We start from the raw sequence: 111,855 nt of genomic DNA, 5'->3' as shown, positions 1-111,855 counted from the left end.
CCAGCGCCAGGAGCTCGGCCAACGACAGACATAACGATCTACGGCTGGAGTACTAGAGGCCGGACGCGGAGTGGGTCTGCGGATCTCTAGCCGGGGGGCAACCGTCACGGTGACTCTTCGCCGAGCGTTTCGCGGACGTCCGTAGCGCAGCGACCGCTGTTTTTCAACGGCGGTCGGTCCCGGCCTTCGGCCAGGCTGTGTTGTTGGTGGTGGGCCGCTTACCCCGCCCGGTCTCACGTTCAAGGGTGCTGGCGCATCGGCTGACGCCGTCAGCCCTGCGGGCTGCCCTGGAGCGTGAGCCTCGCCGGGCGGAGTCGGGCGCGGACGGGCAAGAGCGGGCGCTTCGCACCACACGGTGCGCTGGCCGACCTCGCCGCGGTCTACGCGGCGAAGGGCTACTGGGCCGGCGTCCCGCTCGGCACGCTGCTACGCCAGGTCGCCGAGCGCAGGCCGGATGCCCCGGCCCTGGTCGACGCGGCCGCGGGCCTGCGGGCTCACGCACCGCGAGCTCGGCGAGCGCACCGACGCCGCCGCGGCCCGGTTGCTGGACCTGGGCATGGCCCGGACGAGCGTATCGTGGTGCAGCTGGGCACCGGGTGGGAGTTCGTGGTGCTCACCCTGGCCTGCCTGCGCGCCGGGATCGTGCCGGTGATGGCGCTGCCCGCGCACCGTCGCACCTACCTGGCCCGGCACGCCGAGGCGACCGCGATCGCGTTCGACGCGGCAGCGCGGGTCGACGACAGGGGCGTCGACCATCGGTCGAGGCCCCTGCCGCCGTACGGCGCGGAGGAGTGTCAGACGGCGGCGGCCTCGTCCTGCCCGCTCAGCTCGAAACCCTTGTAGCCGGCGTCGGCGACCTCGGCGAGCTGCTGGCGGTAGGCGCCGATGCCGGCCATGTAGAACATGACGGTCCTCTTCTTTCCCGGGATGTTCGCCCCGAAGATCCACGAGTCGGCCTTCGGGAACAGGGTCGTGTTCGCGATCTCCTCGCAGGCTGCGGTCCAGCCGTCCTCGGCCTCCCGGGTCGGCTCGACGATCCGCACACCGTCGCGCTCGGCGGTGCCGATCAGCTCCCCGATCCAGTCGACCTGCGCCTCGATGCTCGGCGGCAGGTTGGTGAAGGGGCCGTTCGGCCCGAGGATCATGAACATGTTCGGGAAGCCCGTCTTCGACACGCCCAGGTAGCTGGTGGGGCCGTCGGTCCAGTGGTCGTCGATGTGCCTGCCCTCGCGCCCGCGCAGGTCCATGGCCCGGTAGTTGCCGTCGACCGCGTCGAACCCGGTGGCGAAGACCAGGACGTCGAGCTCGTGCTCGACCCCGTCGGCGGTGCGCACACCCGCGGGGGTGATCTCCTGGATCGGGTTCTCCTTGATCGAGACCAGTTCCACGTTGTCGCGGTTGTAGGTCTCGTAGTAGCCCTCGTTGCACAGCGGGCGCTTGGCGTAGAGGTCGGTCGGGGTCAGCTTGCGGGCGGTCTCGGGGTCCTCGACGATCTCGGCGATCTTGGAACGGATGAATGCCGCGGCGGCGGCGTTGGACTCCGGATTCGTGGCGATGTCGGCGAAGGTGCCGAACATGAACCGGAAGCCGTTGCCCTTGTCCCAGTTCTCCTGGAACACGCGCCGGCGCTCCTCCTCCGGGACGCTCATCGCCTCGACGGCGCTCTCCTCGAACCCGAAGGCGACGACGGAGTTGCGGACCTGGTCCCAGATCGCGTCGAAGTCCTCCTTGGTGCGGTCGACCTCGGCCTGGTCCACCGGGCCGTTCCCGGAGGGGACGCAGTACTGCGGCGAGCGTTGGAAGACGGTGAGGTGGCCGGCCATCCTGGCAGCGGCGACGATGAACTGGGTGCCGGTCGAGCCGGTGCCGATCACACCGACCCGCGTGCCGGTGATGTCGAGGTCGGCGGGCCAGGCGTTGGTGTGCACCAGTCGGCCGGCGAAGCTGTCCCGACCCGGGATGTCGGGGATGTTGCTCCTGGCGAGCAGGCCCAGCGCGTTGACGACGTAGCGGCTGGTGAGCTGGTGGCCGTCGGCGGTGGTCACCGTCCAGAGGGCGGTGTCCTCGTCGAAGGCGGCGCCGGTCACCTCGGTGTTCAGCGCGATGTCCCGGCCGAGGTCGTAGCGTTCGACGACGTGCTCGAGGTAGGCGAGGACGTCCGGCTGGTCGAGGTAGCGGGTGGTCCAGTTCCACTCCTGCAGCAGGTCCTTGTCGAAGGAGTAGCGGTACACGAAGCCCTCGGTGTCGGACTTGGCGCCCGGATAACGGTTGAAGTACCAGGTGCCGCCGACGCCGCCGCCCTTCTCGAAGGCCTTGACGGTCAGGCCGAGCTCGTTGCGCAGCTTGTGCAGCATGTAGATGCCGCCGAATCCGGCGCCGATGACGATCGCGTCGACGTCCGGGGTACGGGTGGTGGTGCTCATGGGTGCTCCTGGGAGGGATCGGGGGTGGCGCCCCATCGGGGGCGCGGAACCCGGTGTACGGAGGCTGGTGTGCGGGTGGGCGTGGTCGCTCGTCAGGTGCGGTACCACGTCGCGATCGCGGCGATCTCGTCGTCGGCTTCGGGGGCGTTGCCGGCCAGGAACGGGAAGACGTGTTGCATGCCGTCGACCACGGAGAGGGTCACGTCCACGCCCGCCGCCTGCGCCTTGTCCGCGAGCCGGGTCGCGTTGTCGACGAGGGACTCCACCGCGCCGGCGTTGACGTAGAGCTTCGGGAAGCCGGTGAAGTCGGCATAGAGCGGGTTCGCCAGCGGCGTCGTCGGGTCGATCCTCCCGTCGGCGAGGACGCCCGCGATCATGCCCTCGAGCAGCGGGACGGTGATCAGCGCGTCGGTGGCGTCGTTGGTCACCAGCGTCTCGCCTGCGTTCTCCATGTCCAGCCACGGCGAGAAGGCGATCACCCGGCCGGGCAACGGCATCCCCTTCTCGCGCAGCGCCAGCGGGACGGCGACGGCGAGGTTGCCCCCTGCCGAGTCCCCGATCGTGGTGATGTCGGCCGGTGCGACGCCGCGTTCGGTGAGCGCGGTGAACGCCGCGACGCCGTCCTCGACCTGGGCCGGGTGCGGGTGCTCGGGGGCGCGGCGGTAGTCGAGCACGAAGGCGGTGACGCCGAGCGCCTTGGCCACGTGCGCGGCCAGCTTGCGGTGGCTGGCGGCCGACCCGACGGCGAAGCCGCCGCCGTGGGTGTAGAGCAGCACCTTCGAGGTGTCCGCGCCAGCGGGCAGGGTCCAGATCCCCGGGACACCACCGACGGTCTCCTCGCGGTAGGTCACGTCCTCGGGCTCGCGGGTGGGCTGGTGCCACTCGTCGAAGATGCTGCGGAACAGCCGCATGGTCAGGCCGGGCGTGGTGGCGATGATGTCGGCCCAGTCGGCGTACAGCGCGCGCAGGGCGTCGGACTCGGTGGACGTCTCCGCCGGCCTGGTCGATGGCGCCGTTGTCATCTCGTTCCTCCTCGAACTCGTGTCGCGCGTCTCCGGGGAGCCCGTGTTGTGACGCAGCGCTCACTGTCGCCCACAGCACAAGGCCGCTGGGTGTTCCAATACGGAACGGCTGCGAGCCCCGCCCGCTGCACGGTTGCGCGATCGTGGTCGGCGCGGACCGCGGGCGCCCGACGACATCCGGATGTTCCGAAACGGAACAGCATTCGTGGTGGCGGCTCGGCCTAGCGTCTGCTCCCACACGCGGTGACGACGAGACAGCGAGGCCCCATGGCTACCGCACGTACCGACGTCGATCCGGGCGGCCTGTCGATGTGCACGATGACGGGCGTCGGCGGTGATCGCGGTGTATGAAGGACGTCAGCGATCGCAAGGTGCAGTGGAGCACGCCAGACGCGCGGCAGGCGGTGCCGAGCAGGACGGTGCCGGAGACATGTCGCCCCGGACGGGCCGTGGGACAACGATGCGAGACGAGATCCCGACGCTGCCGACCCTGTCGTCGGCCGAACGCGACCTCATCCGGCTGCGCCGGGAGGCTCTGGTCGGCGGCGGGCTGCTCAGCGTGCCGCCGGGTTCCGTCGGGGTGCCACAGCACATCGAGAAGAGCTGGCGTCGCTGTGTCGGGGACAACGTGCCGGTATCGAGCACCGAGATCGACTACCGCGACCCCGAGGACGTGCTCCCGGCGCTGCGCCGGGCCGCGGGCCCGGTACTCGAGCGGCTCAAGGACAGCTTCGCCGACGTGCCCGTGGCGATGGTGCTGTCCGACGCGACGGGCCGCATCGTGATGCGCTACGCCGCGCTGCGCCGTCAGCGCGCACTCATGGACCGGGCGAGTGCCGCGGAGGGGTTCGACTTCTCCGAGCAGTCGATCGGCACGAACGGCATCGGGACGGTCCTCGTCGAGCGCAGGCCGGTGCTGGTCCGTGGCCCGGAGCACTACAACGCCCTGCTCGAACACCTCACCTGTGCCAGCACCCCGATCGTCGAGCCGTGCACCGGCCGTCTGGTCGGCAGCTTCTCGCTCGCCTGCTCCATCCGGGACGTCCACCCGCTGATGACGGTGATGGCGGGCGACATCGGCCGGCAGATCGAGGCGCGGATCCTCGACGAGGCCGGCGACCGGCACCGTCAGCTCGTGCAGGCGTACCTGTCCCTCGACCGGGCCCCCGGCGCAGCGCTGGTCGTCGACGAGGAGACCGTGCTCGCCAACCGCCTCGGACTCGCCCACACCGGGCCCGAGCTGCACGCGCTGCTCTGGACGTACCTGAGCGAGCACGCGACAGCCTGCCCCCGGAGGATGCAGGTGCCGCTCTCGGACGGACTGCACGACGCCCTGGTCGAGCCGGTCCACGACGGCGGCAGGGCCGCCTACAGTGTGCGGCTGCTGTCGCGCCGACCCGATCCGCGGCCGCAGGACCCCTCCCCGGGAAAGTCCTCCATCGGGTCCGCCCTGCCGCCCGTTCCTCGCGAGCCGCTGCACTTCCTCGACGACGTCGAGCGGCAGCTCGAGACGGCCGTGCGGCATCGCGAGATGGTCGCCCTGACGGGGGCGGGTGGCACCGGGAAGCTGCGAACGGCGCTGCACGTGCTGCGCCGGTCGGGGACCGACGACCCGCTGGTGGTCGAGCCGCACCTGGATCCCGCGTGGTACGACGCGGCGGGAGCGGCTGTCGCGGAGGGCCGCGGAGTGGTGCTGCGCCGGGTCCACGCGTCTCCGTCGCCGTCGGTGGCCCAGGTACAGGCGCTCACCGCGCGGGGCGCCCGGATCGTGCTCACCGCCGATCTCGACGCCGCCGACGACGCCGTGATCGGCCTCGTCCGCCAGGTCGCCACCACGGTGCGGCTCCCCGGGCTCGCCCAGACCCGGGAGCACCTGCCGTCGCTGGTGCAGGCGATGCTGGCGGAGCTGGCGGAACCGGAGTCGTCGACCCGGTTCTCACCTGCGGTGTGGGACCTGCTGGTGTCCTGGCACTGGCCCGGCAACCTCGCCGAGCTCCGCAACACCGTCGTCCTGCTGGCCCGCCGGGCCGGGGGCGGAACCGTCGAGGTCGGCGATCTGCCCGACGAGCTGCGTACCCCCCGCCGGACGCTCGGGCTGATGGAGTCGGCCGAGCGGGAGGCGGTGGCCGAGGCGCTGCGCGCCGCCGGAGGCAACCGCAGCCGGGCCGCCCAGGCACTCGGCATCGGCCGCAACACGCTCTACCGGAAGATGCGCGAGTTCGGCATCACCTGACGACGCTCCCCACACCGAGCGGCGCGGAAGCGTCCCGACTCGGCTCACTGCACCGCGCCGCCGCCCGTGCCGAGGGCCTCAACGTGCGTCCTTCGCGACCAGCACCTCGCCCTCGAGCCCGTCCGGGTCGCGGAAGAAGAGACTGTGGACGCGGCCGAGGTCGTTGACGGTGCCATCGCTGGCGCCGGCGTCCATGAGTCGCCGGCGGATCACCGCGAAGGCCTCGGGTGAGGCCGCCTGGAGACCGACGTGGTCGATCCGGCCGCGGCCCCACATCGGTGTCTGGCGGCGGGCCTCGGTGTTCTCGGGGATGACGAAGATGTTCAGCTCGGTGTGGGGGCCGATGCGGATGACGGTCATCGTCTCCCGGCCGTCCTCGCCGTGCGGACGGGTCGGGCCGACCTCGGCGTCGAAGATCTCGGAGTAGAAACGTCCCAGGCGCGCGACGTCGTTGGAGATCCATGCGATGTGGTTGATCCCGTCGAGCAACACTTCGTCCCCCTGTCCCTCGATCGCGGCGCAGCAGCGGCACGGCGTCCCTGATGGGAGCCGAATGTGCGACCGCGCGCAAGTCGCGCACGGCCTCCGGGCCGTGGGCGGCGGCCCGGCACCTCGGGGTCACCATGAGTCGTCCAGCGCCCGTCTGCGACAGCGCGGGGAGGACTTCGGCCCGACCCGTCCTCCGATCGCTCGACCGTCGGTTCCCCCTCCGTGTCGGGCGTCGGGCCGACGGCGGCCGGCCGAGGTCGGCGGCAGAGTTCTCCTCATCACGAGGAACCCCACGCCACCTGAACCGAAGGGGAAGAAGAGATGACCACGTTCTGGACCAAGATCTGCCACACCGCACGCCGTTTCGACGACTGGACGCCGACCGCCTTCACCCCGACGGCGTCCGTGCCGGACCCGGCGGTGGAACTGGCTCGGCTGACCCAGGGCCGCCTGCCCGGGGACTTCCGATACCCGGTCGGCTTCCACTGCTGACACCTCTCCGGCGGGCCCGTTCGGCCACGGACCGTCTCGTTGCGCAGGTCGAGGAGCGACGACCGGGAGAAGCGCTGGCGCCTCCGCTCGCGATGACGTAGGACCGAGGGGGAGGCGCCCTCGGGCGGACGGTCCGAGTGACGCGGGAGGTGAGCAGGTGCGGGACCTGGACGCGACCGTCGCTACCGAGCAGGTGGCCGAGCTGGTGTGGAAGACCTGGCAGGCGGAGGCGCGCATAGCCGCCCTCCCCGAACGGATCCGCCCCCGTACCGCGGACGAGGGCTGGGCGGCCCAGCAGCGGCTCGGGTCCCTGGTCGGGCCGTCCTACGGCTGGAAGATCGCCGCCACGTCGTCGGCCGGGCAGGCTCACATCGGGGTCTCCGGCCCGCTACCGGGGCTGCTCTTCGACAGGTTCCGGTTCGAGCCCGGTGCCGTCCTGCCCTCGGACGGGCTGCACATGAGGGTCGTCGAGGCGGAGTTCGCCTTCCGGATGGGGCGAGACGTGCCCGCGGTCGCGTCGGCGGGAGAGCTCGCCGACGCGGTGTCGGACCTGCACCTGGCGGTCGAGGTCCCGGACTCCCGCTTCGAGCGGTTCGAGGCCGTCGGGGAACCGTCGCTGCTCGCCGATTCCGCCTGCGCCGGCTACTACGTGCTCGGTCCGGCCGTGACCGGCTGGCGAGACGCAGACCTGGCCGCGTGCCGAACGCGAGTGGAGATCAACGGCGAGGTCGCGGCCGAAGGGCGCGGAGAGGCCGTGCTCGGGTCGCCCCGGCTCGCGCTGGCCTGGCTGGCCGCCGAACTCGCGCGCCTCGGCCGCGGGCTGCGGGCCGGCGAGATCGTCTCCACCGGCACCACGACAACACCGCCGACGATCGGCCCGGGGGACGAGGTGCGCGCGGCCTTCGAGGGGTTCGGCGAGGTCACGTTGGCGTTCGCCCGCTGAGCGGAGCCGGGGCCGAAGCGGACGACGGAGGCGGCGCCGATAGCCGGAATGTCCCCCGTCGTGCCGTGCGCGAATCTTCCTGCGGAAATCTGTACGGACCGTTTTGCCGGCTCGGCACCCGGCGACCTCGGAGGTGGGAGAGAGGACGAACCATGAGCGACGAGTTCCACGTGATCGTCCTCCGCGAGGACGAACCGATGCGCTGGCCCCCGATCCCTGCCGGCGAGTGCCCGCACGGCCCGCACCGTGGCCCGCAGGGGCCGGACGAAGACCTCAGCCAATGCCCGCAGTGCTGGTCCGCCTCGTGGACGTTCCGGGCCGAGGGCGATTCGTCCGGCGAATACCTGCCGTACTGCTGAGATCGGACGAGTCCGGACACGTGACCGGGGCCGGGCCGCGGTGGGCCGGGTCGACCCGTCGGGGGCCGACCCACGCCGCGACCGTCGCGCTGACGGCGGGACCGGCCCGCTGACGAGCCCCACGACGGTGGGAGAGCGACCGAGTTGCTGCGTCAGCCCCGTCCGGCGAGTTCCTGGGCGAGTTCCTTCTCGTCACTGTCGGAGAGCGAGGTCTTGAGGACGGTGCCGCCGAAGGGCTGCATGGCGGTGGCGCACTTGTCCTCGGTGACCTTCGAGGCCATGATCACCACGGCGGAGTGGCCGGGTTCGAGCAGATGCTCCACGCGGTCGCGGAACTCTGTGTCGATGCCCGACTTGGTGAACGTGCCCATCAGCGCGCCGATCGCGCCGCCCAGCAGGGCCATGCCCGGCACCAGGAACAGGAGGCCGAGCACGAGGCCGAAGATCGCGCCGGTCGCGGCGGTCCTGGCGATGATCCGCTGCGGGGTGTGAATATGCGTCTTGCCGTCGGCGTCGACGTCGACGTCGACGCCGGCAAGCCCCCGCAGGTCGACGACGAAATCCCGCCGCAGCCGCTGCACCTCCTCGTACGCCTGGTGGACGGACTCGGAGTTCTCGTACCCGATCACGATCAGATCCGACATCCTTGCGCCCTTCTCCGGTTGGCCGACGAGTCGTCCGTTCGCTGACGCGCGTGCCTGCCTTCTCGCAGAACGTTCCCCTTCGGCCGGGATGCGCTCGCGCCGCTCTTCGTGATCGCGCAGGCGGTCATCCTGTTCGGCGCTCGCGTACGCCGTCCTCGAGGCCGTCAGGGTGATCCTCGAGGGAGGCTCCGCTGTCGCCGGGGTCTCGCTGGTCGCCTACGGTGTCTTCAGCGCGGTGTTGAGCTTGGTCACGTGGCGGGTGCTCCTGCGGATGGGCAGCGACCGGCCCCTGGTCGAGGCCGAGGAAGTCCCCACCGCGAGGCTGCAGCGCTGGTTCGCCGACCTCGTCTTCGTCGTCGCCGGGTTCGTCCTCATCCAGGTGGCCGTCGGAGGATCCGGGTGATGCCGGCGGTCTCCAGCCGCGTCGGGACCGCGCTGCCAGCGGGCTGCCCGCCGGAGCGAGCTGCGCGACCGCTCTCCCTGCTCCGGTCAGTTCCGTGCGGTGTCGGCGGCCAGTGCGGCGGTGGCCTGCGAGGCGGCCTCGACCCGGGCCCGGGAGAGGAGCCGGATGGTCGAGGTCCCCTTCGCGACGACCTGGCCCGCAGCGTCGAGCAGGCGGCCCTCGGCGAAACAGGTGGATCGACCGCTCAGCTCGATCCACCCCTCCGCCGTCACCGGACCCGGACGCGCCGGGGCGAAGAAGCTGATCTTGAGCTCGAGGGAGATCGGGGACACGTCGTGGTCGCCGCGCTCGCCGTGCAGCCCGATGACCGCGTGCGCCATCGCCGCGTCGATCCAGCCGCTGACGAACCCGCCCTGCACGACACCCCCCGAGTGGCACATGTGCATGCCGGCGAGGAACTCCAGGCTGGCACGACCGCCGCCCAACGCCACGATGCGCTGGAAGCCCAGCGTCTGCAGCATCTCGTGAGGACGCTCCTCCACCCCTTCGGACACTGTCTCGCTCCTTCCGCTCCGGCGACTCGATCTCAGTGAAGAGGCGGCCGACGGCGCGGGAAAGAGGGAAACCGGTGGTACGCCTCACAGCTGGGAGTCGTGCGATCGCTCGCCGGGTCCGGCTTCGCGTGGCCACGGGGTGGGGAGAGTGCACGAGCCTGCTCGCTCGCCCGGGGGCGTGGTGCCGCCGGTCGTCACCCGCCACCCGCACCGATCGAGGCCGGCGACGGCCTCGCCGGGCGCGCCCGCGTCCGTGACGAGGCCCGTGCCCGCCGGCATCGCCGCCCAGTAGGCGAAGGGTTCGGTCGTGAGCTTGGAGTGGTCGACGAGCACCCAGGCCTGGCGCGCCGCGGCCGCCATGAGCTCCTTGACGCTCGCCTGTTCCGGGCTGGGGCAGCTCAGGCCGCGGGTGGGCTCGACGCCGTCCGCGCCGAGGAAGGCCAGGTCGGGACGGTAACGCCGGAGAGCGAGATCCACCTCGGGGCCGAGGAACGCCTCGTTGGGCCGGCGCAGGCGCCCACCCAGCACGATGACCTCGACGCCGGGCGCGTCGGCGAGCGCCAGCAGGGCGGACAGCCCGTTCGTCACGACCGTGATCCCCTCGCGCTGCCGCAGGTGCCAGGCCAGCCTGCCCACCGTCGTCCCGGCGTCGAGCAGCAGGACGTCACCCGGCCCGACCAGCGCCGCGGCGCACCGGGCGATCGCGTCCTTGTCGGCGCGATGGACGTGCTCCTTGGCCCGCAGGCTGGGCTCGCGGCCGTGACCGGGCTCGACGGCCCCGCCGTAGGTGCGCATGATCCGCCCGTCCCCGGCGAGTGCGGCCAAGTCCCGTCGGACGGTCGACAGCGAGACGCCGAACTGCGCGGCGAGGGAGTTGATGTCGTGGCCGTTGCCGGCGCGGACCTCGGCCAGCAGTAGCTCGCGCCGCCGGCGGGTGGCCGCCCGGGCCGTCGCGGCGGCGCTCCGCCCTACCCGGACCACCCGTCTGTCGGGGCTCACGCAGGCGCCGCGGCGCCGTAGGTGGAGCGGATGCGTTCGAGGTTCGGCGACAGGTCGGCGGCGGCGAGCGTGGCGGCCATCATCGTGCGGTGCGACGCCTTGCCCGTGCCCGCGATGTCGAACGCCGTGCCGTGGTCGACCGAGGTGCGCAGGATCGGCAGGCCGACGGTGACCGAGACGGTCCCGTCGAAGTCGACCGTCTTCGCGGCGATGTGGCCCTGGTCGTGGTACTGGGCGAGCACGCCGTCGTAGCGCCCCTCCAACGCCTGGTGGAACACCGAGTCGGCCGGCACCGGGCCGGCCACGGTCGCACCGCGTGACCGGGCGTCCTCGACCGCGGGAGCGATCTCGTCGATCTCCTCCCGCCCGAAGTTGCCGCCCTCGCCGCCGTGCGGGTTCAGGGCGGCGACCGCCAGGCGGGGCTCGTCGTGGCCGAAGACCCGCAGGGCCGTGAGGGCCTGCTCGATCGCCGACGCGACGCGGTCCCGTTCGATCTGCTCGACGGCCTGGTGCAGCGAAGTGTGGCGGGTCGTGAAGAAGATCTTCATCCCGCGCACGACGAACATGGTGGTGGAGTGTGCCGCACCGGTCAGCGCCCCCAGCATCTCGGTGTGGCCGAGGTGTTCCGAGCCGGCCGCCCAGATGGCCTCCTTGTTGATCGGCGCGGTCACCACCGCGTCCACCTGCCGGTCCATCGCCAGCCGGGTCGCGGCCTCGATCGCGGCGATCGCACTGCGCCCCGCGCGTTCGCTGACCTGGCCGGGGGTGATCTCGTCGGCGTCGGCGACGCGCACGTCCAGCACGTCGATCCGGTCGGGCCGGCCCGCTGCCTTGCCGGGGTCGTCGACGACGCACACCTCGGCGTTGAGCCGGTAGAGCTCCGCGGCGCGCCGCACGATCGACAGGTCGCCGACGAGCACGACGCGCGCCCGCCGCGTGATCTCCTCCTCCACCGCGGTCCGCACCGCGATCTCGGGGCCGATCCCGGCCGGGTCGCCGACGGTGAGCGCCAGCAGTGGCCGGTCGTCCGGGGAGGTTCGGGTGCTGGTCATGAACGAGCCACCTTCCGGTCTTCGCTGACGTCGGCCGGGGCCTGCACGGCTCCCCGGCCCTGTTCGGCCTGCATGCTCTGCAGCCGGGCGATCGAGTCGAGCACCGCGCGCTCGTCGCCGACGAGGCCGCCCTTGGTGATCACGGGTAGCCGCTCCCACGGGCCGCCGCTGATGCGCCCGGCCACGACCAGCGGCTGCACCTCGGCCTCGACGTCGACCCCGTGGGCGTCGACGGCGTCGAGCACCGCAGTGGCGACGTCGCCCCCGCTGGCCAGGACGCCACCGATGCGACGGGCGCCGAGCACCTGCCTCGTCGCGGTCGCGAGCCAGCCCGGCACGCTCGCGGCCGCATCCGGGTCCGGGCGGCCCGCCGGCACCGCGGTCCGCCAGCCGACGATCGGGGCACCGGCATCGATCGCGTCGACCACCCGCTCGGCCAGTGCGCCCGCGGTGAGGTCGACGTCGACCTCGAAGATCCGCCCGCCGAGCGTCGCCTCCGCGACGGCGAGCTGCTCGTGGGTCTGCTCCGCGAGGCTGCCGACGACGAGCAGGACCGGGTGCCGGGTCACCCGCGCGGCCGCGATGCCGAGGGCGTTGCAGTACGCCGCGCCGAAGGGCCCGGAGTCGACGGCGACGACGTCGACGTCGGCCACCCGGTCGCGCGCCCTGGCGGCGGCCCGGGCGACGCGGGTCAGGTCCGCCTCGTTCACCGCGTCGACGACGACCACGTCGGTGTCCGGGACCGAGAGGGCCTCGGCGAGCACGTCGCTCGGCTCGGTGTGGGCGAGGTCGTCGAGGTGCAGTTCCCGCGCGCACAGGCCGGTGTCCGCGGTGAGCAGCGTCGCCACCCGGGAGTGGTGGACGGGCGCGAGCGGGTCGCGTGCCGCGGCGCTCTGGGCCAGCGGCACGCCGTGGAGCAGGTGGATGCCGCCGACGGTGGTCCGGCCCGCGGACGGGAAGGCGGGCATCGCCAGCCCCACGACTCGCCGGCGCCGGTCGCGGCGGTGCTCCAGTACCGCCGACAGCTCGGCGGCCAGCGGTCCGCGCAGGGTCGTGTCCACCCGCTTGACGAGCAGCTCCGGCTCGTCGGCAGGGCCGAGGCCGCGCAGCAGCTCCCGGATCCGGGCGGCGGCGCGCGCCGGAGGCAGGTGGCGCGACCCGGTGACCAGCACGAGGACGTCGACCTCGTCCTGTCCGGGACCGCCCGCCGCCGACAGTGCCCCGGCCGTCCGGGTGCGCAGACCCAACCGCGCGAACATCGCCCCGGTGGCGTTGGCGCCGGTGAGGTCGTCGGCGATCACCAGTACGGCGGGCATGTCATCCGTCCGCACGACAAGTTGCTCGAAACGCGCATATGGCTCACGTTCCTGGTGGCTTTCGATTTCCTTTCGATCCTGGTGGTACTGATTTCGAGTCTGCGATGAGCAGGGCGCCATCATAAACTAAATGCGCATCTTGAGGTGACTGATTCAGTCAACTTCAGTCGACTTCGCGGTGTAGGAGGTCGTTCCCAGTGACGGATCAGGCGGCGCCGATGCGGACGGCTGCACGGGCCGAGCCGGCCGGCCGGCAGCAGATCGACGCTCCTCGCGGCCGGCTGGTCGACCTCACGCTGCTGGTGGCCGAGGAGCTGCCCTGCTGGTGGTCCACCCACATGCCGTACCAGCACAAGACCTTCAACTGGTTCGCCGACCGCGCGGACCCCGCCGCGCCGCTCCTCTCGCGCACGGGCCCGTACCAGACCCGGTGGATGCTCATCGACGAGCACACCGGCACCCACGTGGACGCGCCCGCGCACTTCGTCCCGCCGCCCGGGTCGGGCCTGCCCCACGAGGGCGAGCAGGGCACCGTGACCGTGGACCGGGTACCGCTGGAGCAGCTGGCCGGGCCGGCCGCCGTCATCGACGTGCCCGAGGACCTCCCCGGCGCTGGCCCCGGCGTCAGTCCGACCATCGAGCCCGGCCTGCTGCACGAGCACGAACGCGACCACGGCCCGATCGAGGCCGGAACAGTGGTGTTGTTCCGCACCGGCTGGGACCGCCGCTACCACCCCGGCGCCGAGGGCGACGGCTACTGCTTCGACGCCCTGGTCGCGCGCACCGGCCCCGGGTGGCCGGCACCCGAGGTGCCGATCATGACCGAGCTGTTGGGCCGCGGCGTGCGCTGTGTCGGCACCGACGCCCCGAGCATGGGGTCCTCCCACGACGGCGGGCCGGTGCACGTCGCCGGGCTCTCGCGGGGTGCCGTGTTCGTCGAGGCCCTGCATCACCTGGAACGCCTGCCCTCGCGGGGCGCGTACTTCCTGTTCGCCCCGCTCAACATCGCGCGCGGCACGGGAGCCCCGGGCCGGGCGATGGCGTGGGTCCCGACGGACGACGGGAGCCGACCGGCATGAGGGCACGGACCTACCACGATGCCGACGCCGACCTCGGCGTGCTGGCCGACCGCACGGGCGCCGTCATCGGCTACGGGAACCAGGGCGCCGCGCAGGCCCGGAACCTGCGCGACTCCGGGATCCGGGTCGTCGTCGGCAACCGCGAGGACGCCTACCGCGACGCCGCGGTGCAGGACGGGTTCGAGGTCGACGACATCGCGCGGGCGGCGGACACCGGACAGGTCCTGTTGCTGCTGATCCCGGACGAGGTGCAGTCCAGCGTGGTGGCCGAGCAGATCACGCCCGGACTCCGTGCGGGCGACACCCTCGTCGTGGCCTCCGGCTACAACCTCGCGTTCGGCCTGCTCGACCTGCCCGAGGAGATCGACGTCGTGATGGTGGCGCCGCGGATGATCGGCGAGGCCGTCCGCAACCGCTACGAGCGGCGGGTCGGCTTCCCGTGCCTGGTCTCCGTCGAACGGGACGTGACGGGGACGGCGCTCGCGACGGCGCTGGCCGTCGCCAAGGGGATCGGTGCGACCGCCGCGGGCGCCGTCGCGTCGAGCGCCCGGGAGGAGGCGGCGCTCGACCTGTTCTCGGAGCAGGCGATCTGGCCCACCGTGCTCGCCGTCCTGCAGGTCTCCTACGAGGTGCTCGCCGACGCCGGCTTCAGCGACGACGCGATCCTCGACGAGATCTACCTGTCCGGCGAACCCGCGGAGGTCTTCGCCCGGATCTCCCGGATGGGGCTGCTCGACCAGCTGCGCACCCACTCACGCACCAGCCAGTACGGGCAGCTGTCCAACCTGGTGCGCTCGGGCGAGCTCGCCGAGACGCTCCGGCGGCGGTTCGCCGAGGTGCTGCAGGGCGACATCCTCTCGGGCCGGTTCGCCGGCGACTGGTCGGCTCCCGGGGCCGACACCGAGGCGCGGATCCGCGAGCTGCTCGAGCGCGCCGGCAGCCATCCGCTCATCGGCGCGGAGCACGCAGTCAGGGCACGCAGCCGGGAGGAGACGGGCTCCGGCCCGCCCGGCTGAACCCGGAGAAGGGAAGAACCGGCAATGACGGCCTCCACCACGACAACATCGGACCGGTTCGCGGGCAGGTTCCTCGGCCTACCCAAGGAGAACCGCAGCTACATGGTCTACCTGATCCTGGTCGCGCTCTTCGGCTGGGCCCTGGCGGCGTACGACTTCAACCTGCTCGTCTTCGCCCTGCCGACCGTCTCCACCGACCTCGGCCTGTCGACCACCCAGACCGGCCTGCTGGTCTTCATCGTGTACGCGGCCCTGTTCGTCATCACGCTCTTCGTCGGCTACGCGATGGACGTCAAGGGTCGTAAGTGGATGTGGGTCTTCGCGCTCTGCGGGGCCGCGATCTTCACCGGCCTCACGTACTTCGCGACCACCTACTGGTCGTTCGTGGTCGTGCGGGCGCTGGCGTCCGGGCTCGCCAACTCCGAGCTCGCCATCTCCATCACCCTGGTCAACGAGCAGGTCCCGGCCGCCAGGAGGGGCCTGCTCTACTCGATCGTGCAGGGCGGCTGGCCGATCGGCGTGCTCATGGCCGCCGGCGTGTGGCTCGGCCTCAGCCCGGTCCTCGGCTGGCACCTGGTCTTCGTCGTCGGCGTCGTCCCGCTGCTCTTCGTCATCGTCGCCCGGTTCAAGGTCCGCGAACCGGACCGCTACCTGCACGTCAAGGAGGTCAAGAAGGCCAAGAGCGAGGGCGACGAGGCCCGGATGACCGAGCTGCTCGAGCGCTACGACGTCGACATCAGCGAGATCGAGCAGACCACCGTCAAGCAGATCTTCCTGACCCCCGGGTGGGTGCGCACCCAGCTCATCCGCACGTCGCTGGTCTGGCTGGCCTACGCCGCCGCGTTCACCGCGACCAACACCTACATCATCTACTGGATGGTCACCTACCGTGGCTTCAGCGACAGCGACTCCACCCTCATCGTGCTGGTCGCGGCGGCTGCGGGGTGGTTCTTCTACGTCCTCGGCGGTCTGCTCGGGGAACGGTTCGGCCGGCAACGCATCCTCATCGCGAGTGCCGTACTGCTCGTCGCGCTGACCGCGCTGTGGCCCTGGCTGGCGAGCGCGTTCGCGCTGTGGATCGTCTACTTCTTCATCTACCAGTTCTCCAACGGCACGTGGTCGGGTGTCGGCTACGCCTACTGGGCCGAGAGCTTCCCGACCCGCGTGCGCGGCACGGCGATCGGCTGGCTCGGCGCGATGTTCAGCGGCGGCCTCCTGCTCGGCTCCGGGGTGTGGACGCTGCTGATCGGCCACTTCTCGCCGCTGATCGTCTGGTACGCCGTCGCGCTCGGGTTCTCGGTCATCCAGCTGCTGCTCACCTTCACCCTGCCCAACATCAGGTCGGGCCAGGAGCTCGAGAAGATCTCCACCTGACCCCGCGGTGAGGGGTCCGGACGGCGCCGGCGGACCGGGTGTGGCGCCGTCCCTTCGCCCGCCTGCCTACCGAGCGTTCATGACGATCTTGTAGGCTGTTCACCGGGAGTGCCGGAAACGGTCGGTTCGTTCGACTTCTCTTCCACTGTCCGTCGTCACCCGGAAGAGGGATCAATGACCGCCTCTGACGCTCCCCACACTCCAGCGGATACTCCCGGGGCCCAGGTCGGCCTGAACCGGCGAAGCACGTTGCGCAACTCCGCAGCCGTCGGTCTCGGCATCGCCCTCTTCGGCAGTATCGACGCGATCGCGGGTCGCCCGGCGTTCGGCGCGCCGACCCGCGCCGCGTCCGGGTACGGGCCGCTGGTGGCGGATCCCCGCAAGGTGCTGTCGCTACCCGAGGGCTTCTCCTACAAGGTCATCGCCGAGGCGGGCGTCACCCGCCTGACCGAAGCCCACGCCGAGCGACACCGACGGGACCGCGGCGTTCGGTGTCGGGAACCGGACGGCGCTCGTGAACAACCACGAGATCAATGGCGACGAACCGTTCCACGTCCCGCACCGACCCGGTCTCACCTACGACGAGGGCGCTGCGGGTGGGACGACCACCATCGAGGTGAGCGCTGAGGGTGGCCGGCTCGCCGAGTACGTCTCCGTCGCAGGTACGCACAACAACTGCGCCGGCGGTATCACCCCGTGGGGAACCTGGCTGACCTGCGAGGAGACGGAGGACAGGGCCGGCAGGCCCGCCTGCCGCCGTGGAAGCGCCCACGTCCGGGACCTGTCGCAGGCGACCACACCCGGTACCCAGTACAAGGTGGACTGGGTCGACGTGCCCGACCGGCGCGCCGCGACGACCTCGACCCGCAAGCAGTTCGCCGACGACGCGATCACCCGGAGCCGCAAGTTCGAGGGCGCCTGGTGGGCCGACGGCGGCGCCTACATCGTCGCCAGCTACGCGCGGGCGTCGGACGGCAGCGTCCACGAGCACGACGGGCAGATCTGGTTCTACGAGCCCGGCAAGGAGCGGATCACCCTGAAGACGATCTTCACGGTGAACGCGACGCCGGACCAGGACGGAACGAACTCCGACGGTCCGGACAACATCACCGTCTCCCCGTACGGAGGGGTGATCCTGGCCGAGGACGGTGAGGGCGTGCAACACCTGGTCGGCGTCACGGACCAGGGGAAGTCGTACCCCATGGCGCGCAACGACCTGAACGGCAACGAGTTCGCCGGCCCGACCTTCGGCGCGGACGGGAAGCAGCTCTTCGCCGGCATCCAGTCGCCGGGACACGTCTTCGCGATCACCGGACCGTGGCGGCGCCCGTCGAACGGAGCGTAGGCGCCCACGTACGCGACATCCGTGCCCCGCAGCGTCCGCTGCGGAGCCCGGTGCCGCGATCATTCCGGGGGCTCGCCCGCTCGGGATCCGCGCCGATCCTTCGGCGAGCCTTGACACGGTCGACGGGCCGGCGCACGGTCACGGCGGGGGGAGAAACCGCTCATGATGGTGCAGTCCCGGTGACCGGATCCCGTGGTGTCGGCACGGTGGGCACGGGCGCGAACCGCGACGTCCTGCTGGCCACGAAGCTCCGGCCGCCTCCCCTGCGGGACGGGTTCGTCGCCCGGCCCCGGCTGTCGGCCTCGTTGGCCGATGCGGTGAGCCGGGAGCTGGTGGTGGTCTCGGCGCCGGCCGGGTTCGGCAAGTCCAGCGCGATCGCCGAGTGGGCCGCCCGCTGCGGGACGCCGGTCGCGTGGTTGTCTCTGGACGACGCCGACAACGACCCGGTCCGCTTCTGGCGCCACGTCGCGGCCGCGCTGGACGTCGCCCGGCCGGGCATCGCCGCGGCCGTCGGCGCGCGGTCGGGCGGGGTCTCGACGCCGTCGTACCACGCGGCCGTGGCAGCCCTGGTCAACGAGCTCGCCGAGAGCGCCGAGACGGTCGTGCTGGTGCTGGACGACTACCACGTCGTCGACTCGGCGGCGGTCCACGCCTCCCTGACCGACCTGCTCGAGCACCTTCCCGGCGCGCTGCGGCTCCTGGTGGCCACCCGGGCGGACCCTCCGCTACCGCTGGCACGGATGCGGGCGCGCGGCCGGCTCGCCGAGCTGCGCGCCGAGGACCTGCGCTTCACCGTCGCGGAGTCGGGAGCGCTGCTCGGCGCCGCCACCGCCCGCTCGTTGTCACCGGAGGCGACCGCGACCCTCGCGGCCCGTACCGAGGGCTGGGCGGCGGGGCTCCAGCTCGCCGCGTTGTCGCTGGCGCGCCGGACGGACGTGGAGCGCTTCGTCACCGAGTTCTCCGGCAGCAACCGGTTCGTGCTCGACTACCTGACCGAGGAGGTGCTCGACGGCCAGTCGGCTGCCGTGCGCGGGTTCCTGCTGGAGACGTCGGTGCTGGAACGGCTGTCGGGACCGTTGTGCGACGCGGTCCGCGGGCGCGACGACAGCCAGGAGCTGCTGGAGCAGATCGAGCAGGCCAACCTGTTCCTCCACCCGCTCGACGACGTCCGCCGGTGGTGGCGCTATCACCACCTGTTCGCCGACCTGCTCCGTGCCCGGCTGGCCCGCGAGCAGCCCGGGCGCGTCGCGGACCTGCACCGCGCCGCCGGCGACTGGTTCGCGCGCCACGGGCTCGCCGATCAGGCGGTGCACCACCTGCTCGCGATCGGCGACCACGAGCGCGCTGCCGACATCGTCGGCGAGCAGGTGCCGGCGCAGCTCCGACGACGCGAGGCGGCGACCCTGTACCGGTGGCTGGCCGCCCTCCCTCGCGAGCGACTGCGCCTGCGCCCCCACCTGTGCGCGACGAAGGCCCTCGCGGCGTTGGTCAGCGGGCACGTCGAGGAGGTCGAACCGCTGCTCGCCGAAGCGGAAGGCGGCCTCGACGCGGGGGCGGAGTCCGGACCGGGGCTGGGTCCGGTCCCCGCCGTCGTCGCGCTGGTCCGCGCCGAGCTCGCCCTGCGGACCGGCGGCGGCGGGGCAGCGGTCCGGCACGCCCGCGACGGCCTGACCCTCGTCGACCGCGCCGACGGCTACCTCGAGTACTTCCTCCGCTACGACCTGGCGGCCGGGTTCCTGCTCGAGGGTGCGGCCGAGGCCGCCGAACCGCTCCTCGACGAGCTCGCCGTGCACCCGTGGGCCGCGCGCGCCGACCCGTTCTTCGCGGCCCGCACGCTCTCCCTGATCGGCTGGATGCGGGTGGTCCAGGGCCGCCTCGACGAGGCCCTCCGGATCTACCGCAACGCCCTCGACACGTGGGCCCGACCGACCGACCGCACGCACCTGCCGGACGCCGGCGTCGCCCACGCGCGGCTGGCCCAGATCTCCTACCTGCGCGGCGAGCTGGACGCGGCGGCCGAGCAGGCCGAGGCCGCCGTCGAGCAGTGCCGCCGGCTGGGCCGGCCCCGCTGGCAGGTCACCGCGCTGGTCACCGCTGCCCGGATCCGGCATGCCCGCGGGGAGGACGACCGGGCGACCGAGGCACTGGACGAGGCGGGAGGGCTCGCAGCGGGGTCCGGCGTCGCCGGGCCCATCGCGGCGTCGGTGGGCGTGCAGGCGGCCCGCATCGCGCTCGCCCGTGGCCGGGTCGACGACGTCGCGGACTGGGTGCGAGGCCGCGGCTTCGCACCGGGCGACGAACCGCACTATCCGCGCGAGCCGGAGTACCTCCTCCTGGCACGCTTCCTCCTCCGCCGACAGCCGCGGCAGGCCGTCCAGCTGCTCGCCGGGTGGCACGACCTGGCTGAATCCCAGCACCGCACGGGCAGCGTCGTCGAGATCCGCGTCCTCGCGGCGTTGGCCCACGCGGAGCTCGGCGACCCGGCCGGCGCGGCGACGATCCTGGTCGACGCACTCGCCCTGGCGGCACCGCACCGGCAGCTGCAGGTGTTCGTCGACGAGGGCGCCGCCGCGGCCGCGCTGCTGCGCGAGCTGCTCGTCGGCCGGCGCCTGGAGCGGCTCGACGGCGGCCGGGCCGTCCCGCACGCCTTCCTGTCCGCGCTGAGCGCGGCCTTTCACCGGAGTGGACATCCGCTGCTGCCCGCCGCCCGGCCCGGCGCGGTCGCCGCCCCCGGTCTGGTCGAGCCGCTCACCGCCCGGGAGCAGGAGATCCTCTCCCTGCTGGCCGACGGCCGACCCAACCGCGCCATCGCCGAGGAGCTGGTGATCTCCGTCGACACCGTCAAACGCCACGTCACCCACCTGCTCGACAAGCTCGCCGCCGGCAACCGCACGGAGGCGGTCGCCCGGGCGCGCGTTCTCGGGCTGCTGTCCTGACCGGGCGACGGTGGTGGTCGCGAGATACCACCGTGTGTCCCACCTTCGCGTGATCCCGGCAGCGGCCGGTCCCCCTACCGTCGCCGGGGTCCGGAAGGAGGTGGGCGATGCCCACGTCAGCGACCGTCCCCCTGCGTAGCGCCCCGGTGGACATCCGGCGTCGTCGGCGCGCTGCCCGGGTACAGGCCGGCCTCGCCCTACCGTGCCAGCACGCGGACCCCGACCTGTGGTTCGCCGTCTCGCCCGTCGACCTGGAACGGGCGAAGGGGCTGTGCCGGCCCTGCCCGGTCCGCGCGGAGTGCCTGACCGGGGCGGTGCGCCGGGGTGAGCCGTGGGGGGTCTGGGGCGGCGAGATCATCGACCGCGGCACCGTGATCACTCACAAGCGGGGCCCCGGGCGCCCGCCGCGATCCGCGTTGGCGGACTCGGGATGAGCGGGGGACCGGCGTTCTACGAGATCCGGGTGGACGCGGTGCTCGACGACGCCTGGTCGGCGTGTTTCGACGGGTTCGTGGCCACCGAAGGCCCGGCGGGGCAGACCGTGCTCACCGGGCCACTGGCCGACCAGGCCGCCTTGCACGGCGCGCTGGCCAGGATCCGCGATCTCGGTGTGCCACTGCTGTCGGTGCGGCAGCTGGAGCCGCCGTCGACCTCCTAGGCACCATCCGTCGCCGGGTGACCCCGAGGCGCCGCTGCTGTCGGTGAAGCGCCGGTCGCCTCCCCTGGGCCGATTCGGTCGCTGTGGTGTGTCAGGCGAAGACGTCCGTGACGAACCGGCCGTGGTCGCGTTGCATCGCGTCGAGCCAGGCCTCGGCCTCCTCGCGGGTGGCGCCAATCGCCTCGACGTAGATGCGGGCGCAGGTGTCGTACACGGCGGGGGCCATGCGCCGGCCGTCGCCGCAGACGTAGAAGGTCGCCCCGTCGCGCACGAGCTCGACCACCTGCTCGCGGTCGGCCCACAGCCGGTCCTGCACGTAGGCCCGGTCGGCGAGGTCGTCGACCTGGGAGAAGGCCGGGTGCAGCTCGACGAGCCCGGCGTCGCCCCAGGCGGCGAGCTCGTCGCGGTAGAGGTAGTCCACGTCGGGGTGGCGACAGCCGAAGAAGAGCAGCGCCGGGGCGGGGGTGACGCCCTCGGCCTGCGCCTGCAACGCCCGGTCCTGCAGGAACCCGCGGAACGGGGCGAGCCCGCTGCCGGCGGCGACCATGATGATCGGGGTGGCGAGCGAGCGCGGCGGGTGGAAGGCCACGTTCGAGGGCCGGACCGTGACCGCGATCTTGGTCCCGGGACGGGCCTGGGCGAGGTAGGTCGAGGCCGCGCCCTCGTAGACGCCCTCGCCGGACAGCGCCGGCCCGCGGACGACCGACAGTGTCAGGGTGACGTGGTCGGGGCTCCACCGCGGCGAGGAGGAGATCGAGTACTGCCGCGGGGTGAGCGGGGCCAGCATCTGCAGGAAGGACGCGAACGCGGGTCGGCAGGCCGGGTAGCGCTCGAGCAGGTCGAGCACGCTGACCCGCTTGTCCAGCACCTCGGCGGCGTGGGTCTGCGGGTCCGCGGCGAGCGCCTCCAGGGCCTTGCGATCCGGCGGACAGACGGTAGCGGCGGCGAGCTGCTCGATCTGGCGGCGGGTCGCGGGCTGGGCCAGCTCGACGTACCCGGCCAGCAGCTCGCCCGCGGTCACCGGGGTGTCGGTGGGCAGGAACGTGTGGCCGCCCTCGCCCACCCGGATCACGACGGTGGCGTCGTAGGCGAGGTCGAAGCGGCTCAGCGCCCGGTCCACCGCCGCAGCGGGGTTGAGCGGCAGGACCGCCAGGTAGTCACCGGCCCGGTAGCTCTGTCCCTCGGGCAGGGCGATCTCGACGTGCCGCGTGGACCGCCCCCCGGACGTGCTCTGGTCGACCAGCTCCCGGTTGGCGACCATGGTGCCCAGCTGCAGCCGGTTCTGCCGCAGGATCGGCTCGCGCACCGCCCCGACGAACTCGACCTCCAACAGCGGCGCCACGGCCTGCGCGCCGTCGACCAGCCCGAACTCGGCGTTCACCGGCGCCCAGAAGCCGTCGTACCAGTCCTCGAAGTCGCCGAAGAAGTCCCCACGGGCGTCGGCCTCGCCGCGCTCGACCAGTCGTCGCGCGCCGGCCCGGGCGAGGTGACCGTCGATGGCCTTCGGCACGGCCTGGTAGGTCCGCGCCCAGTCGGTGTTGCCGTTGCCGAACACGACGTACCGCACGCCGTCGAGGGCGCCCTCGGGCAGCCCCTCCACCCACTGCACGAAGGTGCGGGCGTTGTCCGGGGGCCGGCCCTCGTACGACGAGGAGACGATCGCGACCAGGCCTTCGGTCGGCAGGTGACCGGCGGCGCTGTCGAGGGTGTCGACGGTAGGCGTGTAGCCGCGGGTGCGGGCGTCGTTGGCGATCCGCTGCGCGAAGGCCTCGGAGGCGCCGGCGTCGGAGCCGTAGAGCACCCGCACGGGGATGCCGTTGGCCGTCGCGGGCGCGACGGCCTGCCCGGCCGCAGCACCACGGGCCGGTGCGGAGTCGGCCGGGGCGATCGTCGTCGGCCGGCGCCGGACGTGCACGAACAGCCCCTCGGGCTTCATCGTCAAGGTCTGCTTGATGGCCAGCTCGTAGTCCGGATCCGCGGCGACGACGTCGAAGCGCTGCAGCATCATCGCCAGGAACAGGGTCGCCTCCTGCAGGGCGAAGCCCCTGCCGATGCAGGAGCGCTGCCCGTTGCCGAAGGGCTTCCACGCGTTGGGCGGCAGCTGGGCGGCCCGGTCGAAGGCGAACCGGTCCGGGTCGAAGGTCTCCGCGTCCTCGCCCCACGCCACGGTGTCGCGGTGCAGCTGCGGGGTGAGCACCAGCAGCGTCTGTCCGGCCTTCACGGGGTAGTGCCCGCCGAGCACGGTGTCCTCGTAGGGCTGCACCGCGAAGGCCGGCGCGGTGGGCCACAGCCGCAGCGACTCCTTGAGGATCTGGTCGAGGTAGCCCAGCCGCGCCAGGTCCTCGAACCGCGGCGCCCGGCCGCCGAGGACCTCGTCGACGTGGGCCCGGGCCCGCTCGAGCACCTGCGGGTTGCGCAGCAGCTCGTAGAGGGTGAACGTCAGCAGCCCGCTGGTGGTCTCGTGTCCCGCGATCAGGAACGTGACGAGCTGGTAGCGGACGTTCTCGTCGGACAGCCGCTCTCCGGTCCGGGGGTCGGCGGCCTCGAGCATCGTGTCGAGGATGTCGTGCTCGCCCTCGGGCAGCGGGTGCCGGCGCCGGTCGGAGATCAGCTGGTCGGCGATCTCGTCCATCAGCCGCTTGTCCTCGTCGTACTGGTGCCGGGTGCGCAGCATCAGCCGGTTCTGGATCGGCAGCCGCCGGCCGCGCTCACCGGACTCCACCAGCGCGCGGACCATGGCGCCGACGAACGGGTGCAGCTGGTCGCTGTACATGCTGTTGAAGCGGTAGCCGAACGAGCACAACGCGATCGTGTCCAGCGTCAGTCGCGTCGTGTTGTCGGCCACGTCGATCCGGGCGCCGGGGCCCTGACGCTCCCACTTGAGCAGCAGCTGGTCGGCGATGTCGACCATGCCGTCGAACATCCGGCGCAGCGCGGCGGGCCCGAAGGCGGGCATGAGGATCCGGTGCGCGGCCCCCCAGTTCGGCTCGGCCGTCTCGGCGGTGAACAGCCCGTCGCCGGCGAAGTCGCGGACGTTCCTCAAGGGGTTGTGCAGCTTCTTGTCGAAGCGGGACTCGTCGCACAGCTCGTCGACCAGCTCCTGGGAGCTGACGACCAGCATCTCGGCGCCCAGCAGCTCGAGCCGGTAGATCGGGCCGTACTCGCGGGCCAGGTCGACCAGGCCCCAGATGCCCTTCTCGGGGTCGAGGTCGGGCAGGTTCCCGACCAGCGGGCGCGGGCGGGGCTGCGGGATCACTTCAGCGGGGGCCGACATCTGCTCCTCCAACACGTGTGGGTGCTGATCCCACCGTGCCCTCCGCAGCCCCCGGGAAACTTGCTCCGACGCGACAGTGATTTAGCCTTGTGTGCCATGACGGCGATCGGACGGGCGGGAGTGCTGCGCGGGCTGCCCGCCGTCGTCGACCGGCTGGGCGGCGACGGCACCGCGCTGCTCGCCCGTTTCCGGGTGCCCGGCGAGGCCCTCGACACCGACGCGATGCTCCCGGTGCGGCTGATCGCACGGATCCTGGAGACCGCCGCCGCGGAGCTCGACCGCCCCGACCTCGGCCTGCTCCTGGCCGAGCAGCAGGACACCGGCGTGTTCGGGCCGCTGGCGCCGGCCCTGGAGAACGCCCGGACCTTCGACGACGCCCTGCAGATCGCCACGCGGTTCCTGTTCGTGCGCAGCCCCGGCGTCGTCGTCGAGCAGAGCGACGACCCGGAGGCGACCGCCGGTGTCGTGGCGATCGTCCTGCGCACCGGCGAGGCCGGACCCGCGGCCCCGCAGCTGACCGACTACGGCCTCGGCCTGCTCCACCGCGTGGTGGTGCTGCTGTACGGCGGCCGCTACGGCCTGCGCGCAGTCCACCTCCCCCACGCACCCCTGGCACCCGTCGCCCGCTACGTCGACTGGTTCGGCGCCGATGTCCGGTTCGACCGGCCCGAACCGCTGCTGCGCGTGCCGTCCCAGCTGCTCCGCACCGCGGTCCCCGGCAACAACCCGGTCCTGCGCGAGATCGCCCTCGACTACATGGCCAGCCACTTCGGCGAGCCCGGCCGGGCCGTGACGAGCCAGGTGCGGATGCTCCTCGCCCGGTCGCTCGGCTCCGCTCCGGTGTCGATCGAGGCCGTCGCCCGATCGCTCGCCACGCCCCCACGCACGCTGCAGCGCCGGCTCGCCGCCGAGGGCACCACCTTCGAGACGGTCCTCGACGAGGTCCGCCGCGACACCGCCCACCGGCTCGTCACGGAGACCGACGTCCCGCTGTCCCAGGTCGCCGCCCTCGTCGGCTTCACCCGCCAGTCCACCCTCACCCGCGCCGTGCACCGCTGGTTCGGGTGCACCCCCCGTGCCCTCCGGAAGGCAGCAGCGAGGGGGCCGTCGTGCGGGTCCGCCGGGGCTGCTCAGCGGCCGGTCGGCTGGTAGCGGGCCAGCTCGTCGCGGATGGACCGGACGGCGGGCGACATCGCGACCACACCCGGGTCGAGGAGGTTCGCCGCGATCTCCTTCCGGGCGGCCTCGCCCCGCTCGAACGCGGTCAGCATCTTCTCGGCCTGCGCAGGCTTGAACGTGTCTGCCATCGGCGACTCGTGCGGCGTGACCACCGCGTCGACCAGGCACGGCCCGTCGTGCGCCAGGGCCTCGGCGAGCACCCGCGGCGCCTCGGCCGGGTCCTCGAGCCGGTAGCCGCGCACCCCGCAGCCCTCGGCCACCGCGGCGAAGTCGACCGGGGAGAGCTCGCAGGCGAAGTGCGGGTTGCCCAGGAGCGCGTTCTGCTCGAACACCTCCATGGCCAAGGATCCGTTGTTGACCACCACGACCGTGATCGGCAGCCGGTGCTGGGCCAGGGTGGCGAGCTCGCCCATGCCCATGCTCATGCTCCCGTCGCCGGTGAACGCCACCACCGGCCGGTCGGGGTGGGCGAGCTGGGCGCCGATGGCGTAGGGGACGGCCGAGCCCATCGAGCACAGGGTGCCGGAGAACGAGTACTGCATCCCGCGCCGCAGCTTGATCCGCCCGCCCCACGCGGTGACGGTCCCGGCGTCCCCGGTGACGATCGCGCCGTCCGGCAGGTTCTCGGACAGGCACCAGGTGAGCACCTGGGGCTTCATGGGCGTGTCCCGGCACTCGGCCTGCCGGCGGAGCAGGTCCCACCAGTCACGCATGCCCTGCTGGGCGTGGTCGAGGAAGGAGCGGTCCTCTTTGCGCTCGAGCAGCGGGGCCAGCTCGCGCAGCGTCGTCGCCGCGTCGCCGACCAGGCCGACCTCGACCGGGTAGCGCAACGCGATCCGGTCGCCGTGCAGGTCGATCTGCACCCCGCGCGCCTGCCCGGGCTGCGGCCAGAACTCCGCGTACGGAGTCGACGAGCCGACGACGAGGAACCCGTCGCAGTTCTCGAACGCCTCGTGGCTGGGGCGGGTACCGATCAGCCCCATCCCGCCGGTCGTGTAAGGGCTGTCGTCGGGCACGCAGTCCTTGCCCAGCCCGGCCTTGACGATCGGGGCGGCGAGCAGCTCGGCGACCTGTTCGAGCACGTCCCCGGCGCCACGGGCCCCCGCGCCTGCGCAGATCGCGACCCGGTCGCACGAGTTGAGGATCTCGGCGGCCCGGTGCAGCTGCTCGTCGGGCGGACGGCTCACGGTCGGCTGCGCGGCCAGCGAGGTGTGCCCCGGCACGTTCTTGCTCGAGCGCTGGTCCTCGGTCTGCGACTGGACGTCGATGGGTATGGCCAGGTGCACAGGGGACCGGTTCTCCCAGGCGTTACGCACCGCGAGATCGGTGACCGGCACCGCGTGCGCCGGGCCCATCACCCGCTCCGAGTAGGTGCACGCGCCGGCGAACAGCCGGTCCGACGGCAGGTCCTGCAGCAGGTGCGTGCCGATCGTGTCGTGATAGGAGAGGCCGGTGAGCGCCAGCACGGGGGCGCCGTCGATCCGGGCGTCGTAGAGGCCGTTGAGCAGGTGCACCGCGCCGGGCCCGGCGGTGGCCACGACAGCGGCCATCCGCCCGGAGAACTTCGCGTAGCCCACCGCCGCCAGGGCCGCGGCCTCCTCGTGCCGGACGTGGACGAACCGCATCGTGTCCGTGTGCGTGCGCAGCGACTCGAAGAACCCGTTGATCTGGTCGCCGCACAGCCCGATGCACGTGTCGATCCCCCACTCCTGCAGCCGCTCGAGGATCAGGTCCGAGGTCGTCTTCGACACGAGGGCTCCTTCGACGCGTGAGATCGGTTCGGGAACCGGCGTATCCGGCTGTGCCGAAGAGAAACGCGAACTGCAAACGTTGCGCTATCGCAAGGTTTGGGGTGCCTCCCCCGGGAAGCCCGTTCACGACGGCGGGGAGACCCTGCGGAGGTGCGGGACGACCGGCACACAGCAACTCACGCGTCGCTCGGCATTCCCCCGGGGCGTCCTGCCGTTGTCCGCACGCGTCTGATCGACGCAGGGGAGGCCCCGTGACCGCCACCGGGATCGTCGACCGCGGCCGGCTGGCCCGCGACCTCACACACGCGCTCGACGGCGAGGCCCGCTTCGACGAGGGTTCCCGCGCGCTCTACGCCAACGACGCCTCGATCTACCGGGAGGTGCCGTTGGGCGTCGTGCTCCCGCGGCACGCCGACGACGTGGTCGCGACCGTGGCGATCTGCCGCGAGCACGGCGTGCCGATCGCCGCCCGTGGCTGCGGCACCGGTCTGGCCGGTCAGAGCACCACGCACGGCGTGATCGTCGACTTCTCCAAGTACATGCGGAGGATCGTCGAGCTCGACCCGCAGCGCCAGATCGCCCGGGTCCAGCCCGGCGTGGTCTGCGACCAGCTCCGCAACGCAGCGGCCGAGCACGGACTGACCTTCGCCGTCGACCCCGCGACCCACGACCGCAACACCCTCGGCGGGATGATCGGCAACAACTCCTGCGGCACCCACTCGGTGTGGGGCGGCAAGACCGTGGACAACGTCCTGGAGCTGGACGTCGTCACCTACGACGGCACCCGGATGCGGGTCGGACCCACGGACGAGGAGACCTACCGGCGGATCCTCGCCGAGGGCGGCCGGCGCGCCGAGATCTACCGGCGCTGCCGGGAGCTGGTCGACGCGCACGCCGGGATGATCCGCGACCGGTACCCGGAGATCCCCCGCCGGGTCTCCGGCTACAACCTCCCGGATCTGTTGCCGGAGAAGAACTTCGACCTCGCCAAGGCGTTGGTCGGCAGCGAGTCCACGTGCGTGCTGGTGCTCGAGGCGACCGTCCGGCTGCTGCCCGACCCGCCGCACCATTCGCTGCTCGTCGTCGGTTACCCGGACGCGGCGACCGCCGCGGACCACGTCCCCGACTTCCTCGACACCGGCCCGATCGGGCTGGAGTGCTTCGACGCCGGCGTCGTCCGCAACATGGACCTGCACGGAGCCCACAACCCCGGCATCGGCATGCTGCCCGAAGGCGACGCCTGGCTGCTCGTCGAGTACGGCGCGGACAGCCAGGAGGACGTCGACGCCCACGTCGAGAAGGTCCGGGCCCGCGCGGGCGACGGGGCGGGGACGCCGAAGGCGTTCGAGGACGCCGAGAGCCAGGAACAGGTGTGGGAGGTCCGGCGCAGCGCCATCGAGTTCACCCGGGTGCCCGGCCGCCACGCCGGCCTGGCCGGCTGGGAGGACGCCGCGGTCGCCCCCGAACGACTCGGCGACTACCTGCGCGAGTACCTCGCCCTGCTCGACCGGCACGGCTACCACAGCGTGATCTTCGGCCACTTCGGACAGGGGTGTCTGCACAACCGGCTCGACCTGCACCTGACCAGCGCCCCGGACGTCGCGAACTTCGGCCGTTTCCTCCAGGAGGCGGGCGATCTCGTGGTGCGGTTCGGGGGCTCGCTGTCCGGGGAGCACGGCGACGGGCAGCTGCGCGCCGACCAGCTGGACAAGATGTTCGGCCCGGACATGGTGGAGGTCCTCCGGCAGTTCAAGGCGATCTTCGACCCGGACGGCCGGATGAACCCCGGCAAGATCGTGCGGCCCTACCCGCCGACGACGAACCTCGGCCTGGCCACCGGGTACCAGCCGCGGCACGTCCGGACCCACTTCCGGTTCCCCGACGACCACCTCGGGTTCGCCGACGCGGTCAACCGCTGCTTCGGGATCGGCAAGTGCCGCCACGAGGCCGGAGGCACCATGTGCCCCAGCTACATGGTCACCCACGAGGAGGAGCACAGCACCCGCGGCCGCGCCCGCCTGCTCCTGGAGATGATGGGCGGGCACCTGTCCGACCGGTCGCCCGCCGGGCGCCGCTCCGGCTGGCGCGACGAGCACGTCAAGGACGCCCTCGACCTGTGTCTGGCCTGCAAGGGCTGCAAGGGCGACTGTCCCGTCGGCGTCGACATGGCCACCTACAAGGCCGAGTTCCTGGCCCACTTCTACGCGCGCCGGCTGCGCCCCCCGTTCGCGTACGCGACCGGCCTGATCCCGATCTGGGCCCGCTTCGCCTCCCACGCACCCGGTCTCACCAACGCCGCGCTCGCCGCGCCGGGCCTGGGTCTGATCGCGCGCAGGCTCGCCGGCATCGACCGTCGTCGCGAGGCCCCACCCTTCGCCGCCCGCACCTTCCGGTCCTGGTTCGCCGACCGCGGACCGCGCCCGACGGGCAGGGAGGTGGTGTTGTGGCCGGACACCTTCACCGACCACTTCACCCCCGAGGTCGGGATCGCCGCGGTGGAGGTGCTCGAGTCCGCCGGCTACGTCGTCCGGATTCCGCAGCGGGTGCTGTGCTGCGGCCGGCCGCTCTACGACTTCGGGATGCTGCGCACCGCGAAACGCTGGCTGCGGCGGATCCTCGAGGAGCTGCACGAGCCGATCGCCCGCGGCGTCCCGCTGGTCGGGCTCGAGCCCAGCTGCCTGGCGGTGTTCCGCGACGAGCTGACCAACCTCTTCCCGGCCGACGCCGACGCCCAGCGGCTGGCGGCCCAGAGCTTCACCCTGGCCGAGCTGCTCGCCCGCACCGAGGACTACGTCCCGCCCGCGCTGCACCGCACGGCGCTGGCCCAGATGCACTGCCATCAGAACGCCGTCATCGGCACCGACCCCGACCACGCGCTGCTGCGCCGCATGGGGGTCGACCTGCAGCTGCCCGATTCCGGCTGCTGCGGGATGGCCGGCAGTTTCGGCTACGGGGCCGGCGAGCAGTACGAGGTTTCGGTCGCGGCGGGCGAACGCGTCATCCTGCCCGCCGTGCGCCGGGCCGCCCCCGACACGCTGATCCTCGCCGACGGGTTCAGCTGCCGCAGCCAGATCCGCCACGGCACCGGCCGCGACGCCCTGCACCTCGCCCAGGTCCTCGCCACGGCTGCCCGCCACGGCCCCGACGGCCCCGCTGCCGACGCGTCCTGAGCACCCGGGCCGGCACGGCGACCCGGGCGCGGCTCAGAGGGTGGGGCCGTAGGCCGCCGCGATCTCCTCCGGTCCGGGCCAGCGGCTGTAGGTCGGGCCCTGCGGCCACCCCTCCGGCGAGTCCTGCCACACCTCCTGCCGGCCGTACGGCAGCAGGTCGACCAGGCCGAACAGGTAGCTCAGCTGCTCGGTGCCGCGGCCGTCGGTGTGCCAGGTCCGGTAGACGGTGTCGCCGTCGCGGAGGAACACGTTGACCGCGAAACCGCCGCCGGGCGGGGCCCCGACGTCCGAGCCGAACGGGCTGTTCGCCGTCGAGTACCAGGTCATGGTGTTGCCGACCCGGCGCTTGTAGGCGAGGGCCTCGTCGATCGGGCCCTGGGTGACGATCACGAAGCGGGCGTCGAACTTCGCGAGGCCCTGGAGGCGGGTGAACTGCGAGGTGAAGCCGGTGCAGCCGCCGCACTGCCACTCCGCACCGTCGTGCCACATGTGGTGGTAGACGATCAGCTGCGGGGCGTCGCCGAAGACGTCGACGAGCCGGACCGGGCCGTCCTCGCCCTCCAGGACGTGGTCGGGCATCTCGACCATCGGCAGCCGCCGTCGCTGGGCGGCGATGGCGTCGAGCTCCCTGGTCGCAGCCTTCTCCCGTACACGCAGCGCGGCGAGCTCCTTCTCCCAGGTCGCGGCGTCGACGACGGGCGGCAGTGCGGATGCGGTCATGGCTCCTCCGTAATCGGGCTCTTACCGGGCAGACCGGCCGCGCGCCCCGAACTCATCGGTCGCGCGGCCCTGTCGGTGCACCACCGAGCGGTGCTAGGCATGGGACCGGCAGCACGACGGGTGGGGAGTGATCGGCCGAGGACGGCGGGTGATCGTGGTGCGCGATGCGGACGCGAACTCCTCGTTGGGGGCGCGCCTCCCACGGTTCGAGGACGGCCGGCTCCTGCGCGGACGCGGGAGGTTCACCGCCGACACCCCACCGCCGCGCTGTCTCCACGTCGCCTTCGTCCGCTCGCCCCACCCCCACGCGTTGATCGAGGACATCGACGTCACGGGGGCGCGGTCGGCGTCCGGCGTGGTCTCCGTCCTGACGGCGGCCGACCTGCCCCACGCCTCGCTGGTCGACGCATGCACCGTTCCCGGCCTGGTCAAGACCCCGCAGCCCGCGCTCGCGGGGGAGCGCGTGCGGTTCGTGGGCGAGGCCGTCGCGATGGTGCTGGCCGAGAGCCGGGCCCTGGCCGAGGACGCCGCCGAACGGGTCGAGGTCCGCTACACGGCGCTCCCGCCCGTCGTCGACCCGGAGGCGGCGCTGCTGCTCCCGCCTCTCGACCCCGCTCTGAGCAGCAACGAGGTGTACCGCGGCCGGCGCGCGACCCCGGGTCTCGAGGCGGCTTTCGCCGCAGCGGACCACGTCGTGTCCGGGACGTTCACCACCGGCAGGCTCACGGCCGCACCGATGGAGGGCCGCGCGTGTTCGGCCACGTTCGACCCGGTGGCCGACACGCTGACCGTGCGGTGCTCCACCCAGTCCCCGCACCTGCTCCAGCGGAAGATCGCGACCTGTCTCGGCATGGACGTCGCCGCGGTCCGGGTGCTCGTCGACGACGTCGGGGGCGGGTTCGGGCAGAAGATCCCGGCGTCGCCGGAGGAGATCGCCGTGGCGCTGGCCGCCCGCGCGGCCGGTCGCCCGGTCCTGTGGGTGGAGGACCGCCGGGAGAACCTGGTCGCAGGGCCGCACGGCAAGGCGCAACGCGTCGAGCTGGCGCTCGCGCTCGACGGCGACGGCACGTTCCGCGCCCTGCGCTGCGACGTGCTCGGCGACGCCGGGGCCTACTCCTTCAACTCCGCCAGCGCCCTGATCGAGGCCTACCTCGCCGCGGGCCTGCTGCCCGGCGCGTACCGCATCCCGGAGACGGGCTGGCAGGTGCGTTCCGTGCTCACCACCAAGGTGCCCATCGCCCCGTACCGAGGGGTGGGCTGGACGAGCGGGCACACCGCCCGGGAGCTGCTGATCGACCGGGCCGCCCGGCTGCTCGGCCGCGACCCGGTGGATCTGCGCAGGCAGAACCTCGTCCGGCCGGCCGACCTGCCCTACACGACGCCCACCGGCATGACCTACGACAGCGGCAGCCACCTCGCCACGCTCGAGCGGGCGGCGAAGCTGGTCGATGCCGCGAACGTGGTCCCCGGGCCGACCGCCGACGGGCGCTACCGCGGGTTCGGGATCAGCCCGTACGTCGAGCCCTCGGGCTGGGGGTCCGCGGGGGCGGCGGAGTCCTCCTGGTCGTTCGCCTCGCACGACTCGGTCCGGGTCGAGATGGCCGCGTCCGGGGCGGTCACCGCGGTCGTCGGCACCCCGTCGCAGGGGCAGGGCCACACCACGACCCTGGCCCAGATCGTCGCGTCGGTGCTGACGTGCGACCCGCGGCGGGTCCGGGTCGTCACCGGCGACACCGCCGGTACCCCGCTGAGCACCGCGGGCACCCGCGCGAGCCGCGTCGCGACCGTGATCGGCGGGGCACTGCTGCACGCGACGGAGCGGCTCGCCGCCAAGCTCGCGCTCGTGGCCGGTCACCTGCTCGACGCGGATCCGGCGGACATCTCCTTCCGCGACGGCCGGGCGGTCGCGCCCTCCGGCTCGGTCGGGCTGGCCGAGATCGCCACCGCGGCGGTCGTGGACCCCGCCGTCCGCGCGGCGTTGCCGGAGCCGGACCTCACCGCCACCGCCTTCTACGACCCGCCCGCCACCTACTCGAACGGGTGCGTCGCCGTGGTCGTCGAGGTGGATCCCGGGACCGGGCGGGTCGACGTGGTCGACGCCGCGGTGGTGGAGGACTGCGGGACCGTGATCAACCCGATGATCGTGGACGGCCAGACGCTCGGCGCGTTCGCCCAGGGCGTGGGTGCGGCCCTCTACGAGGACGCCGGCTACGGCGCCGACGGATCCCCACACGCCACCTCGTTCACCGACTACCTCCTGCCGACCGCCCGCTGCCTGCCCCGGATCGCCCTCGAGCACCTGGAGTCACCCGCGCCGCACACCCGCGGCGGCATCAAGGGCATGGGCGAGTCGGCCATGATCGCGACTCCGGGAGCGGTCGCCTGCGCCGTCGCCGCCGCGGTCGCCCCGCTCGGGATCACCGTGACGCACACCCCGATCCACCCGCACGAACTCGTGGCCACCGAGGAGTGAGCCGGTGAAGCCCGCGCCCTTCGACTACGCGTGCCCGTCCACGATCGACGAGGCGCTCGGCCTCCTGGCCGGGCGCGGCGCGTCCGCCCGGGTCCTCGCGGGCGGACAGAGCCTGCTGCCGCAGATGGCGTCGCGCCGGGCCCGGCCCGACCTCCTCGTCGACGTCAACCGCGTGGCCGAGCTGAGCACGCGCACCACGACCGGCGACGGACAGCGTCTCGGCGCCACGGTCCGGCAGGCCGCGGTGCTCTGCACCGGCTCCGGAACGGGCCTGCTCGACGCCGCCCTGCCGTGGGTAGGCAACCCCGGCACCCGCTCCCGCGGAACGGTGGTCGGTAGCCTCTGCTTCGCCGATCCGGCGGCCGAGCTCCCCACGGTGCTGCTCGTCACCGGTGGAGCGCTGGAGGTCCGCTCGACCGCAGGCAGCCGGACCGTCGACGCGGCGGAGCTGTACCGCGGCCCGGGACGGACGGCGCTGGCGGCCGACGAACTCGCCGTCGCCGCGACGTTCCCGCTCGACACCGAGGACACCCGGAGCGCGTGGCTGGAGTTCGGCAGGCGCCCCGGCGACCTCCCCCTCGTCGGGGTCGGGGTGGTGGCGTGCGTCCGGGCCGGCGTCGTCGAGGCACTGCGCGTGGCTTGCGCCGGCGTGCACGACGTGCCCTGGTCGGTCCCCGTCGCCGACCTGCGCGGGGCCGGGGGCCGCGGTCTCGCCCAGGAGATCGCCGAGCTCGCGGCCCGCGAGTGCGATCCCGCCGACGACGACCGCACGACCGCCGTCCATCGTCGGGTGCTCGTGCGCACCCTCGTCCGCCGCGCGCTGGAGCAGGTGCTCCGGCCGGACACGGAGATCGCCGGTGTCGCCTGACGATCCGCTCGTCCGCCGTGCGGCGGACCCGATCACCGTCGCGTTGACGGTGAACGACCGGCCGTCCCGGATGACCGTGGAGCCCCGGACGTCGCTGGCCGACGCCCTCCGTGACGAGCTCGGGCTGACCGGGACGCACGTCGCCTGCGAGCAGGGCGTGTGCGGTGCCTGCACCGTCGAGGTCGACGGCGAGGCGGTCCGCGCGTGTCTGCTGCTCGCGGTCCAGGCGGACGGGACCGAGGTCCGGACGGTCGAGGGACTGGCGGCGCCGGACGAGCCGCTCCACCCGATCCAGCAGGCCTTCACCGACCACCACGCCCTGCAGTGCGGGTTCTGCACCCCCGGGCTGGTGATGACCGTCCACCACCTGCTCGCCGAGCGCCACGGCGTCGACGACGGCGAGATCCGGACCGTCGTGTCCGGCCATCTGTGCCGGTGCACGGGCTACCAGGGGATCGTCGACGCCGTGCGGCACGCCGACCGCACCTGGGACCGCCCGATCGGCGACGGATCCGGATAGTCGTAGAAGGGGCAAACACCGCAGAAGTTGTCGATGATCATTTCTGTGAACGCCGAGAACTCGCCATTGTCGGTAAAGCCCCATTCCACTCTGCAGGGGGAACGTTGCGTGCCGTATCGGATCGTTGGATCCGATATGAGCCCTTCGCTCCCGGCGAGCACGCCGATGGTCTCGGTGATCACGCCCGCCTACAACGTCGGTCCGTGGATCGGGGAGGCAGTCGACTCCGTGCTGCGGCAGACGGAGGGTCGCCTCGAGTACGTCGTGATCGACGACGGCTCCACCGATGACACCGCCGACATCGTGCGCGCGCGTGCGGCGTTCGATTCGCGCATCCGGTTGATCTCCACCGCCAACGCCGGGTCCGGCGCGGCACGCAACCTCGGCATCGTCGAGACGTCGGCGCCGTTCGTCGCGTTCCTCGACGGCGACGATCGCTGGCACCCGCAGTTCCTACGCCGGCAGCTGCAGGTCATGCGGACCGCCGGCCCCCGGGTCGGCGCCACCTTCTGCCACACCCGGGTGATGCTGGAGAACGGGCGGGTCGTCGGTCCGCGGTGGCAGCCGGCCGGGGTCTGCGACATGGACCGCTTCCTCGCGGAGAACAACCCCGCCCACAACGGCAGCTCGCTCCTGGTGCGGCGCAGCTGTTTCGACGAGGTCGGGGTGTTCGACACCGCTCTCACGAGCGCGGTCGACCAGGAGATGTGGCTGCGGATCGCCACCCGGTCGTCGACCCCGCTGTTCTGGGGCCTCCGCCGGTACCTGGTCGACATGCGGCTGATGCGGACCGGGAGCATCAGCTCGAACCGTGCCGCCCGCTACGCCGCGTTGGACAGGCTGCTGACCGAGTACGCGCCGTTGATGACCCGGCTGCCCTCGGGCCTCGCGTACGTCCAGCCCGCGGTCTTCGCGTACCGGGACGGGTTCGACGACATCGCCGACCGTTGGGCGGAGAGGGCGCTGACCGCCGGCCCCGCGCGGTTGGCCTGCACCCGGTGGGGCCAGGCGCTGCTGGGCTGGCACGGGAGCGGCACCACGGGCCGGGCCCGGCTGCGGGCCACCCGCAACGGTGTCCGGGCCGGGGTCTACCGCGGCGCCGCCCGCGCCGCGGCGCTGCTCCCCTGATCTCCTGGACGCCGAGGGCCGTCCCCGTCCGTGGTCGGCCCCGCGGGGTTCACTTCGTGCGGCGGTCCAGGAGTCGCTGCAGCTTGCCCACGGACCGTTCGAGGGTGTCGGGGTCGACGACGTCGCAGGTCACCGAGACGCCGATGGTGTCCTTGACGGCCTTGATCAATTCGGCGGCGGCGGCCCGGCGGCGTTCGGCGGGCGCGTCGGCGCGCGCTTCGACGCGGACGGTGAGCGCGTCCATGCGGCCCTTGGTGGTCAGCTCGAGCTGGAAGTGCGGGGCGAACCCGGGGGTGCGCAGCACGATCTCCTCGATCTGGGTGGGGAACAGGTTCACCCCCCGCAGGATGATCATGTCGTCGGAGCGGCCGGTGATCTTCTGCATGCGCCGCATCGACGGCCGTGCGGTGCCGGGCAGCAGCCGGGTCAGGTCGCGGGTGCGGTAGCGGATGATCGGCAGGGCCTGCTTGGTCAGCGAGGTGAAGACGAGTTCGCCTTCCTCGCCGTCGGCCAGGACGGTGCCGTCGAGGGGGTCGAGGACCTCGGGCAGGAAGTGGTCCTCCCAGATGTGCAGCCCGTCCTTGGTCTCCACGCACTCCTGGGCGACGCCCGGGCCCATGACCTCGGAGAGGCCGTAGATGTCCACGGCGTGCATGTCCATGCGCTCTTCGATCTCGGCGCGCATCTGCTCGGTCCAGGGCTCGGCGCCGAAGATCCCGACCCGCAGCGAGCTGGTCCGGGGGTCGATGCCCTGGCGTTCGAACTCGTCGAGCAGGGTGAGCATGTAGGACGGGGTCACCATGATCACATCGGGCTGGAAGTCGCCGATGAGCTGGATCTGGCGGGGGGTCATCCCGCCGGAGACCGGGATCGCGGTGGCGCCGAGCTTCTCGATGCCGTAGTGCGCGCCGAGCCCGCCGGTGAACAGGCCGTAGCCGTAGGCGTTGTGCACCTTGTGCCCGGGGCGCCCGCCGGCGGCGCGGATGGAGCGGGCGATCAGCCCGGCCCAGGTGTCGATGTCGCGTTCGGTGTACCCGACGACCGTGGGCCGCCCCGTGGTGCCCGAGGAGGCGTGGATGCGGCGGACCTCGGCCTGCGGCACCGCGAACATCCCGAACGGGTAGTTCTCCCGCAGGTCGGCCTTGCTGGTGGTGGGGAACTTCGCGAGGTCGGACAGCTCGCGGCAGTCGTCGGGGTGCACGCCCGCGGCGTCGAAGGCGCGCCGGTAGTGCGGCACGTTCTCGTAGGCGTGGTGCAGCGTCCACTGCAGCCGCTCCAGCTGGGTGGCGCGCAGCTCGTCGGTCGACAACTTCTCGCCGGCGTCGAGCAGGTCCGCCGGAGGGGCCTCGCCGAGCCGGGTCGAGCGGATGGGCGCCGATTCCGGGGTGGGGGTGATGGTCATGCCGCACCGTCCTTCTTGGCGACGAGGGTGAGCACGTCGTAGCGGGCGACGGACTCGCCGTCCTGGCGGGTGACGTCGGCGTCCCAACGGACCTCGCCGTACCCCGCGGACTCGCGCGGGGTGAGCTGCTTGCAGGTCAGGGTCACCGTGAGCTCGTCGCCGAACTTGACCGGGGTGAGGAACCGCAGGTTGTCGACGCCGAAGTTGGCCAGCACGGGTCCCGGGTCGGGGTCGACGAACAGGCCCGCGGCCAGCGACACGATCAGGTAGCCGTGCGCGACGCGCTCGCCGAACAGCGGGTTCGCCGCCGCGGCCTCGGCGTCCATGTGGGCGTAGAAGGTGTCGCCGGTGAACTCGGCGAAGTGCTCCACGTCCTCCTGGCTGACCCGCCGCGGACCGGCGACGATCGTGTCGCCGGGCTTGAGCTCCTCGAGGTGCAGCCGGAAGGGGTGCCGTTCGGTCTCGCGGCGCTCGGCGCCCGCGACCCACCGGCCGGTGATGGTGGCGAGGGTGTCGGGGTCGGCCTGGATCGCGGTGCGCTGCATGTGGTGCAGCACGCCACGGATGCCGCCCATCTCCTCGCCGCCGCCGGCGCGGCCGGGGCCGCCGTGGACGAGCTGGGGCAGCGGGGACCCGTGCCCGGTCGACTCCTTGGCGTCCTTGCCGTTGAGCACCAGCAGCCGGCCGTGGAAGGCGGCGGTACCGAGCACGACCTCGCGGGCGAACGCCGGGTCCGCGGTCACGATCGAGCCGGCGAGGCTGCCCTGCCCGCGGGCGGCGTAGTCGATCAGCTGCGCCGCGGTCTCGTACGGGAGGACCGTCGAGACCGGACCGAAGGCCTCGACCTCGTGCGGCTCGGCCCGCTCCGGGTCCCCGACCAGCAGGATCGGCGAGACGAACGCGCCCCGGTCGGCGTCGGCGTCGACCACCTCGACCTTCTCCGGGTCGCCGAAGACGATCCGGCCGGCGTCGGCGAGGGCCTTGACGCTGCGGCGGACCTCCTCGCGCTGGTCCAGGCTGGCCAGCGCGCCCATGCGGACGCCCTCGCTCGTCGGGTCGCCGATCGTGGTCCTGGCCAGGCGCGCGGACACGGCCTCGACGACGGCGTCGACGTGCGGGGCGGGGACGAAGGCGCGGCGGATGGCGGTGCACTTCTGCCCGGCCTTGACCGTCATCTCCGCGACCAGGCCCTTGACGAACAGGTCGAACTCGTCCGTGCCCGGGGTGGCGTCGGGGCCCAGGGCCGACAGGTTGAGCGAGTCGGCCTCGGCGGTGAACCGCACCGCGTTGCGCACGATCGCCGGGTGGGTGCGCAGGGTCTGCGCGGTGGAGGCGGAACCGGTGAACGAGACCAGGTCCTGGCCCGTGAGGTGGTCGAAGGTGTCGCCGAGCGAGCCGGCCACGAACTGCAGCGTGCCGGCGGGCAGGATCCCCGAGTCCACGATCAGCTCGACGAGCTTCGCGGTGAGGAACGCGGTCGGGCTGGCCGGCTTGATCAGGCTCGGGACGCCGGCGAGGAACGCCGGGGCGAACTTCTCCAGCGGCCCCCAGACCGGGAAGTTGAAGGCGTTGACCTGCACTGCGACCCCGCGCAGCGGCACGCAGAGGTGCTGGCCGAGGAAGGTGCCACCGCGTCCGAGCGGCTCGACCGCGCCGTCGACGTAGACGGTGTCGTTGGGCAGCTCGCGCTTGGCCTTGGAGGCGTAGGCGAGCAGCACGCCGATGCCGCCGTCGACGTCGAACTTCGAGTCGCCGAGGGTGGCGCCGGTCCGTGCGGAGACGGCGTAGAGCTCCTCGCGGTGCTCACGCAGGTGCTGGCCGAGCGCCTTGAGCAGCGCCGCGCGCTGGTGGAAGGTCAGCTCGCGCAGCGCCGGCCCGCCGACCTCGCGGCCGTGGGCCAGGGCCGCACCGAAGTCGACCCCGGTCGACGAGACCCGGGCGATCTCCTCGCCGGTCACGGCGTCGAAGAGCGGGCGACCGGGATCGGTCGCGGTGTGCCAGTCGCCGGAGACGTAGCTGCGCAGAAGCGGGGTGGTCATGCGGTCCCTCTCGTGGTGGAGCCGGGTCGGACGGTCTCAGACGGTTTCCAGGAGCAGGGCGGCGCCCTGGCCGACGCCGACGCACATCGACGCCAGGCCGCGGCGGCCGCCCTCGCGACGGAGGCGGTTGGCCAGCGTGACGGTGATGCGGGCCCCGGAGCAACCCAGCGGGTGGCCGAGGGCGATGGCCCCGCCGTCGGCGTTCACGGTCTCGGGGTCCAGGCCCAGGCGCCGCACGCAGGCGAGGCTCTGCGCGGCGAAGGCCTCGTTGAGCTCGACGGCGTCGAGGTCGCCCACCTGCCACCCGGCCAGCCGGAGCGCCTTCTGCGTCGCAGGAACCGGCCCGAGGCCCATGACGTGTGGCGCGACGCCGGCGCTGGTGCCGGTGACGATGCGGGCGATCGGCTGCAGGCCGTGCTCCACGACCGCCCGCTCGCTGGCCACGACGACCGCGGCGGCGCCGTCGGACAGTGGCGAGGAGTTGCCGGCGGTGACGATGCCGTCCTTGCGGAACACCGGTCGCAGCCGGCCCAGCGACTCGGCCGAGGCGTCGGCGCGGGGGCCCTCGTCCGCAGTGATTTGCACCGGGTCGCCCTTGCGCTGCGGGACCGCCACCGTGACGAGCTCGGCGTCGAACCGGCCGTCCTTCGCCGCGGCCACGGCGCGCGTGTGGCTGCGCAGCGCGAACTCGTCGCACTCCTCGCGGGTGATCCCGTCGAGCGTGGCCACCTCCTCGGCGGTCTCGCCCATCGAGAGCGTCGTCGGGCCCTCGGTCTCGGTGTGCACCGCGGGTGCCGCGCGGTCCATGGCCGTGAAGCGGGGGTTGGTGAAGCGCCAGCCCAGGGAGGTGTCGGCGACCTCGCCCGGCTTGGCCCACGGGGTGCCCGGCTTGGCCATCACCCAGGGCGCCCGGGTCATCGACTCCACCCCACCCGCGACGACGACGTCGGCCTCGCCGGCCTTGATCGCCCGGGCGGCGTTCGTGACGGCGGTCAGGCCGCTGGCACACAGCCGGTTCACGGTGTAGCCGGGGACCGTGGCCGGCAGCCCGGCCAGGAGAACGGCCATTCGGGCCACGTTGCGGTTGTCCTCGCCGGCCTGGTTGGCGGCCCCGAGGACGACCTCGTCGATCGCGTCGGCCGGGACCCCGGCCCGGGCGACCGCCTCACCGACCATGAGGGCGGCGAGGTCGTCGGGGCGGACGCCCGCCAGCGCCCCGCCGTACTTGCCCTGCGGGGTGCGGATCCCGCTCACCAGGAATGCGGTGTTGCTGCTGCCCATCTGGCCGCCCGGCCTCCGATCGGTGTCTGCGTCGGCGAACGATCGTTCGGTTGCCGGGGAGGTTAGCATGAGCGCGTGCCGACCGACAGGGGCGATGTCACCGACGACGTCGGGACCGTCGTGGGAGGGGTGCGATGACGGCCGCGCCCGCCGAACCGCCCGCGCGGCCGGCAGCACGGACGCGACGCGCCCGAGGTGCCGCCGGCGCCCGCCGGCCCGTCTACGACGCCCGGTCCCTGCTGGCCGTGGCGGTGCAGGAGTTCAACGCCCGCGGGTACGACGCCACCTCCATGGAGGACCTCTCGCGGGCCGCGGGGATCACGAAGTCCTCCTTCTACCACCACGTGAGCGGCAAGGAGGAGCTCCTGCGGGCCGCGCTCGAGCGCGCGCTCGACGGCCTGTTCGGCATCCTCGACGAGCCCGCCTCGCAGAGCGGGCCGGCCCTGGGGCGCCTGCAGCACATCATCGGACGCCAGGTCGAGGTGCTCACCACGGAGCTGCCCTACGTGACGTTGCTCCTGCGGGTGCGCGGCAACACCGACATCGAGCGGTGGGCGCTCGCCCGGCGCCGGGCCTTCGACGCCACCATCGCCTCGCTCGTCGCCGAGGCGGTGGAGGACGGCGAGGTCAGGGCGGGTGTCGAGCCCTGGCTGGCGGCGCGGCTGCTGTCCGGCACGGTCAACTCGATCATCGAGTGGTACCGGCCCGGGCGGCCGGCGTCGGAGCACCTTCCCGCCCAGGTCGTCCGCATGGTCTCCGAGGGGATCATCCCGCCTGCCTGATGCCTCGCCCGGGTGAGTTGGCGCCCCCGCTTGCGTGGGCGGCCGCGGTGCGCCATCATCAGACGAACGAACATTCGGTTTTGGAGGTTCGCGATGACCGCGACCGACGAGCGCTCCCACCACGCGTTCGAGGACGAGTTCCAGGCCACGATCGACGCCGACCAGCGGATCGAGCCGCGGGACTGGATGCCCGAGGCCTACCGGAAGACGCTGATCCGCCAGATCGCGCAGCACGCGCACTCCGAGATCATCGGGATGCAGCCGGAGGGCAACTGGATCTCCCGGGCGCCGTCGCTGCGGCGCAAGGCGATCCTGCTGGCCAAGGTGCAGGACGAGGCCGGGCACGGGATGTATCTCTACGCGGCGGCCGAGACGCTCGGCGTGGACCGCGAGGAGCTGACCGAGAAGCTGATCGAGTCGAAGCAGAAGTACTCCTCGATCTTCAACTACCCGACCCTGACCTACGCCGACGTCGGGGTGATCGGCTGGCTGGTCGACGGCGCGGCGATCTGCAACCAGGTCCCGCTGTGCCGCTGCTCGTACGGGCCCTACGCGCGGGCGATGGTGCGGATCTGCAAGGAGGAGTCGTTCCACCAGCGGCAGGGCTACGAGCTGCTGCTGGCCATGGTCAACGGCACGCCGGAGCAGAAGGCCATGGTGCAGGAGTCGGTGAACCGGTGGTGGTGGCCGTCGCTGATGATGTTCGGCCCGGCCGACGGCGACTCCCCGAACACCCAGCAGTCGATGGCGTGGAACATCAAACGGCACACCAACGACGAGCTGCGCCAGCGCTTCGTCGACATGACCGTCCCGCAGGCCGCGGCACTGGGCGTCACGCTGCCCGACCCGGACCTGCGGTGGAACTCCGAGCGGCAGGCGCACGACTTCGGTGAGCCGGACTGGTCGGAGTTCAAGGCGGTCATCACCGGGGCCGGCCCGACCAACGCCCAGCGGGTCGCCCATCGGCGCCGCGCGCACGAGAACGGGGCGTGGGTGCGCGAGGCGGCCCGGGCTTATGCGGACAAGCAGGCGGCGAAGAAGCAGGAGGCGGTGTGATCCCCAGCGACGAGACCCCTGAGGTGACGGCCGAGGGCGGACACGGCGCCGTCCCGACGACCGGGGTGCCCACCGGTGCCATCGAGAAGGGGCAGGGTGTGAAGCGGCGGGACTGGCCGCTGTACGAGGTGTTCGTGCGCGGCAAGCGCGGCCTGAACCACGTGCACGTGGGCTCGCTGCACGCGGCCGACGCCGAGATGGCGCTGCACAACGCCCGCGACCTCTACACCCGGCGCAACGAGGGCGTGTCCATCTGGGTGGTCAAGGCCGAGGACATCACCGCCTCCAGCCCGGCGGAGAAGGACCCGTTCTTCGCGCCGTCGGGCGACAAGGTCTACCGGCACCCGACCTTCTACGCGATCCCGGAGGAGGTGCCCCACCTGTGAGTCCGCACGAGGTGCACCAGGGCGAGCACGACGCGACCAACGCCTATCAGTCGCTGTCGGAGACCACCGAGCACGACGACCCGCGCTGGGCGTTCGGCACGGGCTTCGAGGACGTCGAGGCCGAGATCAGCGCACCGGTGCCCGAGGGCACCGACCCGGCCGATCTCGCGGCGTACTGCCAGATGCTCGGCGACGACGCGCTGATCTACAGCCAGCGCCTCTCGGAGTGGGTGGCCAACGCGCCGGAGCTGGAGGAGGAGGTCGCGCTGGCCAACACCGCGCTCGACCTGCTCGGCCAGGCCCGCGTGCTGCTCAGCCGCGCCGGCCACGTCGAGGGGCGGGGCCGCGGCGAGGACGCCTTCGCCTATCTGCGCGACCAGGCCGGGTTCCGCAACATCGCGCTGGCCGAGCAGTCCGACGACCTCGACTTCGCGCGGTGCATCGCCCGGCTGCTGATCTTCTCGACGTGGCGGCTCGCGCTGCTGCACCGGCTGCTGGGCTCGGCCGACCCGGTGATCGCCGCCGTCGCAGGCAAGGGCGTCAAGGAGCTGACCTACCACCGCGACTACGCCGCCCGCTGGGCCCTGCGCCTGGGCGACGGCACGGAGGAGTCACACCGGCGGATGCAGGCCGGGCTGGAGTGGGCGTGGCCGTACGTGGAGGAGCTGTTCCGCACCTCCGACGAGGAGCGCCGGCTCGTCGAGGCCGGCGTCGCGGTCGACCCCGCGGGGACCCGCGAGGAGTTCGACGCCGTCCTGGCGCAGGTCCTGGAGCAGGCCACCCTGGCTCGCCCCGAGGTGGCTCCGGTGGGCACGATCGGCGGGCGGAGCGGCCGGCAGGGCATCCACACCGAACGCCTCGGGCACGTTTTGGCCGAGATGCAGAGCGTCGCCCGCGAGCACCCGGGGGCGACATGGTGACCGGGTCCGAGCTGCGGGTGGACCTGGGCGCGCGGGACGTCGTCGCCCGGGTCGTGGACCCCGAGATGCCCATGCTGACCCTCGACGACCTCGGCGTGATCCGCTCGGTCGAGGACCACGACGGGTCCGTGGTCGTCACGATCACCCCGACGTACTCGGGCTGCCCGGCGATCGAGGTCATGCGCGACGACATCCGGATCGCGCTGGGCGAGGCCGGCTACCGCACCGTCGAGGTCCGCACCGTCTTCTCGCCGGCGTGGAGCACCGACTGGATCAGCGAGGCCGGCCGGCGCAAGCTCGCCGAGGCCGGCATCGCCCCGCCCGGGAAGGCGCCCGCCCGGGCCGCCGGGCCGATCCCGCTCACGCTGAGCGCGCCGTCGTCGCAGGTCCGCTGCCCGCGCTGCGGGGCCCCGGCGACCGAGGAGTTCTCCCGCTTCGGCCCGACGGCGTGCACCGCGCTGCGCCGCTGCCCGTCCTGCCAGGAGCCGTTCGAGCACATGAAGGAGATCTGAGGTGACCACCGCCGCCGACACGCGCGTTGACGACGAGGTCGTCGAGCCCCGCGAGTCCGGGTTCCACCGGCTGCGGGTGTCCGGACTCGAGCGGCTGTGCGACGACGCCGTCGCCGTCACCTTCGCCGTGCCTGAGGGCCTGCGCGCGGACTACACGTTCCGCCCCGGTCAGTACCTCACGCTCCGGCTGGAGACCGAGGCCGGCGAGGAGCGTCGCTCCTACTCGATCTGTGCGCCGGCCGGCGCCGAGCCCAAGGTCGGGGTGCGCCGCGTCGACGGCGGCCTGTTCTCCGAGTGGCTGGTCGACCGGCTCGAGGTCGGCGACGAGATCGAGGTCGGCCCGCCCGCCGGGTCCTTCACCCCGGAGCTGGCCGCGGGCACCCACCACGGGCTGATCGCCGCGGGCTCGGGCATCACGCCGGTGCTGTCGATCGCCGCGTCCCTGCTCGCCGCGCACGCGGACACCCGCGTCACGCTGCTCTACGGCAACCGGCGCACCGACACCGTGATGTTCACCGAGGAGATCGCCGACCTCAAGAACGCCTACGGCCCGCGGCTGCACCTGCTCAACGTGCTCTCCCGCGAGCCCACCGAGGCCGAGATCTTCAACGGCCGGCTCGACGCCGACCGGATGCGGATCCTGCTCGGGTCGCTCGTCGACGCCGAGAGCGTCGACCACTGGTGGCTGTGCGGCCCGCTCGGCATGACCGAGGACGCCGTGGCCGTGCTGGGCGAGCTCGGGGTGGAGAAGAAGCGCGTCCACCGCGAGCTGTTCTACGTCGACGAGCCGCCGCCCGAGGTGCACCGCGCCGAGGACGACGCCGAGGCGGGGGAGGGCAGCGAGGTCACGGTCGTCCTCAACGGCCGGTCCACGCAGATGACCCTGCCGCGCAACCAGTCCGTGCTCGACGCCGCGCAGAAGATCCGCGGCGACCTGCCCTTCGCCTGCAAGGGCGGGGTGTGCGGCACGTGCCGGGCCCGGGTCACCGACGGCGAGGTCACCATGCGCCGCAACTTCGCCCTCGAGGACGAGGAGGTCGAGGCCGGGTTCGTGCTCACCTGCCAGACGCTGCCGGTCTCGGACACGGTCACCGTCGACTTCGATGTCTGATCACGATCTCGTCGCCCGGGCGGACCACGGCCCCGTGCGGACGTTGACCATGACCGACCCGAAGCGGCGCAACGCGTTGTCGGTCGAGATGCGCCGCGAGCTGCGCGACGCCGTGCTCGCGGCCATGACCGACGACGAGGTCCGGGTCCTCGTCCTCACCGGCGCGGAGGGCTTCTTCTGCGCGGGCGGGGACATCTCGACCATGAGCGACGACGAGCGGCTGGGCATCCACCGGCTGCAGCTCATCGCCGACCTCGTGGAGGCGATCGTCGCGGGGCCCAAGCCGGTGATCGCCGCGATCGAGGGGGGTGCCTACGGCGCCGGCCTGTCCCTCGCCGCGGCCACGGACCACGTCGTTGCGGCCCGCGACGCCAAGCTCTGCGCCTCGTTCGGCGGGGTCGGCCTCGCGACCGACGCCGGGCTCGCCTGGACCCTGCCGCGCCGCATCGGCCAGGGCCGGGCGACCGAGATGATCCTCTTCGGCGAGGTCGTCGACGCCGAGCACGCGGCGACGATCGGGCTCGTCGAGCGCCTCGCCGAGCCCGGCGAGGCGGTCGAGCTGGCGCGGGAGCGGGCCGGCCTGCTGGCCCGACGCTCCCGGCCCGCGCTCGCCGCGACGAAGGAGATCTTCGCCGCCGGGCACACCGACCTGCGGCAGGTCCTCACCGCCGAGGCGCGGGCCCAGCGCGCCCTCTTCGCCGGATCCGACTTCGCCGAGGGCGTCGCCGCGTTCCGGGAGAAGCGGAAGCCGACCTTCCGGGACTGACACCCGCGCGGCCGGGATCGGCCGCGCGTCGCGCCTGAATTCGGCAGACCCGAGGCGGGGCGAGCCGTACCGTCACGCGTGTGGCGCGCCGAGTCGTCCGGGTCGTACCCGTGGCCGCGGACCTCGCGCTCGCTGTGCTCCTCGACGCCGGCGGCGACGACCGCGGCAACATCGATCTCGCCACCACCGTGCGGGATCTCGCCCACCGGGTGACCGCATGAGCCGACAGCGACGGATCCGGCGAGCCCGGGGCGGCACCCGTTCAGGGGATGTGACGAAATCGTCGCTTGCTGGAGTGCAGCACTACGTTAACTTTGCCAAGCAAAGCCCGCGTGGATCCACAGTGTCGCGATGCGCGTCGGCCCGGGCCCGTGTCCCCGCCGGGCTGCCGTACTTCCCGATCGACAGAGATGCCGGACATCGAGGAGAGCAATGAGCGACAGCCCAGAGGCCGCTGAAGCCACAGTGCCCCCGACAGTGCCCCCGACACCGCCCCCGCTGCGGATCGGGGTCGTGGCGGAGTCGACGAAGGCCGAGACCCGGGTGGCGTTGACCCCGGAGACGGTCCGCAAGGCGATCGACCTGGGCTATGCCGTCACAGTCGAGTCCGGCGCCGGTGTCCGCGCCGGGTTCGACGACGCCGCCTACGTCGCCGCCGGCGCGGAGGTGTCCGAGGGGCCGGTGTGGGACGCCGACGTGGTGGTCACGATCGACGCCCCGGCCGCGGACGAGATCGAGCGGCTGCGGCCGGGCAGCACGCTGGTGTCGATGCTGGCGCCCCGGTTCGAGCCGGAGCGGATCGAGGCGCTGGCCGCGCAGGGTGTCACGGCGCTGGCGATGGACGCGGTGCCGCGGATCTCGCGGGCGCAGTCGTTGGACGTGCTGTCCTCGATGGCCAACATCGCCGGGTACCGGGCGGTGATCGAGGCGGCGCACGCGTTCGGCCGGTTCTTCACCGGGCAGGTCACGGCGGCGGGCAAGGTCCCGCCGGCGAAGGTGCTGGTCGCCGGCGTCGGCGTGGCCGGGCTGGCCGCGATCGCCGCGGCGAACAGCCTGGGCGCGGTCGTGCGCGCGACCGACCCGCGTGCCGAGGTCGCCGAGCAGGTGCGCTCGCTGGGGGGTGAGTACCTGGCGGTGGAGGTCGAGCAGGAGGCGTCGACCGACGGCTACGCGAAGGCGACGTCGGAGGCCTACGACCGGCGCGCCGCGCAGATCTACTCCGAGCAGGCCGTGGACTGCGACATCATCATCACCACCGCGCTGATCCCGGGCCGCCCGGCCCCGAAGCTGATCACGGCGGCGGATGTGGCGTCGATGCGCGCGGGCAGCGTGATCGTGGACATGGCCGCGGCGCAGGGCGGGAACGTGGCGGGCACGGTCGCCGGTGAGGCGGTGGTGACCGACAACGGGGTCACGATCATCGGTTACACCGACCTGGCGGGCCGGCTGCCGGCGCAGGCCTCGCAGCTCTACGGCACGAACGTGCTGAACCTGCTCACGCTGCTCACCCCGGCCAAGGACGGGCGGCTGGTCCTGGACCTCGACGACGTCGTGGTGCGCGGGCTGACCGTGGCGCACGCGGGCGAGACGTTGTGGCCGCCGCCTTCGGTGTCGGTCAGTGCGGCCCCGGCGGCCCAGCCCGTCGTCGCCGCGCCCGAGCCCCAGCCGGAGAAGAAGCGCTCGCCGTGGGCGCGGGCCACGGTCGGGATCCTCGGTGCGCTGGCGTTGTTCGGAGTCACGGCGTTCGCGCCGGCGGAGCTGGCGGGGCATCTGACGGTGTTCGTGCTGGCCATCGTGATCGGCTTCTACGTGATCGGGAACGTGCACCACGCGCTGCACACGCCGCTGATGTCGGTCACCAACGCCATCTCCGGAATCATCGTCGTCGGCGCGATCCTGCAGATCGGCACCGGCGGCGCTGGTGCTGGAGGGGCCCTGGTCACGGCCCTGGCCGCGGTCGCGGTGCTGCTGGCGGCCATCAACATCGTCGGTGGCTTCGCGGTGACCCGCCGCATGCTGTCGATGTTCTCCCGTAGCCCCGGACGGAGCTGAGCCCCCGATGATCGACGCAGGCACCTGGACGACGGCGGCCTACCTCATCGCCGCCCTGCTGTTCGTGGTCAGCCTCGCCGGGCTGTCGCGGCACGAGACCTCGCGCTCCGGGGTGGTGTTCGGCATCGCCGGCATGACCATCGCGCTGGTCGCCACCGCGGTGGTCGCGCTGGGCTCGGCGTCCGCGCTCGGGATCGCCCTGCTGCTGGTGGCGCTGGTGATCGGCGCGGCCATCGGCCTCTGGCGGGCCCGGGTCGTGGAGATGACCGGCATGCCCGAGCTGATCGCGCTGATGCACAGCTTCGTCGGCCTCGCCGCGGTGCTGGTGGGCTGGAACGGCTTCCTCGAGGTCGAAGGTGGCGGCGTCAAGGCCGGGACGTCCGAGCTGGCCGGGTCGCTGCTGGGCATCCACCACGCCGAGGTCGTGATCGGCGTGTTCATCGGCGCGGTCACGTTCACCGGCTCGATCGTGGCGTACCTGAAGCTGTCGGCGAAGATCAAGTCGGCGCCGTTGCAGCTGCCGGGCAAGAACGTGCTGAACCTGGGCGCGCTGGTGGCGTTCGCCGTGCTCACCGTGGTCTTCGTGATCACCCCGAACGTCGGGCTGCTGGTCGTGGTCACCGCGCTGGCGCTGCTGCTCGGGGTGCACCTGGTCGCCTCGATCGGCGGCGGGGACATGCCGGTGGTGGTGTCGATGCTCAACAGCTACTCCGGCTGGGCCGCGGCGGCGTCGGGCTTCCTGTTGGGCAACGACCTGCTGATCATCACCGGCGCGCTCGTGGGCTCCTCGGGTGCCTACCTGTCCTACATCATGTGCAAGGCGATGAACCGCTCGTTCCTCTCCGTCATCGCCGGCGGCTTCGGCGCGCCGACGTCGTCGGGCGGGGCCGAGGTGACCGGCGAGCACCGCGAGATCGACGCCGCCGGGGTCGCCGAGATGCTGGCCGGCGCCCGGAGCGTGGTGATCACTCCGGGTTACGGGATGGCCGTGGCGCAGGCGCAGTACCCGGTCGCGGACCTGACTCGCAAGCTGCGCGAGCAGGGCGTCGAGGTGCGGTTCGGGGTGCACCCGGTCGCCGGGCGGCTGCCCGGGCACATGAACGTGCTGCTGGCCGAGGCGCAGGTGCCCTACGACATCGTCCTGGAGATGGACGAGATCAACGACGACCTCGCCGACACCGACGTCGTCCTGGTCATCGGGGCCAACGACACCGTCAACCCGGCCGCGGCCGAGGACCCCGGCTCGCCGATCGCGGGCATGCCGGTGCTGCGCGTCTGGGAGGCCGGCAACGTGATCGTGTTCAAGCGGTCCATGGCCACCGGCTACGCCGGCGTGCAGAATCCGCTGTTCTTCCGCGAGAACACCCAGATGCTCTTCGGCGACGCCAAGGAACGCGTCCAGGACATCCTCGCCGCGCTCAAGAGCCTCACCCCCACCGGCTGACGTCCCGGCCGGGGGTCATCCCGTCGTCGGGCTTCCGGCGGCGACGGGGTGGCGCGGCTGGTAGAGGCCGAGCGCACCACCGCCGGGCAGGCGGATCGAGGTGCGCCGGCCCCAGCCCTCGTCACTGATCCCGCCGTCGAACGACACCCCGCGCCCGGTGAGGTCGGCGACGGTCGCCTCGATGTCGTCGCACAGGAGGTAGAGCTCGTGGGCCGGCGCGCCGCCGGTCGGGTGCACCGCGATCTCCGCGGGCGGCAAGGCGAGGATGAGCCAGCCGCCCCCGGCGTCGACCGAGCGGGTGCCGAGGAGCGTGCGCAGGAAGGCCCGGTCGGCCTCGGCGTCGGTGCTGTAGAGGATCGCGTGCGCGCCCGTGATCATGTGTCTCCTCCGGGGAAGCCGCCGTGGGTGGTCGACAGTCTGCTCGCGCGGACCGACCTGCGCGCGGGCCGGGCAGCCGCCACGAGCGGGTGAAATCCGCGGGCCCCCGGTTAGCGACGGGAAGGACTCCGACGAGCAGGGAGGTGAGATCTCCCCGTCCCCGAAGGAGTGAGGGAAGGAGCGACCATGACCGAGGAAGCCCTTCGCCGGGAGATCGCCGAGACGAGCCTCGGGCCCGTCGAGTACGCGGTGGTCGGTACCGGCGCCCCGGTCCTCGTCCTGCACGGCAGCCCCGGTGGGATCGACGCGGCCGCGTTGATGGCCGGGTTCCTCCCGCGCGAGGACGTTGCGGCGGTCCTGCTCTCCCGTCCCGGCTACCTCGGGACCGAGCTGGGCGAGCGCACCACCGTCGACCGGCAGGGCGACCTGTACGCCGCCCTGCTCGACCACCTCGGCATCGAGCGCGCGGGCGTCCTCGCGTGGTCGGGCGGCGGGCCCTCCGGCTACCGCTTCGCGGTGCGGCATCCCGCCCGGGTAGACGCCCTCGTGGCGTTCGCCGCGGTCAGCCAGGCGTACCACGACCCGCACACGGACCTGGCCACCCGCCTGCTGTTCACCACGGGCGCCGGGCGTTGGCTGCTGCGGCTGCTGGCCGCCCACCAGCCCAGGCAGTACATCGCCGGGGCGCTGTCCGGCGAGGGCGACCTGACCCGCGAGCAGCTGGCCCGGCGCGTGGAGGAGGTCTTCACCGACCCGGTGAAGCGCGACTTCGTCCTGGCCATCGGCCCGACGGCGAGCCAGGACCGGAGCCGGCGCGCCGGGTACCGCAACGACCTCGAGCAGTTCGCCGCCATCACCTCGCTCGAGCTGGAGAAGATCACGGCGCCGACCCTGCTCGTCCATGGCGGTGCCGACAACGACGTCCCACCGGCCCACAGCGCCTTCGCCGCCGCGACCATCCCCGGCGCCGAGCTGCTGACGTTGGACGCCGGGACGCATCTGGCGCTCTACACCCACCCGGACGCCGCCTCGGCCCAGGCCCGCGTCGTCGACTTCCTGCTCCGCCGCTGAACTCGCCGCCGTCCGGCCCTGTCGGCGCGGCGGCGGGGCGGGCAGGCTGGGCGGCGTCTCGATCCGGAGGAGCAGCCGATGACGCATCCCCAGGAACCCGGCGCCGCGCCCGGCGAGGCCGCCGCGACCGACGAGGCGCCGGTGGCCACCGGCCCCTTCGACGACGCGACCCTCGCCCGGCTCGTGCACGACCTCGACGTCGCCAACGACTGGCACGGCGGCCCGTGAGCGGAGCCTAGAACTCGCCGGTCGCGAGGAAGCGCTCGATCCGTTCGGTGTGGGGCGTGAGGTCCAGGCCCTGGGCGGCGACCCAGTCGTCGTCGTAGTAGCTGTGCCGGTAGCGCTCGCCGCCGTCGCAGATCAGGGTGACGACGCTGCCCCGCACGCCGTCGGCCAGCATCCGCGCGACCAGGTGGTAGACGCCCCACAGGTTCGTGCCGGTGGAGCCGCCCGCGAACCGCCCGGTGCGCTCGTGCAGGTGGCGCACGGCCGCGATGCTCGCGGCGTCGGGCACCGGAAGCATCAGGTCGATCACCCCGGGGACGAAGCTGGGCTCCATCCGCGGCCGGCCGATCCCCTCGATGCGGCCGGGCAGCCCGGTGGCGAAGTCCGCCGCGCCGCTCGCCCAGCCCGGGAGGAAGGCGGAGTTCTCCGGGTCGACGACGGCGAGCCGGGTCGGCATCCGCCGGTAGCGCAGGTACCGGCCGATCGTCGCCGAGGTCCCGCCGGTGCCCGCGCCGACGACGATCCACTCCGGCACCGGGTACCGCTCCTGCGCGAGCTGGGCCACGATCGACTCGGCGATGTTGTTGTTGCCCCGCCAGTCCGTCGCCCGCTCGGCGTAGGTGAACTGGTCGAGGTAGTGCCCGCCGCACTCGGCGGCCAGCCGCTCCGCCTCGGAATAGATGGTCGGCTCCGCGAGCTCCGCCTCGGAATAGATGGTCGGCTCCGCGAGCTCCGCCTCCGCGGACATCTCCGCCCCGTGCTCCACGGGATGGCACCGGCCGCCGTACCGCTCGATCAGCGCGATCTTCTCCGGGCTGGTGGAGCGCGGCAGCACCGCGACGAACGGCACCCCGATCAGCTGCGCGAAGTAGGCCTCGGACACCGCGGTGGACCCGGAGCTGGCCTCGACGACCGTGGTGTGCGGCCCGATCTGGCCGCTCACCAGGGCGTGCAGGAACAGCGAGCGGGCCAGCCGGTGCTTGAGGCTGCCGGTGGGGTGCACCGACTCGTCCTTGAGGTAGACGTCGATGCCCCAGCCGGCGGGCATCGGCAGCACGTGCAGGTGGGTGTCCGCGGAGCGGTTCGCGTCGGCCTCCACGCGCCGCACCGCCTCGTCGACCCACCGCCGGTCCGTGCCCGCCCGCTCCACCGCCACGGTCGCGACCGTATCCGCCCGCGCCGGTTACCCGGACCCGGGACCGGCGGGGCGGAAGGTCGCCAGGGCGCCGGCGAGCATCGCGTAGTAGCCGACGAGCCAGACCAGGGCCGCGAGGGTGTCGCGGCCGAGCGCGGCGAGCGCACCGGTGTACAGGTCGTCGTCGACGTCGCGGTCGACGAGCAGGGCCCGGGTGATCCGCAGCGCGTGCTGCTCGGCAGGGTCGAGGCCGGCCGGCTCGGTGCCGTCGAGCAGGGCCTGGAGCTGGTCGCCGGTCAGGCCGGCGTCCCGGGCAGCGCCCTCGTGCGAGGACCACTCGAACTCCGACCGCACGTGCGCGGCGACCGCGAGGACCGCCAGCTCACGCAGCCGCGGCGGCAGGTCGGGATCGGTGCGCAGGGCCGCACCGACCTGCTGGACGGCGGCGCCGATCCGTGGGGAGTGCAGCATCGCCCCGAACGGGCCGAGCAGCCGTCCCTCGTCGTCGACGAGCGGGACGCGGCTCTGCGCGCGGCGCGGCCCGTCGGCGATCAGGTCGTGCAGGGCGGCCCGATCGGGGTCCAGTTCCGCGCGCGCCTGGGGGCTGCTGCGGGGCGGGCCGGGCCGCTCGGGGCGGCCCGTGAGCTCGTCGGTCACGCGACGTGCGCGCTGTCGGTGATCATGGTCGTCCTCCTACCGCGGTCGCTCGGAGCGTACGACGCAGTGGACGGGCCAGAGCGCTCAATGCAGGAACTTCAGCCCCACCACGCCGGCCACGATCGCGAGGAGGCACAGCAGCCGGGCCGCGGTCGTGGGCTCGCCGAGGGCGACCATGCCGTAGATCGCGGTGCCGACCGCCCCGATGCCGACCCACGTCGCGTACCCCGTGCCGACCGGGATGGACCGCAGTGCGTACGCGAGACCGGTCATGCTCAGGACGAGCGCCACGAGGAACGTGACGGAGGGCAGGACCGCCGTGAACCCTCGGCTGCGGGCGAGCGCCGCGGCCCAGACGGTCTCCAGGACACCCGAGACGACGAGAACGATCCACGCCACGACACACCTCCGGCACGCGTCGTCTTGTCGTGCCGGGTACGACGCGCTCGTCCGGGGAGTCCGCGGGAGGCGGGTCCACGACCGACCGTAGCAACATTGCCGTCGGTCGGACCGCCGTGGTGACCGGCCTGACCGGCGCCGATCGCGGCGGGGGAGGCCCCGGCCTAGCATCACGGGATGTTCTCTGCGGCCGCCTCCTCGTTCGACGAGTGGAGCGCGATCGCCGAGACCAGCTTCGTCCCGCTCCGGGTCCGCCCGCCCGCCGCGGGGGCCGCGGAGTTCCGCGGCGAGATCGTCGGGCGCGGGCTCGACCCACGCGTGGGCCTCTCCCGGATCGCCGCCGATCCCTGCCGGATGACCCGCCCCGGCTCGGTGGACGACGCACCGGACACCCTCTTCCTCTCGATCCAGCGCAGTGGCGCCGTCCGGGTGGCGCAGGCCGGGCGGGTCGTCCGCGCGGTCGCGGGCGAGGCCGTGCTGTACCGCAGCCGCGAGCGGCTGTCGCTCGAGTGCGAGGCGTCGACCTCGTGCCTGACCGTGCAGGTGAACGACGGCGCGGGGCTCGACGAGGCCGCCGTGGCGGCCGGCCTCGCGCGGACGATCCCCGCGTCGTCCCCCGCGTTGCGCGTGCTGACCGGCACCGCGGACACGCTCGAGCGAACCGCCGACGGGCTGGACGTGGCCTCCGCCGGCCGGATGTCGTCGGCGCTGCTGGAGATGCTCGACGCGCTGCTCGGCTCGCTCGACGGGACCGAGGCGCTGCCGTCCGGCCCGGTCGCCCTCGCCGCGACGATGCAGCGGTTCGTGCTGGAGAACCTCGCCGACCCGCGGATGTCCGTCGACGCGATCGCCCGGCGCTTCGGCGTCTCCGGCCGCTACGTGACGCGCGTGTTCGCCGACGCCGGGCATCCGCCGCCGGCCACGTTCCTTCGGGACGAGCGCCTCCGGCGGGCCGCCCGCCTGCTCGAACGGGAGCCCCGCCCGACCGTCGCCGCCGTCGCGACCCGGTGCGGGTTCGGCGACGCGACCACGTTCGCCCGGGCCTTCCGGCGCCGATTCGGAATGGCGCCCGGGGGGTGGGCCCGCGCGGGCGCGCCGCCCGCGTCCGCCTGATCGTTCAGGCGCGCGGGGCGGTGAGCAGCGCCGCCAGGTCCGTGGCGATGGCCTCCGCGGTCCGGGTGTCCGACCAGTACCGGGCGGGGGCCGCGTCCGGGTCGAGCAGATACGTGATCGCCGTGTGCTGCACGTCGTAGCCGGCCGGGGTGGCGCGGCGGCGGGTGAAGACCCGGAAGGACGCCGCCGCGTCGCCGGTCTGCTGCGCGGTGCCGGTGAGGCCGGTGAACCGGGGGTGCGTGGCACCGAGGAAGGCCTTCATGCGTTCCGGGGTGTCGCGGTCGGGATCGACGGTGACGTACAGCGGCGCCACAGCCGCGGCGTGCGCCCCCAGCCGGTCCAGCACGTCGTCGAGCTTGGCCAGGGCGCGGGGACAGACCACCCGGCACGAGGTGAACCCGAACTGGACCAGCTGCCAGCGGCCTCGGTAGGTCCGCTCGGTGACGGGGGTGCCGTGGTGGTCGACCAGCGAGTACGTCGCCCGCAGCGGCGGGGCGGTCACGACGCGGCCACCAGGTCGACGGCCGGGCCGTCCGGGACGTCGAGCACGAACCGGACGCGCGGGGTGATCTCCGCGCCGCCAAGGCGCAGCCGCGCGCCGGCGGGCAGGCCGGCCAGGGTCACGGTGCCGTCGCCGGGCACGGTGCGGTCGCGGCGCAGCCTGGCGTGCAGCACCCCGTCGACGACCTCGGCCCGGCTGACCTCGACGTCGCGGTCGACCGCCGTCAGCCGCGGTTCCTCGTGGTGGCCGGCCGGCCACGGCTGCTGGTAGATCCCGCGCAGCCCGTCGGGGACGTTGAGCCGGGCGTAGCCGAGCAGGACGTTGCCGGACATGGGTTCGATCTCGGTGCGGCGCCCGTCGGGGTCGGCCGGGGTGTCGTTGCGCGAGTAGTGGAGGCCGCCGTCGCGCCAGGTGGGGTTCATGAAGCGGTCGGCGTGGGCGAGCAGGCCGTCGAGGGTCTCCCGGTCGCCCATCTCGGAGGCCCAGGCGGCGACCCAGCCGAGGTCGCAGGTGTCGGACACGATCTCCTGACCCATGACCTGCCGCGCGGGAGCCGACGGCACGGACAGCGTGCCGTCCGGACCCGGTTCGAGGAAGTCGGCGACCTGCCGGCGGTAGTGCCGGTGCACGAAGTCGTGGTTCCAGGTGTTCATCAGTGCCCCGCACCAGGCGTCGACCCAGGGGGAGGGGCGCTCGTTGGGCCGCACCTCCCGGGTGTCCTCGGAGATCATCATGGCGTAGTGGCCGCCGGCGTCGAGGCGTCCGAAATCGGCCCACGCCTTCTCGTAGCCGGCGACGACGTCGTCGGCGCGAGTGCCGCCGGTGATCTGGTCGTGCAGCCGGAAGCCGAGGATGGCGGGCTGGTTGCAGATCTGGAACACGCAGTTCGGCTCGCAGGCGACGCCGAGGTAGCCGGACTCGACCATGAGCCAGTAGAGGTGCTCGGTGAGCGAGTCCCGGTCGTAGGCGAACCGCTTCTCGGGCCCGCCCCAGAAGAACGACCAGTGGCGGAAGGTCAGCGAGCCGGGCGCGGCGTAGTGGTCGGTGCCGAAGAGCTGGTCGTGCAGCGCGGCACAGGACTGCACGTAGGCGGAGTACATGATGTTGTCCCGGGCGACCGGGTCCCACTCCTCGCCGAGCCGGTCGGAGAGGTGCGCGTTGAACACCGAACCGCCACGGGAGACGTCGCGCCAGTACAGCCAGACCTCGGGCATGAGGAGCTTCTCGATCAGCCGGCGGATCGTGGGGGCGAACAGTCCGGGCGCGGCGGGCAGCTGGTGCCGGTGGGCGAGGGCGAGGCCGTAGACCATGTACGCGAGCTGGAAGCGGTAGCCGCCGAAGTCGTCCTGGCTCACGCCCTTGCCGTGCATCTGCGACCAGTCGTTGGGCAGCTGCCGGGACAGGTTGTCCCAGTGCCGCAGGTGCCCGAGCTGCTCACGGGTCAGCACGCCGTCGGACATCGTCGTCCTCCCTCCGGCGACCGCGCGCATCGCGCTCGCCGCGCCGGACGCTAGCGGCTCCTCGGGCCACGGATCCGACGTTCCGGGAACCGGTCGAGGTCGTTCCCGGAACCACGATGAGACGGGCGCGGCGCCGGAGTCTTCCCTGCGAGGACCCGGACCAGGAGGCACGCCATGTTCACCACCACGCTCTGCCGCACCTGCACCGCGATCGTGACCGTCCCCGCGGCCGCGCTCACAGCCCGGCCGTGCCGCTGCCGCGGCTGCGGAGCCGTCGTGACGCACGAACCATGGGAACCCGAACCGGCCGCCCAGGTACTGGCCTTTCCCGCGCGCGAGACGTGGCTCGCCAGTGCCGCGTGACCCGCCGGAGCTCGGGCACCCGTCGGCGAGCCCGCCGAGCAGGCCCGCAGAAGGTGTCGTCGCCGTTGGGCGCACGCCTGCGGGTAGGTGGCGTCCGTGCCGGAGGCCGGAGGAGCGTGACGCCGAGTGCCGGGCCTCGACCGGGACAACGCCTGTGAGTAGGTGGCGTCCGTGCCGGAGACCGGAGGAGCGTGACGCCGACCACGGCCTCGACGTGCCGGGGTCAGCCCGGACGGCGGTTCCGCGGCCGGGTGTTTGGGTCGGCGCAGCCGTGGCATCCGGCTCCTGCCGGGCACAGCGAAAGTCCTCGTCGGGGCGGTGGCGTGTCCGGGTGCCGGGGTCCATCGGTTCATCGACCGTGGGGCACAACCTCGGTGCGGGAGTCCCGCGGCCGTCAGCCGGGCTCGGTGGTCGCCGCGGGGCTCCACATCCCGGCTCGCGCACGGAGCGCGAGGGCAGGTGAACCGCTTCCGCCGGGGAGTGGGATCAGGAAGACCTGTCGGAGGGGGCGTGGGAGAGATCGGGGAAGCGCGTCCCCTCCACCGACCAGGAGGCGTCCAGGCACCCCCCGCACCACTGGGCGTCTCACCCCGGGGGCGCACGTCGACGATCCTCCAGCCGGGACGTGCGCTCCCCCTCCGGGGCCGTGATCACCCCGTCAGGGCGCGACCAGGTCTGCCGGTGCCATGATCACCTCTTCGGGGCGCGGGGAGTCGTTGTCCGGCGCGGCGCGGGGAGTCGTTGTCCGACGCTCCGCGTCCACGTCTGGTGATCACGGATCAGGTGCGGCAGCACGATCACTCGCGGTGGAGGGGGAGAGTCGCTTTCCGACCCACGCCGTCCATGCCTGGCGATCTTCTTCGACCCGGCGATCGGCTGCTCGGTCGATACCCGGCCCCTCCGTCCTTGTCCGGCGATCTTCTTCGGCGCGGGGCCCGCTGCCCCGCTCGTTCCCCGACCTCCCCCGTCCACATCCGACGATCATGGAGCGAGTCCGGCGGCATGATCACTCGTCACGGACGGGGAGGGTCGATTTCCGACCCTCCCCGTCCACGAATGACGATCATGATCTGGGAAGCCCCTCAGCAAGGTGCACCCGGATGGTCAGCCGACGAGCCGGGTGATGAGCCGACGCTGCAGGTCGAGGGCGCGCTGCGGGGCGCCGGGGCAGGCGGTCCGGATCCGGGCGCGGTCCCGGTCCCGGTCCTGGTCCCGGTCCTGGTCGTCGTCCCGGTCGTGGTCCTGGTCGTCGAAGCGGTCCTGCCCGGCGGGACGGGTGAGGGTGGCGGTCATCGGGTCCTCCTCGGTTCGGTGCTACGGAGGACCCTGCTCCGGACCGCGGCCCCGCACCGTCGGCCCGCCGGCCGGTGTGCCGGTGGAGCGCGGTGTCGGGCGATCGGGGGACGGCCGCCCTACAGGAACCGCTGGTCCACGGTGACCTCGGCCGACGCGGAGTTCCGGTGCCGGCCGCCGCCCTCCTCCTCCGGCTCGTGTGTGAGCAGGTCGCGCTGGCTCGGGAGGAGGACGACGTCCCGGTTGTGCAGGGCCAGGGCCCGCGCGTAGCGGCGGGCGATGTCCTGCATCGGGGTGTCGGTGCCGCCGACCCCGAAGACGGTGCCCGCGTAGTCCAGCGGACCCATCAGCTCCCGGATGCGGTCCTGGTCCGAGGGCGCCACCAGCTCGGCCGGGTCGCCGCCGGCGAACCAGCCCATCGGCACGGCCGTGCCGGCGGGGACGACCGTGTTGACATGCACCACGGCGTGGAAGTCGATCTCCGCCCCGACCCCGATGCGTGCGCCGTTGAAGACGACCGCACCGGTCGCGATCCGGGTGTCACCCTCGACCACGCAGCCGGTCAGCGAGGCGTGCGGCCCGACGAGGACGTGGTCGCCGAGCCGGGTGGGGTGCCGGGCCACGCCGCGCACCACCGCGTTCTCCATGATCACACAGTGGGCCCCGATGTCGACCGGCCCGCCCTCCGCGGTGATCACGGCCCCGAAGAGGACCCGGCTGTGGGGGCCGATCGTCACGTCCCCGCACAGCACGGCGTTGGGGGCGATGTAGGCGGACTGCGCCACCCGGGGACTCTGCAGCCGGTGCCGGACGAACACCGCGTGCCGGCCGACCGGCCGTGGCAGTGGCTGGTACTCCTCACCCATGGCGGCCTCCCGCCGAACACGACCATGTGGGCAGGAAATTGTCCTCGCGGGCGGTACGCACGACAAGGTCCGCGAGGCCCCCGGCCTCGCGGACCCGTGCCCGTGGTCAGCAATGCGGCGACACGGGCGCGACGGAGATCACGCTGCGGTGCACGTACTCCGAGCCGTGGGAGCCGGAGATCCGGAACCAGTTGGGGTTGCCGGTCAACGTCTGCCCCTCCGTGTGGCAGATCGTGTGCACCCCGGACCCGGGTGCGAGCTTCCGGATCGGTGCGGACTGCGTCGACGGGGTGGAGTAGGAGGTCGTCGGGGTGAGGACGAGGCCGGTCGGGTCGGCGTGCTCCTCGGCCCCGGCCACCCCGGCGATGCCGACGAGTCCGAGGACGGCGAGCCCGCCGGTGGCGGCGACCGCGATTCGCTTGTTCATCGTCAGGAGTCCCTTCGTGGCGTCTGCCCGGGTGGTTCCGGGTTGTCTCGAAGGGTGCTGCGGCGCGCGTCCCGCCGGGACCGGGTGATCGGCCGACCTGGCGGGGGACGCGGGAGGCGCCCGACCGGGGGACAGGGCCGGCCGTGACGGGTGGGCGAGCGGGAGGCAGCGCCGCTCGCCCACCCGTCGGGTCAGCCGGTCGCCACCGTCGGGCGCCCGAGGGTGACGGCCCGGTCGGGATGGTCGGCGGGGACCACCGCGGAGGACAGCGCCGTCCAGCACGACGGGCAGCTGTACTGGCGGAACACGACCGGGGCGTCGACGTAGTCCGCGGCCGTCGCGATGATCTGCGGCCCGGCCTCGGTCGGCGCTCCGTCGTAGATCCCGACGGCGAGCGGGCCTGCGCCGGTGTCGCCGAGGACCTCGCCGCAGCGGCCGCAGGCGACGGCGGTGCCGGCGCCGGAGCCCACCTCGACGAGGTTGTCGTCCACCCGCCTGACCGAGGACAGGTCGGCCTTGCCACGGGTCTCGCCCGCCACCCGGGACCGGTCCCGACGCACCCCGCGCAGCCGCTCGCGTTCGGCCGCGGTCGCCGCCGGATCGACCTGGCCGCCGGCCAGGACCACGCCGTAGACCGCGGCGACGGCGTCGGCGGTGATCTTCTCCTCGCGCAGGTCGCGGGCCACGGCCTCGGGATCGCGGGTCAGCGGGTCGCCGTAGCCCCCACCGCCCTGCCAGGTCATCGAGAAGACCTCGCCGGGCGCCAGGTAGCTCGACGCATAGTTCTGCCCGGGCTCCAGCGTGTCGCTGATCTCCGCCAGCGACGACGGCATCCGGCCCGACGCGAGGATCTCGGCGACCCGGCTCTGCCGCGCGACGACGTCGAGCCCCGAGTTGCCGGGGTGCCCGCCGGACAGGCCGGCGTTCTGCGCCACCGCCTTGCCCGCGGACGCGAGCACCAGGCCCATCGGGATCGAGGTGCCGTGCGGGGTGAACGCGATGGACGCGCCGAGCCCGCCCCGGTGGCGCCCGGGCCCGCCGGAGTCCGGCTCCTCGCGCCGCCACAGCGTGAGCAGCGGATAGAGGAACTCGGTCATCTCGACGTCGGGCACCCGGCCCATCGGGATGCAGAACAGCCCGCCGGTGTCGACGCCGTCGGCGTGCGGGCGTGCGCCGTAGCCGCCGGCCATGGGCTCCATCATGATCGACAGGAACGGGGCGGGCTGCTCGCCGCGCTCGTCGAGCCCGGCGATCACAGCGGTGTCCCAGGTGCCGCAGCACGTGGCCTGCACGTTCTTGCCCAGCTCCAGATCCCGGTCGAGCATCTGGGACAGGCACTCCGCGATCAGGCTGCCGGTCAGCCAGGCCGGGCCGATCGGCCCGCGTCCGACGGCCGCCGGGAAGGTCGCGTTGTTGAGCGTGCCCTCCTCGGTCACGAGGTCGAAGCAGCGCATCAGCCCGCCCGCGGACCAGGGGATGTCGTTGGCCAGGATCGGCAGCAGCGCCAGCATCACGCCGCCGCGCATGCCCGCGTAGGTGCAGTTGATGACGCCGGCCTGCGGGTCGGTGCCGGTGAAGTCGAAGGTGAGGTGGTTGCCGGTCTTCGTGGTGGTGACCGTGATCTTGTGCAGGTCGCGGTCGCCCTCGTGGGACTGGTCCTGGTAGCCGGTGGCGGTCCAGGAGCCGTCCGGCAGCGCGGTGAGCTTGTCCCGCAGGCGGTGTTCGGCGTCGGACATCATCCGCTTCATCACGGCCTTGACCGTGTCCGCGCCGTACTGCGCGATGAGCGCGTGGAGGCGCTCGGCCCCGACGTTGTTCGCGCCGATCTTCGCCCGCAGGTCCAGGCCGATGAGCATCGGGACGCGGGAGCGGCGCACCCAGAGGTCCGCGACGTCGCGCTGCAGCTGTCCGCCCCGGACGACCTTGACCGGCGGGGTGGGCAGGGACTCGGAGAAGACGTCCTGCGCGGCGGGGGAGAAGGAGCCGAGCCCGACGCCGCCGAGGTCCGGCTGGTGCGCGATCGCGCTGGTCCAGGCGAAGAGCTTCCCGTCGTGGAAGACGGGCTGGTAGACCATGACGTCGTTCTGGTGCAGCCCGCCGCCGACCCAGGGGTCGTTGGTCAGGAACATGTCGCCGGACTCGATGCCGGGGTTGTCCGCGCGGTTGCGCAGCGTCCAGTAGATGGCCAGGTCGACGGCGCCGACGAGCATCGTGTTGTAGAGCCCGACCTGCACCTCCTGGCCGAGCTCGTCGGAGATGGCGAAGTCGAAGTCGTTGGCGTCGGTGACGATCGGCGAGCCGGACATGCGCTTGAGCGCCTCGCCCATCTCGTCGGTCACCGACCACAGCCGGTGCCGGATGACCTCGTAGGTGAGCGGGTCCAGCGCGTCGACCTGCTCCTGGGTGACGGTGTGGACCTGCAGCGACGACGGGAGCGAGCGGGCGAGCTCGTCGGGGTCGACGGGGCGGCTGGAGAAGGCCTCCGAGCCGGGGATCGGCATGGTCATCTCAGGACCTCCGGATGGTCAGGTTGCCCAGCTGGTCGACGGTGCCGGTGGTCCCGCCGGGGACGACGACCGTGGTGGTCGGCACCTCGACGATGGCCGGGCCCTGCAGCACATGGCCGGAGCGGAGCTCGCGGTAGTCGTAGACGGGGGTGTCGACGTAGCCGCTCGTCGGGTCGAGCTGCACGGGCCGGGTGGTGAAGGGGGTGGCCTCTCCCCGTGCCGCAGGCACTTCGGGCAGCTCGGGGCTGAACGGCAGCACACCCACGGCCCGGACCCGGAACGTGATCGCCTGGATGCCGGCCTCGCGGAAGCCCGCGTCCTTGCCGAACAGCTCGGCGTAGCGCTTCTCGAACGCCGCCGCGGCCGCCTCGATCTCCGGCATGCCCAGGGGGCCGTTCGCCACCGGCGCGGTGACCTCGGCGAGCTGCATCGAGTACCGCATGTCGATCTCGCGGTGCAGCTCGACCTTCTCGAAGGTCACGCCCTGGCGCTCCAGGCCCTCGCGGACCTGCTGCTCCAGCTCGGCGAAGTTCCGCTCGGCCCGCTGCGGGTCGAAGGGCACGACCGTCGGGTCGGAGAGCTCGGCGGCCAGCACGATGTCGCTCGACGCCAGCCCGAACGCGGAGAACGCGCTGGCCACCGGCCCGAGCGGGACCACCACGGTGTCGCAGCCGACCTCCGCGGCGTACCCGGCGCAGTGCGCGGGGCCCGCCCCACCGAAGGCGTAGAGCACGAAGTTGCGGGGGTCGTGGCCGGCCTCGACGACGGTCTTGCGCAGCAGGTCGCCGGTCTGCGCGTTCTGCACCGTGTAGATCGCGGCGGCGGCCTCCTCGACGGAGAGCCCGAGCGGCTTGGCGATCTGCGTGTCGATGGCCTGGCGCGCGAGCTCCAGGGACAGCGGCTTGCGCCCGCCGAGCAGCCCCTTCTCCGGCAGGATGCCGAGGACGAGGTTGGCGTCGGTGTTGGTCGGCTCGGTGCCGCCGTTGCCGTAGCAGGCGGGGCCGGGGACGGCCTGGGCGCTGCGCGGGCCGATCCGCAGGTTGCCGCCGGCGTCGAGCCAGGCGATGGCGCCGCCGCCCGAGCCGATCGCGTCGACCCGCAGCGTGGGCACGTTGATCGGGTGGTGGTTGATCACCGTGGTGGTGTCCCGCACGGGCTCGCCGTCGACGACCAGGCCGGCCAGGAACGTCGTCCCGCCCACGTCCGTGGAGATGATGTTGCGGTGGCCGAGCTGGCGGCCCAGCGCGACACTGCCCACCACGCCACCGGTCAGGACCGACCCGACGGTGGAGATGGCCGCGGCGGGGGCCTCCTTGGCGGCGACCGCGCCGCCGTTTGACTGCATGACCAGCAGCGGGCCGGTGAGCCCGTTGGTGCGCAACGACGACTCGAGGGAACCCAGATAGTCTCGCAGGCCTGGCCCGATCTGGGTGCTCATGATCGTGGTGGCGTTGCGGGCGAACTCCCGGATCCGCGGGCTGACCTCGGAGGACAGCGCCACGAAGACCTCCGGGTCCTCCTCGGCGATCAGCTCGCGCAGCCGCCGCTCGTGCACGGGGTTGCGGAAGGACCACAGCAGCGAGACGGCGATCGCGCGCACGCCGTCCGTCAGCAGGGAGCGGATCGCGGTACGGGCCTCCTCCTCGTCCAGCCCGACGACCACGGTGCCGTCCCGGTCGATGCGTTCGGTGACCTCGAGCGCGTGCTTCTTCGGGAGCAGCGCGTGGTCCTTGGTCTGGCCGAGGACGTGCTGCAGCTCGCCGGGGGAGCGGCCGAGGTAGCGGCCCTCCACGTTCATGATGAAGATCGAGTCGCGGTGCCCCTTGGTGGTGAGGAACCCGACGGGGGGCACGTTGCCCATGACCAGCGCGTTGAGCGACGAGGTCGTGCCGTGCGCGATGTGGTGGGTGTCCGCCAGCATCTCGGGCAGGCTCGTCCCGAGTTGCTCGGCCAGCAGTCCGAGGACGTCGAGGACGCCCCGGGAGTAGTCCGGCGGGGTGGACGGGGACTTCGCGGCGAGCACGGTGCCGGCGTCGTCGTCGAGCACGGCGTCGGTGAACGTGCCGCCCACGTCCACGCCGATGACATAGGCCATGACATGCGCTCCTTCGCGCAGAGGGTGGCTGACGGATGCGTAGACTATTCAACACATTTGCCGGCAGTCAACGTTGACTTCTCCGGCTTCCATGTCGTCGAATAGTCGACGAGGTAGTCAAACAGCCTGGTACGGAGGGGGAGCAGATGCAGCCACGTCGCGTCGCGGTGCTGGGCGGAGGACCGGGCGGGCTCTACGCCGCGCGCCTGCTCAAGCTCGCGTATCCGTCCTGCGAGGTCGTCGTGCACGAGCAGGGTGAGCCCGACACCACCTTCGGTTTCGGCGTCGGGCTGGCCGCCGGCACACAGCGCAAGCTCGAGGCCGCCGACCCGGACACCCTGCGGGACCTCGTCGCCGCGGGCCTGCGCCACGACATGACGATGCAGGTCGGGCGGCACGTGACCCGGGTCCGCAACGACCGCTTGATCGGCATCGCGCGCACCGAGCTGCTCGCGGTGCTGCAGCGGCACGCGGAGAAGGCCGGCGTGGTGCTGGAGTTCGGGGCCCGCCGCACCGCCGCGGAGCTCGACGCGGACGTGGTGGTCGCCGCGGACGGCGTCGGCAGCGCGACCCGCGAGAACGGCCCGTTCGGCGGGCGGATCGAGGTCGGCAAGGGCCTCTACCTGTGGTGCGGTACCGGCTTCGCCCTCGACGACGCCGTGTTCGCGCCGGTGGAGACCGAGCACGGGGTGTTCGTCACGCACGCCTACCCCTACTCGGGAGGGCCCTGTTCGGGAGGGCCCTGCTCGGGAGGGCACAGCTCGGGAGGGCACAGCACCTTCCTCGTCGAGACCGACGAGGAGACCTGGCGTCGGGCCGGGTTCGACGCCTCCACCGACGCCACCCCGTTCGACGCCTCGGACGAGACCTCGCTGCGCTACCTGCAGGACGTCTTCGCCGAGCAGCTGCGCGGGCAGCCGCTGATCGGCAACCGCACGCGTTGGCTGCGGTTCCGCACCGTCCGCTGCGACCGCTGGTCCGCGGGCAACACCGTGCTGCTCGGCGACGCCGCGCACACCGCGCACTTCTCCATCGGCTCGGGCACCAAGCTGGCCATGGAGGACGCGATCGGGCTGGTCGAGGCGCTGCGCGCGGAGCCGGACCGGGCGGCGGCGTTCGCCCGGTACGAGGCCGTGCGCCGGCCCGCCGTCGAGCGGCTGCAGGAGCTCGCCCGGCGCAGCCAGCTCTGGTGGGAGTCCTTCCCCGCCCGGCTGCACCTGCCCGTCGAGCGGTTGATGGTGGCGTACATGTCCCGGGCGGGGAACGTCCCGCTGGACCGCTTCGCGCAGACCAGCCCCGACGTGGTCGGGGCGGCCCTGGCGCAGTACGCCGGCGAACCCGCCGACGTCGCCCCCGAGGACCTCACCTCGTGGGTCCTCGACCGCCCGTTGACCCGTGGGGAGCGGCGGTTCCCGTGCCGCCGGGCGACCCCCGACCTCGTCGCGCTGAACTCGGCCCTCGACGACCCGTGGTCCGGGGCCGGGGACGCGCTGGTGGCCAGGGCCCGGGGCACGGAGGGGGTCCGGCTCACCGGCCCGGCCGACCGCTCGGCGGTGCTGACCCGGCTGGACCTGGCCGAGCGGATCGGGATGGAGACCGGGGTGCTGACGGCGGTGGAGGCCCCCGCCGGGGTGCGCGACGATCTGGCGGCCGGGCTGGTCAGCGGCCGCACCGACCTGGTGGTGCTCACCGACGAGCAGGAGACGTCATGACCCTCGCCCAGGGCCGCCTGGTCCCGTACCCGGAGGCCGCCGTCCGGGCCTACCGCGAGGCCGGGTTGTGGGGGACCGCCACGATCGCCACGGAACTGCACCGGGTGGCCGTCGCGCACCCCGAGCGCGAGGCCGTCGTGGCCCTCGACGGGCGGCTGACCCACCGCGGCCTCGACGAGCGCACCGACCGGCTCGCCGCCGGGCTGGCCGAGCTCGGGCTGCGGCCCGGCGACCCGGTGCTGTTCCAGGTCACGAACCGGCTCGAGGCCGTCGTCGCCTGGTACGGCGTGCTCAAGGCGGGCCTGGTCCCGGTCGCCACCCTGGCCGCGCACCGCGGGCACGAGATCGGGGAGATCAGCCGGCGGGTCGGGGCGGTCGCGCACGTGGTCGAGGCCGGTACCCGGGGTTTCGACCTGGTCGGGTTCGCCGACGAGCAGCGGGAGGGGCATCCGACGCTGCGGCACGTCCTGGTCGTCGGCGACGACCCGCGGGGCGTGCCCCTCTCGACCCTCGGCCTCGACCACGAGCCGGGGAACGCACGCGTGGTCGTGGAGCGGATCCAGGCCGGGATCGAGCCCGACGCCGTCGCGGTCTTCCAGCTCTCCGGCGGCACCACCGGCGTGCCCAAGGTGATCCCGCGCCGGCACGCCGAGTACTGGTACAACGCCGCCGAGTACGCGCGGTCCTGGGGCTGGACCGCGGACACCCGCGTCGCCCACCTGATCCCGGTCATCCACAACGCCGGGATCGTCTGCGCGGTCCACGCCTCGCACAGCGTCGGCGCGTGCCTCGTCCTCGGCTCGCCCGATCTCGACGATTCCCTGCCGCTGATGGCGCGCGAGCGTGCCACGCACGTCCTGCTCGGCCACGGCCACTACCGGGCCGCCGACCATCCGGACTTCCCCGCGGCCGTCGCGACGGTGACCCAGGTCGTGCTCTCCGGCAGCAAGGTCCCGCCCGCCCTGTTCGACGCCTTGGAGGCCCGCGGGCTCTGGTCCGGGCAGCTGTTCGGGATGGGCGAGGGGCTGTTCCTCACCACCCGGCCGGGGGCGCCCCGGGAAGCCCGCGCGACGACCGTCGGGACCCCGCTGTCGTCGCACGACGAGGTGCGGATCCTCGACCCGGGCACCGAGCACGACGTGCCGCCCGGCGCGGTGGGCGAGCTCTGCTGCCGCGGGCCGTACACCCTGCCCGGCTACTTCGACGCGCCCGAGCACAACGCCCGCGCCTTCACGAGCGACGGCTTCTACCGCACCGGCGACCTGGCCGCGCTGGTCGATATCGAGGGAGAGCGGTACGTCTCGATCGAGGGGCGGATCAAGGACCTCATCAACCGCGGCGGGGAGAAGATCAACGCCGAGGAGGTGGAGCTGCTGCTGCTCCGCCACCCGCGGATCACCGGCGCGGCCGTGGTCGCCATGCCGGATCCCCGGCTCGGTGAGCGGACCTGCGCGTACGTCGTGGTCGACGGCGACCCCCTCGCCCTGCCACAGGTGCAGGAGCACTTCGCCGCGCTCGGGGTCGCGAAGTTCAAGTGGCCCGAGCGGATCGAGCATCTCGACGAGATCCCGCGGACGCTCGTGGGCAAGACCGACAAGAAGGCCCTCGCGGCCGACATCGCCTCCAAGGTGGGTACATGAGAAGGATCGGGCTGGTCGTCCCCAGTTCCAACGTGACCGTCGAGACCGAGATCCCGGCCCTGCTCGCGCGGCATCCGGAGCGCTTCTCCTTCCACTCCAGCCGGATGCGGATGCACCAGGTGTCGCCGGAGGAGCTGAAGGCGATGAACGCCCAGCGCGAGCGCTGCGTCGACGAGCTGGCCGACGCCCGCGTCGACGCCCTGCTCTACGCCTGCCTCGTCGCGGTCATGGCGCAGGGCCCCGGCGAGCACCGGCGTGTCGAGCAGGAGGTGCGCTCGCAGCTCCCCGACTCGGTGGTCCTGTCCAGCGCGGGCGCGCTGGTGGAGGGCCTGCGGGCCCTGGGCGCACGCCGCGTCGCGCTGGTCACGCCGTATCTGCGGCCGCTGGCGGAGCAGGTCGTGGCGTACCTGGAGGCCGAGGGATTCACCGTCGTCGACTGGGCGGCGCTGGAGGTCGGCGACAACGCCGAGGTCGGGTGCATCCCCGGCGAGCGGGTCATGGCGGCCGCCCGCGGGCTGGACCTGACCGGCGCGGACGCCCTGGTGATCTCCGCCTGCGTCCAGATGCCGTCGCTGGACCTCGTCGCGCCGGCCGAGGAGGAGTTCGGGCTGCCGGTCCTCTCGGCCGCCACCGCCGGCGCGTACACGCTGCTGCGCGGACTGGGCCTCGACCCGGTGCTGCCCGGGGCGGGCAGGCTCCTCGCCGGCGTCGAACGCCAGCCTGCGCACGCTCCGTCTCCACCTACGATCGGCGCATGAGCGAACCGGGGGCGGGCCGGAAGGGCGGGCGCGCCGGGACCGCGCGGCGCGAGCTGGTCGAGAACGAGCTCTACGAGCACGCCACCAGGCTCTTCGCCGAGCGGGGCTTCGCAGGCACGAGCCTGCAGGACATCGCCGACGCCCTCGGGATCACCCGGCCCGCGCTCTACTACTACGTCAAGAGCAAGGACGAGCTGCTCGCCAAGCTGGTCACCGAGGTCACCAACGGCCCGCTCGACGAGCTGAACGCGCTCGTCGAGCGGGACCGGGACCCTGTGCAGCGGCTGCGCGGGATCGTCGAGGTCATCGTCGGGAGGCGGACCACGCAGCCCGCGCGGTTCCGGCTGCTCATCCGCTCCGAGGCCGAGCTCCCGGCCGAGCTCACCGCGGCCTACGACGAGAGCCGCCGCGCGGTGCTCAAGGTCATCGCCGGGGTGATCGACGACGGCGTGCGTGCGGGCCGCTTCCGGCCCGTCGACGCCCGGGTCGCGGCGCTGGGCGTGCTCGGCATGTGCAACTGGGTCGCCTGGTGGTTCCACCCGGGCGGCAAGGACACCGCCGAGGGGGTGGTGGACCAGCTCGCGGACATGGCCGTCGCCGCCTTGGTCCGCCCGGATCACCAGGCGCCCGAGGCCGAGGGGCCGGCTGCCGCTCTCAAGCTGCTGCGCCAGGACCTCGACCACCTGGAACGCATCCTCGACCTCTGATCCAGCCGACCCACGGGCCCCTCCGCCGCAGGTGGAGGGGCCCTTCCTGTGTCCGAGCCCGCATTCGTCGATTGCGTCGAACTGTTGACTCATCCGTCGACAGACCCGTACCGTCGACGGTGTCCGACACGAGGAGGCTGTTGATGAGCGAGCGGGACCACCGGGTGCAAGGGGTCGACCACGTCGCGTTCCCGACCTTCGACCCGGCCGCGACGGTGCGCTTCTACCGGGACGTCCTGGGTTTCCCGGTCGTGCACTCGATCTGCGCGGCCGGCTGGGGGCCGGAGGACCACCCCGACTTCATCCACTTCTTCTTCGACATCGGCAACGAGGACCGGATCGCGTTCTTCTACTACTTCGGCACCGACCCCTCCCTCGGCGGCGACGAGGGAGCCAAGGGCGACGTGTACGCCCGGTTCGGTACCGACGTCCCCGAGTACTTCGTCCGGTCCCGGCACCTCGCCATCCACGTCGACGGCGAGGAGGACCTGCTGGAGTACCGCCGGCGGCTCGACGCCAGCGACTGGCCGGTGGAGATGCAGATCCAGCACGAGACGATCGAGTCGATCTACACCCACGACCCGAACGGCTACATGGTCGAGATCACGAGGGCGATGCGGCCGGTCACGCCGCAGGAGGACCTCGACGCGAACCTCACGATCGACGCGCTGCTCGACGTCGTCGCCGAGCCGGAGCCGACCTTCGGCAAGCTCCTGGCGCGCAAGGCCGAGCTGATCGTGGAGCGTGCCGCCGAGTGGGAGTCTGCGGAGCAGGCGGGACGGGTAGGCGCAGCGGACCGGGAGCTCGCGCGATGACCACGCTCTACGTGCTCGACGTCCCGGAGAACACCGCCGTCGCCACGGTTGCGGCCGAGGACCCGGCCGTCACGGTCGGGCAGCTCGGGCCGTACTTCGTGATCAGCGCGGCCGGGCCGATCGTGGTCGACCGCCGCGCCACGGGTTGCCGGCACGCGGTCTGGTACTCCTGCGTCGGCGGGGTGGCCCGGGACGGCCGGATCACGCAGCACGACAAGGACGCGTTGCGCGTGGAGCCGGTGTGACGGGCCCGGATCCGGCGGCGCGCCTGGGGGCGGGCCGTTACCTGACGGCGGGGGAGCGGCCCGCGTCGACCGTCACCACCGTGCACGAGCTGACCACGGCCGACGGCGCGACCGTGCGCGGCGTGCTGGCCACGGTGCCCGGGGCCCGGACCGTCGTCTGCCTGATGCACCCGCGCCAGGACGTCACGCACCACCCGCTGGTCCCGCTGCTGCTGCAGGCCGGGGCGGCCGTGTGGACCCAGCACACCCGCTCGGTCAACAACGACCTCACGCTGGTGCACGAGCAGGCCCTGCACGACGTCGCCGCGGGCCAGGTCTTCCTGCGCGAGCGGGGCTTCGAGTCCGTGGTCGTGCTGGGACACTCCGGCGGCGGCCCGCTCTACGCCTTCTACCTGGAGCAGGCCGCGCTCGCGCCCGGGGACCGGATCGCCCGGACGCCGGGCGGGAGGCCGACGAAACTCGCCGACGCCACCATGCCCGTGGCCGACGGGGCGATCTTCCTGGCCCCGCACCCGGGGCAGGGCGCGCTGCTGCTGGGATGCATCGACCCGTCCGTCGCCGACGAGGCCGATCCGCTGTCCGTCGTGCCGGAGCTCGACCCCTTCTCCCCGGCCAACGGCTTCGCCGAACCGCCCGCGAGCTCGGCGTACTCCGCGGAGTTCCTGCAGCGGTACCGGGCGGCGCAACGCGACCGCGTGGCGCGGATCGACGCCGTGGCCCGCGCGCACCTCGCCCGCGCGGCCGAGGCGCGGGCGGAGTTCCGGAAGACCGGGAGCGCGGCTGACCGGCGGCGCTCCCTCGCCCCGCGAATCATCACGGTGTTCCGCACGGATGCCGACCCCCGGACCGTCGACCTCTCCCTCGACCCGAGCGAGCGGCCGTACGGCTCCCTGTTCGGCAAACGTCCGGACCTGATCGACTACGGCCAGGTCGGGTTCGGCCGGCTCACCACCCCGGAGGCCTGGCTCTCGACCTGGTCCGGGCTCGGCACGAACGCCGACTTCGTCCGCTGCGCCCCCGGCGTCGCGGTCCCGGCGCTGTTCGTCGAGCTCACCGGCGACCAGGCCGCCTTCCCCGCCGACACCCGCCGCATGATCGCCGCCCTCGGCTCCGAGGACCTCACGGTGGCCAGCGTCCGTGGCCTGCACTTCGGAGGCGCGATCGCGGAGGGCGAGCCCACCGGCAACGAGCTCGCCGCTGCGGAGATCGAGGGCTGGCTGGACAAACGCTTCGCCCTCGCCCCGCCGGTGTAGGCGGCGGGAGGGAGTTGAGCGCCGGTCTGGAGCGACCGTGCTGGTCCAGGAGCGACTCTCGAGACGCCCGGCACCGGTCCGCCTCAGCAAGATCACCGATCGTGGAGCGGGGCGGTCGAGAATCGGCCTTTCCCGTCCACGAGTGGTGATCACTTGTTCGGCGGAGCTGAGTCGGCTCGCATGATTGCTGATCGTGGAGCGGGGCGGTCGAGAATCGGCCTTTCGCGTCCACGAGTGGTGATCACGTCGTCGGCGGGGCTCACTCGGCTCGCATGATCGCTGATCATGGAGCGGGACGGTCGGAGATCGGCCTTCCCCATCCACGAGCGGTGATCACTTCCTTGGCAAATATGTCAGTCGGCATGATCATTGATCGTGGAGTGGGCCCACCGGGAATCGACCTTCCCGGTCCACGAGCGGTGATCACTTACTGGGCACACCCCGCCACCTGGGCAAGATCACTGGTCGTGGAGCGGGGTGGTCGCGGATCGGCGTTCCGCGTCCACAGGCGGGGATCACGCCGTCGGCGGGCCCTGCAGGCTCTGCGTGATCGCTGATCGTGGAGCGGGCCGGTCGGGAAAGGGCGTTCCTCGTCCACGAGCAGTGATCACTTCCTCGGGCACTCTCTCGGCACGGCAAGATCACTGGTCGTGGAGCGGGCCGGGCGGGAATCGACCTTGCGTGTCCTGGGGCGGTGATCACGTCGTTGGCGCGCCCTGTCGGCTCGCCGTGATCACGAATCGTGGAGCTGGTCGGTCGAAAATCGACCCTCTCGGTCCAGGACCTGTGATCTAGGTCGAGCCCCAATCCCTGATGATCGCGAACGGGTGGCCTGCTCGGTCTCCGTGCCGGTCGCGTTCAGTCCTCGCGGCGGTAGGCGGGGGCGCGGGGTGGGACCGGGCGCGGGGCGCTCGCCAGGAGGGGGCCGGTGCGGGGCGGGACGACGACCGAGAGCACGACCACGCTGGTCGACCGCCCCACCGAGGGGGACCGGTTGAGGGCGAGCAGCGCCTGCTGGAGGTCCTCGTGCGAGGAGGCGGCGAGGCGGCAGAGCACGTCGGACGAGCCGGTGGTGGCGTAGGCCTCGAGGACCGCGGGCTGGGCGGCCAGCTCGGCGGCGACGTCGTCGAGCGCGCCCTGTGCGATCTCCAGGCTGACGAAGGCCTGCACGCCCTGGCCGGCGGCGGCGAGGTCGATCTCCGGCCCGTACCCGGTGATCACGCCGGCGCGCTCGAGCCGGTCCAGGCGGGCCTGGACGGTGCCGCGGGCGACCTGCAGCGTCCGGGAGAGCTCCAGGACGCCGACGCGGGTGTGGTCGCGGAGGGCGGCGAGCAGGTCGACGTCGAGCGCGTCGAGTTCCATGTGGGCGGAGTGTACAGCCGAGGGCGCGCAGAGCCGGTCGAAATGGGCAGGAGGACCAGGCCGGGGCGGCGCCGTTGCGGCGGATCCGTCGACGAGGTGTCCTTCGTGTGCAGAGCAGCAGCGAGGAGGCCCGTCGTGACCGTCGATCAGTCCCTCACCGGCCAGGAACGTCTCGCCGACCTGGACCTCGACCAGCTACGCCAGCTGGTCGGCCTCGTGGAGTACGACGGCGATACCGATCCCTTCCCGGTCACGGGCTGGGACGCCGTGGTGTGGGCGGTCGGCAACGCGACCCAGGCCGCGCTCTTCTACCAGGTCGTGTTCGGGATGGAGCTCGTCGCCTACTCCGGGCCCGAGACCGGCAACCGCGACCACCAGGCCTACGTCCTGCGCTCGGGCGCGGTCCGGTTCGTGCTCCAGGGCGGCGTGGACCCGGCGAGCCCGCTGCTCGACCACCACCGCCGGCACGGCGACGGCATCGTCGACATCGCGCTCGAGGTACCCGACGTCGACCGGTGCATCGCCCACGCCCGGGCCCAGGGCGCCACGATCCTCGTCGAGCCGCACGACCTCGCCGACGAGCACGGCACGGTCCGCACGGCCGCGCTCGCCACCTACGGCGAGACCCGGCACACGCTCGTCGACCGCTCCCGCTACACCGGCCCGTACCTGCCCGGCTACGTCGCCCGCAGGTCCGGCCACGTCAGGCCGGAGGACGGCCCGCGGCGGCTGTTCCAGGCGTTGGACCACGTGGTCGGCAACGTCGAGCTCGGGCACATGGACGAGTGGGTCGACTTCTACAACCGGATCATGGGCTTCACGAACATGGCCGAGTTCGTGGGCGAGGACATCGCCACCGAGTACTCGGCGCTGATGAGCAAGGTCGTGGCCAGCGGCAACCATCGGGTGAAGTTCCCGCTCAACGAGCCTGCGGTGGGGCGGAAGCGCTCGCAGATCGACGAGTACCTCGACTTCTACGGCGGGCCGGGCGCCCAGCACCTCGCGCTGGCCACGAACGACATCGTGCGGACCGTGGACGTGCTGCGCACAAGGGGCATCGAGTTCCTGCCGACCCCGGACTCGTACTACGAGGACCCGGTGCTGCGGGCGCGCATCGGCGAGGTCCGCGTGCCGATCGAGGAGCTGCAGTCCCGCGGGATCCTCGTCGACCGCGACGAGGACGGCTACCTGCTGCAGATCTTCACCCGGCCCGTCGGGGACCGGCCCACCGTGTTCTTCGAGCTCATCGAGCGCCACGGCTCGCTGGGCTTCGGGAAGGGCAACTTCAAGGCGCTGTTCGAGGCGATCGAGCGCGAGCAGGCCCGGCGGGGGAACTTCTGAGCCTCCCGCCCGGCCGGCCACGAGTTCCCGTGCCCGACGAGGTCCGCACCGCGACGTGATCACGGATCTCGGACGGCGGCGTGCCGGTCGCTGAGGCCCCGCATCAGGAAGCGGTGCACGGTCGCTGCGCGGCATGGTCGCGGACCTGCTCCTCGCCGCAACCGGGCGGCGGCCGCCGGCGAGGACGTGATCAAGGGCAGAAGGGTGCTTCACGGCCGGCGCCAGCGCCCCTCTTTATCGCCGCTGTGGCACAGCCCGCTACCCGTGATCGCGACCGCGTTCTGGTCCGGCGCGCCACGGCCGCTCCGGCCCGGCACACCCGATGCAGCGCGGCACAGGCCGTCGACTGGATGTGGCGCCGATGCCGCGGGTGTGAGGCCGCGCACCGACGGGTGTGCCGCGCCCCGACGGAGGCGCCGCGCCCGACGGGTGTGCTGCGCCCCAACGGATGTGCTGCACAACGGATGTGCCGCGGCCCAACGGGGGTGGCGCGGACCCCGAGGGTGTCAGGCCGGGGACCAAGAGTGCGCCGCGCCCCGATCGGGGAGGACGCTGACCCCGGGGTGAGGCCGCGGCACGGCCGGCGTTCCGGGTCGCCTGGCTGCTGCAGTACCCGATCTGGGCCGTCGCGGTCGTGGACATCCTCCTGACCCGGCGCAAGGCCCGTCGGGTCGACGCGGCCCGTGGCGTCGCGCCGCGTCCGCTGCGGGAGGTCGCCGCGGGCCTCCGCCGGCCGCGGCCGCTGCGCCGCAGGCCCGCCGCTCCGGGTTGCCGGCCCGTGGCCGGCCGTCGCGTGCCGGGCTGACATCGACCCGGCACGCGCAGCGGAGCGTCAGGCCTGGCCGGTGAGGGCGCCGGCCACCGGGCCGAGCGGCGGGGCCCACTCGCGGATGTCGGCGGCGGCGACCACGCCCTCCGTCGAGAACGGGTCCTTGTCCACGATCGCCTGCACGGCGGCCTTGTCCTCGGCGCGGAAGATCAGCAGGCCGCCCGGGGCCTCCGCGGGCGCCCAGGCGCCGGCGACCAGCAGGGCTCCGCTGTCGGCGCACTCCCGCAGATAGTCGCGGTGGGCGGGGCGGGTGGCGTCCCGCAGCTCGGTGTCGTCGGTGTACGTGTAGATGACGGCGTAGGTCGTGGCCATGTCGTCGATCCTCGCACGTGCGCCGCGCCCGATCTCCTGCCCGATCTCCTCGGCCGGGAACCGCGCCGCGAGGACGGTCCGCGGGGCCCAGGACCCGGACGAGGCGGCGGTCGAGCGCCACCGGTACATGCTGCGCAACGCGCCGCCGGAGACCGTGGAGCAGGCGCACGCCGAGGCCTTCGCGAAGCTGACACCCGAGCAGCGGCAGAAGGTCCTGCCCGACCTGGGCACCGAGGTGTCCCGGCCGAGCGGGCGACCTCGAGCGACCCGCAGGCCCTCGCCCGGATGGCCACCCGCGCCGAGATGCGCAACCCCCGGCACGCCGGAGCGCAGCTTCGGCGGCGGGCGCGGTCGGGGCATGGGACGACCACTACCGCGCCCACGTCCGCATCTGGAGCGCGGAGCCCAACGCCGTGCTCGCCGCCGGCGCGGCCGGGCTCGGGGCCGCTCAGCGGCCGTCTGTCAGGCCCTGCCCGGTGTAGTAGCGGCAGGTCCGGGTGGCGATCGGCAGCGGAGCGCCGGGCGGGGCCGGGTACATGTCGTGCTCGACGATCGCGGTGAGCGGGACGCCGAGGGCGTCGAGGTCGGCGAGCAGGGCGGGCATGTGCGGCTCGCCGGCGTCGGGCTCGACCATCGCGCCGGCCTGCACCGCGTCGGCGAAGGACAGCTTCTCGGCGCGCACGCGCGCGAGCACCACGGGATCCACGGACTTGAGGTGGACGTACCCGATCCGCGAGGGGTGCCGCGCCACGATGGCCCGGTTGTCCCCGCCGGCGTAGGCGACGTGCCCGGTGTCGAGGCACAGCCAGACGCTGTCCGGGTCGCTGACCTCCAGGAACCGGTCGATGCTCAATTCGTCGGCCACGTGCGCGTCGGCGTGCGGGTGGAACATCTGCCGGACGCCGGACTCGTCGAGCAGCACCCGGCCGAGTACGGACTGCGCCCGGCCGAGGGTGTGCCACTGTTCGCCGGTGAGCTCGGCGGGTTCGAGCAGCTCGCCGGTGTGCAGGTCCGTGTACATCGCCGGCAGCGTGATCAGGTACGGGGCGTCGAGCGCGGTGAGCAGGCGGGCGATCTCGCGGCACTCGGCGAGCGTGGTGTCGAGCGTGTCGCCGCCGCGGTGCAGGGCGGTGCCGGCGGTGGCGCCGGTGAGGGTGAGACCGCGGCGGCCGAGCTCGTCGCGCAGCTGCTCGGGGTGGGTCGGCAGGTATCCGTAGGGGCCGAGCTCGACGGCGGTGTAGCCGGCCGCGGTGGCCTCGTCGAGGAACTGCTGCCAGGGCACCTGGCGCGGGTCGTCGGGGAACCAGACACCCCAGGAGTCGGGCGCGGTGCCCAGCCGCAGGTTGGCCCGGGTCGGTGCTGCAGGGGGCGTGTCGGTCACGGTGCGTGCGTCGCTCATGAGGGTCCTCGGGAAGTCGGGAGGAAGAGGGGCTTTCCCGGGCCGGGACCGCGGAGGCGATGGTTCCGCGGCCCCCACGACCAGGCCGCCATAGGGCTGCTCGACGTGATGATCCGCGCGGGCGTGCGGGTGCCGCAGGACCTCTCGGTGGTCGGGTACGACGACTCGCGCTTCGCCAAGCTCCCCGGCATCGACCTCACCTCGGTCCGCCAGGACATCCCGGGCATGGCCGACTTCGCGATCAAGGCCGTGGTGGAGCGGCTCGACCTGCCCGAGCGGGAGCCGAAGCGGATCGCCCTCCCGCCGCAGCTCGTGGTGCGGGGCACCACGGCGGCGCCCCGGGCGGTGGGGCAGGCGGAGAAGTAGGCGGGGCGGCGATCACGGGCAGGAGGTGCGCGCGCCTCCGCCCGTGATCACGGGTCACCGCCACCATCCCTCGACGGGATGACGCGGGTGCCGGCCCCGGAAGGGCGATGCCGTGAGGAACGCATCCAGCAGGCCGGCGGCCCGCTGGGCGGTGCAACGAGCGAGTCGTGCCTCGGATACTGCTTCGTCCGGCTCGTCGATCGGTCGGGGGACAAGAGGATCCGAACGGGCTCCCCGTCAGCGACCCGACGGGCGAGTGACGATCACGACCCCGGCGTCGAGGTCCACGGCGGTGCGCGGCGGCGCGCCGTCCGCCTCGTCGTCGCGCAGCAGGCTGCGGGAGTGGCGTTCCTCCAGCTCGGCGCGCTTCGTCCCGGTGAAGAAGGCGTCCACCTCCTCGAAACCGGTGGCGGACAACGGGAGCGGCTGCGGACCGGACCGCTCCCGGGTCCGGCGCCAGAACAGCAGGCTGCGGCCGCGGGCCCAGAGTCCGAACCGCTCCAGCGCCACCAGCAGGACCAGCAGGCAGACGAGCCCGGGCAGGGTCAGCGCGAAGAGCACACCGGCGGCCACCCGGCCAGCCTCCCGGTCGGCGACCGGACCGGGCAAGGCGCTTCGCCTACGGGATCCGGCCGGAGTGGTTCCTGGCGTCGAGCTCGCCGACTTCTGACCGACCGGATGCCTCCTCGTCGGTGAGGGTGATCGGGTCCGTCGCGCCGACGTCAGTCGATCGGGGACGCAACCGAGCGGCGCCGGTCGCACACGCAACGCGCGCCGACATCCGTGCCAGCATCCACGCATGCTGGGAGAGGGCGAAGGCGACGGCGGGGTCGAGATCGGGAGCCCACACCGCCATCCGTCCCGGTTCGCGAGCGCGCCGGAGCGCAACGCGCCGATCGCCCGGCCGTTGCGGCTCGTGACCGGGAGCAGGCAGGTCGACGGCGAGCTGCTCGACCTGCTGGGGCGGCGGATGTTCGCCCGCGACGAGCTCGGTGCCCGGCTCGCGGCGGCGATGCGCCGGCACCGCGGCGACCCCGAGCGCGTCACGAGGGCGCAGTTCGAGCGGGCGCTGCGGGAAGGGATCGACGCGGTCGAGGCGGCACCTCCGGCGCTGCGGGAGTTCTTCGCGGTCGTGGACCGGGTGCCGGGCTGGGTGGATCCCGCGCTGGTCGAGCGCGGGGCGCGGGCGTTCCGCCGGCTCGGCCGCAGCCGCGACGACGTGCTGTTGCAGCTCTCGCTGATCGGCGGCTACCGGTTCGTCGGGCCGGCCGACCTGCTGGTCCTGACCGGGGGCCTCACGGGGTCGACCGCGCAGCGCCGGCTGGGCGAGACCCAGACCTGGGTCGACGCCGTGAGCGCCCCGGGCGGGATGCGCCGCGACGGCGCGGGCTGGCGCCTGACCGTGCACGTCCGGGCGATGCACGCCCTGGTGAACGACCGGTTCGAGCGCAACGGCCGGTGGGACGTCGCGCGCTACGGCCTGCCGATCAACCAGAGCGACCGGGCGGCGACCCTCGGCCTGTTCAGCAGCACCGTGCTGCTCGGCGTGCGCGCCCTCGGCCGGGTCGTGACCCGCGCCGAGTCGCGGGCGGTCATGCACCTGTGGAAGTACGCGGGCTGGCTGCTCGGCGTGGACGAGGACTGGCTGTGCGACACCGAACGCGAGCAGAACGTCTTCAACCGCCACGTGCTGCTGGCCCAGGGCGGGCCCACGCCTGCCGGTGCGGCGCTGGCCGCGGCCCTCGTGGACGGGCAGCTCACCGGGCACGAGGGCCGGTTCGCCGCGCTGCGCGGTCGCTACGAGCGGGCGCGCACCCTGAGCATGCTGCGCTGGTTCCTGGGCCGGGAGGGCCTGCGCGACCTGGGCCTGCCCGTCACCGCCGCCTGGGCCGTGCCGCCGATCGTGGCCGCCAACCTGGTCGAGTCCGCCCTGGTCGCCCGCGTCCGGCCCGGCCGCCGGTGGCTCGAACGCGCGAGCGACCGTGTCGCGCAACGGGAGTCGCGCCGCCGCTTCGCCGGTGCCGAGGCGCGGATCGGCGCGCTCCCGCTGTAGCCCCGGTGCTCACCGGGCCGGGGCGAACGACGGGACGCCGTCGGGGAACCCGACCGCGACCCGCTCGCCGACGGCGGAGACCCCGGCCGCGCGGCCCATGACCCGCACGCCCTCGTCGAGGTCCACCAGGACCAGCGCGAACGGCGTCGGCGGGTGGGGGGCGCCCTCCGGTGCGCGGTGCACCACGGTCAGCGCCGCCACCGTGCCGGTACCGGCCGCGCCGCGCCGCTGCGGATCCGGTGTGCCGCAGTGCGGGCAGGCCGCACGGGGGAGGGGCCAGCGGCGGGCGCAGCTGCGGCACTCGTCGAAGCACACCTGCGGCTCCCCGGCGGTCCAGTCGGTCATGCCGCCTCCAGGACCGCACTGACGTGCGCGGACATCACACCGCCGTCGCCGTGCACGAACCCGACCCGGGGTGGGCCGGGCACCTGCCGGGGCCCGGCCCCGCCGCGGAGCTGGGTCACGACCTCGACCAGGTGGGCCAGCCCGCCCGCGACGCCGCAGTGCCCGTAGGACAGCAGGCCGCCGTGGGTGTTGAGCGGCAGCGCGCCGTCGCGGGCGAACCGGCCGGCGGCGGCGTCTGCCCCGGCCCGTCCCGCTTCGGCGAACCCGATCTCCTCCAGCAGCATCGCCAGGGTGACGGTGAAGCTGTCGTAGACCCCGGCGACGTCCACGTCGGCGAGCGTGCGCCCGGCCTGCGCGAACGCCGTCCGCGCGGCCCGGGCCGCGCCGAGGTCGGCGAGGTCGGCCTCGCTCAGGTGCTGATGGCGATGCCCCTCCCCGACGCCGGTGACGGCGACCCCGCGACCGCCGGGATCCGCCGTGACCACCACGGCCGCTCCGCCGTCCGAGACCGGGCAGCAGTCGAGCAGGCGCAGCGGCTCGGCGATCGGCGGCGACGCGAGCACGGCGTCGACGTCGATCGGTGCCGTCCGGTGGGCGCCCGGGGTGTCGGCGGCGTGCGCCCGCATCTGCACGGCCAGCGGGGCGAGATCGGCCGGGCCGAGCCCGCGCGCGGCGAGGTACGCCGAGGCGAGGAGGGCGTAGTAGGCGGGGACGGTCCCGCCGAGCGGGATCTCGTACTCCGCGTGCCCGACCTGCGCGAGCGTGCGCGCGGAGGTGTCGCCGCTCTGCCCGCTGGCCCGGTCCTCGCCCGCGGCCACCAGGACCGCGCGGGCCTCCCCGGCCCGGACGAGCCGGGCCGCGGCGGCGAGCATCGCCAGCCCGGTGGCGCCGCCCGCGCTGGTCCCGTGTGCGATCGCCGGCCGGGCGCCGAGCCGCTCGGCGAGCAGGTCGGCGGGCATGAGGTGACCCGCCGTCGTCGCGTACCCGCAGAGCACGGCGTCGAGGTCGGTGGCGCGCAGCCCGGCGTCCGTGAGGGCGGCGCCGGCCGCTGCGGCCTGCCAGTCGAGCGCGGTGCGGCCCGGCTGCCGACCGAAGGGGGTGACCGCCACCCCGGTGACGTACGGGATCACGGGCGCGTCTTCACCATCACGTCCATCCGGCCCTCCTGGGTCACCACGCCCTCCTGGTTGACCAGCGTGAACAGCCGCTGGACGACGCCGGCGTCGCCCCTGCTGGTCAGTCGGGTCCCGACGACCCGCACCCGGGTGTGCACCGTGTCGCCGATCCGGACCGGCGCGCGGAAGGTCCAGCCGTCGATGCCGAGCAGCGCGACCGCGGAGCCCTCGAAGGCACCGGTCCGCGAGATCAGCCCGAGGCAGAACGCCACCCCCAGCACACCGTGCGCGATCCGCTCGCCGAACCGGCCTGCGGCGGCCGCGACCGCGTCCGTGTGGACGGGGTTGTAGTCGCCGGTCCACGCGGCGAAGGACACGATGTCGGCCTCGGTGACCGTCCGGGCCGGGGAGACCAGCTCGTCGTCGGGCCCCATCGCCGCGAAGTCCTCGAACCAGAGCGGCACGCTCAGTCCCTCCCGACCGTCACGCCGTGGGCCTCGCGGTCCCACGTGCCCGCGCTCAGCCCGTCCGCGCGCAGCACGGCCTTCTGCACCTTCTGCGTGGGTGTCTTCGGTAGCTCCCCGAGCACCTCGACGTACCGCGGCACGGTGAAGTAGGGCATGCGCGGCTTCAGGTACTCGATCAGCTCGCCCGGGTCCAGGGTGGCGCCCGGCTGCAACACCACCACGACCTTCAGGTCGTCCTCGGTCAGCGCGCTCGGCACCGCCACGACCGCGCTCTCCGCGACCGCCGGGTGCCCGTTGACCACCGACTCCACCTCGAACGACGAGATGTTCTCGCCGCGCCGGCGCAGCGCGTCCTTGATCCGGTCGCGGAAGGAGAACTCCCCGTTCTCGTCGCGGGAGAAGGCGTCGCCGGTGTGCAGCCACAGGTTCCGGAACGTGTGCAGGGTCTGCTCGGGCAGGTTGTGGTAGCCCTCCATGACCGTCGACGGGACCTCGGGCCGCACCACCAGTTCCCCGACGACGCCCGGCGGCACCTCGACGTCGTTCTCGTCGACGACCTTGCACCGGTAGCCCGGCCGCTCCCGGCCCGCACCGCCCGCGACGACCGTCCCCGGCGGCGCGACGATCGGGCACCCCACCTCGGTCATCCCGAAGACGGTCGCGAGCTCGACCCCGAAGCGGCGGCGGAACAGGTCGAGGTCCGGGGGCAGGGGGACCACGCAGGCGATCTCCAGCGGGGTGTCGGCGTCGTCGGGCCGCGCGGGGCGGGAGAGCAGCATCTGGGCCATCGCGCCGAGCAGCAGCGTGTAGGTGACGTCGTGGGTGCGGACCTCGTCCCAGAACGCGCTCGCCGAGAACCGCGGCCGGACCACGCACCGCGCGCCCGTGATCAGGCCCTGGTAGAGCCCGAACCACTGCCCGGACAGGTGGAACATCGGCAGCGTGACCAGGGTGGTCGTCCCCGGGCCGAGCAGGTGCTCGTCCCAGTGCGCGTAGGTGAACGCCTGGGCGTGCGGCACCCGGACGCCCTTGGACCGGCCGGTGGTGCCCGAGGTGTAGGAGATCGCCAGCAGGTCGCCGGGCGCGGTCGGCTCGGGTACGACGGGCTCGCACGCGGCCAGCTCGGCGAACGGGACGACCCGGAAGCGCCCGCGCAGCTCGGCCCCCTTGCCGCCGCGCACCACGACGGTCCGCAGGTGCCGCAGGTCGCCGGCGACGGCGGCGAACCGGGCCGCGTAGGCCTGCTCGATCACCGCGACCTCGGCGCCGCAGTCGTTGACGACGTGTGAGAGGAACTCCCCCTTGTACGCCGTGTTGACCGGGACCTCCGCGACCCGCGTGAGACCGGTGGCGAACCAGGCGAGCGCGGCGTCGGCGCCGTTGTCCAGCATCAGCACCACTCGGTCGCCCGCGGCGACGCCGAGGGCCCGCAGCCCGCCGGCGAGCCGCAGCGCCCGGTCGTGGGCCTCGGCGTAGGTGTACGCGCCGTCGTCGGCGAGCAGCAGGGGCGCGTCCGGGGTGTCGGCGAGGACCCGCGCGAAGGCCGCGGGGAGCGTCCGCTGCGCGACGTCGGGCATCGGCGTGGTGTGGCTCACGAGCGTCAGCGTCATTGACATTGACGCCAATGTCAATGGACGATGCCGGTATGACGGCGGGGACCGGCTGGGAGGTGCGCGGGGCCCGGGACCGGGTGGACAGCCCGACCCGGCACCGGCTGCTGCGCGCCGCGGAGGAGGCGTTCGCCGCCAAGGGCTTCGGCGCGGTGACGGTCGCCGACGTGACCGAGGGCGCGGGCGTCGGGCGCGCGACCTTCTACGTCTACTTCGCCACCAAGGCCGACGTCTTCGCCGCGCTCGCCGCCGACGTCCGCGACCAGCTGTGCGCCGCGCAGGACGTGCCGGACACCGGGGATGCGTTCGCGGTGTGGCGGGCGGCCCTGGACGGGTACCTCAGGGCGTGGACCGCCCGGATCGGGCTGCTGCGGGTGATGGCCCACCAGGCGATCGAGGACCCGGCGATCCGCACGCTGCTCGAGGAGATCCGCGCCGTGCCGACCCGCCGGCACGAACGGTTCGTGACCCGGCTCGAGCGGGAGGGCCGGGCCCGCCCGCGGGCCTCGGCCGCGCTGACCGCCCAGGCCGTCCAGGGCGTCATCGAGCGGTACGCCGAGCTGGTCGCGGCCGGGGAGCTCTCCGCCGACGATGCCGTCGCGGCCCTGGCCGCGCTCTACGAGGGAATGGTGAGGTTCTAGCGTGTTCGGTCGCCTCCTGATCGCCAACCGGGGCGAGATCGCCGTCCGGATCGCCCGGGCCGCCGCCGACCTCGGCCTGCCGTCCGTCGCGGTGCACACGACCGACGAGCCCGACGCCCCGCACGTCGCGAAGGCCGACGCCGCCGTCGCGCTGCGGGGGGCGGGCGTGGCCGGCTACCTCGACGTCGACGACGTGCTGCGCGCCGCCGAGGAGGCCGGTGCCGACGCGATCCATCCCGGCTACGGGTTCCTCAGCGAGAACCCGCGCTTCGCCGAGGCGTGTGCGCAGCGGGGCATCCGGTTCGTCGGCCCGTCGCCGGAGATCCTCGCCGCGCTCGGGGACAAGACGCGGGCGCGTGAGATCGCCGAGGCCGCCGGGATCCCGGTGCTCGCCGCCGCCGACCGCGACGGGGCCCGCACGCTCCTCGAGCGGACCGGCGCCGTGATGGTCAAGGCCGTCGCCGGTGGCGGCGGCCGCGGGATGCGCCGGGTCACCGATCCCGCGCAGCTCGACGAGGCCCTGGCCCGGTGCGCGTCCGAGGCCGGCGCCGCCTTCGGCGACGATCGCGTCTACGCCGAGGAGCTGCTCGCCCCTGCCCGGCACGTCGAGGTGCAGATCCTCGGCGACGGCACCGGCGCGGTCACCCAGCTCGGCGAGCGCGACTGCTCGGTGCAGCGCCGGCACCAGAAGATCGTCGAGGTGGCGCCGAGCCCGGGCCTCGACCCCGGGGTGCGGGCGCGGCTGCTCGAGGCGGCGGTCCGGCTGGGCGAGTCCGTGCGGTACGCCGGCCTGGGCACGGTGGAGTTCCTGGTCAGCGGGGAGCGGATCGCGTTCATCGAGGTCAACCCGCGCCTGCAGGTCGAGCACACGATCACCGAGGAGGTCACCGGCGTCGACCTCGTGCAGACCCAGATCCGCCTTGCGGCCGGCGCCACGCTCGCGGAGCTGGGGCTGACCCAGGCGGAGGCGCCGGAGCCGCAGGGCGCGGCGCTGCAGACCCGGATCACCCTGGAACGCACCAACCCCGACGGCACGACCACGCCGTCGGCCGGCGTGCTCACCGCGTTCGAGCTGCCCGCCGGGCGCGGGATCCGAGTCGACGCCGCCGGGTACACCGGCTACCGCACCAGCCCCCGCTACGACCCGCTGATCGCCAAGCTCGTGGTGCACTCGCGCGACTTCGCCACCGCCGCCGCCCGCACGCACCGGGCGTTGTCCGAGGTGCACCTGGCGGGCGTCGAGACGAACGTCGACGTCCTCGCCGGGATCGTCGGGCACCCGGCCTTCGCGGCGGGTGAGCTGACCACGGACTTCCTCGACACGCACCTCGCCGAGATCCTCGCCGCCGGCCGGCCGCACCGGTACGTCGAGACCACGGCGGCGGACGCCGCCCCCGAGGAGCGGCGGGAGGTCGACGGCGACGCGGTGCGGGCCGAGGCCCCCGGCACCGTCGTGGCCGTCGAGGTCGCGGAGGACGAGGTCGTGCGCGCCGGGCAGGCCCTGGTCGTCGTCGAGTCGATGAAGATGGAGCACGTCGTGGCCGCCCCCGCGACGGGCCGGGTCGGCGCCGTCGTGGTGGAGCCGGGGGACACGGTGGCCCCCGGCGACGCCCTGCTCGCCTTCACCACCGACGCGGCGGCGGCCGAGGAGGCGGCGGCTGCGGCCGCCGTCGACCTCGACCACGTCCGCCCGGACCTCGCCGAGATGCGCGAGCGGCACGCGCTGGGGCTCGACGAGCACCGCGGCGCCGCCGTGGAGAAGCGACACCGCACCGGCCTGCGGACCGCCCGGGAGAACCTGGCCGACCTCTGCGACGAGGGCAGCTTCGTCGAGTACGGCCCGCTCGCCATCGCGGCCCAGCGGCTGCGCCGCTCGCTCGACGACCTGATCGAGCGCACGCCCGCGGACGGCATGCTCGCCGGCACCGCCACGATCAACCGCGACCTCGTCGGCGCGGAGAACGCCAACGCGGTGGTGCTCTCCTACGACTACACGGTGCTCGCCGGCACCCAGGGCTTCACCAACCACAAGAAGAAGGACCGCGTCTTCGAGCTCGCGGAGCGGCGGGGCTGGCCGGTCGTGGTCTACGCGGAGGGCGGCGGCGGCCGGCCCGGCGACACCGACGGCAGCTGGGCCTCGATGCTCGACGTCCCGGCCTTCGAGATCTTCGCCCGGCTCTCCGCGCGGGTGCCGCTGGTCGGCGTCGTCGCCGGCCGGTGCTTCGCGGGCAACGCCGCGCTCGCCGGGCTGTGCGACGTGATCATCGCCGTCGAGGGCGCGAGCCTCGGCATGGGCGGCCCCGCGATGATCGAGGGCGGCGGGCTCGGCGTGGTCGCGCCCGACGAGGTCGGCCCGATGTCCGTGCAGGTCCCCAATGGCGTGGTCGACGTCCTGGTGCCCGACGAGGCCGAGGCCACCCGCGTCGCGCGACAGTACCTGTCCTACTTCCAGGGCCCGGTGCGCGACTGGGAGGCGCCGGACCAGCGCGCCCTGCGGCACGTCGTCCCCGAGAACCGGGTGCGCGTCTACGACATGCGGGCGGCGATCGAGGGCCTGGCCGACGTCGGCTCGGTGCTGGAGCTGCGCCGCGGCTTCGCGCCCGGCATGATCACCGCCCTGATCCGCATCGAGGGCCGGCCGATGGGCCTGATCGCCAACGACCCCACCCACCTCGGCGGCGCGATCGACCACGACGGCGCGGACAAGGCCGCCCGGTTCCTGCAGCTCTGCGACGCCTTCGGGCTGCCCGTGGTCTCGCTGTGCGACACCCCCGGGTTCATGGTCGGCACCGAGTCCGAGACGCACGCGACGGTGCGGCACTTCAGCCGGATGTTCTCGGTGGGCGCCAATCTCTCCGTGCCGGTGGGGCTGGTCGTCACGCGCAAGTGCTACGGCCTCGGCGCGCAGGCGATGATGGGCGGCTCGCTCAAGGCCCCGGCCTTCTCCGTGGCGTGGCCGACGGGCGAGTTCGGCGGGATGGGCCTGGAGGGCGCGGTCCGGCTCGGCTACCGCAAGGAGCTGGAGGCGGTCAGCGACCCGGCCGAGCGCGAGGAGCTGTTCCGCAAGTACGTCGCCGCCGAGTACGAGAAGGGCAAGGCGCTGTCGGTGGCCACCGTCTTCGAGATCGACGACGTCATCGACCCGGCCGAGACCCGCCGCTGGATCGTCTCGTCGTTCCCCGAGCGGAAGGTGGGCCCGCAGCCGGAGAAGGTGCGGCCGAACATCGACACCTGGTGACCCCGCGGCCTTCCGTGACCGCGGTCCGAGCGCTCGTCCGGCCCGGCCGCTTGCGCCCGCTCGGTAGCGTGGTCGGGTGGCCGACCCGACGCTGGGCGAGTTGACGGTGGGTGTGGAGGGCCTGGCGCTGCTGCGGCTGCTCCGGGCCGACGACCACGGTGCCGCCCGGGCGGCGCGGATGGCGGAGGCCCGGGACGTGCTCGACCGGCTCGGGCGGGACCCGGAGCTGCAGGGATCGCTGGGCGTCGAGGTCGACCTGCGCGAGGGGTACGCGCGGTGGGCCGGGACCTACGACGGCCCGCTGCGGCTGTTCTCGATCGAGGAGCCGCCGATGGAGCGCCGGCTCGCCGCCTGGCCCGCCGGCGAGGTGCTCGACGCCGCCTGCGGCACCGGCCGCTATGCCGTCCGCCTGGCGGAGCGGGGGCACACCGTGGTCGGCGTCGACCGGTCCCCGGACATGCTGGAGCGTGCCCGGGCGAAGGTGCCCGGCGGGCGCTTCCTCGAGGGCGGGCTGACCGACCTGCCCCTGCCCGACTCGTCGGTCGACGCCGCCGTGTGCGCGTTGGCCCTGGTCCACGTGCCCGAGGTCGCCCCGGCCCTCGCCGAGCTGGCCCGCGTGGTCCGGCCGGGCGGCCGCATCCTGGTCAGCGATGTCCATCCGTTCCTGGTGCAGCTGGGCTGGCAGGCGCAGTTCGCGAGCGGCGCGGGGCGTGCGTACATGCGGCTGAACCGGCACCGGGTGACCGACTACGCCGCAGCCGCCCTGGCGGCGGGACTGGTCGTGCGCGGTGCCGAGGAGCCGGTCCTCACGCCGGAGTCCGTCGTGACCCCGACCGTCGAGCTCGTGCCGGAGGCCACCCGGGCCGCCTACGTGGGCCTGCCCGGCGTGGTGATCTGGGAGTTCGCCCGGCCCTGACGCTCACGGCTCGGTGCGCATCCGCCAGGCGTCGACGACCAGTTCGGCGAGCCGCTCGGGATCGACCTCCTCCAGCCGCACCATCACCAGGGGCAGCCCGTCGTAGCTCGGCGTGGTGAAGAACAGGTCCGGCTCCCCGAGCAGCAGCGCCTGCTTCTCCGCCTCGTCGCCGACGTACAGCACGGCGATGTCCGTGCGGAGCACCCGGCGCTGCCCCGGCACCCGCTCCGGATAGGACCAGACGAAACCGCGCCCGCCCGCACGGAAGTCGAACCCGTCGCTGTCGATCTCCTCGACGCCCTCCAGGGCCAGCGCGAGCCGCCGCACGTCCTCCGCGTCAGCCACCGCCCCTCCCGACCACGACCGGGAGCGTAGCGAGCGGCACCGACGAATCGGACGCGATCATCCACGAGCGGTCGCAGGACCCGGAGCGCCCACTTCGCGAGCGTGGTGGGGGTGATGGTGAGCGCGTGTGCGGCGGGCGGGCTCCTGATACGGCCACGCGCGAGGTGTGTGTACGTAGTTCTCCCCGCTGTACAGGGCCGGTCCGGGCGAGCAAGGTTGCTCCATGACGATCCGCCTGGTCACCGGGACGGCCGGGTCCGCCGAAGGAACCGCCCCGGGCATCCCGCCGCACGAGCGGTGCCGTTACCGCACCGCGGCCCATCACGCGCGGCGGCTCTACCCCGGTTGCGTCGGCGAACTCCTGCACCGCGAGCTGGTCGCGTACGCCGACTTCGGGTACCGGTTCGACCGTGAGGCGCTGGTACCGCGCCTGGCCGACGAGGTCCTCGCCTGCCCGGCGCGCCCCGCCGACGAGCATCAGCCCGGGGCGTAGGCGCTCCAGTCCGGCATCTCGGTGCCGTGCAGGGAGGCGCCGAGCCGGTCGAGGTACCACTTCCATCCCGCCTCGACGTCGGCGGGATCGAGCCCCGGGACCAGCCGCTGGCGGAAGATCAGGTCCGTCCCCGCGCCGGCCGGGCGGAGCGTGACGTCGAGGAGCCACGTCCGCCCCTCCGACCCCTCCGGGATCTCGACGACGAGCCGGTGCGGCGCCGCGCACTCGTTGATCGTGACGGTGACCGGGTCCGCCACGACGCCGCCCGCATCGACCTCCCCGGTGATCGTCAGCTCGACCGTGCCGCCGGGGCGCCCGGTCCCGCTGTAGGTGCCGAACCAGCGGCCGGTGGCGCGTCGGCGGGGGAGGTGAGCGGGCGGAAGCGGTCCAGCCACCGGTCCAGCTCGGCGAGCTCGGCGCGGCGCAGCGTGTAGACGCGGTGCTGGCCCCGCACCGCGGACTCGACGAGCCCCGCTTCCCGCAGGACCCGCAGGTGCCGGCTCACCGCCGGCCGGGTGACCGGGAACCGGGCCGCGATGTCCCCCGCCGTGACGGGTCCCTCGGCGAGCAGCTCGACCACCTGGCGACGCAGGGGGTCGGCCAGCACCGTGAACGGGTCCACGCAGATATATAACTGTAAGCGTACTTAAACCACAAGTGCACACGTCGACGCCCGAGGAGCGTGCTGGCTCGACCGGGGGAAGTGCGGTGGACCTGATCGGCGCAGAGCGGTCGCGCAGCGTGACGCAAAAGCCGGTCGGACACCACGAACGTGTTACCGGAGCGATCGGTGGGGGTAGGCCCGACATTCGTCTCCCCGCAAGGCCCGAAGTTCAGGAAGAGGAACGCTCCCCGTGTCGTTGGCCCCCTCCCCGGCCCGTCGTGTGCCCGATGCCCGCAACGATCTCCCCGACCCCCCGTGGTCCCGCCTGCACCACGTCGTCGAGACCACCGCCCGCCGCTCGCCCGGCGCCGTGGCCGTCGACGACCACGGTGAGCTGCTGACCTACGCCGAGCTCGACGCCCGCGCCGACGGCCTCGCGCACCTGCTCCGCGAGCGCGGGGTGCTCCCGGGCGGCCGGGTCGGTGTGCTGCTCGCGCGCTCGTGGCGGACCTACGCCGCCCTCCTGGCGGTGCTCAAGGCCGGTGCCGCGTTCGTGCCGATCGACCCGGCGTCGCCCCCGGACCGGGTCGCCTACATCGCCGAGGACGCGGGGCTGGACCTGCTCGTCACGACGTCCGACCTCGCCCCCGGCCTGCCGGTCCCGGAGCTCTGCCTGGACGCCGTGCCGCTGTCGCCCGCCGACGGGCCGCCGCCCGTCCACAAGGCCGGGGACGCCGGCGACCCGACCTGCTACGTGATCTACACGTCCGGTTCCAGCGGGCGGCCGAAGGGCGTGGAGGTCGCGCACTCGAGCATCGTCAACTTCCTGCGCGTGGTCCCCGGCGTGTACGACGTCCGCCCCGGCGACCGCGTCTACCAGGGCATGACGATCTCCTTCGACTTCTCCGTCGAGGAGATCTGGCCGACCTTCGCCGTGGGCGCGACCCTCGTCGTCGGCCCGGACGACGAGCGGCGCCTCGGCGCCGACCTGGCCGACTTCCTCGACCGCACCGGCGTGACCGTCCTCTACGCGGTGCCGACCCTGCTGGCCACGATCCCGCGGGACCTCCCGGCCGTGCGCGGTCTGATGGTCGGGGGCGAGGCCTGTCCCGCCCACCTGGTGGAGCGATGGGCGCGCCCGGGACGCCGGATGCTGAACACCTACGGCCCCACCGAGGCCACCGTGACCGCGACCTGGGGAGAACTGCTCCCCGGGCGTCCGGTGACGATCGGCCGTCCCCTGCCGACCTACACGATCCACATCCTCGACGAGGACCTGCGCGAGGTCGCCCGCGACGCCGCGGGCGAGATCTGTATCGGCGGGCCCGGGGTGGCGCGCGGCTATGTCGGGATGCCCGAGAAGACCGCGGACCGGTTCGTGACCTTCCGCCGCGAGCGGATCTACCGCACCGGCGACCTCGGCCGCCGGGACGACGCCGGCGAGATCGTCTACCTCGGCCGGGCCGACGACGAGGTGAAGATCCGCGGGCACCGGGTCGACCTGGGCGAGATCGACAGCGTGCTGCTCGGCGACCCCGCGGTGGGCAGCGCCGTGGCCGCGATGGTCGACGACGAGCTCGTGGCCTACGTGACCACGGACGGCCCCGGTCCCGACGACGGCCTGCGCGAGCGGCTGCACGCGCGACTGCGGGAGCGGGTGCCGGACTACATGGTCCCCGGGCACCTGGAGGTGCTGCCCGAGCTGCCGACCATGCCGAGCGGCAAGGTCGACCGCAAGCGGCTGCCCGCGCCCACCTCGCCCCGGCTCGTCGCGGTGTCGGGCGCGGTCGTGGCGCCCGCGACGGCGGCCGAGGAACGGGTCCGCGACGCCTGGGCCGAGGCCTGCGGGATCGACCCGGCCCAGCTGTCCGTCACCGCCGACTTCTTCGCCGAGCTCGGCGGCCACTCGCTGCTCGCGGCCACCGCCGTGTCGCTGATGCGCGAACGCGGGATGGCGACCGTCGCGGTGCGGGACCTGTACGAGAACCCGACGGTGCGCGGGCTCGCCGCCACCCTCCCCGATGCCGCCGCCACCGCGGCCTCCACCGTGCGTGCCGAGCCGGAGAAGACCTCGCCGGCGCGCTACGGCCTGGCCGGCACCGTGCAGGCGGGCGTGCTGTACCTGCTCCTGGCGGTGCTCGCGGCCCCGGTCGCCGCGGTCTACGTGGCCGAGGACGGCGAGGTCTCGCTCGGGGTGCTGACCACCATCGCGCTCATCGCGACGGCGGTCTACCTCGCCACCCGCTGGGTGCTCGCCCCGCTCGGGATCCGGCTGCTCGGCCGCGGGGTGCGGCCGGGCCGGTACCGGCTGTGGGGCCGGGTGCACCTGCGCTTGTGGGCCACCGACCTGCTGCTGTCCTTCACGGCGCTGCCGGTGCTGAGCGGATCGGCGCTGATGCCCGGTTTCCTGCGCCGGCTCGGCGCCCGGATCGGCGCGGAGACGCATCTCGGGACCTCCTCGCTCTCGCTGCCGCAGCTGATCGAGGTCGGCGACGACGCGAGCATCGGGTACGGCGCCGCGCTGCGCCCGTGGACCGTCGAGGACGGCCGGGTGGTGGTCGGGCCGATCCGCGTCGGGGCCGGCGCATTCGTCGGGGCCGGGGCGCTTCTGCAGCCGGGCGCAGTCGTCGGCACCGGTGCGGTGCTGGGGGAGCAGGCCCTGCTCGCCGGCGAGGTGCCGGCCGGGCAGCGGTGGTCGGGCTCGCCGGCCGCCCCCGACGCCACCCGGCGGGGCGACGACGCGGTGGCCGAGCTCGCCGCGCTGCCCCCGGCCCAGCCCTGGGGCGCGGCCGGCCGGTTCGGCACGCTCGCGGGTCTCGCGCTGCTCGACCTGCTGCCGATCCTCATGCTCGTGCCGACCCTGCTGCTGGTCTGGGGCGCGCTGCTGCAGTTCGGACAGACCGTCGGGCTGCTCGCGGCGCTGTGCGTGGGGCCGGTGTTCGTGACCACGGTGTGCCTCACGATCGCCGCCACCCGCCAGGCGGTGCTCCCGGCCACCCCGATCGGGATCCACCCCGCGCGCTCCACGCTCGGTGTGCGCAAGTGGGTCGCCGACAAGCTGCTCGAGATGAGCCTGGAGATCACCAACTCGCTCTACGCCACGCTCTACACCGTGCCGTGGCTGCGTGCGCTCGGCGCGCGCATCGGCCCCGGCGCCGAGGTGTCGACCGTCGCGCACGTCGATCCCGACCTGCTCACCCTGGGCCGCGAGAGCTTCGTCGCCGACATGGCCAGCGCGGGCGGCGCGACCTTCCACCGCGGCTGGGTCTCCTTCCGGACCACCGAGGTCGGCGAGCGCGCCTTCGTCGGGAACGCCGCGTTGCTGCCGCCGGGGTCGCGGCTCGGCGCGGGGTCCTTGGTGGGGGTCCAGACCGTCCCGCCGCCCGGCGGCGTGCCTGCGGAGAGCGCCTGGCTCGGCTCGCCCGCGATGCACCTGCCCGTGCGGCAGGACAGCGGCGACTTCGCCGAGCGGCTGACCTTCCGGCCGTCACGCCGGCTGGTCGCCGAGCGGCTGGCGATCGAGTTCCTGCGGATCTGCCTGCCGTCGTCGCTGATCGCGGTGGCCATCTACCTGTACCTGCTGGCGCTGTCCACCCTGGCCGCCGCGGGCGCCCCGCTGTGGGCCGCGGTGCTGGTCGCGCCGCTGCTGGCCGTGCTGTTCGGGGTGCTGGTCACCGGTGCGGTCACGGCGGTGAAGTGGCTCGCCGTCGGCACCTACCGGCCGCGCGTGGAACCGTTGTGGAGCCGGTTCGTCCGCCGCTCGGAGTTCGTCACGGGGCTGTACGAGGCCGCCGCGGTGCCGGCGATGCTGCAGCTCTTCCGCGGGACGCCGCTGCTCCCGCCGGCGCTGCGCCTGCTCGGTGCGCGGATCGGTCGCCGCACCTACCTCGCCTCGACCTATCTCACCGAGTTCGACCTGGTCGACATCGGTGACGACGCCGCGATCGGCCGGGACGCCTCGCTGCAGACACATCTCTTCGAGGACCGCGTGATGAAGATGTCCACCGTGCGGATCGGCGCGGGCGCCACCGTCGGCGACCGGGCGATCGTGCTCTACGACGCCTCGGTCGGGGAGGGGACCGCGCTCGAGCCGTTGTCGCTGGTCATGAAGGGCGAGTCGTTGCCGGCGCACACCCGGTGGCGGGGCATCCCCGCCGAGGGCGTGGCCGAGGAGCCGCCCGTGCAGCGCGCGCCCGAGCCCGTGACCGCGCCTTTCGGCGAGCTCGTGACGGAGCCTGCGACGGAGCCCCTTCCGCGCGTGGGTCCGGCGCCGGTCCGGCACCGCCGGGCCCGGCACCGCCGCGGGTCGCACCGGGACCTGGCCGCCTGATGCGGGCCGTCGTCTACCGCGGCCGCGCGTCCCACCCGGCCGGGTGCGCCGAGGCCGTCGGCGCGCTGCTGGAACGGCACGGCCTCCAGGTCCGGTTCGTGGGCCGGCGGCAGCTCACCCCCGAGGTGCTCGCCACCGCCGACGTCTACGCCCAGCCCGGCGGCGGCACCCTCGCCGCCGCCTGGCGGCACCTGCACCGGCGCCGCTCCACGATCCGCGACTACGTCGCCGGCGGCGGCCGCTACCTGGGCTTCTGCCTCGGGGGCTACCTGGCGGGCGCGACCCCCGGGTTCGCGCTCCTGCCCGGCGACACCGACCGCTACGCCGGCTCACCCGGGGCGGCGACGGCCGACACGGGTGATCTCGTCCTGCCCGTCACCTGGCGTGGCCGTTCCCGTCCCGTCTTCTTCCAGGACGGCCCGGTGTTCCTGCTCGACCCGGGCGCCGGAGCCGCCGTCGAGGTCCTCGCCCGCTACCCGGAGGGCGGCGTCGCCGCTCTGGCCTGCCCGTTCGGGGCGGGCCGGGTCGCCGTCACCGGTCCGCACCCGGAGGCGGCGCCGGACTGGTTCACCGACGCCGGCCTGCGCATCCCCGACCCGCTGCCCAGCGACCTCGGGCACGACCTGATCGACGAGGTGCTCGCATGACCGCCACCGCCCCGGTCACCACACTGACCACCACGCCGGCCACCAGCCCGGGCGCGACGACGGTCGCGCGGCCCCCTGCCGGGGCGGGCCCGTCACGGCTGCTCGGCATGGACGCCGCCCGCGGCGTCGCCGTGCTCGGCATGATGGCCGTCCACTCGCTCTACGACACCACCCCGGACGGTGCGCCGACCACGATGTACATGGTCACGGCGGGCCGCTCGGCGGCGATCTTCGCCGTGCTCGCCGGGGTCGGCATCGCGTTCACCACCGGACGGCGGCGGGTCCGGTGGGGCGGCGAGGGCCGGTCCGCGGCCGCGTCGCTGACCGCCCGCGCCGCCGTGGTCGGGGCGCTCGGGCTGGCCCTGGGCTGGGGATCCGCGGAGGTCGCGGCGAACATCCTCCCGTACTACGCCCTGATGTTCCTGCTCGCGATCCCGCTGGTGTTCCTCCCGACCCGCGCGCTGGCCGGGGTCGCGACGGTGCTCGCGGCCGGGATGCCCGTGCTGAGCCAGTGGGTCCGGCCGGGCCTGCCGACGCCGTCGCTGGAGAACCCGACGGTGGCGCAGCTGGTCACGGACCCGCTCGGGCTGCTCTCCGAACTGGCCCTGACCGGGTACTACCCGGCACTGCCCTGGCTGACGTACCTCGCGGTCGGGATCGCCGTCGGCCGGCTGCGGCTCACCGAGACCCGCGTGGCGGCGCGGCTGGCCGCGGGCGGGGCCGCGCTCGCGGTGGTGGCCACCCTCGTCTCCCGTTGGGTGATGGGTCCCCTCGGTGGCGACGCTGCGGTCGCCGCCGTCACCCCGCCCGACCTGCTCGCCTCCGCGCCCACGGTCCGGGACTTCGTCGCCGTGTACCCGGAGGGCGCCACCCCGACGACGACGTGGTGGTGGCTCGGCACGGACGCCCCGCACTCGGGGACGCCGCTCGACCTCGCCCAGACCATCGGCTCGGCCCTGGCGGTGCTCGGGGTGATGCTGCTGCTCGGCCGCCTGGCGAACCCGCTGGTGCAGGGCGTGCTGCGGCCGCTCGCCGCGGCCGGGTCGCTCACCCTCACCGTGTACACGTTGCACGTGGTGTTCCTGAACTCGCCGCTCGACACGTTCGACGCCCTCCCGGGCTACCTCGTGCAGGTCGTGGTGGCGGCCCTCGGCGCGCTCGCCTGGCGGCGCGCCGTCGGCCGTGGCCCCCTCGAGTCGCTGGTCCGGGTCGTGGCGCGGGCCGCTGGACGTGCCGCCGCGTGATCGCGAGGATCCGGACGGCGGGCATCCGAGCCGTCGGGCTGGGCACGCTGCTCGTGGCGCTGCTCGCCGGCTGTACCACCACCGCCCCCGGCCCCGGAACCGACGAGGCCTGGCCCGCCCCGCCTGCGGACCGGCCGGTCGTCGACGTCGCCTTCGACATGGCGCCCGACCTCGCGTCCGCGACCGGCACCGAGACCGTCCGGTTCACCCCGGACCGGCAGATCTGCGAGCTGGTCTTCCGGAACTGGCCGAACAAGCCCACCGCCGCCCGCGACGGGAGCGACCTCGAGATCACCGGGGCCCGCGTCGGCGGCACCGGGATCGCGCCGCAGGTCGCGCCCGACCCGACCCTGGTCACCCTGCCGCTGCCGGCCTGCGTCCCGGCGGGGACCGCGGTCACCGCGGACCTCACCTTCCGGCTGACGCTCGGGAAGGACTCGGGCGAGCGCGTCGGGTACTCGCCGGCCACCGGCACGGCGTGGTTGGGCACCGCGTTCCCGCTCCTGGCCTGGGTACGGGGGGAGGGCTGGGTCCGCGATCCCGCGGTCGACCTCTACGGCGAGACCGTGACCAGCGAGGACGCGGCGCTCACGCTCACCGTCACCGCCGCGGAGGGGCAGGAGGTCGTGGCGACCGGGACCGCGGCGGGCACCCTCGCCCCGGCACCGGGCCGCGTGACGCACCGGTTCACGGCCGACGCCGTGCGCGACGCCGCCGTGTCCGTGGGCGCCTACGACGTGACCACCCGGGAGGTCCGCGGCGTCCGCGTGCACGTGGCGACCCCGCGCTCGGGCAGCCGCGCCACCGGCGACGAGTGGATCGACGAGCTGGATCTCGCCCTGCAGAAGCACACCGCACTGCTCGGCGCCTACCCCTACCCCGACCTGACCGCGACGATCGTGCCCACCCAGACCGACGGCGTCGAGTTCCCGACGGCGCTGCAGTTCGCCGACGACCGCCGCGCCGAGATCCCGGGCCTGGTCGCCCACGAGCTGGCCCACCAGTGGTTCTACTCGCTGGTGGGGAACGACCAGGCCCGCGACCCGTGGATCGACGAGGCCTTCGCGACCTGGGCCCAGGCGCTGGCCACCGGGCAGGAGGACCGCTACCGGCTCGACCGGATCCCGCGCGACCTGCGCGGGCACGCCGGCGAGCCCATGGCGTACTGGGCCGGGACGGGCGACTTCGACCGCTACGTCCGCGGCGTCTACGACCAGGGTGCCGCGGCCCTGCTCGACGCCCGCCGCCGCGCCGGCCCTGACCGGTTCGACGCCGCGGTCCGCGCGTACCTGCACGACAACGCGCACCGCGTCGCCGGGCCGTCCGACGTGGCCGCGGCCTTCCGGGACGTGCCCGAGGCGCTCGAGGCCCTCCGCGACGCGGGCGCGCTGCCCGCGGGCTGACCGGGTGGATCAGGTCCGGCGCGATCAGTCGGTGCCCGACGGTCCGGGCTCGTCCGGCAACGGACCGCTGGGGTTCTCCTGGCCGGGGGCGGCCGACTGCTCGTCGCCGCGCTCGGTGCCGATCTCGTCCTCGGCGAGGGCGGGGATGCCCTCCTGCTCCGACACCGTCCCCTCCAGACCGCCGCCGGCGACGCGCTCGTCGGGTTGCTCGGACATGTCGACCTCCTCGGTTCCGGGACCGGGTGCGTACCCGCTCCCGCGGACGTTTCACGGCCGTCGTGACGGGGATGCCGCTCGTGACCGCGCCCCGGCAGCCACGGAGAGCCAGTGGAGGGACCTATGCCGAATCCCGACCCCGATCCGCGCGACGACGAGGCGGCCCACCCGGCGTCCGAGCCCGTCGAGGCGCGGACCCGCGACGTCGACCCGGGCACCGCCCGTCCCACCGACGACGGGCGGGACGAGCGCACCGACGCCGAGCGCGAGGCCACCGAGTTCGGCGGGGAGTGACCCGTCGCCACGGGCCGTCCGGCGAGCGGCGAGGGAGAACGCGAGGGTGGGTCAGGTCGCCTCGTGGGGATGGACCGCGATGATCGAGCCGTCCGGCCGCGCCTGGAGATAGCCGGTCTCGCCGTTGTCGTTCGAGGCGTAGACCGCGATCCGCGGGCCGGCGCCCTCGTCGTCGATGATCAGGTAGCGGCTGGTGGGGTCGGCGACCTTCAGGCTCTCCGGTGCACCGGCCACCAGCCCGAGCGCGGTCCGCGCGTCGATCGTCGCGAGGTCGACGACGGGCTGGTTCGCGTCCCGGGTGGTGACCGGGCCCGGGCCGTCGAGGCCGCCGCGGTAGGTGTAGGACTGCACGCGACCCGGCGAGCCCTCGACCGGGACGGTGAGCACGGCGTAGTCCGGGTAGGCCGTCGCGTCGGCGACGACCGCGCTGCCCAGCCGCGAGCGCAGGTCCTCGACCAGGCGCCCGAAACCTTCCGGGGTGTGCAGCCCGGCCGGGGTGACGACGACCGGGGCGACCTGGCCGCCCGCCGCGGCGGTCCCGGGCGTGGTCGCCACAGGCGCGCTCGACCTACCGGTGGCGTGCCCGATCCCGAACCCGACGCCGAGCAGGGCCAGCGCGACCACCACCCCGGCCCATCGCGCGCCGCGGGAGCGCTGGGGTCGGTCCCGGGGCAGCAGCGCGATCGGACGCTCGAGCTGCAGGTCCGCCACCAGCGCCTTCAGCTCACCGAGCGTGCCGGCCCGCAGCGCGGTGGCGGTGCGCTCGCGGTGCTCGGATCCGTCCATCTGCCCTTCCGCGTACGCGGTGTCGAGGGCGTTGCACAGCGCGTTCCGGTCCGCGTCGCGGGCCCGGGTGCGGAGGGAGGACACGGCCGGATCGTAGGACGGGGATCACACCACATCGGACCGGCCCCGCCCCTCAGGGCACCTCGTACGGGTCCTGCGGGGCGGCGACGGGGCGGACCTCCAGCGCGGTGATCCTGGCGGTGTGCGTCCCGTCGCCCGGGGCGTAGGTGCCCGTCACCTGCTGCCAGGAGTTCTTCGCCGGGACCCGCTCCGTCGGGGCGCCGGCGACCTCGACGAGGTAGCTGCGGGCGTCGGCGGCGCAGCAGCTGATCACCATCCGGCTCAGGTACCAGCCGCCGGCCTCGCGGGGCGTGACGAACCCGGTGAGCACGACGGTGTGGCCGGCCAGCGTCCGGCCGTCGTCCCAGGCGGCACGCTCGGCGTAGTCGTGCAGCGCGACCGGGACCGGATCGGGCCCCGCGAGGGCCTCGGTGGCCACGGCCGCGGGACGCGGCACCTCGGCGCCGGCACGGCTCGCGGCGAAGGCGCCCAGCGCGGGCGGCGGCACGAGCAGCACGAGGAAGACGGGCAGCACCAGCAGCCAGCCGACGCCCGGGACGCGGGCGTGGTCGTGCCCCTCCGCCTGCTCCTCGGCCCGCAGCCGGTCGAGGGTCTCGCGGTCCGCGGCCAGCGGGCCGCGGGTGTGCACGCGGGCCCGGGCCAGCCGGGCGGCACCCGCCGACTCCTCCGGCGCGGCCCGCAGGCCGGCGACGACGCCCCACAGCCCGACGGCCGTCAGCAGCCCGCCCGCGGTCGCGAGCAGGGGCCCGTGGCCCGGCCGGACGTAGTCGACGTAGCCGCCGAACACGACCTGCTGGACCGCCACCGCGCCGAGCACGAACAGCAGGATCGGCGCCACCAGCCGGTTCACAGCAGGATCCCGCCGACGAGGGCGCTCACCGCGACCGCCACCACGAAGGTCGCGGGCGCGAAGCGCTGGGCGAAGCGGCGGCCGAACGTCCCCACCTGCATCGCCACGAGCTTGAGGTCGACCACCGGCCCGACGACGAGGAAGGCGAGCTTCGCCGTCAGGGAGAACCCGGACAGGCCCGCGACCACGAACGCGTCGGCCTCCGAGCACACGCACAGCACCACGGCGAGCAGGGCCAGCACCAGCACCGAGACGACCGGGACCCCGCCGATCCCCGTGGTCCAGGCCGGGTCGACGACGACGTTGAGGGTCGCGGCGGCCAGCGCGCCGACGGCGAGGAAGCCGCCGGCGTGCAGGAAGTCGTGCTGGAGCGTGGTGCGGAACCGCTCGGCGCGGGTGCCGCCCTCGCGGTGCGCGGGCCGCGGCGGCCGCAGCCACCCCGGCCGGCCCAGCGCCGACCACAGCCAGCCCATCACCAGCGCCACGAGGAGCCCGCCGACGGCACGCGCCGCCACCATCTCGGGGTTCTGCGGGAAGGCCACGGCGGTCGCGACCAGCACGACCGGGTTGATCGCGGGGGCCGAGAGCAGGAAGGCCAGGGCCGCCGGCGCCGGCACCCCGCCGGCCACCATCCGCCCCGCCACCGGCACGGACGCGCACTCGCACCCCGGCAGCACACCACCCGCGACGCCGGCGACCGGCACCGCGACGGCCGACCGTCGGGGCAGCACGCGGGCCAGTGCGCCCTCCGGGAGGAAGGCCGAGATCGCCGCCGAGAGCAGCACGCCCAGCACCAGGAACGGCACCGCCTGCAGCACGATCGCCACGAACACGGTCGACCAGGTCTGCACGGCCTCGTTCGTGCCCACGACCAGCTCGAACGCGTACCGCCCGACCAGCGCCGCCACCGTCACGCCGAGCAGGACGATCGGCACCACCGGCAGGGGCGGCGGCTGCCGCACCCGATCACGATGTCCCGCCTGCGGCGCGGCACCGTGCCCGCCGTCGGCTCGGGTCTCCGTCACACGTTCCCCTTCCGTGGGCCCTCTGCTTGTCGGGCCACGGCGGGGGCCGTTACGGATCCCGGCTCACGTCACGCGAGCCGCTCGAGGAGATCGACGGCGACCGGCCCCTCGGCGGGCCGGGTGACCAGCAGCGTCCGTCCCTGCACCGCGACGGCCGCCGGCTCGCCGTCGACGCGGGCCCGGTAGGGGCCGTCGGGCGGCAGCGCGATGCCGTCGGGGACGGTCAGCACGGGCCCGTCCGGCACCGCGGGGATCCGGTGCGGGCGGCCGAGAACCCGTCCGGCGCCGACGAGGTCACCCGCCGCCACGAGCTCGCGGACGCGGGTGGACGAGCAGCCGGGCAGCAGCGCGACGCCGTGGGCGGCGAAGCCGTGCCGGGCGCCGAGCCGGCGGAGCAGCCGGACGTCGCCGGCCCCGCGGTGCCCGAAGCGGAAGTTCTCCCCGACCACGACGTCGGTGGCGCGCAGGGCGCGGACCAGTACGTCCCGCGCGAAGTCGACGGCCGGGGTACGCGCGACCTCGCCGTCGAAGGGCAGCACGAGGACGGCGTCGGCGCCGCGCGCGCGGGCGAGCTCGGCGCGCCGGTCCAGGGTGACGACCGGGGTGGTGTCGCGGGCCGGCCCCGCCACGGTCGCCGGGTGCGGGTCGAAGGTGGTCAGCACGACCGGGAGCCCGCGGCGCCGGCCGAGCTCGACCGCCCGGTCGAGCAGCCGGGCGTGGCCGCGGTGCAGCCCGTCGAACACCCCGAGGGTGACCACGGAGCGGCCCCACCACCAGGGGACCTCGCCGACGCCGCGCCAGTACCCGCGCGTGCCGGTGTCGGGCCGGACGGGGTCGAGCAGGACCGTCATGACGGACCTCCGGATCGTCGGGTGCCGCCCGGCCCCGGGCGGACCGGGGCCGGGCGACGCCGGTCAGGCGGGCTCGAGGACGAAGTCGTAGACCGTCGTCCAGCTGCCGTCGGACTGCTGGCGCGGGTCGAGGACGAGCTCGTCCTTGGTGGCCGAGGCGACGTCGGAGTCCAGCCACTCGCCACCGGTGAAGTAGAGCTGGGTGGTGACCTGGCGGTGGCCGTCGGCGCGCACCATCAGGTGCAGGTGGGCGGGCCGCCAGGGGTGCCAGCCGGCGGCGGCGATCATCGCGCCGGTCGGGCCGTCGGTGGGGATCTGGTAGGGCGCGGGCTTGATCGTGGTGATCGCGAAGCGGCCGTGGGCGTCCGTGACGATCACCCCGCGGAGGTTGCCGTCGGGCAGGTGCGGGGCGAACCCGGAGTAGTAGCCGTCGGCGTCGGCCTGCCAGAAGTCGACCTCGGCGCCGGCGAGCGGGCGGCCGTCGAGGTCGCGGACCTGGCCGGAGAAGACGAGCTTGTCGCCCTTCTCGTCGGGCCGCATCGGCAGCGTGGCGACGGCGCCGAGGCGCTGCTGGCCGGGCAGGTAGTACGGGCCCTCGATGGTGCCGGTGCTGCCCTGCTGGGTCTTCGCGGCGACCTTCTCGACCTCGTGCTCGACGAAGACGTCGAGGAACAGCGGCCACTCGCCGCCCTCGCCGAGGTCCATCAGCCAGCGCTTGACCGCCTGGAACTCGGGGTAGGTCACCTCCTCCTCGCGGATGACCTGGTGGATCGCGTCCAGGGTGCGCCGGATGAGTCGGTCGGCGCGCTCGGTCGAGGTGCCGGCCGCGCCGCGGCGCTCGCCGCTGGCGCGGAAGGCCTCGGAGGCGTTGGCGCCCGAGCCCGCGGCGGTGGGGGACGGTCGGGTTGCCCGATCAGGGGTGGTGGTCATGAGGATCAGCCCCGGTTCCTCAGGAAGGAGACGTCGTCGTTGCCGATCAGGTCGGGGACGGTCCAGCCGTCCAGGTCGTACTCCGAGAGGCACTGCTCGGCCAGGCCCTTCATGTGCGCCGTGGTGCCCTGGGCCTCGGCGGCGAACAGCAGCTCGGCCTTCACGTTCTCGTGGTTGCCCGAGTAGTTGCGCTCGTAGAGCTCGTGGCGGCCGCCGAACTCGGACCCGACCGCGTCCCACAGCGCCTTCATGACCTTGACCCGGTCGACGGCCTCGTAGCCGTTCGAGCCGCGGACGTACTTGTCGAGGTAGGGCCGGACCTCGGGGGTCTTGAAGTCGATCGAGTGCGAGTTGAGGTAGATCAGCCCGGACGCGACGTCGGACTCGATGATCTCCTTGATCCGCGGGTAGGCCTGGATCATCAGCATCCGGTAGGTCAGGCCGTAGTCCAGCTTGGGCAGCAGCGCCCCGTTGGTCCACTCGTCGGGGTTGCGGGCCATGGCGTCGGCCAGCGCGAAGAAGGTGTTGCGCCAGCCGACGACCTCGCCGACGCGGGTCTGCACGCCGCGGAAGTCCTTGCTGCCGGTGATCTCCAGGGCCTTGAGCAGCAGCCCCGCGATGAAGTCGATCTTGGTGGCGAGCCGGATGCAGCCGTGGAAGGTGAAGCGCGGGATGAAGCCGGAGACCGGGAAGAAGCCGTTGATCTTCTCGATGTCGCCGTAGAGGAAGACGTTCTCCCACGGGACGAGGACCTTGTCGAACACGAAGATGGTGTCGTTCTCGTCCATCCGCGAGGACAGCGGGTAGTCGAACGGGCTGCCCATCACCGCGGCCTGCTGGGTGTAGGAGGTGCGGCAGATCAGCTTGATGCCCGGCGCGTCCATCGGCACCGTGCAGATGAGCGCGAACTCCTTCTTCTTGATCGGCAGCCCGTAGTGGGCGATGAAGTTGTAGTTCGTGATGGCCGAGCCGGTGGCGACGACCTTGGCGCCGGACACGATCAGCCCGGCGTCGGTCTCCTTCTCCACCTTCATGAACACGTCGCCGACCTCGTCCGGCGGGAGGTTGCGGTCGACCGGCGGGTTGATGATGGCGTGGTTCCAGTACAGGACCTTCTCCTGCGACTCCTTGTACCAGCGCCGCGCGTTGTCCTCGAACGGTGCGTAGAACTCGGAGTTCGCGCCGAGGGTGCCGAGGAAGCTGGCCTTGTAGTCGGGGGAGCGGCCCATCCAGCCGTAGGTCATCCGCGACCAGGTCTCGATGGCGCGGCGGTCGGCGAGCAGGTCGTCGACCGAGTGCGGGGACCGGAAGAACGGGTGGGTGACACCGCCGTTGCCGGTGTCGGTGGGCACGGTCAGCTTGTCGCGGGTGGCCGGGTCGTGCAGGGCGTCGTAGAGCCGTGCGGTCATCCGGACGGGGTTGCGGAAGGCAGGGTGGGTGGTCACGTCCTTGACGCGCTCGCCGTAGACCCACACCTCCCGGCCGTCCTGGATGGACGAGATGTACTCGTCGCCGGTCATGGGAGCGGTCGCGGTGGGAGCCGCGGCGTCGGTGGCGGTGCGGTCCTGCTGGAGCGTCATGGCTCGGGCCCTTCTTCTGCGATGAATACGGGTCGTGACGTGCGGGATCAGGCGCGTGCGGGATCAGGCGCGTGCGGGATCAGGCGGCGTGCGGCCGCAGCGGGGTGAAGATCGTGGTCGCGTCGAACCAGCCGGCCTCGGGGCAGTCGAGCGAGCCGCCCCAGTGGGTGCCGGTCTCCCGGGGGCCGATCTCGCGGAAGGCGCCGGCGTAGAAGAGCAGCGGTTCGGCGTCGGTGACGGCGATGTGGTCGACCTCGCCGACGACGATCAGGTGGTCCCCGCCGTCGTAGGTGCGCCACGGGCGGCAGGAGTAGACCGCCGCGGAGCCGACGAGCACCGGTGCGGTCGGACCGTCGGCCCATTCGGGTCCCGGGTCGGCCGGGCGGCCGGCGAAGTGCCACGCGGTGTCGATCTGGCCGGCGCCGAGGACGTTGACGGCGAACGGCGCCCCGTCCAGGTACCCGCACGCCTTCGACTTCCGGGTCAGCGTGACCTGGCAGAGCGCCGGCTCGAGCGAGACCGCGGTGAAGGCGTTCACCGTCGCGCCGTGCGGCGTCCCCTCGTCGTTCCGGCAGGTCACCACGGTGACGCCCGTGGCGAAGCGGCCGAAGGCATTGCGCAGGTCCCGGGGCGGAACCGTCATCTCGCACCTCCCTGTGCGGCGGTCGTACGCTGTGCGTACAAACTGCACGCGTTGCGTTCAACGGGCCCGAGAGTGCCCCAGGCCACGTGCAGCGGTCAAGCCCTCGTTCCCGAAAGCGGTACGGAAGGATGGGGTGGATGAGCACCGGCGACACCGGGCGGGAAGCCGAGCGGGGCACCGAGCGGGACTACGTGCAGAGCCTCGAGCGGGGCTTCGCGGTGCTGCTCGCCTTCGACGAGGAGATGAGCACCCCGACGCTCGCCGAGCTGGCCGCCAAGACCGGTCTCTCGCGGCCCGCCGTCCGCCGCCTGCTGCTCACGCTGCAGCGGCTCGGCTACGTCGCCAACCGGGGAACCCGCTGGTCACTGACCCCGCGCGTGCTGACGATCGGGCAGCACTACAGCGCGACCAACGCGCGGATCGGGCTCGCCCAGCCGCACCTGCTGCGCCTCGCCGAGCGCACCGGCGAGTCGGCGTCGCTCGCCGAGCTCGACGGCGCGGAGGTCGTCTACGTGGCCCGGGTTCCGGTGCGGCGGATCATGAGCATCAACGTCACGGTGGGGTCCCGGGTCCCGGCGCACGCGACGTCGATGGGCCGGGTGCTGCTCGCCTGGGCCGGCCCGGCCGCCATCACGCGTTTCCTCGAGGAGACCCCGCTGCACCGGCACACGCCGCGCACCATCACCGACCCGGCCGACCTGCGGATGGCCCTCGCGGAGGTCCGCGAGCAGGGGTGGGCGATCGTCGACGGCGAGCTGGAGGAGGGGCTGGTCTCCGCCTCGGCGCCGGTGCGCGACCGGACCGGGGCGGTGGTGGCGGCCCTGGCTTCGTCGACGTCGGCCGGCCGGCTCGCCCCCGAACGGCTCCGCGAGGAGACCGTTCCGCTGCTCGTCGAGACCGCCACCGCGATCTCGACGGAGCTGGGCTGGTCGCCCCGGACCCCGCCCGTCGTGCGCGACGGGTTCTTCTGACCGGTCGCTCCTCCCTCCGGTCACAGCGTCGCCCGCAGGTGGTCGACCGCCGCGGCGTGGATCTCGGCGCTGCGGGGCACCGCCGCGGAGGCCCAGTAGAGCGCGTGCACGAGCCCGTCCACCCGGCGGACGGTGACCGGGACCCCGGCCGCCCGCAGCTGCGCCGCGAACGCCTCACCCTCGTCCCGCAGCGTGTCGAACTCCGCGGTCACGACCAACGTCGGCGGCAGCCCGGCGAGGTCGGCGGTGTCGAGGGCCAGCCGTGGGTCGGCGAGATCGGCGGGTCCGCGCACGTACTGCGCGCCGAACCAGGCGAGCGCGTCGAGGTGGATCAGGTAGCCCTCGGCGAAGTCGCGCCGCGAGGCGGTGTCGGCGGCCGGGGAGACCAGCGGGTACAGCAGCACCTGGGCGCGCACCGCGGGCTCGCCCTCGTCGCGCGCCCGCAGGACCGCGGCCGCGGCGAGGTTCGCGCCGGCGCTGTCCCCCATGACCGCGATCCGGTCGGGATCGCCGCCGTGGGCGGAGATCTCCTTCGCGGTCCAGCGGAGGGCGGCCGCCACGTCGTCGTGTGCGGCGGGGAACCGCGCCTCGGGGGCGCGCCGGTAGGTCACCGAGACGACCACGGTTGCGGCGTCGAGGGCGAGGGCACGGGCGGGTCCGTCGACGACGTCGAGGCCGCCGGCGACGAACCCGCCGCCGTGCACGTGCACCACCACGGGGAACGGCCCGGCGCCCGGCGGCACGTAGATCCGGGCGCGGTGGGCGGGATCGGGGCCGTAGGTCACGTCGGTGACGGCCGCGACCTCGCGCGGCGGTTCCTGCAGCGCCGTGAACGAGTCGACGGCCTGCCGGGTGGCGTCCACACCGATCGTCTCGAAGGAGCGGAAGCCGGTGCGGGCGAGCCCGTCGAGCAGGGCGGCGACGGCGGGGTCGAGAGGCATCGTCGTCCCCTCAGGCCTGCGCGACCGCGCGGTCGGCAGTGTGGACGGGGCGGTCGGAGCCGGCGAGCAGCCGGAACCCCTCGTACCCCCGCGCGACGACCTCGTCGCACTTCGCGCGGTAGGCCGGTGCCCCGCCCAGGTAGACCAGGACGCGACGCGGCTTCCCCGGGACGTTGCGGCCCATGTACCAGGAGGTGGGGGAGTCGGGCAGGAGCGTGGCCCGAGCCAGCTCCTCGGTGTGGACGACCCACTCGTCCTCCGCCTCGGCCGTGGGCTCGACGACCGCCCGCCCGGTCGCGCGCAGGTGCCGGAGGGCGTCGGCGGTGAAGTCGACATGGTCCTCGATCGCGAGCGGCATGTTGTAGAGGACCGACGGGCTCTGCGGGCCGGTGATCATGAAGAGGTTGGGGAAGCCGGCGGCCATCAGGCCGAGGTAGGTCCGCGGCCCGTCGGCCCAGTGGTCGGCGAGGCGCAGCCCGTTCCGGCCGGTGACGCCCATCGCGAGCAACGGCCCCGTGCAGGCGTCGAACCCGGTGGCCAGGACGAGGACGTCGAACTCGAGCTCGGTGCCGTCGGCGAGCCGGACCCCGCGCGGGGTGACGGCGTCGATCGGGTTCGTGCGGACGTCGACGAGGCTGACCGTCGGCCGGTTGTACGCCTCGTAGTAGTCGGTCTCCAGCGGGGGCCGCTTGGTGCCGTACGGGTACCCCTCGGGGGCGAGCAGGCCGGCGACCGCGGGGTCGTCCACGCGCTCGTGGATGCGGTCGCGGATGTACGCCGCGACCGTGTCGTTGGCCGCCCGGTCGAACAGGATGTCGCCGAACGAGTCGATGAAGAGCCGGAAGCCGCCGCGGTCCCATCGATCGTCGAACACCTGCCGCCGCTCCTCGGGCGTGACGGCCAGGGCCGAGGGCTGCACGTCCGAGTACGGGACGCCGAGGAAGTGGTTGCGGGACGCGGCGCGAATGGCGGAGTAGTCGGCCTTCTCCGCGGCCTCCTGGTCGGGGTCGGTGGGGTGGTTGCCGATCGGCGTGGCGTAGTTGGGGGTGCGCTGCAGCACGGTCAGGTGCCCGGCGGTCTTCGCGATCTCGCTGATGGCCTGGATGCCCGAGGAGCCGACGCCGACGATCCCGACGCGCTTGCCCGCGAAGGAGACCTCCTCGTGCGGCCAGTTGCCGGTCTGCAGGACCGTGCCGGCGAAGTCCTCGATCCCCGGGAACTCCGGCTTCTTCGGGACGGACAGCGTGCCGGCGCCCGAGACCACGTACCGGGCGCGGTGGGTCCCGCCGGTGTCGGTCGTGGCGGTCCACAGCGACTCGGCGTCGTCCCAGGTGAGCGAGGTGATCCGGGTGCGGAACCGGATGCTGCGCCGCAGGTCGAAACGCTCGGCCACGTGCTCGAGGTAGCGCAGGATCTCCGGCTGGGCGCAGAACCGCTCGGTCCAGTGCCACTCCTCCTGGAGGTCCTCGTCGAACGAGTACGAGTAGTGGACGCTCTCGATGTCCACGCGGGCGCCGGGGTAGCGGTTCCAGTACCACGTCCCGCCCACGTCGCCCGCGGCGTCGAACGCGATCACGTCGAGCCCCAGGTCGTCGCGCAGCACGTGCACCGCGTACAGGCCGGCGAACCCGGCTCCGACGACGATCGCGTCGTGCGTGTCCTGGGCAGCGGAAGTCACCACGGGATCCAGCCTCCTTGGATGGGTTCGGTGGGCGCCCCGTCCGACGGCCGCGAAGACGCTGGTGGGACGGGGTGAGCGCGGTCCTGAGAGTGGCGGGGCGGGCTGCGGGCCCGACAGGGCGAGACCACCCCATCCGCCACCCCACTCGCGGGGACGGGCGGGTGGGTGGCCCTCCGGGTACACCCGTCCGGGCGCGGGTGGCCCCGCCCGCGTGGTCCGCCGTGCGATGCTCGTGATCCCCGAGCACGACGGTCAGGAGGCGTCATGGCGGACGTCACCGGGGGTGGGCGGGCTCCCGCCGCCCTCCGGGGCCTGCGGCCCGCGGTCACGCGGCTGACCAGCTTCGTCGGCCGCCGGCAGGCGGTGGACCGGCTGCACGCCGAGCTGCACGCCGGGCGGCTGGTCACCGTCACGGGGCCGGGCGGGGTCGGCAAGACCCGCACGGCCCTCGCCGTCGCCGAGGCCGCCGACTTCCCCGACGGCGTGCTGCTGGTGGAACTCGCCAGCGTCACGGATCCCACGCAGGTCGCCCCGGCCGTCGCCACCGCCCTCGGGGTGCCCGACCAGTCCAACCGCGACGCGGTGGACCGGGTCGTCGACCACCTCTCCGGCGCGTCGGCGCTGCTCGTGGTGGACAACTGCGAGCACCAGCTCGAGGCCAGCGCGCTGCTGATCGTCCGGCTGCTCGATGCGCTGCCCGGGCTCACGGTGCTCGCCACCAGCCGGGAGCCGCTGGGGGTCCGCGGGGAACAGGTGCACCTGCTCGCCCCGCTGGGCGTCCCCACGGAGTCCGACGCCGAGGGCGACTCCTCCCTGGAGCACGTGCCGGCGGTGCGCCTGCTGGTGGACCGGGCCCGGGCCGTGCTGCCGGACTTCACGGTGACCCCGGAGAACCGGGCGGCCGTCGTCGCGCTCTGCCGCCGGCTCGACGGGCTGCCGCTCGCGATCGAGCTCGCGGCCGTCCGGCTGCGGTCGCTGTCGGTGTCCCAGGTGGTGGAGCGGCTCGAGCGACGCTTCCCCCGGCTCGCGGGCTCGGACCCCGCTGTCGACCCGCGGCAGCGGTCGCTGCGCGCCCTCATCGACTGGAGTCACGATCTGTGCGGCCCGGACGAACGGCTGCTGTGGGCCAGGCTGTCGGTGTTCCCGGCGGCCGTGGACCTGGAGACCGTCGAGGGCGTGTGCGGGTTCGGCGAGCTGACGGCCGACCGCCTGCTCGACGCGCTCGACGGGCTCGTCGGCAAGTCCGTCGTGGTCGCCGACCGGGACGGGGAGCGGCTGCGCTACCGCCAGTTCGTCACACTGCGTGAGTACGGGGCCGAGATCCTCGCGGGCTCGGGCGAGCAGGACGTCGTCCGCCGCCGGCACCGCGATCACTTCATCGAGCGCGCCCGCGCCTCCGTGGCGCGCTGGTGCGGGCCGCACCAGGCCGCCGACCTCGCACGGTTGCGCGAGGACCACCCGAACCTGATCACCGCCCTCGCCTGGTCCGTCGACACCCCGGGCGAGGCGCCGGCGGGTGCCCGGCTCGCCGTGCTGCTGCGCTACCACTGGATCGCAGGCGGCTTCCTGACCTACGGGCGGCGCTGGCTCGAACGCCTGCTCGCTCGGCTCGACCCCGGTCTGCCCGAACGCGGCCACGCGCTGTGGGCCGCCGCGTGGGTCGCGCTGATCCAGGGCGACCGTGGCGTCGCGCGGACCTACCTCGCCGAGTGCACCGACCTCGCGGACGCCCTCCCGGACCGGGCCATGCAGGGACATGCGGCGCACTGGCGGGCCCTGCTGGACCTGTTCGAGGGCGACCTGCAGGCGGCCGCCCGGCTCTACGACCGCGCGATCGCGATCCACCGGGACGTGGGCGACGTCGGTTCCGAGCTCACCGCAGCCTTCCAGCTCGCGATGGCCCAGGCCTACGCCGGCGATCCCGGTCGGGCGTTGCGGACGTGTGCGGCGGTGGTCGCCCGGGCGTCGGCCGACGGCGAGTCGTGGAACCGGGGGTACGCCCACTGGGTCGCCGCGATCAGCCACCTGCACCTGGGTGACCTGTCGCGCGCCGAGGAGGCCGTGGCCGAGACCATGCGGATCGAGCAGGACTTCCGCGACGGCGTGTGCACCGCGCTGTGCATCGAGGTGTGCTCGTGGATCGTCGCGGCAGGGGGGCGGGCGGCCGATGCCGCCGCGCTGTCCGGCATGTCGGCCTCGGTGTGGCGGCGCCTCGGCACCTCGCTCGACGCCTTCGGCCCGCACGCCAGCGCCGAGGGCAGGCGCCACACGGGGTTGGTGGACCGGAAGCTCGGAGAGGCGCGGGCCGCCGAGATCCGGGCGGAGTACGGCCGGGTCGGCCTGCAGGAGGCCGTGCGGCTCGGGATCGAGCTCGGGTGCGGCGGCGGGCGTACGCCGGAGCCCCCCGCCGCCGCGAGCCGGACCGACTCCCCGCTGACCGCGCGGGAGGAGCAGATCGCCGAGCTGATCGCCACGGGCCTGAGCAACAAGGCGATCGCCCGCGAGCTCACGATCTCACCCCGCACGGTCGACGGGCATGTGGAGCGCATCCTGCGGAAGCTGGACTTCACCTCCCGCACCCAGATCGCCTCGTGGCTCGCGGCCTCGGCTGTCCGGGCGCGGTCCTGAGCGGCGGTCAGTCCGTGCGGGAGTCGTAGCGCTCGCGGGCGGCGGACATCTCCGCGACCGAGCCCTCGAGCAGGTCCGCGAGCCCGCGCAGGCTGTCGGCGACCTTCTCGCCGAGGGCCGTCAGCGCGTACTCGACCCGGGGCGGGATCGTGCTGTGCACCTCCCGGGTCACCAGGCCGTCCCGCTCGAGGGTCTGCAGGGTCTGCGAGAGCATCCGCTCGCTCACGCCGTCGACGCGCCGGCGCAGGGCGTTGAACCGGTAGCGGCCCTCGCCGAGTGCCAGCAGGGCGAGGATTCCCCACTTGCTCCCGATCTCCTCCAGAGCCGTGCGCGACGCGCAGTTGCGGGCGAACACCGTGGTCACGAGCTCGTCGGACGGGTCGCAGGCGGGGGCCGGGTCCGGGGCTCGTGTGGTCACGCTCTCAGGATACAGCGCTGCGGGAAGCGCTTGTGCTTACGAAAAGTTAGTACTGTCGAAGCGCACACCACCTGGGAGGCGACATGACCACCTACGCAGTCACCGGAGCGACCGGCCACCTCGGGGCCCTGGCGATCGAGGCCCTGCTCGAGAAGGGCGTCCCGGCCGGGGACGTCGTCGCGGTCGTCCGGGATCCGGAGAAGGCGGCCCCGCTCGCCGCACGCGGCGTCCAGGTCCGCACCGCGGACTACGCGCAGCCGGAGACCCTGCGGACCGCGCTCGCCGGCGTCGACCGCCTCCTGCTCGTCTCGGGCAGCGAGGTCGGCCAGCGGACCGAGCAGCACGGCAACGTGATCGACGCGGCGAAGGAGGCCGGCGTCGCACTGATCGCGTACACGAGCATCTCGCGCGCGGACAGCACGGGCAGCCCGCTGGCGCCGGAGCACAAGGCCACCGAGGAGCTGCTGGCCGCGTCGGGCGTGCCGCACACGCTGCTGCGCAACAACTGGTACGTCGAGAACTACACCGTCCAGCTCGCCGACCACCTCTCCGGCGGGGCGATCGTCGCCGCGGCCGGAGACGGCCGGGTGGCCATGGCGGCCCGCCGCGACTACGCCGAGGCCGCGGCGGTCGTCCTGACCGGTGAGGGCCACGCCGGGAAGACCTACGAGCTCGCCGGCGCGCCCTTCACGTTCAAGGAGCTCGCGGCCACGATCACCGAGGTCGGCGGGCGAGAGGTCGAGTACCGCCCGGTGGGCGCGGCCGAGCTGACCGCCGTCCTCACCGGCGCCGGGCTCGACGAGGGCACGGCCGGGTTCGTCGTCGCGCTCGACGAGAGCATCGCCCGGGGCGACCTGGACATCGAGAGCAGCGACCTGGCCGAGCTGCTGGGCCGCCCGCTCACCCCGGTCGCCGACGTGGTGCGCGCCGCGCTCTGACGCGCCACCCGGCGGCTCACGCCCGGTCCACGGCCGGCGGCAGCAGCCGTCGCCCGTGGACGGGGTGCGCCACGCGAAGGCGGGCGTGGTCCCACGGGTCCGGCCGGGCGTCGCCGGGGACCAGTATCAGCGGGCCGGTACCGGGGACGCGCCGTCCCGGCGGCTCCAGG

At 73.5% G+C, this 111,855-nt stretch carries 104 protein-coding genes and 1 riboswitch (1 of these 105 running past the window's edge); of the genes, 56 read left to right on the top strand and 48 right to left on the bottom strand.

Annotation, left to right across the window (positions count from 1 at the left end; all coding sequences use genetic code 11):
* Positions 1 to 294: 294 nt before the first annotated feature.
* Positions 295 to 843 (top strand): AMP-binding protein, encoded by a 549-nt coding sequence (locus tag LWC33_RS04525; protein WP_233302923.1) that lies wholly within the window; start codon positions 295 to 297, stop codon positions 841 to 843.
* Here the strand turns inward: LWC33_RS04525 and LWC33_RS04520 are convergent.
* A complete protein-coding gene (locus LWC33_RS04520) occupies positions 795 to 2,423 on the bottom strand; it encodes a flavin-containing monooxygenase (RefSeq protein ID WP_233302922.1) in 1,629 nt (542 codons plus the stop codon). The genes LWC33_RS04525 and LWC33_RS04520 overlap by 49 nt on opposite strands.
* A 92-nt stretch (positions 2,424 to 2,515) precedes the next feature.
* A complete protein-coding gene (locus LWC33_RS04515) occupies positions 2,516 to 3,445 on the bottom strand; it encodes an alpha/beta hydrolase (protein ID WP_233302921.1) in 930 nt (309 codons plus the stop codon).
* Between the two features lie 460 nt (positions 3,446 to 3,905).
* Between LWC33_RS04515 and LWC33_RS04510 the strand changes: the two genes are divergently transcribed.
* Positions 3,906 to 5,678 (top strand): sigma-54-dependent Fis family transcriptional regulator, encoded by a 1,773-nt coding sequence (locus LWC33_RS04510; RefSeq protein ID WP_233302920.1) that lies wholly within the window; start codon positions 3,906 to 3,908, stop codon positions 5,676 to 5,678.
* A 78-nt stretch (positions 5,679 to 5,756) separates the two neighbouring features.
* Here LWC33_RS04510 and LWC33_RS04505 read toward each other — a convergent pair whose 3' ends face one another.
* Positions 5,757 to 6,170 carry a VOC family protein gene (locus LWC33_RS04505; protein ID WP_233302919.1) on the bottom strand — a complete coding sequence of 138 codons (414 nt, stop codon included), beginning with the start codon at positions 6,168 to 6,170 and terminating at the stop codon, positions 5,757 to 5,759.
* 318 nt (positions 6,171 to 6,488) lie between these two features.
* Between LWC33_RS04505 and LWC33_RS04500 the strand changes: the two genes are divergently transcribed.
* The 3 genes from LWC33_RS04500 to LWC33_RS04490 all read left to right on the top strand — a co-directional run bounded on the left by LWC33_RS04500 (position 6,489) and on the right by LWC33_RS04490 (position 7,961).
* Positions 6,489 to 6,659 carry a hypothetical protein gene (locus LWC33_RS04500; RefSeq protein ID WP_233302918.1) on the top strand — a complete coding sequence of 57 codons (171 nt, stop codon included), beginning with the start codon at positions 6,489 to 6,491 and terminating at the stop codon, positions 6,657 to 6,659.
* Positions 6,660 to 6,816: 157 nt separating this feature from the next.
* Positions 6,817 to 7,602, top strand: a complete 786-nt coding sequence (locus tag LWC33_RS04495) for a 2-keto-4-pentenoate hydratase (protein ID WP_233302917.1) — start codon at positions 6,817 to 6,819, stop codon at positions 7,600 to 7,602.
* Between the two features lie 152 nt (positions 7,603 to 7,754).
* A complete protein-coding gene (locus tag LWC33_RS04490) occupies positions 7,755 to 7,961 on the top strand; it encodes a hypothetical protein (RefSeq protein ID WP_233302916.1) in 207 nt (68 codons plus the stop codon).
* Between the two features lie 152 nt (positions 7,962 to 8,113).
* On the opposite strand, the gene LWC33_RS04485 is transcribed toward LWC33_RS04490, so the two are convergent.
* Positions 8,114 to 8,605 (bottom strand): DUF1269 domain-containing protein, encoded by a 492-nt coding sequence (locus tag LWC33_RS04485; protein WP_233302915.1) that lies wholly within the window; start codon positions 8,603 to 8,605, stop codon positions 8,114 to 8,116.
* 169 nt (positions 8,606 to 8,774) lie between these two features.
* Between LWC33_RS04485 and LWC33_RS04480 the strand changes: the two genes are divergently transcribed.
* Entirely contained in the window at positions 8,775 to 9,008 is a 234-nt protein-coding gene (locus LWC33_RS04480; RefSeq protein ID WP_233302914.1) for a hypothetical protein, read from the top strand.
* 86 nt (positions 9,009 to 9,094) lie between these two features.
* Here the strand turns inward: LWC33_RS04480 and LWC33_RS04475 are convergent, their stop codons facing one another.
* The 4 genes from LWC33_RS04475 to LWC33_RS04460 form a co-directional block, all read right to left on the bottom strand.
* Positions 9,095 to 9,529 carry a PaaI family thioesterase gene (locus LWC33_RS04475; protein ID WP_233302913.1) on the bottom strand — a complete coding sequence of 145 codons (435 nt, stop codon included), beginning with the start codon at positions 9,527 to 9,529 and terminating at the stop codon, positions 9,095 to 9,097.
* Between the two features lie 117 nt (positions 9,530 to 9,646).
* Complete coding sequence (locus LWC33_RS04470) at positions 9,647 to 10,561, bottom strand: DeoR/GlpR family DNA-binding transcription regulator (protein ID WP_233302912.1); 915 nt, start codon at positions 10,559 to 10,561, stop codon at positions 9,647 to 9,649.
* Positions 10,558 to 11,613 (bottom strand): 4-hydroxythreonine-4-phosphate dehydrogenase PdxA, encoded by a 1,056-nt coding sequence (gene pdxA, locus LWC33_RS04465; RefSeq protein ID WP_233302911.1) that lies wholly within the window; start codon positions 11,611 to 11,613, stop codon positions 10,558 to 10,560. The genes LWC33_RS04470 and pdxA overlap by 4 nt, the downstream gene beginning before the upstream one ends.
* Positions 11,610 to 12,929 (bottom strand): four-carbon acid sugar kinase family protein, encoded by a 1,320-nt coding sequence (locus LWC33_RS04460; protein WP_233302910.1) that lies wholly within the window; start codon positions 12,927 to 12,929, stop codon positions 11,610 to 11,612. The genes pdxA and LWC33_RS04460 overlap by 4 nt, the downstream gene beginning before the upstream one ends.
* A gap of 218 nt (positions 12,930 to 13,147) precedes the next feature.
* Here LWC33_RS04460 and LWC33_RS04455 point away from each other — a divergent pair, with 218 nt between their 5' ends.
* The 7 genes from LWC33_RS04455 (at position 13,148) to LWC33_RS04425 (ending at position 21,337) form a co-directional block, all read left to right on the top strand.
* Positions 13,148 to 14,008, top strand: a complete 861-nt coding sequence (locus tag LWC33_RS04455) for a cyclase family protein (protein WP_233302909.1) — start codon at positions 13,148 to 13,150, stop codon at positions 14,006 to 14,008.
* Entirely contained in the window at positions 14,005 to 15,024 is a 1,020-nt protein-coding gene (locus LWC33_RS04450) for an NAD(P)-binding domain-containing protein (protein WP_233302908.1), read from the top strand. The genes LWC33_RS04455 and LWC33_RS04450 overlap by 4 nt, the downstream gene beginning before the upstream one ends.
* Positions 15,025 to 15,048: 24 nt before the next feature.
* Positions 15,049 to 16,398, top strand: a complete 1,350-nt coding sequence (locus tag LWC33_RS04445; RefSeq protein WP_233302907.1) for an MFS transporter — start codon at positions 15,049 to 15,051, stop codon at positions 16,396 to 16,398.
* A 514-nt stretch (positions 16,399 to 16,912) separates the two neighbouring features.
* A complete protein-coding gene (locus tag LWC33_RS04440; protein WP_233302906.1) occupies positions 16,913 to 17,743 on the top strand; it encodes an alkaline phosphatase PhoX in 831 nt (276 codons plus the stop codon).
* 179 nt (positions 17,744 to 17,922) lie between these two features.
* Positions 17,923 to 20,679: a winged helix-turn-helix domain-containing protein gene (locus tag LWC33_RS04435; RefSeq protein ID WP_233302905.1), complete on the top strand. Its 2,757-nt coding sequence runs from the start codon at positions 17,923 to 17,925 to the stop codon at positions 20,677 to 20,679.
* 107 nt (positions 20,680 to 20,786) lie between these two features.
* On the top strand, positions 20,787 to 21,113 hold the full coding sequence (locus tag LWC33_RS04430) for a WhiB family transcriptional regulator (protein ID WP_233302904.1): 327 nt from the start codon (positions 20,787 to 20,789) through the stop codon (positions 21,111 to 21,113).
* Positions 21,110 to 21,337: a DUF8691 family protein gene (locus tag LWC33_RS04425; protein WP_233302903.1), complete on the top strand. Its 228-nt coding sequence runs from the start codon at positions 21,110 to 21,112 to the stop codon at positions 21,335 to 21,337. Before LWC33_RS04430 ends, LWC33_RS04425 begins: the two co-directional genes overlap by 4 nt.
* Positions 21,338 to 21,428: 91 nt before the next feature.
* On the opposite strand, the gene LWC33_RS04420 is transcribed toward LWC33_RS04425, so the two are convergent.
* Entirely contained in the window at positions 21,429 to 24,611 is a 3,183-nt protein-coding gene (locus LWC33_RS04420) for a bifunctional cytochrome P450/NADPH--P450 reductase (protein WP_233302902.1), read from the bottom strand.
* Positions 24,612 to 24,707: 96 nt separating this feature from the next.
* Between LWC33_RS04420 and LWC33_RS04415 the strand changes: the two genes are divergently transcribed.
* Complete coding sequence (locus LWC33_RS04415; protein ID WP_233302901.1) at positions 24,708 to 25,763, top strand: AraC family transcriptional regulator; 1,056 nt, start codon at positions 24,708 to 24,710, stop codon at positions 25,761 to 25,763.
* On the opposite strand, the gene LWC33_RS04410 is transcribed toward LWC33_RS04415, so the two are convergent.
* Complete coding sequence (locus tag LWC33_RS04410; RefSeq protein WP_233302900.1) at positions 25,742 to 27,541, bottom strand: thiamine pyrophosphate-dependent enzyme; 1,800 nt, start codon at positions 27,539 to 27,541, stop codon at positions 25,742 to 25,744. The genes LWC33_RS04415 and LWC33_RS04410 overlap by 22 nt on opposite strands.
* A 251-nt stretch (positions 27,542 to 27,792) precedes the next feature.
* Between LWC33_RS04410 and LWC33_RS04405 the strand changes: the two genes are divergently transcribed.
* Positions 27,793 to 30,711, top strand: a complete 2,919-nt coding sequence (locus LWC33_RS04405) for an FAD-binding and (Fe-S)-binding domain-containing protein (RefSeq protein ID WP_233302899.1) — start codon at positions 27,793 to 27,795, stop codon at positions 30,709 to 30,711.
* Between the two features lie 33 nt (positions 30,712 to 30,744).
* Here LWC33_RS04405 and LWC33_RS04400 read toward each other — a convergent pair whose 3' ends face one another.
* On the bottom strand, positions 30,745 to 31,431 hold the full coding sequence (locus tag LWC33_RS04400) for a DUF899 domain-containing protein (RefSeq protein WP_233302898.1): 687 nt from the start codon (positions 31,429 to 31,431) through the stop codon (positions 30,745 to 30,747).
* Positions 31,432 to 31,579: 148 nt separating this feature from the next.
* Here LWC33_RS04400 and LWC33_RS04395 point away from each other — a divergent pair, with 148 nt between their 5' ends.
* From LWC33_RS04395 to LWC33_RS04380, 4 genes are all read left to right on the top strand, one after another.
* Positions 31,580 to 33,904 (top strand): xanthine dehydrogenase family protein molybdopterin-binding subunit, encoded by a 2,325-nt coding sequence (locus tag LWC33_RS04395; protein ID WP_233302897.1) that lies wholly within the window; start codon positions 31,580 to 31,582, stop codon positions 33,902 to 33,904.
* A 4-nt stretch (positions 33,905 to 33,908) separates the two neighbouring features.
* Positions 33,909 to 34,772 carry an FAD binding domain-containing protein gene (locus LWC33_RS35780; protein ID WP_233302896.1) on the top strand — a complete coding sequence of 288 codons (864 nt, stop codon included), beginning with the start codon at positions 33,909 to 33,911 and terminating at the stop codon, positions 34,770 to 34,772.
* On the top strand, positions 34,762 to 35,292 hold the full coding sequence (locus LWC33_RS04385) for a (2Fe-2S)-binding protein (protein WP_308190905.1): 531 nt from the start codon (positions 34,762 to 34,764) through the stop codon (positions 35,290 to 35,292). The genes LWC33_RS35780 and LWC33_RS04385 overlap by 11 nt, the downstream gene beginning before the upstream one ends.
* A 135-nt stretch (positions 35,293 to 35,427) precedes the next feature.
* On the top strand, positions 35,428 to 36,420 hold the full coding sequence (locus LWC33_RS04380; protein ID WP_233302895.1) for a glycosyltransferase family 2 protein: 993 nt from the start codon (positions 35,428 to 35,430) through the stop codon (positions 36,418 to 36,420).
* A 49-nt stretch (positions 36,421 to 36,469) separates the two neighbouring features.
* Here LWC33_RS04380 and paaK read toward each other — a convergent pair whose 3' ends face one another.
* From paaK to LWC33_RS04365, 3 genes are read right to left on the bottom strand one after another with little or no spacing between them, the layout of a single operon-like run.
* Positions 36,470 to 37,822 (bottom strand): phenylacetate--CoA ligase PaaK, encoded by a 1,353-nt coding sequence (gene paaK, locus LWC33_RS04375; RefSeq protein ID WP_233302894.1) that lies wholly within the window; start codon positions 37,820 to 37,822, stop codon positions 36,470 to 36,472.
* Positions 37,819 to 39,861: a phenylacetic acid degradation bifunctional protein PaaZ gene (paaZ, locus tag LWC33_RS04370; protein ID WP_233302893.1), complete on the bottom strand. Its 2,043-nt coding sequence runs from the start codon at positions 39,859 to 39,861 to the stop codon at positions 37,819 to 37,821. The genes paaK and paaZ overlap by 4 nt, the downstream gene beginning before the upstream one ends.
* Before the next feature lie 36 nt (positions 39,862 to 39,897).
* Positions 39,898 to 41,142: a thiolase family protein gene (locus LWC33_RS04365; RefSeq protein ID WP_233302892.1), complete on the bottom strand. Its 1,245-nt coding sequence runs from the start codon at positions 41,140 to 41,142 to the stop codon at positions 39,898 to 39,900.
* Between the two features lie 134 nt (positions 41,143 to 41,276).
* On the opposite strand from LWC33_RS04365, the gene LWC33_RS04360 reads away from it, so the two are divergent.
* From LWC33_RS04360 to pntB, 10 genes are all read left to right on the top strand, one after another.
* Positions 41,277 to 41,924 (top strand): TetR/AcrR family transcriptional regulator, encoded by a 648-nt coding sequence (locus LWC33_RS04360; protein WP_233302891.1) that lies wholly within the window; start codon positions 41,277 to 41,279, stop codon positions 41,922 to 41,924.
* Positions 41,925 to 42,017: 93 nt separating this feature from the next.
* Positions 42,018 to 42,980 carry a 1,2-phenylacetyl-CoA epoxidase subunit PaaA gene (gene paaA / locus LWC33_RS04355; protein ID WP_233302890.1) on the top strand — a complete coding sequence of 321 codons (963 nt, stop codon included), beginning with the start codon at positions 42,018 to 42,020 and terminating at the stop codon, positions 42,978 to 42,980.
* A 98-nt stretch (positions 42,981 to 43,078) separates the two neighbouring features.
* Positions 43,079 to 43,366, top strand: coding sequence for a 1,2-phenylacetyl-CoA epoxidase subunit PaaB (paaB, locus tag LWC33_RS04350; RefSeq protein ID WP_271214979.1), 288 nt, complete (start codon positions 43,079 to 43,081; stop codon positions 43,364 to 43,366).
* Positions 43,363 to 44,286, top strand: a complete 924-nt coding sequence (gene paaC / locus LWC33_RS04345) for a 1,2-phenylacetyl-CoA epoxidase subunit PaaC (RefSeq protein ID WP_233302889.1) — start codon at positions 43,363 to 43,365, stop codon at positions 44,284 to 44,286. Before paaB ends, paaC begins: the two co-directional genes overlap by 4 nt.
* Complete coding sequence (gene paaD / locus LWC33_RS04340) at positions 44,280 to 44,798, top strand: 1,2-phenylacetyl-CoA epoxidase subunit PaaD (RefSeq protein WP_233302888.1); 519 nt, start codon at positions 44,280 to 44,282, stop codon at positions 44,796 to 44,798. Before paaC ends, paaD begins: the two co-directional genes overlap by 7 nt.
* A gap of 1 nt (position 44,799) precedes the next feature.
* Positions 44,800 to 45,909, top strand: a complete 1,110-nt coding sequence (gene paaE / locus LWC33_RS04335) for a 1,2-phenylacetyl-CoA epoxidase subunit PaaE (protein WP_233302887.1) — start codon at positions 44,800 to 44,802, stop codon at positions 45,907 to 45,909.
* Complete coding sequence (locus LWC33_RS04330) at positions 45,902 to 46,675, top strand: enoyl-CoA hydratase/isomerase family protein (RefSeq protein WP_233302886.1); 774 nt, start codon at positions 45,902 to 45,904, stop codon at positions 46,673 to 46,675. The genes paaE and LWC33_RS04330 overlap by 8 nt, the downstream gene beginning before the upstream one ends.
* A gap of 80 nt (positions 46,676 to 46,755) precedes the next feature.
* A complete protein-coding gene (locus LWC33_RS04325) occupies positions 46,756 to 46,896 on the top strand; it encodes a hypothetical protein (protein WP_233302885.1) in 141 nt (46 codons plus the stop codon).
* Between the two features lie 277 nt (positions 46,897 to 47,173).
* Positions 47,174 to 48,727: a Re/Si-specific NAD(P)(+) transhydrogenase subunit alpha gene (locus LWC33_RS04320; RefSeq protein ID WP_233302934.1), complete on the top strand. Its 1,554-nt coding sequence runs from the start codon at positions 47,174 to 47,176 to the stop codon at positions 48,725 to 48,727.
* A gap of 7 nt (positions 48,728 to 48,734) precedes the next feature.
* On the top strand, positions 48,735 to 50,171 hold the full coding sequence (pntB, locus tag LWC33_RS04315; protein WP_233302884.1) for a Re/Si-specific NAD(P)(+) transhydrogenase subunit beta: 1,437 nt from the start codon (positions 48,735 to 48,737) through the stop codon (positions 50,169 to 50,171).
* 15 nt (positions 50,172 to 50,186) lie between these two features.
* Here the strand turns inward: pntB and LWC33_RS04310 are convergent, their stop codons facing one another.
* Complete coding sequence (locus tag LWC33_RS04310; protein ID WP_233302883.1) at positions 50,187 to 50,549, bottom strand: VOC family protein; 363 nt, start codon at positions 50,547 to 50,549, stop codon at positions 50,187 to 50,189.
* 186 nt (positions 50,550 to 50,735) lie between these two features.
* On the opposite strand from LWC33_RS04310, the gene LWC33_RS04305 reads away from it, so the two are divergent.
* Complete coding sequence (locus LWC33_RS04305) at positions 50,736 to 51,620, top strand: alpha/beta fold hydrolase (protein ID WP_233302882.1); 885 nt, start codon at positions 50,736 to 50,738, stop codon at positions 51,618 to 51,620.
* 78 nt (positions 51,621 to 51,698) lie between these two features.
* Positions 51,699 to 51,848: a hypothetical protein gene (locus LWC33_RS04300; RefSeq protein WP_233302881.1), complete on the top strand. Its 150-nt coding sequence runs from the start codon at positions 51,699 to 51,701 to the stop codon at positions 51,846 to 51,848.
* Between the two features lie 7 nt (positions 51,849 to 51,855).
* Here the strand turns inward: LWC33_RS04300 and LWC33_RS04295 are convergent, their stop codons facing one another.
* The 3 genes from LWC33_RS04295 to LWC33_RS04285 form a co-directional block, all read right to left on the bottom strand.
* Positions 51,856 to 53,001, bottom strand: coding sequence for a PLP-dependent cysteine synthase family protein (locus LWC33_RS04295; protein ID WP_308190903.1), 1,146 nt, complete (start codon positions 52,999 to 53,001; stop codon positions 51,856 to 51,858).
* Between the two features lie 27 nt (positions 53,002 to 53,028).
* Positions 53,029 to 53,637: a carboxymuconolactone decarboxylase family protein gene (locus tag LWC33_RS04290; RefSeq protein ID WP_233302880.1), complete on the bottom strand. Its 609-nt coding sequence runs from the start codon at positions 53,635 to 53,637 to the stop codon at positions 53,029 to 53,031.
* Between the two features lie 84 nt (positions 53,638 to 53,721).
* Positions 53,722 to 54,036, bottom strand: a complete 315-nt coding sequence (locus LWC33_RS04285) for a DMT family transporter (protein ID WP_233302879.1) — start codon at positions 54,034 to 54,036, stop codon at positions 53,722 to 53,724.
* Between the two features lie 13 nt (positions 54,037 to 54,049).
* Positions 54,050 to 54,115: riboswitch (guanidine-III (ykkC-III) riboswitch) on the bottom strand.
* A 98-nt stretch (positions 54,116 to 54,213) separates the two neighbouring features.
* Here LWC33_RS04285 and LWC33_RS04280 point away from each other — a divergent pair.
* The gene (locus tag LWC33_RS04280; RefSeq protein WP_233302878.1) at positions 54,214 to 55,149 is read left to right on the top strand and encodes an AraC family transcriptional regulator; all 936 of its coding nucleotides are present in this window, start codon (positions 54,214 to 54,216) and stop codon (positions 55,147 to 55,149) included.
* A gap of 4 nt (positions 55,150 to 55,153) precedes the next feature.
* On the opposite strand, the gene LWC33_RS04275 is transcribed toward LWC33_RS04280, so the two are convergent.
* Together LWC33_RS04275 and LWC33_RS04270 are read right to left on the bottom strand one after the other, a co-directional pair.
* Positions 55,154 to 55,651, bottom strand: coding sequence for an SCO family protein (locus tag LWC33_RS04275; protein WP_233302877.1), 498 nt, complete (start codon positions 55,649 to 55,651; stop codon positions 55,154 to 55,156).
* Positions 55,648 to 57,111, bottom strand: coding sequence for a linalool dehydratase/isomerase domain-containing protein (locus LWC33_RS04270; protein WP_233302876.1), 1,464 nt, complete (start codon positions 57,109 to 57,111; stop codon positions 55,648 to 55,650). Before LWC33_RS04270 ends, LWC33_RS04275 begins: the two co-directional genes overlap by 4 nt.
* A gap of 174 nt (positions 57,112 to 57,285) precedes the next feature.
* Between LWC33_RS04270 and LWC33_RS04265 the strand changes: the two genes are divergently transcribed.
* Entirely contained in the window at positions 57,286 to 57,474 is a 189-nt protein-coding gene (locus tag LWC33_RS04265; protein ID WP_233302875.1) for a hypothetical protein, read from the top strand.
* A gap of 1,104 nt (positions 57,475 to 58,578) precedes the next feature.
* Here the strand turns inward: LWC33_RS04265 and LWC33_RS04260 are convergent.
* The 5 genes from LWC33_RS04260 to LWC33_RS04240 all read right to left on the bottom strand — a co-directional run bounded on the left by LWC33_RS04260 (position 58,579) and on the right by LWC33_RS04240 (position 64,662).
* On the bottom strand, positions 58,579 to 58,767 hold the full coding sequence (locus LWC33_RS04260; RefSeq protein ID WP_233302874.1) for a hypothetical protein: 189 nt from the start codon (positions 58,765 to 58,767) through the stop codon (positions 58,579 to 58,581).
* Between the two features lie 119 nt (positions 58,768 to 58,886).
* Entirely contained in the window at positions 58,887 to 59,633 is a 747-nt protein-coding gene (locus LWC33_RS04255; RefSeq protein WP_233302873.1) for a gamma carbonic anhydrase family protein, read from the bottom strand.
* Between the two features lie 106 nt (positions 59,634 to 59,739).
* Positions 59,740 to 60,060, bottom strand: a complete 321-nt coding sequence (locus LWC33_RS04250; protein ID WP_233302872.1) for a hypothetical protein — start codon at positions 60,058 to 60,060, stop codon at positions 59,740 to 59,742.
* Between the two features lie 191 nt (positions 60,061 to 60,251).
* Complete coding sequence (locus tag LWC33_RS04245; protein ID WP_233302871.1) at positions 60,252 to 62,567, bottom strand: hydantoinase B/oxoprolinase family protein; 2,316 nt, start codon at positions 62,565 to 62,567, stop codon at positions 60,252 to 60,254.
* A 1-nt stretch (position 62,568) separates the two neighbouring features.
* A complete protein-coding gene (locus LWC33_RS04240; protein WP_233302870.1) occupies positions 62,569 to 64,662 on the bottom strand; it encodes a hydantoinase/oxoprolinase family protein in 2,094 nt (697 codons plus the stop codon).
* A gap of 146 nt (positions 64,663 to 64,808) precedes the next feature.
* Between LWC33_RS04240 and LWC33_RS04235 the strand changes: the two genes are divergently transcribed.
* From LWC33_RS04235 to LWC33_RS04205, 7 genes are all read left to right on the top strand, one after another.
* Positions 64,809 to 66,374, top strand: coding sequence for an FAD-dependent monooxygenase (locus tag LWC33_RS04235; protein ID WP_233302869.1), 1,566 nt, complete (start codon positions 64,809 to 64,811; stop codon positions 66,372 to 66,374).
* Entirely contained in the window at positions 66,371 to 68,014 is a 1,644-nt protein-coding gene (locus tag LWC33_RS04230) for a (2,3-dihydroxybenzoyl)adenylate synthase (protein WP_233302868.1), read from the top strand. The genes LWC33_RS04235 and LWC33_RS04230 overlap by 4 nt, the downstream gene beginning before the upstream one ends.
* Positions 68,011 to 68,772 carry a maleate cis-trans isomerase family protein gene (locus tag LWC33_RS04225; RefSeq protein ID WP_233302867.1) on the top strand — a complete coding sequence of 254 codons (762 nt, stop codon included), beginning with the start codon at positions 68,011 to 68,013 and terminating at the stop codon, positions 68,770 to 68,772. The genes LWC33_RS04230 and LWC33_RS04225 overlap by 4 nt, the downstream gene beginning before the upstream one ends.
* A complete protein-coding gene (locus LWC33_RS04220) occupies positions 68,769 to 69,479 on the top strand; it encodes a TetR/AcrR family transcriptional regulator (protein ID WP_233302866.1) in 711 nt (236 codons plus the stop codon). Before LWC33_RS04225 ends, LWC33_RS04220 begins: the two co-directional genes overlap by 4 nt.
* 143 nt (positions 69,480 to 69,622) lie before the next feature.
* Entirely contained in the window at positions 69,623 to 70,294 is a 672-nt protein-coding gene (locus LWC33_RS04215; RefSeq protein WP_233302865.1) for a VOC family protein, read from the top strand.
* Complete coding sequence (locus LWC33_RS04210) at positions 70,291 to 70,539, top strand: hypothetical protein (RefSeq protein ID WP_233302864.1); 249 nt, start codon at positions 70,291 to 70,293, stop codon at positions 70,537 to 70,539. The genes LWC33_RS04215 and LWC33_RS04210 overlap by 4 nt, the downstream gene beginning before the upstream one ends.
* On the top strand, positions 70,536 to 71,792 hold the full coding sequence (locus LWC33_RS04205) for an alpha/beta fold hydrolase (RefSeq protein WP_233302863.1): 1,257 nt from the start codon (positions 70,536 to 70,538) through the stop codon (positions 71,790 to 71,792). Before LWC33_RS04210 ends, LWC33_RS04205 begins: the two co-directional genes overlap by 4 nt.
* A gap of 858 nt (positions 71,793 to 72,650) precedes the next feature.
* Here LWC33_RS04205 and LWC33_RS04200 read toward each other — a convergent pair.
* Positions 72,651 to 73,154 (bottom strand): Lrp/AsnC family transcriptional regulator, encoded by a 504-nt coding sequence (locus LWC33_RS04200; RefSeq protein ID WP_233302862.1) that lies wholly within the window; start codon positions 73,152 to 73,154, stop codon positions 72,651 to 72,653.
* A 180-nt stretch (positions 73,155 to 73,334) separates the two neighbouring features.
* Here LWC33_RS04200 and hppD point away from each other — a divergent pair, with 180 nt between their 5' ends.
* Positions 73,335 to 74,495 carry a 4-hydroxyphenylpyruvate dioxygenase gene (gene hppD / locus LWC33_RS04195; RefSeq protein WP_233302932.1) on the top strand — a complete coding sequence of 387 codons (1,161 nt, stop codon included), beginning with the start codon at positions 73,335 to 73,337 and terminating at the stop codon, positions 74,493 to 74,495.
* Between the two features lie 634 nt (positions 74,496 to 75,129).
* On the top strand, positions 75,130 to 75,300 hold the full coding sequence (locus tag LWC33_RS04190; protein ID WP_233302861.1) for a hypothetical protein: 171 nt from the start codon (positions 75,130 to 75,132) through the stop codon (positions 75,298 to 75,300).
* A 27-nt stretch (positions 75,301 to 75,327) separates the two neighbouring features.
* Here the strand turns inward: LWC33_RS04190 and LWC33_RS04185 are convergent, their stop codons facing one another.
* Together LWC33_RS04185 and LWC33_RS04180 are read right to left on the bottom strand one after the other, a co-directional pair.
* The gene (locus tag LWC33_RS04185) at positions 75,328 to 75,996 is read right to left on the bottom strand and encodes a YciI family protein (protein WP_233302860.1); all 669 of its coding nucleotides are present in this window, start codon (positions 75,994 to 75,996) and stop codon (positions 75,328 to 75,330) included.
* A gap of 88 nt (positions 75,997 to 76,084) precedes the next feature.
* Positions 76,085 to 77,035, bottom strand: coding sequence for a TIM barrel protein (locus LWC33_RS04180; protein WP_233302859.1), 951 nt, complete (start codon positions 77,033 to 77,035; stop codon positions 76,085 to 76,087).
* Between LWC33_RS04180 and LWC33_RS34790 the strand changes: the two genes are divergently transcribed.
* Positions 76,919 to 77,401, top strand: coding sequence for a substrate-binding domain-containing protein (locus LWC33_RS34790; RefSeq protein WP_255690878.1), 483 nt, complete (start codon positions 76,919 to 76,921; stop codon positions 77,399 to 77,401). The genes LWC33_RS04180 and LWC33_RS34790 overlap by 117 nt on opposite strands.
* Before the next feature lie 237 nt (positions 77,402 to 77,638).
* Here LWC33_RS34790 and LWC33_RS35775 read toward each other — a convergent pair whose 3' ends face one another.
* Positions 77,639 to 77,974, bottom strand: a complete 336-nt coding sequence (locus LWC33_RS35775; RefSeq protein ID WP_233302857.1) for a DUF6191 domain-containing protein — start codon at positions 77,972 to 77,974, stop codon at positions 77,639 to 77,641.
* 226 nt (positions 77,975 to 78,200) lie between these two features.
* Here LWC33_RS35775 and LWC33_RS04165 point away from each other — a divergent pair, with 226 nt between their 5' ends.
* Positions 78,201 to 79,454: an oxygenase MpaB family protein gene (locus LWC33_RS04165; RefSeq protein ID WP_233302856.1), complete on the top strand. Its 1,254-nt coding sequence runs from the start codon at positions 78,201 to 78,203 to the stop codon at positions 79,452 to 79,454.
* A 9-nt stretch (positions 79,455 to 79,463) separates the two neighbouring features.
* Here LWC33_RS04165 and LWC33_RS04160 read toward each other — a convergent pair whose 3' ends face one another.
* From LWC33_RS04160 to LWC33_RS04145, 4 genes are read right to left on the bottom strand one after another with little or no spacing between them, the layout of a single operon-like run.
* Entirely contained in the window at positions 79,464 to 79,799 is a 336-nt protein-coding gene (locus tag LWC33_RS04160) for a Zn-ribbon domain-containing OB-fold protein (RefSeq protein ID WP_233302855.1), read from the bottom strand.
* On the bottom strand, positions 79,796 to 80,929 hold the full coding sequence (locus LWC33_RS04155) for a thiolase family protein (RefSeq protein ID WP_233302854.1): 1,134 nt from the start codon (positions 80,927 to 80,929) through the stop codon (positions 79,796 to 79,798). Before LWC33_RS04155 ends, LWC33_RS04160 begins: the two co-directional genes overlap by 4 nt.
* Positions 80,926 to 81,378: a MaoC/PaaZ C-terminal domain-containing protein gene (locus tag LWC33_RS04150; protein ID WP_233302853.1), complete on the bottom strand. Its 453-nt coding sequence runs from the start codon at positions 81,376 to 81,378 to the stop codon at positions 80,926 to 80,928. Before LWC33_RS04150 ends, LWC33_RS04155 begins: the two co-directional genes overlap by 4 nt.
* 2 nt (positions 81,379 to 81,380) lie before the next feature.
* Positions 81,381 to 82,976: an AMP-binding protein gene (locus tag LWC33_RS04145; protein ID WP_233302852.1), complete on the bottom strand. Its 1,596-nt coding sequence runs from the start codon at positions 82,974 to 82,976 to the stop codon at positions 81,381 to 81,383.
* Between the two features lie 50 nt (positions 82,977 to 83,026).
* Here LWC33_RS04145 and LWC33_RS04140 point away from each other — a divergent pair, with 50 nt between their 5' ends.
* The 3 genes from LWC33_RS04140 to LWC33_RS04130 all read left to right on the top strand — a co-directional run bounded on the left by LWC33_RS04140 (position 83,027) and on the right by LWC33_RS04130 (position 87,786).
* Complete coding sequence (locus tag LWC33_RS04140; RefSeq protein ID WP_233302851.1) at positions 83,027 to 83,632, top strand: TetR/AcrR family transcriptional regulator; 606 nt, start codon at positions 83,027 to 83,029, stop codon at positions 83,630 to 83,632.
* Between the two features lies 1 nt (position 83,633).
* On the top strand, positions 83,634 to 86,870 hold the full coding sequence (locus LWC33_RS04135) for an acetyl-CoA carboxylase family protein (RefSeq protein ID WP_233302850.1): 3,237 nt from the start codon (positions 83,634 to 83,636) through the stop codon (positions 86,868 to 86,870).
* A 76-nt stretch (positions 86,871 to 86,946) separates the two neighbouring features.
* The gene (locus LWC33_RS04130) at positions 86,947 to 87,786 is read left to right on the top strand and encodes a class I SAM-dependent methyltransferase (protein WP_233302849.1); all 840 of its coding nucleotides are present in this window, start codon (positions 86,947 to 86,949) and stop codon (positions 87,784 to 87,786) included.
* A gap of 3 nt (positions 87,787 to 87,789) precedes the next feature.
* Here the strand turns inward: LWC33_RS04130 and LWC33_RS04125 are convergent, their stop codons facing one another.
* Complete coding sequence (locus LWC33_RS04125) at positions 87,790 to 88,131, bottom strand: MmcQ/YjbR family DNA-binding protein (RefSeq protein WP_233302848.1); 342 nt, start codon at positions 88,129 to 88,131, stop codon at positions 87,790 to 87,792.
* A gap of 223 nt (positions 88,132 to 88,354) precedes the next feature.
* Between LWC33_RS04125 and LWC33_RS04120 the strand changes: the two genes are divergently transcribed.
* Positions 88,355 to 88,624, top strand: a complete 270-nt coding sequence (locus LWC33_RS04120; RefSeq protein ID WP_233302847.1) for a hypothetical protein — start codon at positions 88,355 to 88,357, stop codon at positions 88,622 to 88,624.
* Here LWC33_RS04120 and LWC33_RS04115 read toward each other — a convergent pair.
* Entirely contained in the window at positions 88,609 to 89,019 is a 411-nt protein-coding gene (locus tag LWC33_RS04115; protein ID WP_233302846.1) for an SRPBCC domain-containing protein, read from the bottom strand. The genes LWC33_RS04120 and LWC33_RS04115 overlap by 16 nt on opposite strands.
* Positions 88,914 to 89,246, bottom strand: a complete 333-nt coding sequence (locus tag LWC33_RS04110) for an ArsR/SmtB family transcription factor (protein ID WP_308190902.1) — start codon at positions 89,244 to 89,246, stop codon at positions 88,914 to 88,916. Before LWC33_RS04110 ends, LWC33_RS04115 begins: the two co-directional genes overlap by 106 nt.
* Before the next feature lie 232 nt (positions 89,247 to 89,478).
* Between LWC33_RS04110 and LWC33_RS04105 the strand changes: the two genes are divergently transcribed.
* The 4 genes from LWC33_RS04105 to LWC33_RS04090 are packed head-to-tail and all read left to right on the top strand — an operon-like array spanning position 89,479 to position 96,852.
* Positions 89,479 to 93,558 (top strand): Pls/PosA family non-ribosomal peptide synthetase, encoded by a 4,080-nt coding sequence (locus LWC33_RS04105; protein ID WP_233302845.1) that lies wholly within the window; start codon positions 89,479 to 89,481, stop codon positions 93,556 to 93,558.
* Positions 93,558 to 94,205, top strand: coding sequence for a BPL-N domain-containing protein (locus LWC33_RS04100; protein WP_233302844.1), 648 nt, complete (start codon positions 93,558 to 93,560; stop codon positions 94,203 to 94,205). The genes LWC33_RS04105 and LWC33_RS04100 overlap by 1 nt, the downstream gene beginning before the upstream one ends.
* A complete protein-coding gene (locus tag LWC33_RS04095; protein ID WP_233302843.1) occupies positions 94,202 to 95,449 on the top strand; it encodes a heparan-alpha-glucosaminide N-acetyltransferase domain-containing protein in 1,248 nt (415 codons plus the stop codon). Before LWC33_RS04100 ends, LWC33_RS04095 begins: the two co-directional genes overlap by 4 nt.
* Positions 95,446 to 96,852: a M1 family aminopeptidase gene (locus tag LWC33_RS04090; protein ID WP_233302842.1), complete on the top strand. Its 1,407-nt coding sequence runs from the start codon at positions 95,446 to 95,448 to the stop codon at positions 96,850 to 96,852. The genes LWC33_RS04095 and LWC33_RS04090 overlap by 4 nt, the downstream gene beginning before the upstream one ends.
* A gap of 24 nt (positions 96,853 to 96,876) precedes the next feature.
* Here the strand turns inward: LWC33_RS04090 and LWC33_RS04085 are convergent, their stop codons facing one another.
* The gene (locus LWC33_RS04085) at positions 96,877 to 97,068 is read right to left on the bottom strand and encodes a hypothetical protein (protein WP_233302841.1); all 192 of its coding nucleotides are present in this window, start codon (positions 97,066 to 97,068) and stop codon (positions 96,877 to 96,879) included.
* Positions 97,069 to 97,191: 123 nt separating this feature from the next.
* Here LWC33_RS04085 and LWC33_RS04080 point away from each other — a divergent pair, with 123 nt between their 5' ends.
* Positions 97,192 to 97,362 (top strand): hypothetical protein, encoded by a 171-nt coding sequence (locus LWC33_RS04080; RefSeq protein ID WP_233302840.1) that lies wholly within the window; start codon positions 97,192 to 97,194, stop codon positions 97,360 to 97,362.
* Positions 97,363 to 97,413: 51 nt separating this feature from the next.
* Here LWC33_RS04080 and LWC33_RS04075 read toward each other — a convergent pair whose 3' ends face one another.
* The 7 genes from LWC33_RS04075 to LWC33_RS04045 form a co-directional block, all read right to left on the bottom strand.
* The gene (locus tag LWC33_RS04075; protein ID WP_233302839.1) at positions 97,414 to 98,232 is read right to left on the bottom strand and encodes a DUF1707 SHOCT-like domain-containing protein; all 819 of its coding nucleotides are present in this window, start codon (positions 98,230 to 98,232) and stop codon (positions 97,414 to 97,416) included.
* Between the two features lie 49 nt (positions 98,233 to 98,281).
* The gene (locus LWC33_RS04070) at positions 98,282 to 99,079 is read right to left on the bottom strand and encodes a TIGR03943 family putative permease subunit (protein WP_233302838.1); all 798 of its coding nucleotides are present in this window, start codon (positions 99,077 to 99,079) and stop codon (positions 98,282 to 98,284) included.
* Positions 99,076 to 100,104 carry a permease gene (locus LWC33_RS04065; protein ID WP_372476547.1) on the bottom strand — a complete coding sequence of 343 codons (1,029 nt, stop codon included), beginning with the start codon at positions 100,102 to 100,104 and terminating at the stop codon, positions 99,076 to 99,078. The genes LWC33_RS04070 and LWC33_RS04065 overlap by 4 nt, the downstream gene beginning before the upstream one ends.
* Before the next feature lie 68 nt (positions 100,105 to 100,172).
* Positions 100,173 to 100,955 (bottom strand): adenylyltransferase/cytidyltransferase family protein, encoded by a 783-nt coding sequence (locus LWC33_RS04060; RefSeq protein WP_233302837.1) that lies wholly within the window; start codon positions 100,953 to 100,955, stop codon positions 100,173 to 100,175.
* A gap of 63 nt (positions 100,956 to 101,018) precedes the next feature.
* Positions 101,019 to 101,885, bottom strand: coding sequence for a catechol 1,2-dioxygenase (gene catA / locus LWC33_RS04055; protein ID WP_233302836.1), 867 nt, complete (start codon positions 101,883 to 101,885; stop codon positions 101,019 to 101,021).
* A gap of 5 nt (positions 101,886 to 101,890) precedes the next feature.
* Positions 101,891 to 103,465, bottom strand: coding sequence for a 4-hydroxyphenylacetate 3-hydroxylase family protein (locus LWC33_RS04050; protein WP_233302835.1), 1,575 nt, complete (start codon positions 103,463 to 103,465; stop codon positions 101,891 to 101,893).
* Positions 103,466 to 103,544: 79 nt separating this feature from the next.
* Positions 103,545 to 104,108, bottom strand: a complete 564-nt coding sequence (locus tag LWC33_RS04045; protein ID WP_233302834.1) for a flavin reductase family protein — start codon at positions 104,106 to 104,108, stop codon at positions 103,545 to 103,547.
* A gap of 137 nt (positions 104,109 to 104,245) precedes the next feature.
* Here LWC33_RS04045 and LWC33_RS04040 point away from each other — a divergent pair, with 137 nt between their 5' ends.
* Positions 104,246 to 105,079, top strand: a complete 834-nt coding sequence (locus LWC33_RS04040) for an IclR family transcriptional regulator domain-containing protein (protein WP_233302833.1) — start codon at positions 104,246 to 104,248, stop codon at positions 105,077 to 105,079.
* Between the two features lie 20 nt (positions 105,080 to 105,099).
* On the opposite strand, the gene LWC33_RS04035 is transcribed toward LWC33_RS04040, so the two are convergent.
* Positions 105,100 to 106,020, bottom strand: a complete 921-nt coding sequence (locus LWC33_RS04035) for an alpha/beta hydrolase (RefSeq protein ID WP_233302832.1) — start codon at positions 106,018 to 106,020, stop codon at positions 105,100 to 105,102.
* A 10-nt stretch (positions 106,021 to 106,030) separates the two neighbouring features.
* Positions 106,031 to 107,701 carry a flavin-containing monooxygenase gene (locus LWC33_RS04030; RefSeq protein ID WP_233302831.1) on the bottom strand — a complete coding sequence of 557 codons (1,671 nt, stop codon included), beginning with the start codon at positions 107,699 to 107,701 and terminating at the stop codon, positions 106,031 to 106,033.
* A gap of 264 nt (positions 107,702 to 107,965) precedes the next feature.
* On the opposite strand from LWC33_RS04030, the gene LWC33_RS04025 reads away from it, so the two are divergent.
* Positions 107,966 to 110,329: an ATP-binding protein gene (locus LWC33_RS04025; RefSeq protein WP_233302830.1), complete on the top strand. Its 2,364-nt coding sequence runs from the start codon at positions 107,966 to 107,968 to the stop codon at positions 110,327 to 110,329.
* Between the two features lie 7 nt (positions 110,330 to 110,336).
* On the opposite strand, the gene LWC33_RS04020 is transcribed toward LWC33_RS04025, so the two are convergent.
* Complete coding sequence (locus tag LWC33_RS04020; RefSeq protein WP_233302829.1) at positions 110,337 to 110,747, bottom strand: winged helix-turn-helix transcriptional regulator; 411 nt, start codon at positions 110,745 to 110,747, stop codon at positions 110,337 to 110,339.
* A gap of 83 nt (positions 110,748 to 110,830) precedes the next feature.
* On the opposite strand from LWC33_RS04020, the gene LWC33_RS04015 reads away from it, so the two are divergent.
* The gene (locus LWC33_RS04015; RefSeq protein WP_233302828.1) at positions 110,831 to 111,685 is read left to right on the top strand and encodes an SDR family oxidoreductase; all 855 of its coding nucleotides are present in this window, start codon (positions 110,831 to 110,833) and stop codon (positions 111,683 to 111,685) included.
* A gap of 16 nt (positions 111,686 to 111,701) precedes the next feature.
* Here the strand turns inward: LWC33_RS04015 and LWC33_RS04010 are convergent, their stop codons facing one another.
* Positions 111,702 to 111,855, bottom strand: the 3' portion of a protein-coding gene (locus tag LWC33_RS04010; protein WP_233302827.1) for a DUF1990 family protein. Its footprint extends 566 nt past the window's final position; the window shows 154 of its 720 coding nt (coding positions 567–720); its start codon lies off the right edge, out of view — the gene reads right to left on this strand; the stop codon is at positions 111,702 to 111,704.

The organism is Pseudonocardia terrae, from assembly GCF_021343995.1.
GTDB lineage: Bacteria > Actinomycetota > Actinomycetes > Mycobacteriales > Pseudonocardiaceae > Pseudonocardia > Pseudonocardia terrae.
This window is presented reverse-complemented; position numbering and strand designations above follow the sequence as displayed.

What these genes read in the sequence shown, in the direction of transcription:
- LWC33_RS04520 (WP_233302922.1), bottom strand. Translation starts at nt 2,423, where the DNA reads ATGAGCACCACCACCCGTACCCCGGACGTCGACGCGATCGTCATCGGC.
- LWC33_RS04515 (WP_233302921.1), bottom strand. Translation starts at nt 3,445, where the DNA reads ATGACAACGGCGCCATCGACCAGGCCGGCGGAGACGTCCACCGAGTCC.
- LWC33_RS04510 (WP_233302920.1), top strand. Translation starts at nt 3,906, where the DNA reads ATGCGAGACGAGATCCCGACGCTGCCGACCCTGTCGTCGGCCGAACGC.
- LWC33_RS04500 (WP_233302918.1), top strand. Translation starts at nt 6,489, where the DNA reads ATGACCACGTTCTGGACCAAGATCTGCCACACCGCACGCCGTTTCGAC.
- LWC33_RS04490 (WP_233302916.1), top strand. Translation starts at nt 7,755, where the DNA reads ATGAGCGACGAGTTCCACGTGATCGTCCTCCGCGAGGACGAACCGATG.
- LWC33_RS04485 (WP_233302915.1), bottom strand. Translation starts at nt 8,605, where the DNA reads ATGTCGGATCTGATCGTGATCGGGTACGAGAACTCCGAGTCCGTCCAC.
- LWC33_RS04475 (WP_233302913.1), bottom strand. Translation starts at nt 9,529, where the DNA reads ATGCTGCAGACGCTGGGCTTCCAGCGCATCGTGGCGTTGGGCGGCGGT.
- pdxA (WP_233302911.1), bottom strand. Translation starts at nt 11,613, where the DNA reads ATGACCAGCACCCGAACCTCCCCGGACGACCGGCCACTGCTGGCGCTC.
- LWC33_RS04460 (WP_233302910.1), bottom strand. Translation starts at nt 12,929, where the DNA reads ATGCCCGCCGTACTGGTGATCGCCGACGACCTCACCGGCGCCAACGCC.
- LWC33_RS04455 (WP_233302909.1), top strand. Translation starts at nt 13,148, where the DNA reads ATGCGGACGGCTGCACGGGCCGAGCCGGCCGGCCGGCAGCAGATCGAC.
- LWC33_RS04450 (WP_233302908.1), top strand. Translation starts at nt 14,005, where the DNA reads ATGAGGGCACGGACCTACCACGATGCCGACGCCGACCTCGGCGTGCTG.
- LWC33_RS04445 (WP_233302907.1), top strand. Translation starts at nt 15,049, where the DNA reads ATGACGGCCTCCACCACGACAACATCGGACCGGTTCGCGGGCAGGTTC.
- LWC33_RS04430 (WP_233302904.1), top strand. Translation starts at nt 20,787, where the DNA reads ATGCCCACGTCAGCGACCGTCCCCCTGCGTAGCGCCCCGGTGGACATC.
- LWC33_RS04425 (WP_233302903.1), top strand. Translation starts at nt 21,110, where the DNA reads ATGAGCGGGGGACCGGCGTTCTACGAGATCCGGGTGGACGCGGTGCTC.
- LWC33_RS04420 (WP_233302902.1), bottom strand. Translation starts at nt 24,611, where the DNA reads ATGTCGGCCCCCGCTGAAGTGATCCCGCAGCCCCGCCCGCGCCCGCTG.
- LWC33_RS04415 (WP_233302901.1), top strand. Translation starts at nt 24,708, where the DNA reads ATGACGGCGATCGGACGGGCGGGAGTGCTGCGCGGGCTGCCCGCCGTC.
- LWC33_RS04400 (WP_233302898.1), bottom strand. Translation starts at nt 31,431, where the DNA reads ATGACCGCATCCGCACTGCCGCCCGTCGTCGACGCCGCGACCTGGGAG.
- LWC33_RS04380 (WP_233302895.1), top strand. Translation starts at nt 35,428, where the DNA reads ATGAGCCCTTCGCTCCCGGCGAGCACGCCGATGGTCTCGGTGATCACG.
- paaK (WP_233302894.1), bottom strand. Translation starts at nt 37,822, where the DNA reads ATGACCATCACCCCCACCCCGGAATCGGCGCCCATCCGCTCGACCCGG.
- paaZ (WP_233302893.1), bottom strand. Translation starts at nt 39,861, where the DNA reads ATGACCACCCCGCTTCTGCGCAGCTACGTCTCCGGCGACTGGCACACC.
- LWC33_RS04365 (WP_233302892.1), bottom strand. Translation starts at nt 41,142, where the DNA reads ATGGGCAGCAGCAACACCGCATTCCTGGTGAGCGGGATCCGCACCCCG.
- LWC33_RS04360 (WP_233302891.1), top strand. Translation starts at nt 41,277, where the DNA reads ATGACGGCCGCGCCCGCCGAACCGCCCGCGCGGCCGGCAGCACGGACG.
- paaA (WP_233302890.1), top strand. Translation starts at nt 42,018, where the DNA reads ATGACCGCGACCGACGAGCGCTCCCACCACGCGTTCGAGGACGAGTTC.
- paaD (WP_233302888.1), top strand. Translation starts at nt 44,280, where the DNA reads ATGGTGACCGGGTCCGAGCTGCGGGTGGACCTGGGCGCGCGGGACGTC.
- LWC33_RS04330 (WP_233302886.1), top strand. Translation starts at nt 45,902, where the DNA reads ATGTCTGATCACGATCTCGTCGCCCGGGCGGACCACGGCCCCGTGCGG.
- pntB (WP_233302884.1), top strand. Translation starts at nt 48,735, where the DNA reads ATGATCGACGCAGGCACCTGGACGACGGCGGCCTACCTCATCGCCGCC.
- LWC33_RS04310 (WP_233302883.1), bottom strand. Translation starts at nt 50,549, where the DNA reads ATGATCACGGGCGCGCACGCGATCCTCTACAGCACCGACGCCGAGGCC.
- LWC33_RS04305 (WP_233302882.1), top strand. Translation starts at nt 50,736, where the DNA reads ATGACCGAGGAAGCCCTTCGCCGGGAGATCGCCGAGACGAGCCTCGGG.
- LWC33_RS04300 (WP_233302881.1), top strand. Translation starts at nt 51,699, where the DNA reads ATGACGCATCCCCAGGAACCCGGCGCCGCGCCCGGCGAGGCCGCCGCG.
- LWC33_RS04280 (WP_233302878.1), top strand. Translation starts at nt 54,214, where the DNA reads ATGTTCTCTGCGGCCGCCTCCTCGTTCGACGAGTGGAGCGCGATCGCC.
- LWC33_RS04270 (WP_233302876.1), bottom strand. Translation starts at nt 57,111, where the DNA reads ATGTCCGACGGCGTGCTGACCCGTGAGCAGCTCGGGCACCTGCGGCAC.
- LWC33_RS04265 (WP_233302875.1), top strand. Translation starts at nt 57,286, where the DNA reads ATGTTCACCACCACGCTCTGCCGCACCTGCACCGCGATCGTGACCGTC.
- LWC33_RS04260 (WP_233302874.1), bottom strand. Translation starts at nt 58,767, where the DNA reads ATGACCGCCACCCTCACCCGTCCCGCCGGGCAGGACCGCTTCGACGAC.
- LWC33_RS04255 (WP_233302873.1), bottom strand. Translation starts at nt 59,633, where the DNA reads ATGGGTGAGGAGTACCAGCCACTGCCACGGCCGGTCGGCCGGCACGCG.
- LWC33_RS04250 (WP_233302872.1), bottom strand. Translation starts at nt 60,060, where the DNA reads ATGAACAAGCGAATCGCGGTCGCCGCCACCGGCGGGCTCGCCGTCCTC.
- LWC33_RS04245 (WP_233302871.1), bottom strand. Translation starts at nt 62,567, where the DNA reads ATGACCATGCCGATCCCCGGCTCGGAGGCCTTCTCCAGCCGCCCCGTC.
- LWC33_RS04240 (WP_233302870.1), bottom strand. Translation starts at nt 64,662, where the DNA reads ATGGCCTATGTCATCGGCGTGGACGTGGGCGGCACGTTCACCGACGCC.
- LWC33_RS04235 (WP_233302869.1), top strand. Translation starts at nt 64,809, where the DNA reads ATGCAGCCACGTCGCGTCGCGGTGCTGGGCGGAGGACCGGGCGGGCTC.
- LWC33_RS04230 (WP_233302868.1), top strand. Translation starts at nt 66,371, where the DNA reads ATGACCCTCGCCCAGGGCCGCCTGGTCCCGTACCCGGAGGCCGCCGTC.
- LWC33_RS04225 (WP_233302867.1), top strand. Translation starts at nt 68,011, where the DNA reads ATGAGAAGGATCGGGCTGGTCGTCCCCAGTTCCAACGTGACCGTCGAG.
- LWC33_RS04220 (WP_233302866.1), top strand. Translation starts at nt 68,769, where the DNA reads ATGAGCGAACCGGGGGCGGGCCGGAAGGGCGGGCGCGCCGGGACCGCG.
- LWC33_RS04215 (WP_233302865.1), top strand. Translation starts at nt 69,623, where the DNA reads ATGAGCGAGCGGGACCACCGGGTGCAAGGGGTCGACCACGTCGCGTTC.
- LWC33_RS04210 (WP_233302864.1), top strand. Translation starts at nt 70,291, where the DNA reads ATGACCACGCTCTACGTGCTCGACGTCCCGGAGAACACCGCCGTCGCC.
- LWC33_RS04200 (WP_233302862.1), bottom strand. Translation starts at nt 73,154, where the DNA reads ATGGAACTCGACGCGCTCGACGTCGACCTGCTCGCCGCCCTCCGCGAC.
- LWC33_RS04185 (WP_233302860.1), bottom strand. Translation starts at nt 75,996, where the DNA reads ATGCCCCGACCGCGCCCGCCGCCGAAGCTGCGCTCCGGCGTGCCGGGG.
- LWC33_RS04180 (WP_233302859.1), bottom strand. Translation starts at nt 77,035, where the DNA reads ATGAGCGACGCACGCACCGTGACCGACACGCCCCCTGCAGCACCGACC.
- LWC33_RS04165 (WP_233302856.1), top strand. Translation starts at nt 78,201, where the DNA reads ATGCTGGGAGAGGGCGAAGGCGACGGCGGGGTCGAGATCGGGAGCCCA.
- LWC33_RS04160 (WP_233302855.1), bottom strand. Translation starts at nt 79,799, where the DNA reads ATGACCGACTGGACCGCCGGGGAGCCGCAGGTGTGCTTCGACGAGTGC.
- LWC33_RS04140 (WP_233302851.1), top strand. Translation starts at nt 83,027, where the DNA reads ATGACGGCGGGGACCGGCTGGGAGGTGCGCGGGGCCCGGGACCGGGTG.
- LWC33_RS04120 (WP_233302847.1), top strand. Translation starts at nt 88,355, where the DNA reads ATGACGATCCGCCTGGTCACCGGGACGGCCGGGTCCGCCGAAGGAACC.
- LWC33_RS04100 (WP_233302844.1), top strand. Translation starts at nt 93,558, where the DNA reads ATGCGGGCCGTCGTCTACCGCGGCCGCGCGTCCCACCCGGCCGGGTGC.
- LWC33_RS04095 (WP_233302843.1), top strand. Translation starts at nt 94,202, where the DNA reads ATGACCGCCACCGCCCCGGTCACCACACTGACCACCACGCCGGCCACC.
- LWC33_RS04085 (WP_233302841.1), bottom strand. Translation starts at nt 97,068, where the DNA reads ATGTCCGAGCAACCCGACGAGCGCGTCGCCGGCGGCGGTCTGGAGGGG.
- LWC33_RS04080 (WP_233302840.1), top strand. Translation starts at nt 97,192, where the DNA reads ATGCCGAATCCCGACCCCGATCCGCGCGACGACGAGGCGGCCCACCCG.
- LWC33_RS04060 (WP_233302837.1), bottom strand. Translation starts at nt 100,955, where the DNA reads ATGACGGTCCTGCTCGACCCCGTCCGGCCCGACACCGGCACGCGCGGG.
- catA (WP_233302836.1), bottom strand. Translation starts at nt 101,885, where the DNA reads ATGACCACCACCCCTGATCGGGCAACCCGACCGTCCCCCACCGCCGCG.
- LWC33_RS04050 (WP_233302835.1), bottom strand. Translation starts at nt 103,465, where the DNA reads ATGACGCTCCAGCAGGACCGCACCGCCACCGACGCCGCGGCTCCCACC.
- LWC33_RS04045 (WP_233302834.1), bottom strand. Translation starts at nt 104,108, where the DNA reads ATGACGGTTCCGCCCCGGGACCTGCGCAATGCCTTCGGCCGCTTCGCC.
- LWC33_RS04040 (WP_233302833.1), top strand. Translation starts at nt 104,246, where the DNA reads ATGAGCACCGGCGACACCGGGCGGGAAGCCGAGCGGGGCACCGAGCGG.
- LWC33_RS04035 (WP_233302832.1), bottom strand. Translation starts at nt 106,020, where the DNA reads ATGCCTCTCGACCCCGCCGTCGCCGCCCTGCTCGACGGGCTCGCCCGC.
- LWC33_RS04025 (WP_233302830.1), top strand. Translation starts at nt 107,966, where the DNA reads ATGGCGGACGTCACCGGGGGTGGGCGGGCTCCCGCCGCCCTCCGGGGC.
- LWC33_RS04015 (WP_233302828.1), top strand. Translation starts at nt 110,831, where the DNA reads ATGACCACCTACGCAGTCACCGGAGCGACCGGCCACCTCGGGGCCCTG.